This is a genomic window from Nitrosomonas limosa, assembly GCF_054188085.1.
Window position 1 is genome coordinate 1499460 of record NZ_CM135180.1, and the last position, 115343, is coordinate 1614802.

The 115343-nt window shown below is 48.5% G+C and carries 110 protein-coding genes, 4 tRNA genes and 2 pseudogenes (2 of these 116 cut by a window edge); 62 read left to right on the forward strand and 54 right to left on the reverse strand.

Annotation, left to right across the window (positions count from 1 at the left end; genetic code table 11):
- Both devC and ACV7NC_RS06820 read right to left on the reverse strand, forming a co-directional pair.
- Window positions 1-266, reverse strand: partial view of an ABC transporter permease DevC gene (gene devC / locus ACV7NC_RS06815; RefSeq protein WP_458154760.1) — the 5' end (the start) only. 904 nt of this gene lie to the left of the window's left edge; the window shows 266 of its 1170 coding nt (coding positions 1-266); its start codon is at window positions 264-266; its stop codon lies off the left edge, out of view.
- Window positions 263-1114, reverse strand: a complete 852-nt coding sequence (locus ACV7NC_RS06820; protein ID WP_458154761.1) for an HlyD family efflux transporter periplasmic adaptor subunit — start codon at window positions 1112-1114, stop codon at window positions 263-265. Before ACV7NC_RS06820 ends, devC begins: the two co-directional genes overlap by 4 nt.
- A gap of 148 nt (window positions 1115-1262) precedes the next feature.
- On the opposite strand from ACV7NC_RS06820, the gene leuS reads away from it, so the two are divergent.
- From leuS to erpA, 9 genes are all read left to right on the forward strand, one after another.
- Window positions 1263-3863 (forward strand): leucine--tRNA ligase, encoded by a 2601-nt coding sequence (gene leuS, locus ACV7NC_RS06825; RefSeq protein WP_458154762.1) that lies wholly within the window; start codon window positions 1263-1265, stop codon window positions 3861-3863.
- A gap of 18 nt (window positions 3864-3881) precedes the next feature.
- Entirely contained in the window at window positions 3882-4394 is a 513-nt protein-coding gene (locus tag ACV7NC_RS06830; RefSeq protein WP_458154764.1) for an LPS-assembly lipoprotein LptE, read from the forward strand.
- A gap of 24 nt (window positions 4395-4418) precedes the next feature.
- Window positions 4419-5462: a DNA polymerase III subunit delta gene (gene holA / locus ACV7NC_RS06835; RefSeq protein WP_458154765.1), complete on the forward strand. Its 1044-nt coding sequence runs from the start codon at window positions 4419-4421 to the stop codon at window positions 5460-5462.
- Between the two features lie 82 nt (window positions 5463-5544).
- Entirely contained in the window at window positions 5545-5979 is a 435-nt protein-coding gene (gene rplM, locus ACV7NC_RS06840) for a 50S ribosomal protein L13 (protein ID WP_458154766.1), read from the forward strand.
- A gap of 1 nt (window position 5980) precedes the next feature.
- Complete coding sequence (rpsI, locus tag ACV7NC_RS06845) at window positions 5981-6373, forward strand: 30S ribosomal protein S9 (protein WP_458154767.1); 393 nt, start codon at window positions 5981-5983, stop codon at window positions 6371-6373.
- 96 nt (window positions 6374-6469) lie between these two features.
- Window positions 6470-7498: an N-acetyl-gamma-glutamyl-phosphate reductase gene (gene argC, locus ACV7NC_RS06850; protein WP_458154768.1), complete on the forward strand. Its 1029-nt coding sequence runs from the start codon at window positions 6470-6472 to the stop codon at window positions 7496-7498.
- A 126-nt stretch (window positions 7499-7624) separates the two neighbouring features.
- Window positions 7625-8353: a DUF6776 family protein gene (locus tag ACV7NC_RS06855; RefSeq protein WP_458154769.1), complete on the forward strand. Its 729-nt coding sequence runs from the start codon at window positions 7625-7627 to the stop codon at window positions 8351-8353.
- A 12-nt stretch (window positions 8354-8365) separates the two neighbouring features.
- Window positions 8366-8827 carry a bactofilin family protein gene (locus ACV7NC_RS06860; RefSeq protein WP_458154770.1) on the forward strand — a complete coding sequence of 154 codons (462 nt, stop codon included), beginning with the start codon at window positions 8366-8368 and terminating at the stop codon, window positions 8825-8827.
- A 55-nt stretch (window positions 8828-8882) separates the two neighbouring features.
- On the forward strand, window positions 8883-9227 hold the full coding sequence (gene erpA, locus ACV7NC_RS06865; RefSeq protein WP_458154771.1) for an iron-sulfur cluster insertion protein ErpA: 345 nt from the start codon (window positions 8883-8885) through the stop codon (window positions 9225-9227).
- Window positions 9228-9255: 28 nt separating this feature from the next.
- Here the strand turns inward: erpA and ACV7NC_RS06870 are convergent, their stop codons facing one another.
- Together ACV7NC_RS06870 and ACV7NC_RS06875 are read right to left on the reverse strand one after the other, a co-directional pair.
- Window positions 9256-10356, reverse strand: coding sequence for an anhydro-N-acetylmuramic acid kinase (locus tag ACV7NC_RS06870; RefSeq protein WP_458154773.1), 1101 nt, complete (start codon window positions 10354-10356; stop codon window positions 9256-9258).
- Window positions 10357-10459: 103 nt separating this feature from the next.
- Window positions 10460-11797, reverse strand: a complete 1338-nt coding sequence (locus ACV7NC_RS06875) for a peptidoglycan DD-metalloendopeptidase family protein (protein WP_458154774.1) — start codon at window positions 11795-11797, stop codon at window positions 10460-10462.
- 155 nt (window positions 11798-11952) lie between these two features.
- On the opposite strand from ACV7NC_RS06875, the gene tyrS reads away from it, so the two are divergent.
- Together tyrS and ACV7NC_RS06885 are read left to right on the forward strand one after the other, a co-directional pair.
- Entirely contained in the window at window positions 11953-13155 is a 1203-nt protein-coding gene (tyrS, locus tag ACV7NC_RS06880; protein ID WP_458154775.1) for a tyrosine--tRNA ligase, read from the forward strand.
- 259 nt (window positions 13156-13414) lie between these two features.
- Complete coding sequence (locus ACV7NC_RS06885) at window positions 13415-14812, forward strand: DEAD/DEAH box helicase (RefSeq protein WP_458154776.1); 1398 nt, start codon at window positions 13415-13417, stop codon at window positions 14810-14812.
- 56 nt (window positions 14813-14868) lie between these two features.
- On the opposite strand, the gene ACV7NC_RS06890 is transcribed toward ACV7NC_RS06885, so the two are convergent.
- The 4 genes from ACV7NC_RS06890 to rfbA are packed head-to-tail and all read right to left on the reverse strand — an operon-like array spanning window position 14869 to window position 18513.
- Window positions 14869-15663, reverse strand: a complete 795-nt coding sequence (locus ACV7NC_RS06890; RefSeq protein ID WP_458154778.1) for an alkaline phytoceramidase — start codon at window positions 15661-15663, stop codon at window positions 14869-14871.
- A 28-nt stretch (window positions 15664-15691) separates the two neighbouring features.
- On the reverse strand, window positions 15692-17041 hold the full coding sequence (gene radA, locus ACV7NC_RS06895) for a DNA repair protein RadA (protein WP_458154779.1): 1350 nt from the start codon (window positions 17039-17041) through the stop codon (window positions 15692-15694).
- Window positions 17042-17052: 11 nt separating this feature from the next.
- Entirely contained in the window at window positions 17053-17598 is a 546-nt protein-coding gene (gene rfbC / locus ACV7NC_RS06900; RefSeq protein WP_458154780.1) for a dTDP-4-dehydrorhamnose 3,5-epimerase, read from the reverse strand.
- Window positions 17599-17628: 30 nt separating this feature from the next.
- A complete protein-coding gene (gene rfbA / locus ACV7NC_RS06905; RefSeq protein WP_458154781.1) occupies window positions 17629-18513 on the reverse strand; it encodes a glucose-1-phosphate thymidylyltransferase RfbA in 885 nt (294 codons plus the stop codon).
- A 209-nt stretch (window positions 18514-18722) separates the two neighbouring features.
- Between rfbA and ACV7NC_RS06910 the strand changes: the two genes are divergently transcribed.
- A complete protein-coding gene (locus ACV7NC_RS06910) occupies window positions 18723-20342 on the forward strand; it encodes an ABC transporter transmembrane domain-containing protein (RefSeq protein ID WP_458154782.1) in 1620 nt (539 codons plus the stop codon).
- Window positions 20343-20626: 284 nt separating this feature from the next.
- Here the strand turns inward: ACV7NC_RS06910 and ACV7NC_RS06915 are convergent, their stop codons facing one another.
- The 3 genes from ACV7NC_RS06915 to ACV7NC_RS06925 form a co-directional block, all read right to left on the reverse strand.
- Window positions 20627-22495, reverse strand: coding sequence for a polysaccharide biosynthesis protein (locus tag ACV7NC_RS06915; RefSeq protein ID WP_458154783.1), 1869 nt, complete (start codon window positions 22493-22495; stop codon window positions 20627-20629).
- A gap of 1 nt (window position 22496) precedes the next feature.
- Window positions 22497-23489: an MraY family glycosyltransferase gene (locus tag ACV7NC_RS06920; RefSeq protein WP_458154784.1), complete on the reverse strand. Its 993-nt coding sequence runs from the start codon at window positions 23487-23489 to the stop codon at window positions 22497-22499.
- Between the two features lie 116 nt (window positions 23490-23605).
- Window positions 23606-24823: a pyridoxal-phosphate-dependent aminotransferase family protein gene (locus tag ACV7NC_RS06925; protein ID WP_458154785.1), complete on the reverse strand. Its 1218-nt coding sequence runs from the start codon at window positions 24821-24823 to the stop codon at window positions 23606-23608.
- Window positions 24824-25102: 279 nt separating this feature from the next.
- Between ACV7NC_RS06925 and ACV7NC_RS06930 the strand changes: the two genes are divergently transcribed.
- Window positions 25103-25178 (forward strand) — tRNA-Asn (locus ACV7NC_RS06930).
- Between the two features lie 219 nt (window positions 25179-25397).
- Window positions 25398-25508 (forward strand): annotated as a pseudogene (locus tag ACV7NC_RS06935) (IS1595 family transposase); the annotation flags it as partial.
- A 136-nt stretch (window positions 25509-25644) separates the two neighbouring features.
- Here ACV7NC_RS06935 and ACV7NC_RS06940 read toward each other — a convergent pair.
- The 3 genes from ACV7NC_RS06940 to ACV7NC_RS06950 form a co-directional block, all read right to left on the reverse strand.
- Window positions 25645-26874, reverse strand: a complete 1230-nt coding sequence (locus ACV7NC_RS06940; protein WP_458154787.1) for a beta-ketoacyl-[acyl-carrier-protein] synthase family protein — start codon at window positions 26872-26874, stop codon at window positions 25645-25647.
- Window positions 26871-27473 (reverse strand): N-acyl amino acid synthase FeeM domain-containing protein, encoded by a 603-nt coding sequence (locus tag ACV7NC_RS06945; protein WP_458154788.1) that lies wholly within the window; start codon window positions 27471-27473, stop codon window positions 26871-26873. The genes ACV7NC_RS06940 and ACV7NC_RS06945 overlap by 4 nt, the downstream gene beginning before the upstream one ends.
- 129 nt (window positions 27474-27602) lie before the next feature.
- Window positions 27603-28442, reverse strand: coding sequence for a ferritin-like domain-containing protein (locus tag ACV7NC_RS06950; protein WP_458154789.1), 840 nt, complete (start codon window positions 28440-28442; stop codon window positions 27603-27605).
- 185 nt (window positions 28443-28627) lie between these two features.
- Between ACV7NC_RS06950 and ACV7NC_RS06955 the strand changes: the two genes are divergently transcribed.
- Complete coding sequence (locus ACV7NC_RS06955) at window positions 28628-29701, forward strand: efflux RND transporter periplasmic adaptor subunit (protein ID WP_458154790.1); 1074 nt, start codon at window positions 28628-28630, stop codon at window positions 29699-29701.
- Window positions 29698-32028 carry an efflux RND transporter permease subunit gene (locus tag ACV7NC_RS06960; protein ID WP_458154791.1) on the forward strand — a complete coding sequence of 777 codons (2331 nt, stop codon included), beginning with the start codon at window positions 29698-29700 and terminating at the stop codon, window positions 32026-32028. The genes ACV7NC_RS06955 and ACV7NC_RS06960 overlap by 4 nt, the downstream gene beginning before the upstream one ends.
- Before the next feature lie 58 nt (window positions 32029-32086).
- Here the strand turns inward: ACV7NC_RS06960 and ACV7NC_RS06965 are convergent, their stop codons facing one another.
- Entirely contained in the window at window positions 32087-33130 is a 1044-nt protein-coding gene (locus ACV7NC_RS06965) for an IS481 family transposase (RefSeq protein ID WP_458152119.1), read from the reverse strand.
- A gap of 124 nt (window positions 33131-33254) precedes the next feature.
- Here ACV7NC_RS06965 and ACV7NC_RS06970 point away from each other — a divergent pair, with 124 nt between their 5' ends.
- The gene (locus ACV7NC_RS06970) at window positions 33255-33626 is read left to right on the forward strand and encodes an efflux RND transporter permease subunit (protein WP_458154792.1); all 372 of its coding nucleotides are present in this window, start codon (window positions 33255-33257) and stop codon (window positions 33624-33626) included.
- A gap of 10 nt (window positions 33627-33636) precedes the next feature.
- Here ACV7NC_RS06970 and ACV7NC_RS06975 read toward each other — a convergent pair whose 3' ends face one another.
- Window positions 33637-34674 (reverse strand): IS630 family transposase, encoded by a 1038-nt coding sequence (locus tag ACV7NC_RS06975; RefSeq protein ID WP_458151853.1) that lies wholly within the window; start codon window positions 34672-34674, stop codon window positions 33637-33639.
- Between the two features lie 53 nt (window positions 34675-34727).
- Here ACV7NC_RS06975 and ACV7NC_RS06980 point away from each other — a divergent pair.
- Window positions 34728-35156: pseudogene (locus ACV7NC_RS06980) on the forward strand (efflux RND transporter permease subunit); the annotation flags it as partial.
- A 31-nt stretch (window positions 35157-35187) separates the two neighbouring features.
- Here ACV7NC_RS06980 and ACV7NC_RS06985 read toward each other — a convergent pair.
- From ACV7NC_RS06985 to ACV7NC_RS07025, 9 genes are all read right to left on the reverse strand, one after another.
- Window positions 35188-36885, reverse strand: coding sequence for a replication endonuclease (locus ACV7NC_RS06985; protein WP_458154793.1), 1698 nt, complete (start codon window positions 36883-36885; stop codon window positions 35188-35190).
- A gap of 9 nt (window positions 36886-36894) precedes the next feature.
- Window positions 36895-37089, reverse strand: a complete 195-nt coding sequence (locus tag ACV7NC_RS06990; RefSeq protein ID WP_458154794.1) for a helix-turn-helix transcriptional regulator — start codon at window positions 37087-37089, stop codon at window positions 36895-36897.
- A gap of 123 nt (window positions 37090-37212) precedes the next feature.
- The gene (locus ACV7NC_RS06995) at window positions 37213-37854 is read right to left on the reverse strand and encodes a hypothetical protein (protein WP_458154795.1); all 642 of its coding nucleotides are present in this window, start codon (window positions 37852-37854) and stop codon (window positions 37213-37215) included.
- 297 nt (window positions 37855-38151) lie between these two features.
- Window positions 38152-38460: a helix-turn-helix domain-containing protein gene (locus ACV7NC_RS07000; protein WP_458154796.1), complete on the reverse strand. Its 309-nt coding sequence runs from the start codon at window positions 38458-38460 to the stop codon at window positions 38152-38154.
- Window positions 38432-38755, reverse strand: coding sequence for a type II toxin-antitoxin system RelE/ParE family toxin (locus tag ACV7NC_RS07005; RefSeq protein WP_458154797.1), 324 nt, complete (start codon window positions 38753-38755; stop codon window positions 38432-38434). Before ACV7NC_RS07005 ends, ACV7NC_RS07000 begins: the two co-directional genes overlap by 29 nt.
- Window positions 38756-38780: 25 nt before the next feature.
- On the reverse strand, window positions 38781-40028 hold the full coding sequence (locus tag ACV7NC_RS07010) for a tyrosine-type recombinase/integrase (RefSeq protein ID WP_458154799.1): 1248 nt from the start codon (window positions 40026-40028) through the stop codon (window positions 38781-38783).
- A gap of 410 nt (window positions 40029-40438) precedes the next feature.
- On the reverse strand, window positions 40439-40765 hold the full coding sequence (locus ACV7NC_RS07015) for an addiction module antidote protein (protein ID WP_307933243.1): 327 nt from the start codon (window positions 40763-40765) through the stop codon (window positions 40439-40441).
- Window positions 40758-41075, reverse strand: a complete 318-nt coding sequence (locus ACV7NC_RS07020) for a type II toxin-antitoxin system RelE/ParE family toxin (protein WP_458154801.1) — start codon at window positions 41073-41075, stop codon at window positions 40758-40760. The genes ACV7NC_RS07015 and ACV7NC_RS07020 overlap by 8 nt, the downstream gene beginning before the upstream one ends.
- Window positions 41076-41200: 125 nt before the next feature.
- A complete protein-coding gene (locus ACV7NC_RS07025; RefSeq protein ID WP_458154802.1) occupies window positions 41201-41821 on the reverse strand; it encodes a DUF3465 domain-containing protein in 621 nt (206 codons plus the stop codon).
- Window positions 41822-42523: 702 nt separating this feature from the next.
- Between ACV7NC_RS07025 and ACV7NC_RS07030 the strand changes: the two genes are divergently transcribed.
- The 4 genes from ACV7NC_RS07030 (at window position 42524) to ACV7NC_RS07045 (ending at window position 46907) form a co-directional block, all read left to right on the forward strand.
- Entirely contained in the window at window positions 42524-43561 is a 1038-nt protein-coding gene (locus ACV7NC_RS07030) for an IS630 family transposase (RefSeq protein ID WP_458151853.1), read from the forward strand.
- 45 nt (window positions 43562-43606) lie between these two features.
- The gene (locus ACV7NC_RS07035; protein ID WP_458154860.1) at window positions 43607-44239 is read left to right on the forward strand and encodes a potassium channel family protein; all 633 of its coding nucleotides are present in this window, start codon (window positions 43607-43609) and stop codon (window positions 44237-44239) included.
- 5 nt (window positions 44240-44244) lie between these two features.
- A complete protein-coding gene (locus ACV7NC_RS07040) occupies window positions 44245-45612 on the forward strand; it encodes a TrkH family potassium uptake protein (RefSeq protein ID WP_458154803.1) in 1368 nt (455 codons plus the stop codon).
- A 1139-nt stretch (window positions 45613-46751) separates the two neighbouring features.
- On the forward strand, window positions 46752-46907 hold the full coding sequence (locus ACV7NC_RS07045) for a type II toxin-antitoxin system RelE/ParE family toxin (RefSeq protein WP_458154862.1): 156 nt from the start codon (window positions 46752-46754) through the stop codon (window positions 46905-46907).
- Between the two features lie 194 nt (window positions 46908-47101).
- On the opposite strand, the gene ACV7NC_RS07050 is transcribed toward ACV7NC_RS07045, so the two are convergent.
- A complete protein-coding gene (locus tag ACV7NC_RS07050; protein WP_458154804.1) occupies window positions 47102-47494 on the reverse strand; it encodes a hypothetical protein in 393 nt (130 codons plus the stop codon).
- Between the two features lie 51 nt (window positions 47495-47545).
- Here ACV7NC_RS07050 and ACV7NC_RS07055 point away from each other — a divergent pair, with 51 nt between their 5' ends.
- From ACV7NC_RS07055 to ACV7NC_RS07075, 5 genes are all read left to right on the forward strand, one after another.
- Window positions 47546-47728 (forward strand): hypothetical protein, encoded by a 183-nt coding sequence (locus tag ACV7NC_RS07055; RefSeq protein WP_458154805.1) that lies wholly within the window; start codon window positions 47546-47548, stop codon window positions 47726-47728.
- Between the two features lie 101 nt (window positions 47729-47829).
- Window positions 47830-48696 (forward strand): hypothetical protein, encoded by an 867-nt coding sequence (locus ACV7NC_RS07060; RefSeq protein WP_458154806.1) that lies wholly within the window; start codon window positions 47830-47832, stop codon window positions 48694-48696.
- A gap of 437 nt (window positions 48697-49133) precedes the next feature.
- On the forward strand, window positions 49134-49538 hold the full coding sequence (locus ACV7NC_RS07065) for a hypothetical protein (protein ID WP_458154807.1): 405 nt from the start codon (window positions 49134-49136) through the stop codon (window positions 49536-49538).
- Window positions 49539-49590: 52 nt separating this feature from the next.
- On the forward strand, window positions 49591-49959 hold the full coding sequence (locus ACV7NC_RS07070) for a hypothetical protein (protein ID WP_458154808.1): 369 nt from the start codon (window positions 49591-49593) through the stop codon (window positions 49957-49959).
- 86 nt (window positions 49960-50045) lie between these two features.
- Entirely contained in the window at window positions 50046-50408 is a 363-nt protein-coding gene (locus ACV7NC_RS07075; protein ID WP_458154809.1) for a hypothetical protein, read from the forward strand.
- A 150-nt stretch (window positions 50409-50558) separates the two neighbouring features.
- On the opposite strand, the gene ACV7NC_RS07080 is transcribed toward ACV7NC_RS07075, so the two are convergent.
- The gene (locus ACV7NC_RS07080) at window positions 50559-51548 is read right to left on the reverse strand and encodes an IS30 family transposase (protein ID WP_458151832.1); all 990 of its coding nucleotides are present in this window, start codon (window positions 51546-51548) and stop codon (window positions 50559-50561) included.
- A gap of 247 nt (window positions 51549-51795) precedes the next feature.
- Between ACV7NC_RS07080 and msrA the strand changes: the two genes are divergently transcribed.
- The gene (msrA, locus tag ACV7NC_RS07085) at window positions 51796-53112 is read left to right on the forward strand and encodes a peptide-methionine (S)-S-oxide reductase MsrA (RefSeq protein WP_458151833.1); all 1317 of its coding nucleotides are present in this window, start codon (window positions 51796-51798) and stop codon (window positions 53110-53112) included.
- Between the two features lie 165 nt (window positions 53113-53277).
- Here the strand turns inward: msrA and ACV7NC_RS07090 are convergent, their stop codons facing one another.
- From ACV7NC_RS07090 to ACV7NC_RS07110, 5 genes are all read right to left on the reverse strand, one after another.
- Window positions 53278-54543, reverse strand: coding sequence for an AI-2E family transporter (locus ACV7NC_RS07090; protein WP_458151834.1), 1266 nt, complete (start codon window positions 54541-54543; stop codon window positions 53278-53280).
- Window positions 54544-54673: 130 nt separating this feature from the next.
- Window positions 54674-55384, reverse strand: coding sequence for an N-formylglutamate amidohydrolase (locus ACV7NC_RS07095; protein WP_458151835.1), 711 nt, complete (start codon window positions 55382-55384; stop codon window positions 54674-54676).
- Complete coding sequence (locus tag ACV7NC_RS07100; RefSeq protein ID WP_458151836.1) at window positions 55381-56634, reverse strand: carboxylate-amine ligase; 1254 nt, start codon at window positions 56632-56634, stop codon at window positions 55381-55383. The genes ACV7NC_RS07095 and ACV7NC_RS07100 overlap by 4 nt, the downstream gene beginning before the upstream one ends.
- Window positions 56631-58103: a RimK family protein gene (locus ACV7NC_RS07105; RefSeq protein ID WP_458151837.1), complete on the reverse strand. Its 1473-nt coding sequence runs from the start codon at window positions 58101-58103 to the stop codon at window positions 56631-56633. Before ACV7NC_RS07105 ends, ACV7NC_RS07100 begins: the two co-directional genes overlap by 4 nt.
- 20 nt (window positions 58104-58123) lie before the next feature.
- Window positions 58124-58837: a C39 family peptidase gene (locus tag ACV7NC_RS07110; RefSeq protein ID WP_458151838.1), complete on the reverse strand. Its 714-nt coding sequence runs from the start codon at window positions 58835-58837 to the stop codon at window positions 58124-58126.
- A 152-nt stretch (window positions 58838-58989) separates the two neighbouring features.
- Here ACV7NC_RS07110 and ACV7NC_RS07115 point away from each other — a divergent pair, with 152 nt between their 5' ends.
- The gene (locus ACV7NC_RS07115; RefSeq protein WP_458151839.1) at window positions 58990-60513 is read left to right on the forward strand and encodes a peptide MFS transporter; all 1524 of its coding nucleotides are present in this window, start codon (window positions 58990-58992) and stop codon (window positions 60511-60513) included.
- A gap of 34 nt (window positions 60514-60547) precedes the next feature.
- On the opposite strand, the gene ACV7NC_RS07120 is transcribed toward ACV7NC_RS07115, so the two are convergent.
- Window positions 60548-60886 (reverse strand): hypothetical protein, encoded by a 339-nt coding sequence (locus tag ACV7NC_RS07120; RefSeq protein WP_458151840.1) that lies wholly within the window; start codon window positions 60884-60886, stop codon window positions 60548-60550.
- A 52-nt stretch (window positions 60887-60938) separates the two neighbouring features.
- Entirely contained in the window at window positions 60939-61520 is a 582-nt protein-coding gene (locus tag ACV7NC_RS07125) for an Hsp20/alpha crystallin family protein (RefSeq protein WP_458151841.1), read from the reverse strand.
- A gap of 397 nt (window positions 61521-61917) precedes the next feature.
- Here ACV7NC_RS07125 and ACV7NC_RS07130 point away from each other — a divergent pair, with 397 nt between their 5' ends.
- Window positions 61918-62313: a surface-adhesin E family protein gene (locus ACV7NC_RS07130; RefSeq protein WP_458151842.1), complete on the forward strand. Its 396-nt coding sequence runs from the start codon at window positions 61918-61920 to the stop codon at window positions 62311-62313.
- A 141-nt stretch (window positions 62314-62454) separates the two neighbouring features.
- Window positions 62455-62736 (forward strand): hypothetical protein, encoded by a 282-nt coding sequence (locus tag ACV7NC_RS07135; RefSeq protein ID WP_458151843.1) that lies wholly within the window; start codon window positions 62455-62457, stop codon window positions 62734-62736.
- 192 nt (window positions 62737-62928) lie between these two features.
- Here the strand turns inward: ACV7NC_RS07135 and ACV7NC_RS07140 are convergent, their stop codons facing one another.
- Together ACV7NC_RS07140 and ACV7NC_RS07145 are read right to left on the reverse strand one after the other, a co-directional pair.
- Complete coding sequence (locus ACV7NC_RS07140; RefSeq protein WP_458151844.1) at window positions 62929-63339, reverse strand: hypothetical protein; 411 nt, start codon at window positions 63337-63339, stop codon at window positions 62929-62931.
- Window positions 63340-63453: 114 nt separating this feature from the next.
- Complete coding sequence (locus ACV7NC_RS07145) at window positions 63454-63735, reverse strand: hypothetical protein (protein ID WP_458151845.1); 282 nt, start codon at window positions 63733-63735, stop codon at window positions 63454-63456.
- 192 nt (window positions 63736-63927) lie between these two features.
- Here ACV7NC_RS07145 and ACV7NC_RS07150 point away from each other — a divergent pair.
- The 5 genes from ACV7NC_RS07150 (at window position 63928) to ACV7NC_RS07170 (ending at window position 65676) form a co-directional block, all read left to right on the forward strand.
- A tRNA-Gly gene (locus ACV7NC_RS07150) sits at window positions 63928-64002 on the forward strand.
- Window positions 64003-64105: 103 nt separating this feature from the next.
- Window positions 64106-64179 (forward strand) — tRNA-Cys (locus ACV7NC_RS07155).
- A 6-nt stretch (window positions 64180-64185) separates the two neighbouring features.
- Window positions 64186-64275: transfer RNA gene (locus ACV7NC_RS07160), tRNA-Leu, on the forward strand.
- Window positions 64276-64864: 589 nt separating this feature from the next.
- The gene (locus tag ACV7NC_RS07165; protein ID WP_458151846.1) at window positions 64865-65212 is read left to right on the forward strand and encodes a hypothetical protein; all 348 of its coding nucleotides are present in this window, start codon (window positions 64865-64867) and stop codon (window positions 65210-65212) included.
- A 95-nt stretch (window positions 65213-65307) separates the two neighbouring features.
- Complete coding sequence (locus tag ACV7NC_RS07170) at window positions 65308-65676, forward strand: thiol-disulfide oxidoreductase DCC family protein (protein WP_458151847.1); 369 nt, start codon at window positions 65308-65310, stop codon at window positions 65674-65676.
- Between the two features lie 9 nt (window positions 65677-65685).
- On the opposite strand, the gene pyrC is transcribed toward ACV7NC_RS07170, so the two are convergent.
- Window positions 65686-66726, reverse strand: a complete 1041-nt coding sequence (gene pyrC / locus ACV7NC_RS07175; RefSeq protein ID WP_458151848.1) for a dihydroorotase — start codon at window positions 66724-66726, stop codon at window positions 65686-65688.
- A gap of 38 nt (window positions 66727-66764) precedes the next feature.
- Window positions 66765-67625: a 16S rRNA (cytidine(1402)-2'-O)-methyltransferase gene (gene rsmI / locus ACV7NC_RS07180; protein ID WP_458154864.1), complete on the reverse strand. Its 861-nt coding sequence runs from the start codon at window positions 67623-67625 to the stop codon at window positions 66765-66767.
- Window positions 67626-67636: 11 nt separating this feature from the next.
- On the opposite strand from rsmI, the gene ACV7NC_RS07185 reads away from it, so the two are divergent.
- The 6 genes from ACV7NC_RS07185 to ACV7NC_RS07210 all read left to right on the forward strand — a co-directional run bounded on the left by ACV7NC_RS07185 (window position 67637) and on the right by ACV7NC_RS07210 (window position 76589).
- Window positions 67637-68755, forward strand: coding sequence for a penicillin-binding protein activator (locus ACV7NC_RS07185; RefSeq protein ID WP_458151849.1), 1119 nt, complete (start codon window positions 67637-67639; stop codon window positions 68753-68755).
- On the forward strand, window positions 68742-69080 hold the full coding sequence (locus ACV7NC_RS07190) for a YraN family protein (RefSeq protein ID WP_458151850.1): 339 nt from the start codon (window positions 68742-68744) through the stop codon (window positions 69078-69080). Before ACV7NC_RS07185 ends, ACV7NC_RS07190 begins: the two co-directional genes overlap by 14 nt.
- 286 nt (window positions 69081-69366) lie before the next feature.
- The gene (locus tag ACV7NC_RS07195) at window positions 69367-69933 is read left to right on the forward strand and encodes a hypothetical protein (RefSeq protein WP_458151851.1); all 567 of its coding nucleotides are present in this window, start codon (window positions 69367-69369) and stop codon (window positions 69931-69933) included.
- A gap of 476 nt (window positions 69934-70409) precedes the next feature.
- Complete coding sequence (locus ACV7NC_RS07200; protein ID WP_458151852.1) at window positions 70410-72668, forward strand: hypothetical protein; 2259 nt, start codon at window positions 70410-70412, stop codon at window positions 72666-72668.
- 37 nt (window positions 72669-72705) lie between these two features.
- On the forward strand, window positions 72706-73743 hold the full coding sequence (locus tag ACV7NC_RS07205; protein ID WP_458151853.1) for an IS630 family transposase: 1038 nt from the start codon (window positions 72706-72708) through the stop codon (window positions 73741-73743).
- A gap of 35 nt (window positions 73744-73778) precedes the next feature.
- Window positions 73779-76589: a Calx-beta domain-containing protein gene (locus tag ACV7NC_RS07210; protein WP_458151854.1), complete on the forward strand. Its 2811-nt coding sequence runs from the start codon at window positions 73779-73781 to the stop codon at window positions 76587-76589.
- A 234-nt stretch (window positions 76590-76823) separates the two neighbouring features.
- Here ACV7NC_RS07210 and ACV7NC_RS07215 read toward each other — a convergent pair whose 3' ends face one another.
- From ACV7NC_RS07215 to ACV7NC_RS07225, 3 genes are all read right to left on the reverse strand, one after another.
- Window positions 76824-77204, reverse strand: a complete 381-nt coding sequence (locus ACV7NC_RS07215; RefSeq protein WP_458151855.1) for a VOC family protein — start codon at window positions 77202-77204, stop codon at window positions 76824-76826.
- Window positions 77205-77298: 94 nt separating this feature from the next.
- The gene (glgP, locus tag ACV7NC_RS07220) at window positions 77299-79854 is read right to left on the reverse strand and encodes an alpha-glucan family phosphorylase (RefSeq protein ID WP_458151856.1); all 2556 of its coding nucleotides are present in this window, start codon (window positions 79852-79854) and stop codon (window positions 77299-77301) included.
- 229 nt (window positions 79855-80083) lie between these two features.
- Entirely contained in the window at window positions 80084-81076 is a 993-nt protein-coding gene (locus ACV7NC_RS07225) for a glucokinase (RefSeq protein WP_458151857.1), read from the reverse strand.
- A gap of 155 nt (window positions 81077-81231) precedes the next feature.
- Here ACV7NC_RS07225 and ACV7NC_RS07230 point away from each other — a divergent pair, with 155 nt between their 5' ends.
- The 3 genes from ACV7NC_RS07230 to ACV7NC_RS07240 all read left to right on the forward strand — a co-directional run bounded on the left by ACV7NC_RS07230 (window position 81232) and on the right by ACV7NC_RS07240 (window position 84388).
- Entirely contained in the window at window positions 81232-82743 is a 1512-nt protein-coding gene (locus ACV7NC_RS07230) for a helicase HerA-like domain-containing protein (RefSeq protein WP_458154866.1), read from the forward strand.
- 31 nt (window positions 82744-82774) lie between these two features.
- Window positions 82775-83344, forward strand: coding sequence for a DUF4255 domain-containing protein (locus ACV7NC_RS07235; RefSeq protein ID WP_458151858.1), 570 nt, complete (start codon window positions 82775-82777; stop codon window positions 83342-83344).
- A gap of 183 nt (window positions 83345-83527) precedes the next feature.
- Window positions 83528-84388: a hypothetical protein gene (locus ACV7NC_RS07240; RefSeq protein WP_458151859.1), complete on the forward strand. Its 861-nt coding sequence runs from the start codon at window positions 83528-83530 to the stop codon at window positions 84386-84388.
- Between the two features lie 143 nt (window positions 84389-84531).
- Here the strand turns inward: ACV7NC_RS07240 and ACV7NC_RS07245 are convergent, their stop codons facing one another.
- From ACV7NC_RS07245 to ACV7NC_RS07265, 5 genes are all read right to left on the reverse strand, one after another.
- Complete coding sequence (locus ACV7NC_RS07245) at window positions 84532-86688, reverse strand: FAD-dependent oxidoreductase (RefSeq protein WP_458151860.1); 2157 nt, start codon at window positions 86686-86688, stop codon at window positions 84532-84534.
- A 3-nt stretch (window positions 86689-86691) separates the two neighbouring features.
- A complete protein-coding gene (locus ACV7NC_RS07250; RefSeq protein WP_458154868.1) occupies window positions 86692-87639 on the reverse strand; it encodes a radical SAM protein in 948 nt (315 codons plus the stop codon).
- Between the two features lie 2 nt (window positions 87640-87641).
- Window positions 87642-88688 carry a methyltransferase domain-containing protein gene (locus ACV7NC_RS07255; RefSeq protein WP_458151861.1) on the reverse strand — a complete coding sequence of 349 codons (1047 nt, stop codon included), beginning with the start codon at window positions 88686-88688 and terminating at the stop codon, window positions 87642-87644.
- A 186-nt stretch (window positions 88689-88874) separates the two neighbouring features.
- Window positions 88875-89594 carry a TIGR04283 family arsenosugar biosynthesis glycosyltransferase gene (locus ACV7NC_RS07260; RefSeq protein ID WP_458151862.1) on the reverse strand — a complete coding sequence of 240 codons (720 nt, stop codon included), beginning with the start codon at window positions 89592-89594 and terminating at the stop codon, window positions 88875-88877.
- Window positions 89557-90246 (reverse strand): TIGR04282 family arsenosugar biosynthesis glycosyltransferase, encoded by a 690-nt coding sequence (locus tag ACV7NC_RS07265; RefSeq protein WP_458151863.1) that lies wholly within the window; start codon window positions 90244-90246, stop codon window positions 89557-89559. The genes ACV7NC_RS07260 and ACV7NC_RS07265 overlap by 38 nt, the downstream gene beginning before the upstream one ends.
- Before the next feature lie 224 nt (window positions 90247-90470).
- Here ACV7NC_RS07265 and ovoA point away from each other — a divergent pair, with 224 nt between their 5' ends.
- The 14 genes from ovoA (at window position 90471) to rlmKL (ending at window position 103766) form a co-directional block, all read left to right on the forward strand.
- Window positions 90471-92585: a 5-histidylcysteine sulfoxide synthase gene (ovoA, locus tag ACV7NC_RS07270; protein WP_458151864.1), complete on the forward strand. Its 2115-nt coding sequence runs from the start codon at window positions 90471-90473 to the stop codon at window positions 92583-92585.
- Window positions 92582-93748 carry a MalY/PatB family protein gene (locus ACV7NC_RS07275; RefSeq protein ID WP_458151865.1) on the forward strand — a complete coding sequence of 389 codons (1167 nt, stop codon included), beginning with the start codon at window positions 92582-92584 and terminating at the stop codon, window positions 93746-93748. Before ovoA ends, ACV7NC_RS07275 begins: the two co-directional genes overlap by 4 nt.
- 279 nt (window positions 93749-94027) lie before the next feature.
- Window positions 94028-96727 (forward strand): ATP-dependent DNA helicase, encoded by a 2700-nt coding sequence (locus ACV7NC_RS07280; RefSeq protein ID WP_458151866.1) that lies wholly within the window; start codon window positions 94028-94030, stop codon window positions 96725-96727.
- A gap of 66 nt (window positions 96728-96793) precedes the next feature.
- Entirely contained in the window at window positions 96794-97015 is a 222-nt protein-coding gene (locus tag ACV7NC_RS07285) for a YlcI/YnfO family protein (RefSeq protein WP_458151867.1), read from the forward strand.
- A 301-nt stretch (window positions 97016-97316) separates the two neighbouring features.
- The gene (locus ACV7NC_RS07290; RefSeq protein ID WP_458151868.1) at window positions 97317-97604 is read left to right on the forward strand and encodes a type II toxin-antitoxin system HigB family toxin; all 288 of its coding nucleotides are present in this window, start codon (window positions 97317-97319) and stop codon (window positions 97602-97604) included.
- Window positions 97601-98014, forward strand: a complete 414-nt coding sequence (locus ACV7NC_RS07295) for a helix-turn-helix domain-containing protein (RefSeq protein ID WP_458151869.1) — start codon at window positions 97601-97603, stop codon at window positions 98012-98014. The genes ACV7NC_RS07290 and ACV7NC_RS07295 overlap by 4 nt, the downstream gene beginning before the upstream one ends.
- Before the next feature lie 186 nt (window positions 98015-98200).
- On the forward strand, window positions 98201-98422 hold the full coding sequence (locus ACV7NC_RS07300; protein ID WP_108698317.1) for a ribbon-helix-helix protein, CopG family: 222 nt from the start codon (window positions 98201-98203) through the stop codon (window positions 98420-98422).
- The gene (locus ACV7NC_RS07305) at window positions 98400-98654 is read left to right on the forward strand and encodes a type II toxin-antitoxin system RelE family toxin (protein ID WP_458151870.1); all 255 of its coding nucleotides are present in this window, start codon (window positions 98400-98402) and stop codon (window positions 98652-98654) included. Before ACV7NC_RS07300 ends, ACV7NC_RS07305 begins: the two co-directional genes overlap by 23 nt.
- A 49-nt stretch (window positions 98655-98703) precedes the next feature.
- On the forward strand, window positions 98704-98916 hold the full coding sequence (locus tag ACV7NC_RS07310) for a type II toxin-antitoxin system HicB family antitoxin (protein WP_458151871.1): 213 nt from the start codon (window positions 98704-98706) through the stop codon (window positions 98914-98916).
- Between the two features lie 91 nt (window positions 98917-99007).
- Window positions 99008-99400, forward strand: a complete 393-nt coding sequence (locus tag ACV7NC_RS07315) for a VOC family protein (RefSeq protein ID WP_458151872.1) — start codon at window positions 99008-99010, stop codon at window positions 99398-99400.
- Window positions 99401-99581: 181 nt separating this feature from the next.
- On the forward strand, window positions 99582-99743 hold the full coding sequence (locus ACV7NC_RS07320) for a hypothetical protein (RefSeq protein ID WP_458151873.1): 162 nt from the start codon (window positions 99582-99584) through the stop codon (window positions 99741-99743).
- A 56-nt stretch (window positions 99744-99799) separates the two neighbouring features.
- Window positions 99800-100135 (forward strand): hypothetical protein, encoded by a 336-nt coding sequence (locus ACV7NC_RS07325; RefSeq protein WP_458151874.1) that lies wholly within the window; start codon window positions 99800-99802, stop codon window positions 100133-100135.
- A 90-nt stretch (window positions 100136-100225) separates the two neighbouring features.
- Window positions 100226-101367 (forward strand): IS3 family transposase gene (locus ACV7NC_RS07330; RefSeq protein WP_458151875.1). Its coding sequence is split into 2 segments (ribosomal slippage): window positions 100226-100478 and window positions 100478-101367, totalling 1143 coding nucleotides; the frame shifts between segments, so codons are not numbered across the junction.
- 203 nt (window positions 101368-101570) lie between these two features.
- The gene (gene rlmKL / locus ACV7NC_RS07335; RefSeq protein ID WP_458151876.1) at window positions 101571-103766 is read left to right on the forward strand and encodes a bifunctional 23S rRNA (guanine(2069)-N(7))-methyltransferase RlmK/23S rRNA (guanine(2445)-N(2))-methyltransferase RlmL; all 2196 of its coding nucleotides are present in this window, start codon (window positions 101571-101573) and stop codon (window positions 103764-103766) included.
- Between the two features lie 94 nt (window positions 103767-103860).
- Here rlmKL and ACV7NC_RS07340 read toward each other — a convergent pair whose 3' ends face one another.
- Window positions 103861-104568, reverse strand: coding sequence for an FxDxF family PEP-CTERM protein (locus tag ACV7NC_RS07340; RefSeq protein WP_458151877.1), 708 nt, complete (start codon window positions 104566-104568; stop codon window positions 103861-103863).
- A gap of 379 nt (window positions 104569-104947) precedes the next feature.
- Here ACV7NC_RS07340 and ACV7NC_RS07345 point away from each other — a divergent pair, with 379 nt between their 5' ends.
- Window positions 104948-105664, forward strand: a complete 717-nt coding sequence (locus tag ACV7NC_RS07345) for a TetR/AcrR family transcriptional regulator (protein ID WP_458151878.1) — start codon at window positions 104948-104950, stop codon at window positions 105662-105664.
- Window positions 105665-105667: 3 nt separating this feature from the next.
- Complete coding sequence (locus ACV7NC_RS07350) at window positions 105668-106705, forward strand: metal-dependent hydrolase (protein WP_458151879.1); 1038 nt, start codon at window positions 105668-105670, stop codon at window positions 106703-106705.
- Window positions 106706-106752: 47 nt separating this feature from the next.
- Here ACV7NC_RS07350 and hepT read toward each other — a convergent pair whose 3' ends face one another.
- From hepT to ACV7NC_RS07370, 4 genes are all read right to left on the reverse strand, one after another.
- Window positions 106753-107172 (reverse strand): type VII toxin-antitoxin system HepT family RNase toxin, encoded by a 420-nt coding sequence (hepT, locus tag ACV7NC_RS07355; RefSeq protein ID WP_458151880.1) that lies wholly within the window; start codon window positions 107170-107172, stop codon window positions 106753-106755.
- The gene (mntA, locus tag ACV7NC_RS07360; RefSeq protein WP_458151881.1) at window positions 107160-107606 is read right to left on the reverse strand and encodes a type VII toxin-antitoxin system MntA family adenylyltransferase antitoxin; all 447 of its coding nucleotides are present in this window, start codon (window positions 107604-107606) and stop codon (window positions 107160-107162) included. The genes hepT and mntA overlap by 13 nt, the downstream gene beginning before the upstream one ends.
- A gap of 16 nt (window positions 107607-107622) precedes the next feature.
- Entirely contained in the window at window positions 107623-109329 is a 1707-nt protein-coding gene (locus ACV7NC_RS07365; protein ID WP_458151882.1) for a glutamine--tRNA ligase/YqeY domain fusion protein, read from the reverse strand.
- 151 nt (window positions 109330-109480) lie between these two features.
- A complete protein-coding gene (locus tag ACV7NC_RS07370; RefSeq protein ID WP_458151883.1) occupies window positions 109481-110353 on the reverse strand; it encodes an FkbM family methyltransferase in 873 nt (290 codons plus the stop codon).
- A 107-nt stretch (window positions 110354-110460) separates the two neighbouring features.
- Between ACV7NC_RS07370 and ACV7NC_RS07375 the strand changes: the two genes are divergently transcribed.
- On the forward strand, window positions 110461-112242 hold the full coding sequence (locus tag ACV7NC_RS07375; RefSeq protein WP_458151884.1) for an ABC transporter transmembrane domain-containing protein: 1782 nt from the start codon (window positions 110461-110463) through the stop codon (window positions 112240-112242).
- A 9-nt stretch (window positions 112243-112251) separates the two neighbouring features.
- Here the strand turns inward: ACV7NC_RS07375 and ACV7NC_RS07380 are convergent, their stop codons facing one another.
- From ACV7NC_RS07380 to ACV7NC_RS07390, 3 genes are all read right to left on the reverse strand, one after another.
- A complete protein-coding gene (locus ACV7NC_RS07380) occupies window positions 112252-113013 on the reverse strand; it encodes a phosphorylase family protein (RefSeq protein ID WP_458151885.1) in 762 nt (253 codons plus the stop codon).
- Window positions 112959-114896 (reverse strand): squalene--hopene cyclase, encoded by a 1938-nt coding sequence (gene shc, locus ACV7NC_RS07385; protein ID WP_458154870.1) that lies wholly within the window; start codon window positions 114894-114896, stop codon window positions 112959-112961. Before shc ends, ACV7NC_RS07380 begins: the two co-directional genes overlap by 55 nt.
- Before the next feature lie 204 nt (window positions 114897-115100).
- Window positions 115101-115343, reverse strand: the final stretch of a protein-coding gene (locus tag ACV7NC_RS07390) for an MlaA family lipoprotein (protein WP_458151886.1). Its footprint extends 582 nt past the window's final position; only the last 243 of its 825 coding nucleotides appear in the window; its start codon lies beyond the right edge, outside the window; it ends in the stop codon at window positions 115101-115103.

Consider the following 115343-nt stretch of genomic DNA (forward strand, 5'->3'; position numbering starts at 1 on the left):
AGCACCCGCATCAGTTCACGGCGCGGAAATTTGACCGGACGCCACATCGCTTCTGTCTGCTTGTGCATCAAAAACAAATCGCCCGTTAATCTTAGAGGTGCGGATATCGCGCTATCGTACAAGGAATCCCTAAAACCCAGTTGCATGAACACCAGCACACACGCGAACATCACGCCGAAAATCGCGGCGATCAGTTTGGTGCGGTCAAACACCAGTTGCCGCCATGCCAGACGCGCCGGAAAATAGCACCAGCTCACGAGATTCATGGCACAAAGCGCACTTTGACTTGCCGGAAAATCTGATGGCGTAGCGCCTCGACAGCTTCTGTTTCCAACGTCAAACGGACTTCGACAATGCGATTATCGATATCCGCCAAAGGATCGGTATCGTTCAGATCATTTTTTTTCACCTGAAAACCGATTTCCCTGACTTGTGCCTGATAAGCCCGCTGCAAGCCGATCGCACTGACTAAGGCCTGCTGTCCTGGGTTTATTTGCAACAAATCGGCTTCATAAACTTCCGCAACCACATCCAGTTGTGTTAAATCCGCCATTTCCAGTAAACCGCTATCCTTAATCCGCTCGCCGGGGCGCGTCAGGATTTTCAAAACGGTGCCGGTGATCGGTGCATAAATAAACGCATTTTCGAGTTCGGCTTCGGCGATGTTTTGTTTGAAGCGGGCGTTGGCGATTTCAGCGGATAAGCGTTGTATCGTCGTTTCGGATTGTTGCAATGCCAAACGCTTGCTATCGGCTTGCGATTCACTGGTGGCGACATCTTGTTGCAACGACCGGTAACGTTGGAATTCTCTTTGGTTGAAAACCAGCGAGTGCTTTTCCGCTTTCAATTGCGCTTCAAGAACCGATACAAAGGTTCTGGCAGCTTCTACTTCCGCTTTTCTTTTAGCATGATCCGAAAGAATCGCCAGTTTATCGCCGGATTTCACCAATTCACCTTCTTGGATCAGCAACTGTTGCACGCGGGCGCCTTCCGGTCCGGCATTATGAGAAACCTTGATGACCCGGGAACGCGGCTCGATCCGGCCTAAAGCGCCGACTCCATGATTCCAGTCCGCTGGCGCAGCCGTATCCGCCGATGCACTGACGTAGAACAAAAGACAACTGATAATAACAAAACAGCAAAATAAGCTTCGCTGTAACGGGTGAGTTCGCATGATACTTTTATTGAGACGATGGATTGAAAGAGACTAAGCGCGCCGGATAGCAGTATAATCAGCCAATTTACAGAAAAAAATCACTGCCATGCAAGAAAAATATCACCCCCAGGAAATTGAAAAGAAAGCCCAGCAATATTGGGAACAAACGGCCGCTTTCAAAGCCGTCGAAGACTCCGGCAAGCCCAAATACTATTGTTTGTCGATGTTTCCCTATCCGTCGGGCAAATTGCACATGGGGCATGTACGCAACTATACCATCGGCGACGTACTGTCGCGTTACCGCCGGATGCGAGGTTACAACGTTATGCAACCAATGGGTTGGGACGCGTTTGGTTTACCGGCAGAAAATGCGGCGATGCAAAACAATGTATCGCCGGCCAAATGGACCTACGACAATATCGCGTATATGCGCAAGCAATTGAAAAGCCTGGGGCTGAGCATCGACTGGGATCGCGAGATCGCCACCTGCGATCCGGACTATTACCGCTGGAATCAGTGGCTGTTTTTACGCATGCTGGAGAAAGGCCTGGCATACCAGACTACCGGCACGGTCAATTGGGATCCGATTGATCAAACGGTACTGGCAAACGAGCAAGTCATCGACGGTTGCGGCTGGCGCACCGGCGCGCCGGTGGAAAAACGCGAGATTCCGATGTACTACCTGAAAATCACCCAGTACGCCGATGAATTACTGTCCTCGCTGGAGACGTTAACCGGCTGGCCGGAGCGCGTCAAAACCATGCAGGCCAACTGGATCGGTAAAAGCTACGGTGTCGACATCACCTTCCCTGCCGACCGCGAATCCGGTACGCCGCAAGACCTGAAAGTATTTACCACCCGCGCCGACACATTGATGGGTGCCACCTATGTCGCCGTCGCTGCCGAGCATCCGATCGCGCTGCATGCCGCCCAAAACAATCCCGCGCTGCAAGCTTTCATCCAGGAATGCAAACTCGGCTCCGCCAAAGAAGCCGATCTCGCCACGCAAGAAAAAAAAGGCATGGATACCGGCTTGTTCGTGATTCATCCGCTGAATGGTGAAAAATTACCGGTCTGGGTCGCCAACTACGTGTTGATGGGTTACGGCGAAGGCGCAGTGATGGCGGTTCCGGCCCATGACGAACGCGATTTTGCGTTTGCTACGCAATACCAATTGCCGATCAAAGCAGTTATCAAACCAATCGAAAGTGAATTGCAACTGCCGCTTACCGAAGCGTATGTCGAGCATGGCATCACCTTCGATTCCAGTGAGTTTTCCGGATTGGATTTTCAACAAGCGGTCGATGCCATCGCCGCGGCATTGCAGCAAAAAGGATTGGGCAACAAGCGCGTACAATTCCGTCTCCGCGATTGGGGTATTTCCCGTCAGCGCTACTGGGGCTGTCCGATTCCGTTGATTCATTGCGGCACTTGCGGCGTGGTGCCGGTGCCAGACGATCAATTGCCGGTGGTGCTGCCGCAGGATTTGGTACCCGATGGTTCCGGTAATCCGCTCGGCAAAACACCATCGTTCTATGAGTGCACGTGCCCGAAATGCGGCAAAGCTGCGCGCCGGGAAACCGATACCATGGATACCTTTGTCGATTCCTCGTGGTATTACGCACGTTACGCTTGTCCGGATCAACATCAGGCCATGACCGATGAACGTGTCAATTACTGGTTGCCTGCCGATCAATACATCGGCGGCATCGAACACGCTATTTTACATTTGCTGTATTCGCGTTTCTGGAGCAAGGTGATGCGCGACATGGGGTTGCTGTCGCTTGACGAGCCATTCACCAATTTGCTGACACAGGGCATGGTGCTAAACGAGATTTTCTACCGCAAAGCCGAGAGTGGCCGCATCACCTACTACAATCCATCGGAAGTCACATTGCAATTCGATGAGCAAGGGAAGCGTTGTGGCGCATTATTACAAACCGACAACCAGCCGGTCGAATCCGGTGGCATTGGCACCATGTCCAAATCCAAGAATAACGGTGTCGATCCGCAGAAACTGGTGGATGAATACGGTGCCGATACTGCGCGTTTGTTCATGATGTTCGCGAGCCCACCGACACAAACTTTGGAATGGGCGGATGCTGGCGTCGACGGTGCACATCGTTTTCTCAAGCGCTTGTGGCGACAAGCATATGTGCATTTGCAAAATGGCGCGGTCACAGTCGATCCCGATCTCCATGCGGCATTGCCGCCGGAACTCAAAACACTACGCGGTCAACTGCATCAAACTATTGTCAAAGTAACTGACGATCTGGAGCGGCGTCATACGTTCAATACCGCCATCGCCGCCGTGATGGAATTGATGAACAGCCTAGCAAAATGTCAGGATTCGGATGCTGCAAGCCGCAACCTGATGCAGGAAGCGTTGGAAAACATCGTGTTACTGCTTTCTCCAATCGTTCCGCATATTTGCCATGAATTGTGGCATGCGCTGAAACCGGGTACCGAATTATCTGATCAACCCTGGCCGCAAGCCGATCCGGCAGCAATGGTACAAGACGAAATCAAGCTGATCGTGCAGGTCAATGGCAAATTGCGCGCACAAATCAGTATTTCAAAAGATGCCGAGACAGAAGCGATTGAACGTGCTGTGTTGGCTAACGAGCATGTCCAGAAGTTCATTGAAGGACAATCGGTCAAGAAGATCATCGTTGTACCCGGCAGATTGGTCAATATCGTTGTCTAATTTTATTTTCTTTAAGCCATGAAACTGTATACGCTGCCATTAATTAGTTTGATCGTTTTATGTTTGCTAACCGCCTGCGGGTTCAAACTCCGTGGTCAAATCTCGCCATTACCGTTTAAGTCGATGTACGTTACTGCACCGGACGGTCATACCATCGGAATGGAAATGGAGCGCCTGATAAAAAATTCATCGACGACCAAATTGGCAGCCACCCGAGCAGAAGCCGAAGCCACGCTGGATATCATCAGTGCGGTGAACGAACGAGCGATTCTGTCTCTGTCGGGGGGTGGGCGCGTACGCGATTTTAATTTGATCTACCGCGTGATTTACCGGGTATTGGATCAGCGTGGCATCGAGATCGTGCCGAATACTGAAATTGCTTTGACTCGTATCCTGCCGTTCCTGGATGCGCAAATTCTCGCTAAAGAAGGGGAAGAGCAGTTACTCGTGAAAGAAATGCAAAGCGACGCATTGCAGCAGATCATCTGGCGATTATCCGCCTATAAAGCACCTGCCGAGAGCTCACAATAATCGTTTACACTTGCGAGGCATGTGATGCGCATCAAACTCGAGCAGTTAACGCAGACTCTTAAGAATCAATCCACATCGCTCTATACGTTTTCCGGCAATGAATCGCTGCTGATCCAGGAAGCCACGGATCAAGTCCGTACCTTTGCGCGCGCGCATGGCTATACCGAGCGCGAACTTTTTACCGTTGATCAGCACTTCAATTGGTCCGATCTCCTGAGTGCGTGCAATAACCGCTCACTATTTGGCGACCGGAAATTTATCGACATCCGTATCCCATCTGGAAAACCTGGCAAAGAAGGCAGTAAAGCTATTGAAGCTTATTGCAAAGCGTTGCCGCCAGACACCATAACACTGTTTACGCTGCCACGAATCGATAAACAAGGCCAAGCGAGCAAGTGGTTTAAAACGCTCGAATCCACCGGTATATTCGTCCCTCTTTACTCAATTGATCGTGACCAGCTACCAGAATGGCTCAGTCAACGCCTCGCCAGACAACACCAAAAAACCACCCCGGCAACGCTGCAGTTTCTTGCTGACCGATTAGAAGGAAATCTGCTGGCGGCCCATCAGGAAATGCAGAAGCTCGCTTTACTTTACCCGAACGGCGATCTGTCATTCGATCAGGTGAAGGATGTCGTGCTGAATGTTGCACGGTACGATGTCTACCAATTAGCAGATGCTTTGATATCCGGGGATAGCATCCGTTACCATCGCATCCTGTCAGGATTGCAAGAAGAAGGAACCGCTCCATTGCTAATTCTCGTCACCTTAACTGAGCAAATCCGTCAGCTCATCACTATACGCAAAGGACTGAACAGCGGCCAATCTCCGGATCAACTATTACTGAAAGCCAGAATTTGGGGTGAGCGCCAGAAAATCTTCTTAACCGCTGCCAAACGCACCAGTTCGCATGCCTTATTGCACAAACTATGCCGAGCTGCGCATATTGACCGCATCATCAAGGGCATCGCCCAAGGTGATGTCTGGGATGAATTATTACAATTAGGTTTACCTTTTATTGACCGTAGCAATTTAATGGTAGAAAGTAGACAGCATCCCAAAGAATGAATCAACGGCTGTCGCAAATTTGACTTTTATGAATGTCTATCTTAGAATTCCCGACTCTTTTGAATAAGCAGGGCAGGTTTTCGTGAAAACATTTTCAGCCAAACCACACGAGGTCAATCATGATTGGTTTGTTATTGACGCAACTGACAAAGTACTGGGCAGACTCGCATCACAAATTGCCCATCGTTTACGCGGTAAGCACAAACCGATCTATACACCGCACGTTGACACCGGTGATTATATTATTGTCATCAATGCAGACAAATTACGTGTGACCGGAAATAAGGCCGACGATAAAATTTATTATCGCCATACCGGTTACCCCGGCGGGATTTATGCAACCAGCTTCAAGAAGATGCATGCCCGTTTTCCGGCCAGACCGCTAGAGAAAGCGGTTAAAGGGATGTTACCGAAAGGACCGCTGGGTTATGCAATGCTAAAAAAACTTAAAGTGTATGCTGGAGATTCGCACCCGCATGCAGCTCAGCAACCTAAACCACTCGAAGTAAGAGCCTAATATGACTACCCAATTTAATTATGGAACTGGCCGTCGCAAAAGTGCAGTGGCTCGTGTCTTCATAAAACCCGGCAAAGGCGTGATTATCATTAATGACAAACCGATTGATGATTACTTCTCCCGGAAAACCGGACGTATGATTGTCAGACAACCACTGGAATTAACAAATAATCTTACATCATTTGATATTAGGGTAAATATCCACGGCGGTGGTGAATCCGGTCAAGCAGGTGCAGTAAGGCACGGAATCACGCGAGCACTCATTGATTATGATGCGACTTTAAAATCTACTTTGAGCAAAGCTGGCCTGGTTACTCGGGATGCGCGGGAAGTGGAGAGAAAAAAAGTTGGTTTGCGTAAAGCAAGACGGCGTAAACAATTCTCTAAACGATAATTTTATTTGCATTTGGGTTCTTAAAGCCGCCTCATTAAAGGCGGCTTTTTTTATTGATACGTTGCAAAATGAACCTTAAAAAATACAGGAGCCATCATGATTAACGTAGGCATTGTCGGAGGTACAGGCTACACAGGGGTCGAGTTGCTGCGGTTGCTGGCACTTCATCCCAAAGTAAGAATTAAGGCAATCACATCGCGTAACGAAGCGGGAATGGCGGTTTCCGAGTTATTTACCAATCTCAGAGGGCATATCGATCTCAAATTCAGTGATCCCGCAAATGCGAAGCTGAATAAATGCGACTTGGTATTTTTTGCCACACCCAATGGAATTGCAATGCAGCAAGCGGAATCCTTGCTTAAATCGGGTGTTAAAATTATTGATCTTGCAGCGGATTTCCGGATCAAAAATGTCTCCGAATGGGAAAAATGGTACGGTATGCAACATGCTTGCCCAGGCCTCGTGGCTGAGGCGGTTTACGGACTTCCAGAAATTAACCGGGAGCAAATTAAAAATGCCCGGTTAATCGCTAATCCAGGTTGTTATCCCACCGCAGTGCAACTCGGTTTCTTACCGCTCATTGAGGCAAAAGCAATTGACACTGATCACCTGATCGCTGATGTCAAATCGGGTGTATCCGGTGCCGGCAGAAAAGCAGAAGTTCATACATTACTGGCTGAAGCAGGCGATAACTTCAAAGCCTACGGCGTGCCTGGTCATCGACATCTCCCTGAAATTAAACAAGGACTGTCGAACGTCGCTAAACACCCGGTAGGTTTGACTTTTGTTCCGCACCTCGTACCAATGATACGCGGAATCCATGCAACACTTTACGCCCGACTTACCAAAAAAGTTGATTTGCAAGCCCTCTACGAACAACGTTATCAGAATGAGACCTTTGTCGATGTATTACCGGCGGGAAAACACCCTGAAACCCGGTCCGTCAGAGGTTCGAATCTTTGCCGTATCGCGGTACACCAGCCACAAAATGGCGACACTGCCGTGATTTTGTCAGTCACTGATAACCTCGTCAAAGGCGCAGCAGGACAGGCAATACAAAATATGAATATCATGTTTAATCTGCCGGAATCGCTCGGTATTCAGCAGATTCCTTTACTGCCGTAACTTTGCAGAGTTAACAAAATCTGTTTTTCTGACTTGATTGCGGTAAGATGTTCAGAGCATCCGGCTTGAATGGCCGGATGTGCTCTATGAACAACAAAACATCAATCTATAAATCAAGCAAGTCCGGTGCGCACTACTTCTCCACAAAAAACAAGAATTCCTCGTGTTGTTGTCAGGCCATTTCGTACCTGGCAATTTTATCTTGCCGTAGGCATCGTCAGCAGCTCACTCATTTTTTTATTGGCCTGGGCTATGTACGAAACCGGCAAGCATTCTGAAAGCACGTTCATAGACGTCAGTGAAGAAAATTCCGGCTATTCATTCGATCCCGGAGTTTGCCGGCAAACAAAGAAACGTCAGTTGTGTACACAAATCGGTGAATTGACCCAGCAATTACAAATCGGCAATACCGCCAATCAGAATCTTACTGAACAAGTAAAATCTCTAGCGCAAGAAAACGATCAACTCAAAGAAAAATTAGCTTTCTTCCAACACCTTGTTGCAAATAACGCCAAAAACGGGATCTCTATTTATCAGTTCAGCTTAAAAGAAACTCAGATCCCGGGAAAATACCGCTATGCATTAACTTTGATTCAAAGTGGCGAGCGCCCGAATGATTTCAAAGGCAGTCTTAAATTTCAAGTTAAATTATCCCAAAATGGGCAGAGTAAGCTTATCCCTTTAGTCAATAAAAACTCCCATCGTAGTTTTCCAGTTGAATTCAAATTTCTGCATCGACTGGAAGAAAGTTTTATAGTTCCGCCGGATACCAGCGTTGAAAATATACAAGTACAAGTTTTTAAAGAAGGCAGCAGCAAAGCCATTCTTACCGAAACCGTGCCACCGGCCTTGTGAAGGAGATAAAACATGTTCGGCAGAAAAAAGAAAAACCAGTTACATCACCATATTGATACTTTAATTGGTGCAAATACCAAATTGACTGGAGATATTCATTTTACCGGCGGCTTGCGGATTGACGGACATATCACCGGTAATGTCATCGCCACAGGTGACGAACACGATACCTTAGTTCTTAGTAATGAAGGCAGTATTACCGGCAAAATCAGCGTTGCTAACGTTGTAATTAACGGTACAGTCAACGGCCCTGTTCATGCGCCAATTTATCTGGAATTACAAGAAAACGCCAAAGTTTATGGAGACGTTCAGTACGGTCTGCTGGAAATCCATTTGGGCGCTTCCGTTCAGGGAAAAATGATTCATCAGCATTCTCAGGAAAGCGATCATGCAAAAAATATGGATAAAATGATACCATTAATTCCTGCTGCAACCGATCAGCAGCAAACTCCCACAGAAACAGTTGCAAAATAACGCTCGCTTTGAGCTGAACCAGTAATAATTTTCATCTACAGGACTGTAAACGTATATGAATACACAAATCAATGCACCACTTAATTTTACCGAAAACGCGGCTACCAAAGTCAAACAGCTCATCGACGAAGAAGGTAACAATAATCTTAACCTCAGGGTTTTTGTCAGTGGTGGCGGTTGCTCGGGATTTCAATACGGTTTTACTTTCGACGAACAAATCAATGAAGACGATACCGTGATGGAAAAAAACGGTGTAAAACTGCTGGTTGACCCTATGAGCTTTCAGTATTTGATTGGCGCCGAAATTGACTATCAGGAGAATTTGCAGGGCGCGCAGTTCATTATAAAGAATCCTGGCGCCACTAGTACTTGCGGGTGCGGGTCGTCATTCTCCGTGTGATACGAGTGTGATTGGAATCACCCGCTATTCAGGCAGGATGAATTGCACCCAGAATTCTATCGCCTTTTGCACCGGTCACCGATGCCAGATTCCCGGTCTCCCGTAGCAGGGTTCGCTGCGCCAGCCACGCAAATGCAAAAGCTTCAACCCAATCGGCAGCGACACCAAGCAAATCGGTCTTCTCGACCTTTCGCCCAGGCAGCTGATCGGTCAAACCTTTCATCAACGCTGTATTGTGAGCACCACCGCCGCACACATAGATTTCTTCCGTATCCGGGCAATTGTCAACAACCGCCGCAACTATCGAATGAGCAGTCAATTGCAGCAGTGTCGCCTGCACGTCTACCGGTGGTTCACTCCCCGAAATTTTCTGTTGCAGCCATTCAAGATTGAACCAATCCCTGCCGGTGCTTTTAGGCGGATTGCGTTCAAAGTAAGGGTCTGCCAGTAAAGTATCCAGCAAAGCTGGGATCACATGCCCACTAGCTGCCCAGCACCCATTACCATCATAATGTTTCCCGGTATGCTGCAAGCACCACGCATCCATTAGCAAATTTCCTGGCCCGCTATCGAAACCTATCACCGGCAATCTGGAATGCAGCCGAGTAATATTAGCAATGCCGCCGATATTGACGATCACGCGAGGACTACTAGCATGCATGAATACAGCCTGATGAAAAGCGGGAACCAATGGCGCTCCCTGACCACCGGCAGCAATATCTCGGCTGCGAAAATCGGAAACCACAGAAATCCCGGTCAACTCAGCTAGTAACGCAGAATTAACCAGTTGTATCGTATAGCCTCTGGTTTTTTCCGGACAATGACGGACCGTCTGTCCATGACATCCAATAGCTGCTATCTGTTTTGAATTGATTCCCACGCCTTTCAGTAAACCTGTAACCGCCTGCGCATAACAATGCGATAACTGATTACCAAGAATTGCCGCGCGATGCAGTTCATCATTTCCGCATTGATGGAGCGCCAGCAATTGCTCTTTCAGTGCATCATCATAAGGCTGAAAGTAGGTTTGCAACAGCGCCGGGGAGTTACCCTTAAAATCCGCTAAAACAGCATCCACGCCGTCAAGGCTGGTACCTGACATGATGCCGATGTAAAAAGTGGATTCCAACTAACTTAATATTTGAGGAATAACAGAGTCCGGTAATCCTTCATAAGGTTATTGCCGATTCTGGCGATGAGAAACATCGCCAACTCGTCAGATTTCCAATTGATTATTCGATTGCGGCCAGCTGGATGCTACGCATGATATTGAGGCGCGCAACCAACGTTTGTGCTTCTTTCTGGAAATTGTTCAAATCCCGTTTAGCAATCGGCGGCGCTGTTGGCAGCATCACTTTCGTCGGATCCCGCTGCACACCATCGACACGTAGTTCATAATGCAGATGAGGACCGGTTGCCATACCGGTAGAGCCGACATATCCAATCACGTCCCCCTGATTGACTCTCTTACCCTTTGATAATCCTGATGCAAAGCGAGATAAATGACCGTACGCAGTCTCGTATTTCCCGTTATGTTTCAACACCACCAGATTACCATAACCGCGTTGCGATCCGGAGAAAGCGACAATGCCGCTTGCCGTAGCTTTCACTGGCGTTCCTGTCGGTGCGGCATAGTCGATACCGCGATGAGCACGCCATTCTCTCAAAATCGGGTGAAAACGAGCATTAGTGAAACCGGAACTCACGCGCGTGAAAGCAAGCGGTGACAACAGAAACGCTTTGCGCAGACTGTCGCCTTCAGGTGTGTAATATCCATCTGCGCCATTCGATGATTTAAAATAAACTGCCTGATGGGATTTTCCCTTGTTAACGAACTCAACGGCTAATACCTGCCCGGTTTTTGCCCGCCGACCATTATTTGAGAATGTTTCATAGACAACGGTAAAGCGATCGCCTTGGCGCAAATCGCGATAAAAATCGATTTCCGAAGCAAAGATTTCAGTCAACTGCATCGCGATATTGTTTGGAATACCGGCATTATCGGTGGCTGCAAACAACGAGCTTGTGATTACGCCGGACTTCATATGAATTTGACTATCGAGCTCAATAGACTGCTCGGTCATCTTAAACTCATCATCCGTTTTTTCCATCAGAAACAGCTCTTCGTTACCGAAAAAATAACGCAGCGATAATAATTCGCCCTCAGCGGTTGTCTGAGCATAGATGGTTTTTCCTGGCTTCAGTTGACGCATAGCGCGGCTGCCACGTGCCGCTTGGAGGAAATCGGTGGAATCCTGACTGCTGACATCCAAGCGATTAAGTATGCTTGCAATGGTATCGCCACGACGGATACTTTCCTGACGCCAAAAGGTTTGATTAGCTTGTGCTTCGGCCAATGCATCCGGTATCGACAAATCAAGATCAAGAACTACTTCTTCTACTTGGACACTACCGAATGAAGGAGAGTTAGGTGCAATTCCGAATGCCGTTACTATGCCGAAGAGCGGGATGCTGGATAAAGCCACCAGCCAGCGAATTGATTTTTTTGTTAGTTTTGATGATTTTTGAGCTAGAATCCTTTGTTTACTGCTAATAGACGTATATAGCATCTATGAAGTACCTCCAGTCGTTTGTATCATTTTTGCAAACAGGCGCGAGTCTAACATGAAAATAGTAAATTTGTACTAGAAAACTACTATAAAAGTACTAAAAACTTAACTCACATTATCAGATTGTCAATATAAATCATTAAGTTAATATTATCGTGAAAAAATCAATAATATCTGATCTTGGCATTATAAAGCGTGGCAGTCACGAACTATTAGTTGAAACAGAGCTGGAAAGTAAGCTTATTTCCGGGCATTCGTTACGCGTTAAAGCCGGATTTGATCCGACAGCACCGGATTTGCACTTAGGACATACGGTATTAATCAACAAATTACGCCAGTTACAAGAGATGGGACACCATATACTGTTCCTGATCGGTGATTTCACCGGCATGATTGGCGACCCCAGCGGCAAGAACGCTACACGCCCGCCCCTCAGCAGGGAACAAGTCGCGGAAAATGCCAAGTCGTACACCGCACAAGTTTTTAAAATCTTAAGACCGGAGCAAACCGAAGTAGTATTCAATTCCACCTGGATGGACAAGCTTAATGCCGCGGATTTAATCAAATTAGCGGCAACGCACACAGTGGCTCGCATGCTGGAGCGTGACGATTTCGATAAGCGTTATCGCAGCAACCAAGCCATTGCCATTCATGAATTTCTTTATCCGCTTATCCAGGGATATGACTCCGTTGCGCTCAAAGCCGACCTTGAATTGGGGGGAACCGATCAAAAATTCAACTTGCTGATGGGACGGGAACTACAAAAACATTTCGGGCAACCCCAGCAATGTATTCTCACGATGCCATTGCTGGAAGGACTGGATGGCGTCAACAAGATGTCCAAATCGCTTAACAATTACGTCGGAATTACCGAAAACCCGAAAGATATTTTCGGAAAACTGATGTCGATATCCGATCAATTAATGTGGCGCTATCTGGAATTGCTGTCTTTCGAATCACTGCAAACCATTCAGAAATGGCGCGAAGAAGTCGAATCTGGCCGCAATCCCCGAGACATCAAAGTCAGGTTCGCGCAAGAAATTGTGGCGCGATTCCATAGCCAGCGCGATGCCGAAGAAGCGCTGGCGGATTTTGAAGCACGCTTCAAACACGGTGCGATACCCGACGAAATCCCTGTAACTACGATTCAAGCATCCGATGCAGAAATTCCGCTGATACAAGTGTTGAAACAAAGCGGATTAACCGCCAGTACCAGCGAAGCATTGCGCATGATCGATCAAGGCGCAGTGAAACTGGACGGAGAAAAGGTGGATGATAAATCCATGAAATTAAAAAAAGGAATTACGGTTGTCATCCAAGTCGGCAAACGAAAATTTGCTAAAGTAGCGATTCAATAAATTGCTTCGTTCTTCGTTGCATGATATCTCATATTCAAGTATACTTCGCGGCCAAAGTTGGTTAGAGAGAATGTAAAAACTAATCAACTTTGTCTGGTTTCATCGTTCCTGACCTCTCTTCAATTTTGTTTCCCGGAAATTGTATATCACCTTGGTTAGCGGCGATGCTTTATTAATGCGCTGACAAGGGTACGCTCCCTATTGCTCACAGTACCGTGACTAGGTACGTGCGTTTCATTGTCTTTTTTAGGAAATCAACGTGTCTTTTGAAGATTTAAACTTACATCCTGCAATACTCAAAGCAATCCAGGAAGCTGGATACACCACCCCAACCCCGATACAGCAACAAGCCATCCCTGAATTAATCACCGGCCATGATGTCATGGCTTCTGCCCAAACAGGCACCGGTAAAACAGCAGCCTTCATGCTGCCCGCGTTACACATGCTGGCAACACCTTCGCCCGTCCGCAGCCACGGCCCGCGCGTATTGGTCTTGACACCGACACGTGAGCTGGCACTACAAGTCTCCGACGCCGCCAAAAAATACGGCAAATACTTGAAACGCATCAATGTCGTCAGTATTCTCGGAGGCATGCCATATCCGTTGCAAAACCGGTTATTATCGCAACCGGTTGAAATTCTGGTTGCCACACCGGGGCGTCTGATTGATCATATACAACGTGGCCGTATCGATTTCAAACGCTTACAGATGATGGTATTGGACGAAGCCGATCGGATGCTGGACATGGGTTTTATCGAAGATGTCGAAACTATCGCAGCCGCAACACCGGATACACGCCAAACGTTACTGTTCTCCGCCACGCTCGACAGCGCCATCGACAAAGTCGCTGCGAAACTGTTGAAAACACCCAAGTGCATACAAGTCGCATCACCCAAATCCAAGCTAGACAATATCGAACAACGATTGCATTACGCCGACGATATGTCCCACAAAAATCGTCTGCTTGATCATGTATTGCGTGACGAATCGTTAAAGCAAGCGATCGTATTTACCGCCACCAAACGGGATGCCGACACTCTGGCGGATAACCTGCATGCACAAGGCTTTGCCGCTGCTGCTTTGCATGGCGATATGAATCAACGCGAACGTAATCGTACGCTCACCCGGTTACGCAACGGCGGTTTGCGCGTACTGGTAGCAACCGATGTAGCCGCCCGCGGCATCGACGTTGCCGACATCACGCATGTTATCAATTTTGATCTACCCAAATTCGCTGAGGATTATGTGCACCGCATTGGCCGTACCGGCCGCGCTGGTGCAACAGGAACGGCCGTTTCATTCGCCTCGACCAAAGACAGCCTCCACTTGTCCAGAATCGAACGCTATACCGGTCAACGCATTACCTCGCACATCATCCCCGGTTTGGAGCCGCGCATAAAGCCCCGCTTTCATAATAACAACCCCAAGAGCGCACCGAGTGTGACGCAAAAACGCAAACGAGCACCTTTTGCTGGTCACGACAATCGCCCCGGATTAGGCACGGCGGCGCAAACCCATGAACCAGGAAGAAACCGCAACAGCCAGCGCGGCAGATCTTTCGATGACAACCGCGCATTCGGAAACAGCAATCGTGGCGGCGCTTTCCGGAGTAATAATGGCAATAAAGCCGGTTATCAGTTTGCGCGCACTAAGTAATCACTTCTAAAGTTGCTTTGCTCCAAAAAAGAGTAAAGCAACGCTTAACTCCGGTACTATAGGCTTTTCTTACTGGCGTCCAACACTCTCTCCCGCAACATCCGCACGATCCAGTATGCCGCATACGCGGCAACCAAATGCTTGAGCGTATGGCCGCTGACCCAGCCGCTTGTCCAAGCAAAGATTTGCGCATCGAGTATCTCAAACAGCTTTGCGATAGCGTAAAGCGCGATCACTTGAAATACCGTATTGCCATGGCTGTAACGCGATGGGAAGCACAGGCTGATCCATACCATCAGCAGGATCGGATAAAACTGCATCACAAGGTAAAAATTCAGATTGCCGGCGCCTTGTGTTTCGGTCCAATACCAATACAGCACACTTAAAATCGCCAGCGTAACAAGCAACGGTAAAGCTGCCAAACCGGCGGTTATATCCACGCGGTCGACCAGTGTAGCCGCCAGCAGCGCAGCAATCGCTATGACGATGGGTAACCGGTCCCACAGTAAATGATCGATGTCCGGTGTCCAATGATAATAAATCGATCCAAATGCAACTGAAGCGACACTGAAAAACAGCACCCAGTACGGCCAGCTTTCCCGGCGATCTTGGAACACCGATTGCGTTGAATTCCGATGAATTCGCCATAGAAACAGCAAACCGGCGCCGCCACTCACCAAAAACGCCAGATTGGATACCACATCGTTAAAATTCGGGATACCGAGAAAATGGCGCTGATCAGCAAAAAAATGATACTCCGCCGGCTGCGCGACCGGCGGCAAGACGATGGCTGCGATAGCGACCAGAATCGTTATCCCTGTCAGCAACCAAAGGTGATGATAGGTTTTCATTCATCCGCACCGATTTTTTCGGTCTTTATCAATGCATGTGCATAACCGCGTCTTTGAGTCGCGCCACCGGAATAATAGTCATGCCGTCAATGGTTTGCTTGGGCTTGTTAGCCAGTGGAATGATAGCTTGTTTGAAACCCAGTTTGGCAGCTTCTTTCAGCCGTTCCTGTCCGCGTTGCACCGGGCGGATTTCGCCTGCCAAACCGACTTCACCGATGACAATCATTTTTTCCGCCAATGGTTTATTTTTCAATGACGAAACAACGGCCAGCAGAATGGCCAGGTCGGCGCCGGGTTCGGTGATTTTGACACCGCCCACGGCGTTGATGAATACATCTTGATCGTAACATGGGATACCGGCGTGACGGTGCAACACCGCCAACAACATCGCCAGCCGGTTCTGTTCCAGGCCGACACATAACCGGCGCGGATTCGGTGAACGCGCTTCGTCAACCAGCGCCTGGATTTCCACCAGCAGCGGACGCGTCCCCTCTTGTGTAACCATGATGCACGATCCAGGCACTTGCGCATCGTGATGCGACAAAAACAAAGCCGATGGATTTTTGACTTCGCGCAGCCCTTTCTCGCTCATTGCAAACACGCCCAATTCATTGACTGCACCGAAGCGATTCTTGAACGCACGAATCATGCGGAAAGAGGAATGCATGTCGCCTTCGAAATACAATACGGTGTCGACCATGTGCTCCAGCACGCGCGGCCCCGCCAATGCGCCTTCCTTGGTGACATGACCGACCAGAATAATACAGGTACCGCTTGACTTGGCCAGGCGCGTCAACTGCGCTGCACATTCGCGTACTTGCGCGACCGAACCCGGCGCGGATTGTAAAACTTCCGAATAAACCGTTTGAATCGAATCGATCACGGCAACGGTCGGCTTACGCTTTGCCAGCACCGCTTGAATTTTCTCCAGCTGAATTTCCGCATACAAATCTACGGAATGCACATCCAACGCCAGGCGCTTGGCACGCAAAGCCACCTGCTGCGCCGATTCTTCACCGCTGACATACAAAACGGCATGCTGTGTCGACATGTACGATAATGCTTGCAGCAACAAAGTCGATTTGCCGATGCCAGGATCACCGCCCAGCAGCACTACCCCGCCCCGCACCATGCCGCCGCCCAGCACCCGATCCAGTTCCTCGATCCCCGTGGGATAGCGCGGTTCTTCCCGCGCCTCGATCATGCTCAAATTCTGCACTTCCCCGGATTCAGATACCGGACTGAAACGCGATACCGTTTTTTCCGCGATCGTTTCAACCAAAGTATTCCATGCCTGGCAATGCGGGCACTGGCCTTGCCATTTCAGGGTTTGGCCGCCGCATTCAGTGCAGGAATAAATGGTTTTCTGCTTGGCCATAGCGATGGTTGCTAATCGTAGACTTCCGCCTCATTGAATCGGACACCTTGCGCATCCTTAGCCGAGAGAACGGGTGCTGCGCTCAGCGGCCAGTCGATCGCTAAATCCGGATCATTCCAGGCAATGCAGCGCTCATGTTCCGGCGACCAATAATCGGTGGTTTTATACAATAACTCAGCGGTTTCAGACAACACCGCAAATCCATGCGCAAAACCGGGCGGTATCCATAATTGTTTTTTGTTGGCGGCGCTCAATACATCGCCGACCCACTGCCCAAAGGTTGGTGACGATCGGCGCAAATCGACCGCAACATCAAACACTTCTCCTACGACCACACGCACCATTTTTCCTTGCGCATGCTTGATTTGGTAATGCAAACCGCGCAACACATGCCGTACCGACTGCGAATGATTGCTTTGCACGAAACTGACCGGTTCTCCGGCTATGGCTTCAAATTCCCGCTGATTGAAGCTCTCAAAAAAATAACCGCGGTTGTCGCTGAATACACGGGGTTCCAGCATAATGATATCGGGAATTGCCAAACGACTTGATTTCATACCTGATAGCCTCTAACACTCAAAATGCAATTAAAAACCACGTTTCAACACTTGCAGCAAATATTGCCCATAGCCGTTTTTTGCTAACGGTAATGCCAGCCGCTCGAGCTGTTGAGCATCAATCCATCCTTGAAAGTACGCGACTTCTTCAGGACAGGATATCTTCAAACCTTGCCGGTGTTCGATCGTGGCGACAAACTGACTCGCATCCAGCAGCGATTCATGCGTACCGGTATCCAGCCAGGCATATCCACGCCTCATGATTTCCACATTGAGCGTTGCATGTTCCAGGTAAATCCGGTTCAAGTCGGTAATTTCCAGTTCGTTGCGCGCCGACGGTTTCAGTTGCTTGGCATAAGCGACAACATTGCTGTCATAAAAATATAAACCGGTGACTGCAAAATTAGATTTCGGCTGCGCGGGTTTTTCCTCCAGACTCATCACCCTGCCCGTGGAATCGAATTCAACGACGCCATAACGCTTCGGATCGTGCACATGGTAAGCAAAAACACTGGCTCCTGTGGTGCGTTTCATGGCATTGAACAATAACTGCTGAAAATCGTGCCCATAAAAAATATTATCACCTAGGACCAATGCCGAAAGATCGTTACCGATAAACGATTCGCCGATTAAAAAAGCCTGCGCCAGGCCATCGGGGGAAGGCTGTTCCGCGTAAGATATATTCAATCCCCACTGATTGCCGTCTAGTAATAATTCTTGAAAACTGCCGATATCGCGCGGCGTTGAAATCACCAGAATTTCCTGAATTCCCGCCAGCATCAATGTGCTGAGCGGGTAATAAATCATCGGCTTGTCAAATACCGGCAGCAATTGTTTCGATATTGTCTGCGTTACCGGATAAAGCCGGGTGCCAGAACCGCCCGCAAGGATAATGCCTTTTCGTCGTGGAAGCATGGATATAGAATGACTCCTTAATAGAAAACCGGATAAAGCCGGATCAATTCACGATAAACAATAGCGATTGTACTATATCTATACCGCGCGCCCGACGATCACGCACTGCGATATCGGCAGCTTGATAATGTAAAATGATAAACATGAGCCGCATGCAATTTTATCCCCGCTTATTCTCCAGACTCACGCCGTATCGGAAACTATATTTGATGGCAGCTGGTTCGATGTTGCTCATAGCTGTCACGATCGCGGCGTTTCCGCTTCTGATCCAGCAATTGCTCGACAGTATTTTTATCACAAGAAACCCCACAGCATTGCAATCGACGACTCTGATCGTAATTGGGCTGTTCGCGATTCACACCGCGGCTGTTTACTTTAAACTTTCTTCAATCGGGAAAATCAACAGTGTCCTAGCAGATGATTTGCGCATGGGTGTTATCGACAAGTTGCTCGCACTGCCCGTCAACCGGTGTTTGCAGTTTTTCAAGAACAATCAGATCAATCAGTTGATTGCTCATATTCATCAAGTATCCACAAACGTAATTCACCACTTTGCGCAATCACTCCAAGATTGCCTGATAATTTTTGGATTGATTGTATGCACGTTGTATCTGAATCAGGAATTTACGATTCTGCTGCTAATGATTGCACCGCTACTCGCATTGATTTGCCGGTTAGCTGCTTATCCCGGTCAATCCAATCAGAAAAATTCATCGGCCATTGAAGGTTTATTACAGCATTTGTATCAAGCTTTTGAGCATCATAGAACAATCCGGCTGGATGGCGGTTTAAAGCAGGAATGCGAGCGTCTGGGAAAGATTTCCACAAAAATTCAACTCGATGAAACGCAGCGGACAAAACTGAGCGCCATGGCCACTGCGTTCTCGCAAGCAATCGCAGCACTGATTATCATCGCTGCAGGCTACGCCGTAGCGTTTCAGGCCATTAACGCCACGATGAATTTAGCGGAAATTGGTGCGCTTGTTTGCGCCACACTGCTACTGATATCACCCGCCCAACGCATTTTAAAGATACCCAGACAACTGGAATATCATCAAAAACCCTTAGAAGCCATTTTTGCATTTCTGGATCAGCCGCTTGAAACTGATACCGGTATTTTGAACATTCCGCAGTTCCACGGGAAATTGTCATTTGAACGCGTATGCTACGATGACGAAGCCGAATCAAAACCCATCCTGAGTCATATCAATTTCGCCATTAAGCCAGGGGAAACGGTTGTTTTCAAAGGCTACTCCGCTAGCGAAAAAACTGCATTGATTGATCTGATTCTCCGCTTGCAGCAGCCAGTCAGCGGTAACATTTGGCTGGATGACCATCCGGTGGAACAAATTAAGCTCGATAACCTGTATGCCAATATTGCTTTGGTATCCACGGAAGCTTATTTATTGGACGATAAAATCGCCGGTAATATCGCGTATGGTATGAAGCACTGCAGCAACGAAGCACTCATTACCGCTGCAGCCCAAGCTTCTGGCGCGATGGAATTCATCCGTCACTTGCCCGCTGGATTGCAAACTCAAATGGATTTACAAGGAAGTGAATTAACCCGGCAGCAGTTGCTGCAACTTGCCATCGCCCGGGCATTCGTCAAAAACGCCCCGATTTTGATCCTGGATGAGATATTTGCAATAACCGATCACGATAGCGGAAAATCCCTTTCCGTCCTGGAAAGACTGATGGAGAATCGCACGACACTGATCTTCACGCAACAATTTCCGCAACAACTCAAGAAAATTGACCGGATCATCGTTTTGGAAAATGGAAGTATTACTAAAAATTTGAGAACTATGGATAGTTATCAATCGTAGTACTGCGCTGTTACTCTGACGCTGATTAATTCGGTGGATGGGATGCGGCAACCATGACCTAATAACAAGATAGACGAAGAAGCAAGTAGCACGCGATGAAGTGACTCGCTCGTATCGCCAATTTAATCAGCGTTTTCCTAAGGAAGCGCTGATTAATTCAACGAACGTGATGAAGGGCGAGGCGCACGGAACGCAACAACCGCGACATATCAATCTGATAGGCAAGGGAGTGAGTACCGCGCAACGAAGCAATTCGCTCGTGCAGTCAATTAATCAGCGCTTCCCTAAGATTCGATCTCCTTATGACTATATTCCGGCACCCAATTGATCAGTTGATCGCGAACCGCTTGATCATCAAGCACGGTAATTTTATTCAGCCATGCAATTAAATCTGCCAGCCATTGCGCATCCACCTGCCGCGCTTGGGCAATGCGCAGTTTTTGATGGAGTGTCGGGTAAGTATTTTCATTGGCAGCCAGCAGTTCCTCATGCAGTTTTTCACCGGGTCGCAAACCGGTATAAACTATACGGATATCGCCTTCCGCCAATCCGGATAAATGGATCAGGTCATTCGCCAGATCCACGATTCTGACCGGATCGCCCATATCCATCACAAAAATCTCTCCGCCGCCTTTGGTGCCTCCCATCAGCCCTGCTTGTAAAACCAGTTGCGCGGCCTCAGGAATCGACATGAAATAGCGTGTCATCTCCGGATGCGTAATGGTAATCGGCCCGCCCTTGGCAATTTGCTCCTGGAATTTAGGGATGACGCTACCGGTACTTCCCAACACATTGCCAAAACGTACCATTACAAAACAGGTACGATGCGTCTGATTTGTCGCAATCGATTGCTGCAACGCCTGACACACCATCTCTGCCAGACGCTTGGTGGCCCCCATGACACTGACCGGGTTCACAGCTTTGTCGGTGGATACCAAAACAAATTTTTCGACACCAAAGCGGATCGCCACCTGCGCCAGCACATAAGTGCCCAACACATTATTGAGCAAAGCCTGGCAAGCATTTCCTTGTTCCATCAACGGCACGTGTTTATACGCAGCGGCGTGAAACACCACTGTCGGACGATATTGTTCGAATAATTGCATCATCCGCGCCCGATCTTTGATATCGCCGATCACAAACGACATCTTCATTTCCGGGTAACGCGCAGTAAATTCTTCCTGAATGCCGTACAACGCATATTCGTTGAGTTCAAGAAACACAATCCGGTCTGGCGCAAATGTCGCCAGTTGGCGGCATAGTTCAGAACCAATGGATCCTCCCGCGCCGGTTACCAGAACCACCTTTTCTGTCAGCAAGCCGTGCAGCCCTTCATCATCCAGAACCACTGGCGCCCGACCTAACAAATCATCCAATTGGATTTCGCGAATATTGGATACCGTTGCTTTCCCGCTGATCAAATCGGCATACGATGGCACCGTCATCGCCTTAACTCCTAGCTCGGAGCAGATCTCCAAAGCCTGCCGGTGAATCCGGCGGGAAACCGATGGTGTCGCGATAATCACATGTTCAACATTAAGTTTATGTATCCAATGCGGTAATTCATCAATCTTTCCCAGCACCCGGATACCCTGCAAACGGGTGCCATATTTTCTCGGATCATCATCCAGCATGCCAACGACATGCCATTCCCGGCTGCCGGTTAATGCTTTTACTAAATTAACCGCCGTGCTGCCTGCCCCGATGATTAACACCAGCTTAGCTTCAGGGCTTTCCAAACCGTATAAGCGGCGCTCTTTCCAGGCACGATAGATTAAGCGGCTACCGCCCATGATGAACATCAACAACAGGGGCGCGAGAACAATGACTGCCCCCGGAACTTTCGCCAGCGAACCGAATAACCCTAACAACAAGATCACGGCCGTAGAACCGGCCATCACCGCAATAAAAATTCTTTTCAAATCCGGCAGACTGGCATAACGCCAGAGCCCACGGTACAGTCCCAGCCACAAAAAGAAACCACCTTGAATCAGCACGACCCAGGGAATAGTTTCTAACAAAAAAAGTACCGAAGAGGTTGGGATTTGGAAGTTAAAGCGCAATAAATAAGCGAGCCACCAAGCTGCAGCGATCGCAATAAAATCATGCGTAAAAGCGATAAAAGTGCGAATTCCGTATCGGCCGACGAACATATTATCCCCGGTCAGAAAACGGTTTGAGACTCCGATCGGCAAACATCATTGCTGCCAAATAAATACCTCCCCACATCAGCATCACCCATTGTTGTACTGCCATGTCTTGTTCATTGATCCATATCGCACTGATGCCAGCAATCAGCATCAACGCATAAGCTGCCAGTGCGGTATTGCGATGACCGAAGCCGCTTTGCACCAAACGCTGATAATAATGCTCGCGGTGCGCTTGCCAAATTTTTTTTCCTTGCAATAGCCGTTTTGTCAGCGTCACTGTTGCATCCGCAATGAAAGGGGAAAAAATCAATAAGGGCACCCAGATCGTCCATAGCTGGCTCAACCATCCCAATATTCCGAACACTGCGGCCAGAAACCCCAGCGGAACCGAACCGGCATCGCCCATAAAAATCCGCGCCGGATGAAAATTATGCAACAAAAAAGCCATTGCAGCGGCGGCAATCGAGAAATTAATTATTGCGAAATTGTGATCGCCTGCCAGAAAAGCGATCAAACCATAATAACCGAACCCGATTACCGTCATCCCGCCTGCTAATCCATCCGAACCATCCATGAAATTATAAAGATTCGACATCCAGATTGTTGCGATTATCACACACAACACCGTTAACCAGTCATAAGCGCCCAATAAAAGTGAGATTGCAAACCAAACAGCCACAATCGCATGAATCAGCAACCGGCACCATACTGGCGCATGCCAGATGTCGTCAATCAATGATATGACCATCAGCAATGCCAAGCCCAGCAAAACAGTGGATGGCAAGCTTGCAGAAAAACAAAGCCATGCGGTCATCGCACCCAATAACAATCCGGCGCCGCCGATCCGGGGAACCGGAACTGTATGCAGCGAACGCGCATTCGGCTGATCCAGCACCCAGTTCGCTTTTCTTTTAATCAGCCAGAAAATGGAAAAATAAGATAAAAAAAACGCCAATAAAGGCGCTCCGACCATCGAAAAAGGAAAATCCAAAACCATAGTGTGCGGATTTATCCGTTATGAGTCAGTTAAAAACACAAACCACTTTCCCATCGCTGCCGACGGGAAAGTGGTATCAGAAAACAAATAGGGATTGCAACTAATCCAGTAGCATCCTAGAACATCGGTTTCGCCGCATAAGTCTTATGCGCAGCCGCTGCTGCAGCGCCACGTTCGACTTTCATGCCCATATCCGAGAGAATGGTTTCCAGCGCATTCAGACAGAAAATGACATTTTCGACGCGGCAGGATGTACCCATCAAACCAAAACGCCATACTTTTCCGGCAAAATCGCCCAGACCCGCACCGATTTCAAGGTTGTAATCCTCCAATAAACGGCGGCGCACTTCTTTTTCATCCACGCCGGCAGGCACATAAACCGAATTTAGTTGCGGCAAGCGGTATTCTTCCTTGACGACATAACTCATCCCCAAGGTCGCAAAACCGGCTTTCAATGCTTCGTAGTTATAACGATGACGCGCCCAAGAATGCTCAAGCCCTTCTTCGTACAACATCAGCAACGATTCATGCAAACCATACAAGGCATTGGTCGGCGCGGTATGATGATAAGTACGGGCCGCCGAACCCCAGTAATTCAGCAACAGGCTGATATCCATGAACCAGCTATGCACTTTGGTTTTGCGATTTTTAACCAATTCGGTCACGCGCTCGGAAAAGCTCACCGGCGACAATCCCGGTGGACAAGACAAACACTTCTGGCTGCCGGAATAAATCGCATCGATACCCCACTCGTCAACCTTGATCGGCGTGCCACCCAGCGAAGTCACGGTATCAACGATCGTCAGGCAATTATATTTGCGTGCAATTTCGCACAGGGTTTTAGCGTCGGATTGCGCACCAGTCGAGGTTTCCGCGTGAACAAACGCCACAATCTTGGCATCCGGATTTTTCTTCAAGGCATCTTCGACTTTCTGCGGATCGACCGGTTCGCCCCATTTATCGTCCACCACCACGGCCACACCGCCATGACGTTCAACGTTCTCGATCATACGGCCGCCAAACACACCGTTGCGGCAAACGATCACTTTATCGCCAGGTTCGATAGTATTGACGAAGCACATTTCCATCCCCACCGAACCCGGGCCAGATACCGGGAAAGTCATGCGGTTTTTGGTTTGGAAGGCATAGCGCATCAATCCCTTAATCTCTTCCATCATCTCGGTAAAAACAGGATCCAAGTGACCCAAGGTCGGGCGCGCCATAGCGTTCAACACGCGCGGATGGGTATCCGACGGTCCTGGTCCCATCAACACGCGTTGCGGAGGATAAAAAACAGTGGCTTTCTTTTCAGGGCGAAAATCTTCGGTATTCATGAACAATCCTAAGTGAGTAATTTTAGTTTGATAAATTTTGTAAAAAGTTGAATTCTAACAATTGAAGCGTGAGTTTACTATAATCCGGGGAGCACTCAATAAATTATCCTTATGGATAAGTTAAGGACTTCTCATAACACCCTGAAGCGTTGATAATTATTCTGAAAAGCGTTGTGCTATCAATCATCGCCCCGTAATCCACCGAAAAACAATCCCAGTCATATCGCGGCAATGGTTGACCGGAAGGCTTCAAAACGTTAACATGCGCAACTCACCAATTCCCCGATAGCTCAGTCGGTAGAGCGACGGACTGTTAATCCGCAGGTCCCTGGTTCGAGCCCAGGTCGGGGAGCCAAAATAAATAATAAGTTACATAACAAAAAGAAACTGACGATAAATATTAGTAGACCTATAGTAGGCTGATCAGACAATTCAAATACCAGTCAAATGTAATTTATAACACTTCGTAGCGTTCATTCTATTACAAAGTATAGTTTAGATATTCAAGATCACCAAAAACAGTGCAGTCTTTATTTCTCGAAACCAGAGAATAAAGAGCAGTAGTAGGTAAGATCTGGGATGGCACAGAATGATTGACCGTCTTGGTCAACACATTACACCAATCCTCTGTTTCCTAATCTCACTTGAAAAAACAAGACAATTTCAACAGCTAATTGCTACATAGCCAAAAATAACCTCCTGTCGTGATAATCACAGCAATGAATAACATTTTGGCAGTGATTTAGCTACCGTGGGTCTGGCAGTAAAATATGATGGAATGTAGGGATGAAATTATTAAATTTAAAGATCAAAAGTCTCAGTTAGCAAAAAGCTTTAACCACGAGAACGCTGTTGTGCCCCCCAAATCCAAAGGCATTGCTAATGGCAACATTCACGGGCATTTCACGTGCAGTGTTGGGCACATAGTCCAGATCACATTCTGGATCATGCTCTAGGTAATTAATGGTGGGCGGAATAACGGAGTCGCGAATCGCCATCACGGCAAAGATCAATTCCAATGCACTGGTGGCACCCATCATATGGCCTGTCATGCTCTTAGTGGAACTGACCGGTGTTTGGAAAGCATGGTTCCCAAGAGCAAGCTTGAGTGCATTTGTTTCCATAGCATCATTCATCTTGGTTCCTGTGCCGTGAGCATTCACATAATTTACTTGATCAGCATTGATCTGGGCATCTTTTAAGGCAGTTTTTATTGCTTGGGCCGCGCCCTTACCACTTTCTGAGGGACTGGTGATGTGATGGGCATCGCTCGTCGCGCTGTAACCTGCAAGTTCCGCGAGTATGCATGCATCGCGAGATTGAGCATGCGCCAGAGTTTCCAGCACCAATACTGCTGCACCTTCGCCAATCACTAACCCATCCCGCTGGCGGCAGAAGGGTGAAGGTGTAGCAGAACTACGACTACTCAGCAATCCCATGCGCCCGAAGGAAGCGATGGAAACGGAGTGTAGCGAAGCCTCTGCACCGCCGACCAATACTACATCACATATCCCGGCACGCAGCAACATAAGGCCATAGCCAATCGCATCTGCGGATGATGCACATGCGCTGCACACTGCCGCACTTGGCCCCGTGATGCCATACTTCATGCTTACCAGAGCGGAAGCTCCGTTTGGCATAATCTTCGAAATTGCCCGAGGACTGCATGCGCGCTGTCCTTTCACCTGTACGGTAAGGAGTTCTTCTTCAAAGGTCTGATAGCCTCCACTGCATGCCGAGATAATCACACCCACCCTGTCAGCATTAGCTTCAGTGATCATTAAACTGGAAGACTCCATTGCCTCCGCAGCTGCAGCTAGCGCTAAGTGTTGGTAACGATCCTGCTGCTTTACCTCTTTCTTTGACATCACCTTCGCAGGATCAAAATTCTTCACCTCACAGACTGGAATGCAAGGTATGTTCGGAAGCACAGATTGAGTGAGCGGCCCAAGCCCTGACCGCCCAGCCAAAGCAGCAATCCAAGTCGAGTGCACCCCGATACCGAGAGGACTCACAGCCCCAATCCCGGTAATGACAACAGGCTTATTCATGAGGTGGAATCAGTATCTTGAGCTTCTGAATAATGAAAACTAACGATACTTAGTCTCATTAAACCCCAAACTCTCCATGGAGAGTCTTCAGGAGGCATCAAGTCACAGACCTCTTGATAAGTTGTCGGTGGATTCTGAACACCGCCATAGGAATGGTGATAGGCCCTTAAATATAATCTTGCACGTGCTTGCTCGGAGGCGCACAGAACATGCCGTACTAAATGAGAGCGAGCAACTTTTTCCGTGTAAAGGAAAAGCCCAAGCGTGATACCCGGCCTACGTGTTCCAGGTTGCAGCGCCACTCCTCCATAATCCGCACAATCAGATCCTACGATAAATCCTTTGGGCAAGTGATGTCGATAGTCAGGTAAAGCTTTGTCAATTGGCAAAGATGCACACCGAGAGGCTAGCACTAAGCGTGCACCACCAAATATTAATCCATTTTTGCGAGCGATAATGATAATCCCATCCTTATCAGCTGCGCAGGTGCTAGCATCAGGTGAACCACGTTTAGCAGCATAGGCCGATTTACGGATTCGGATATACTCTCTTCGATCTGCCTCAGTTTCTGCCACTCCGTACTCAATCTCTTCATTCATGTTTTATGCTCCAGTGTATTTACCCAATGTCCTCACTGTAAAAAAATAGGGAATCACATTGACACAATGTGATCGACGAGTATTCCAAGGGGGATTTTGCTTTCAGAATCATTGGATATTGCTAACCTGTTATGCGGCGATGCCAGATATTTTCTGCAATTCCTTACGATAGCGGCGGAGTTGCGAGCCAGTTTCGATATTGGTACCAAACAAGTTCGACAGATTGCGCAATATGGTGCGCACCACACGTTCTTCACACTCCTTATCGAACATAATTTGATTGTCTAACCAATGATCCAGCCAATTTGGATTCGGTAGCTTACTTTGCACAGTGTCATTGGGAAACAAATTCTTATTCACGTGTAAATTTGTTGGATGCATTGCCTTGGTGTTTCTTTTACTAAACATTAGTACACCAATTTTTGCGAAGGCCAATTTGGCTTCCGCATCATTATGTTTAATAGCACGTTTCATATATTGGAGATAGGCGCTTGCGTGACGCGCCTCGTCGCGCGATAAGAATTCGTAAATTTGTTTGATTACAGGTTCGGTGTGCCATTTCGACGCGTGTTGATACCATTGGGTCAGGCGCATTTCACCGCAGAAATGCAGCATTAAAGTTTCCAGCGGTGGAGCTGGATCGAATTGGAAGCGCACCGCATGCAATTCTTTCTCTGTCGGAGCCAGATCGGGACGAAAACGGCGCAAGTATTCCATTAAAACCAGAGAGTGCTTTTGCTCCTCGTAAAACCAAACCGATATGAAGGCAGAGAAGTCATCGTCATGCAGGTTGTCACGTAAAAACATTTCCGTTGCAGGAAGGGCAGACCACTCAGTGATGGCGTTCATTTTGATGGTGAATGCTTGCTCATTAGAAAGCAGATTAGCATCGAAGTTACCCCAATCTATATCATTATTAAGGTTCCAGCGTGATTTTTCCAAAGACTTGAAAAGATCAAAGTAAAGCATTGTCTATAGTGAGGCCCTTGACATATTTTTTCTCAAAATCATCATGATTTTGTTAATTTAGATGTACAAAATTAATTGTGCTAATGCTGCGGCCTGATTTTATGACAAAATCTGCGCAAAGAACACATCCGATTGGAATATACCTAACTCTGACAATTATAGCTTACACAAAGAATGTGCGTAAAATGAAACAGCTTCTTTTCCTGGGAGTAATGATGCTACTTGCTGCTTGTGATCAAGCAGCGCAACCTTCACAATCGCCACGCCCGGCTTTGATTATGGTTGTAGGCAATCAAACAACGATACAACCTATTATCTTAGTTGGAGAGGTACGCTCGCGTTATGAAAGCACTCAAGGTTTTCGACTAGGCGGAAAGATTACTGAGCGTTTGGTTGAAGTCGGTTCAATCGTTAAAAAAGGGCAATTACTAGCAAAACTGGATAGCGTTGACACAGTATTGAGCAAACAGGCAGCGCAAGCACAAGTTCGTGCTGCTGAAGCCGATTTGGATGTGGCACGCACTGAGCTTGATCGACAAAAAAAACTATTCCAAAGTAACTTCATTTCAGATCAAGCTGTAGCAGTTTATGAGGCTCGATACAAAGTAGCTTTATCCCGTTTGAATCAGTTTAAGGCACAAGCTACAGTGGTTAGTAATCAGTCAAAGTATACAAATCTGATAGCTGAGCGTGACGGTGTGATTACTGAAATTCATGCTGAACCTGGCCAAGTTGTTGAACCTGGTGATGTAGTTGCCCGGATTTCCTCTCCTAGTCATAAAGAAGTTGCTGTTGTAGTACCTGAGTCCAGGATGGGCGAAATTGAAATTGACTCAATTGCTAACATTCGTTTATGGTCTGATCCTCAAACAGTCTACCAAGGTAAAGTTCGTCAAATATCCCCTGTAGCAGACCAAGTCACTCGTACGTTTCAAATTAGAATTACATTGTTTGATCCGGGAAAGCGAGTGCAATTCGGGATGACTGCAGAAGTTAGGTTAGGCAATCAACAAGAAGACAGTAAATTTTTATTGCCATCACCCGCAGCTACTCAATATAACAATACAAATGTAGTGTGGATAGTTGATCAACAAAGTGGCCAAGTAAATCCTAGAGAAGTAGTTATCGATACTTTTAGAGAAGATGGTGTAACAATTAGGGAAGGCTTGGAGGAGGGAGATTGGGTCGTTGTGGCGGGTGTGCAAAAACTAATACCAGGTCAAGTTGTAAGACCAGCCTTAATTAAGAATTTACCGTGAGAAAATTTAATCTTTCAACTTGGGCGATACAACATCCCTCACTGATGCTCTACGCCATGATCATGCTTACGCTGATTGGTGTTCTATCGTATGGCAAGCTTGGACAATCGGAAGATCCCCCTTTTACTTTCAAGATTATGATTGTGCGCACCCATTGGCCAGGCGCTAGTGCTCATGAAATAGAACAACAAGTAACCGACAAACTGGAAAAAAAATTGCAAGAAGTTCCATGGCTAGATAATTTGCGAAGTTTCTCACGGCCTGGTGAATCTGTAATTTACGTTGTTGCTAAAGATTACACTCCTCCTTCTGAAATCCCTACCGTTTGGTATCAAGCTCGAAAAAAAATTGAGGATATCAAACACACATTGCCTCATGGTGTTGAAGGCCCTTTTTTTAATGATGAGTTTGGCGATGTTTATGGCAATTTATATGCCTTGACAGGCGATGGGTATGATTTTGCTGAACTTAAACGTCAAGCTGAGGCTGTGCGTGGCGTATTATTGCGTATAACAGATGTTGCTAAAGTCGATTTCTTTGGGGAGCAGAAGCAGAGGATTTATATAAACTTTTCTAATGCAAAATTAGCAACCTTAGGTATTGATAAAGAAATTTTTCTTAAGACACTGGTAGGGCAGAATCTGATAACCAGTGGGGGGTTTTTTGAGTCTTCAGAAGAACGAATTCGTATTGCTATTTCTGGTCGTTATGATCAGGTAGAGCAAATTCGTGATATTCGCTTGTACGCAAACAATCGCGAGTTCCGCCTGGGGGACTTGGCTAACGTCAACCGCGGCTTTGAAGATCCTCCAAATAACCCAATACGCTACAAAGGTGAAAATACGCTACTAATTGGTGTAGCAATGCAAAACAAAGGGGATATCGTCAAACTAGGTAATAATCTTGATTTGGCGATTGTCAACATACAAAAACAACTTCCAGTAGGACTAGAATTACATGCCATTTCTTCGCAACACAGGGCCGTTCAACAATCCATCCAAGAATTTATCAGATCTTTAGCTGAAGCAATAGTAATCGTGTTACTGGTTAGCCTAATGTCGTTAGGGTTTCGAACAGGAATTGTGGTAGCTATCGCCATACCAATTGTGCTTGCGATCACTTTCTGGTTTATGTATCTATTGAACGTGGGACTACAAAAAGTTTCTCTTGGTGCGTTAATTCTGGCATTGGGATTATTAGTTGATGATGCGATTATCGCAGCAGAAATGATGGCTTCTAAAATGGAAGAAGGTTGGGAGCGTGCTCGCGCAGCAGCCTATGCTTTTACATCCACTGCAATGCCCATGCTAAGCGGCACACTTGTCACTGCAGCAGGCTTTTTGCCTATCGCAACTGCTGCTTCATCCACCGGTGAATATACTTATTCGATGTTTCAAGTGATTGTGATTGCATTATTGGTTTCATGGATTGTAGCGGTTGTTTTTGTGCCTTATTTGGGCAACCACTTGCTACCTGATTATGGTGGCAAAAATAATCAAGCAGAATACAAGAAAAATAGATTGACAGATATTCTGCCAAAATTCAAAAAACGATTGAATATACAAAAAGATCAAATTATTTATTACACACCTTTTTACCGATTCTTCCGCAGAGTAGTTATTGCGTGCGTGACTTTCCGGTGGGTAGTAATTATTACGACGATTATATTATTTACTGTCTCTTTATTTAGTTTCGGATTGATTGAGAAGCAATTCTTCCCTGATTCTACCCGCCCAGAGCTATTGGTTAATTTGTATTTGGCTGAAGGCTCCTCTTATGCAGCAACAGATAATGAAGTCAGAAAGTTAGAAGATTGGCTTAGTAAGCAACAAAATATTGAAAATTATGTGGCATACATTGGTAATGGTAGTCCGCGATTTTACTTGCCTATTGTTCAACAATTACCGAGACGCAGTTTTGCAGAAATAGTAATCCTAACGCCCAATATTCAGCAACGGGAAGAGTTACGTGGTCAACTAATTAAATTATTTGAGGAAGATTTTATTAGCTTACGTGCAAGTGTTCTAAGGCTTGAAAACGGGCCGCCTGTTGGTTTCCCGGTGCAATTTCGTGTATCTGGCCATGAACATAATCAGATACGCGAAATTTCCCACCAAGTGGCGGATATTATGCGTAATAACCAGAATCTTTCCAATGTGCAACTTGATTGGGATGAGCTTACTAAGGTAATTCGGATCAACATCAATCAATCCAAAGCGCGTTTATTAGGAATTAGTTCCAATGACATAGCGAATATTGTCAATGGAGCGCTACAAGGTTTATATGTTACTGAATTTCGTGAAGGAGTTGAGCAGATTGATGTGTAGTAATCGCGACCTGATCTGACAGCCCCCCCGATTTGACGATGTGCCTGTTAGATCAAATTCAGTTATTCAATGCGGTGATTTTATCGTTCCATACCTCCTTTGCGTCAATTAAAGTTTGCATTGGCGTGCGTCCGCAGCACATCTTTCCTTGGTGAGTACGCGAACTGTTGTAATACGCCATCCATTCATCCAGATCGTGTTGTAACTCCTCGATCGAGTGGTAGATCTTGCGCCGGAATGCCACTTGGTAGAATTCCTGCAAGATGGTTTTGTGGAAACGCTCGCAAATACCGTTGGTCTGAGGATGATTGGCTTTCGTTTTGGTATGCTCAATCTCGCTCAGTGCCAGATAGAGCTGGTAATCGTGACTCTCCGGTCTGCCGCAATATTCGGTGCCACGGTCGGTCAGGATGCGGATGACGCCCATACCTTGCTCAGCGAAGAACGGCAGTACCCGGTCATTGAGCAAATCAGCCGCTGTGATTGGTGTCTTGGTGGTATACAACTTGGCGGCCGCCCATTTGGAATAGGTGTCGACGAAGGTTTGCTGGTATATCCGCCCCACACCCTTGAGGGTGCCGACATAAAACGTGTCCTGGCTACCGAGATAGCCAGGATGAGCGGTCTCGATCTCACCATGGGCCACATCATCGTCCTGTTTTTTCTCTAGCGCCTGCACCTGCGCCTCAGTCAGCACCGTTCCGGTCTCGGCGACATGCTTTTCCAAAGCCGACAAACGCTTTTTGAACGACTCCAGATTCTGGCGCAGCCACACCGAACGAACACCAGACGGAGAAACAAAGATTCCGCGTTTGCGCAGTTCATTGGAAACTCGGACTTGACCAAAAGCCGGTTGCTCCAGGGCGAAAGCAGTGACCGCCACCTCCGTCGCTTCTTCTACACGGTTCTTGATGTTGGGCTTGCGTCGATTCGCATCGATCAGCGCTTCAACGCCCCCTGCTTCTACCGCTGCTTGATAGCGATAGAAAGTATCGCGGGAAAAACCCATCACCTTACAGGCGCGGGATACATTGCCAAGTTCGGCTGCCAAATTAAGCAGACCAATCTTGTGTTTGATGACTTTCTGTTGAACACTACTCATGGGATTACTCCTTTTCGCTTTCGCGTTTGGTTGATAAAGTTTCGCACCTCTATCAAACCGGGTAATCCCACCTCTTGGCAAGACCCTGCTGTCAGATCAAGTCTGAATTACTACAATTGATGTAATGATACGGGGTACTGAGAATGAAAGGAAGCATATATCATATCTTGAGAACCTGATGATTCCAAATCCAACTGGACAAAGTGTTCCGTTATCGCAAATTGCTAGCCTAGCTTATGATTTTGAGGAAGGTGTCATTTTGCGGCGAAATCGAGTACCTACAATTACGGTAAGAGCAAATGTCTATGGAAAAATCCAGGCACCTACAGTATCAAATCAAATCGAAAAACAGCTTATTGATCTCAAACGTAACCTTCCAATGGGATATTGGATTGAAGCTGGGGGCGCGGCAGAAGAATCAATTAAAGGCAGCCAATCAATTGCAGCAGGGATACCATTATTAATATTTAGCGTACTATTGATCCGGCCAGATTAAGTTTGAAGTTTCAAGCGGCATATTTGACCCTCGGATCTTGAAAGAAGCTTTTGACCCGTTCGGGTGATTGTTCAAGTTTAACCATGTGTTCGGTGGCAGCGAGTTTGAGTTTGGCCTTGGTGCGCACCGGCACTTTCGTCCCGATGGCATGCTTGAGGTCGGCATTGAGGCGTTCCTCCGGATTCAGTTCCGGGCTATAGCTGGGCAGGTAGAACAGCTCGATTTTGTCTTGTCGTTCAGCGACCCATGCCTTGACCTGTTTGCTGTGATGAACCCGCAGATTGTCGAGAATCAAGAATACCTTCTTCCCGGCATCCTTGATCAGCGCTTCGAGGAATTCGATCAGCCTGTCGGCGTTGAAGGCCTCGTCGATGATCATCCAGCGTGTTTTGCCCTGATTCGTCACTGCGGCAATCATCGATAGCTTCTGTCGCGCACCACCAGTCGCGTAGGTGACTGGCGTCTTGCCTGCCGGAGCATAGCAACGACCGCGCACATCGGTATTGACCAAGGCAGTTTCATCGCCCCAGTGAATCTCGCCGCCTTCCGCCTTGGCGCGCTTCTCAATTTCCGGGTATTGCTCGTTGAGCCAGGCTTGTACGGCTTCAGGCCGCTGCTCATAGGCCTTCTTGATCGGCTTCTGGGGAGTGAAACCCCAACGTGACAGATAGTTGCCTACGCCGCGCACCGACAGCTTGATGCTGTACTCCCTCTCTATCAGTTGCATGACCGCCGCCCGATTCCACAGCGCAAATTCCATCTTCAGTTGCTCCGGGCGCTTGTCACAAATGATCTTGCGGATGGCTTGTTCCTGTTCCTCTGTCAGTGCCCGCCCTTGACCAGCACGCTTGCCTCGCATCCCTGGCTTCAGGGCGGAAAATCCGCCTTCTTCATACCGATCTATCGCAAACCGAACTGTCGGATACGAAAGCCCACTGAGCTCAACAATTTGCATCACGCCGTAGCCCTTGCGATGCAACCGCACCACTTGCTTGCGCCGTTCATGCAGTTGCTCCAGCGTCGAATATCTTGCGTCGTCTTTTTCCATTTCAACAAGATGGGGGGCGATTCATAAATTTCAAGTATTATTGTGCCGAGTCAATAACTATATTAATGATTCAGTTACAAAGCTTTTCACGTGTATTGTTAGTTATATTAACAGCACCATTAGGTTTAATTGGCGTAGCCCTTTTTCTACTGTTATTTAATCAACCGCTTGGTTTTGTTGCAATGCTAGGAACAATTGCATTGTCTGGAATGATAATGAGAAACTCAGTAATATTAATCGATCAGATTGATCAGGATAGGAAAGCTGGGAGATCTTGTCGTGTTGCAATTATTGAATCAACCGTTCGACGCTTTCGTCCTATAGTACTTACATCTGCAGCCACAGCATTAGCTATGGTGCCACTTTCTCAAAGTACTTTCTTTGGGCCAATGGCTATTGCGGTCATGGGCGGATTAACCATTGCAACCTTACTGACTTTAATACTCTTGCCTGCAATGTATGCTGCATGGTTTAAAGTTTGAGTGATTTATTACTCAGTTGCTTTTTGGGCTGTCAATAGGGCACATCACAATTCGTACAGTTATTAACAGAACTCCAAGGCGGCTGCGCCGCAAATGCGGCCTCGTGGTCGCTGCCGCTCCCACTCGGGCGCTTTGCGGCTTGCCGCTCAATTGATTCTATATCGACTGTAATTTTTTGAATCTGCCATTGATGCAATCGTGTTGGTAGTTGGATTGTGTCGGTTTCAACACCGTAGATTTTCTTGCCTATCGGATCACCGTACTTGCCTCGTTCTTTTGAGTCGATTTTCATCAATTTGATCGGGTTGTCTTTGCGGTTGGCTGTGACGCCGCCCATCAACTGAATGAATTGCCACCAGTGACCCTGATCAGCGGCTTCCTGCGCTTGTTGCAGAATACCTTCGGGTGCATCGTGGATTCTTCGGAGTTCCCGCCAAATGCTAACCGGTGCGCCGCCGATCTGTTGGAATTGCCGAATACCCCAAGTCGATGCCCAAGCTTCTACCCGTTCTGCTGCTTCCTGTATCGGGCTGCCGTCGATATCTTGTTCAAGGCCGTGGCCGTCGATGTTTTTTGAAATGTATTTGGCGATGTAGCCTACTGCCGAGCCTTTACTTTTATCGATAGGAATTGCTTTGAAGCGGTGTTGCTGTGCGCCGGGTTCATCGCCATCGGTTTGCAAGGCATAATGCCGCATGATTTCTCTGACTTTCTCAGTTTGTTCGGACGGCATGAATAGCAATAAGTGCCAATGCGGTGTGCCGTCGTGTTGCGGCTCGGCAATACGGAAACCGTACACAGGAAAATTGTCGCGTTTGAGTTTTGCGCGGATTCGTGACCAGATTTTATTCAGATACTTTTGCGCTTGCTTGGGCGTTGTGCCGTCGTATTTGAGATTGTGCTCGCCGCTGCCGGATAGTCTTGCATGCATGCGGGAAGGGCAGGTGATGGTATAGAATTCACCGACGTGACCCAGTTCTTTGGCGATGAATTCAAAACCAAAAATGCGCACCATCAACTCGCTGCGCCGGATGCGGGGATTGGCCATGCCTAGTTCTGCCAATTCGCTCAGCGTATAGCACTGGCCAAGTTCGTTGGTTGCCAATAAACCATCGAGGATACGACGAACGCGTTTTTTCTGATCCCTGCGCCGACTGAGGGTTTCATCGCTGACATAGCGGCTGGCGCGTTGATGCACCAACCCCAGACGAATGGCGTCTTGCTCCAGTTTTTGCGCATGAACTTTGCGTAATTGCTGTAACCACCAGATTTCATCGGTTAGGCGGGTATAGATACCACGAGTTGAGATATTCGGATTATCCCGTGACGGCAAACTGATCTCGTATTTTTTCGCTCGTTTCAGCATACTCGAAACAGCGTATTCCAGATCTTGGTAAATGCGGTTGATTTGCTGCATTTCCTTGACGATGTTTCTCGCTAAATCTCTCAGATCGCCATCGCTGGCATTGAGGGGAATGCCATTTCTACTAATTTCCCCGTAAGCCTCCAGCAAGCCAAGGTTAGCTTGCTGTCTGCCGTCGAAGATATACGTCTCTTTGTAGTCATCAGCAACGATTCCGGCGAATCGCTTCGGCAATTGCCGGAATATCGGCGCGCGCCAGCGTTTGTCGTTACTGTCGGGTTCATCGAGTAAACTTAATATGCCTTCGGCGATGCGTTCACCGAGACTGAGTAGTAGTTCCTGGCTATCATGTACTGACGTGTGCATACACACACCTCAGTACTGGCTGGTTGAATAATGCGTGCACGATTCAATATAGGCGAGCAGATCGCTATGGCGATAGCGAACTGCCCGGCTGCCTACTTTGATGAACGGCACCCGCGCTCCTGCCCAGCGGTCTCGTTCCAGGAATGCGACACTGACGCCTAAGATTTGCGCGGCTTGTTTAGTAGTGAGTAAAGAGTTTTGCATGATTGCCTCCGAAAGTTAGTTAAACTTGGAAGCACTTTGCGGCAAGTAAGGAACCAATAAAAGATGCTAAAAAAGTAGATAGGTATCTATTTTTTTAAGAAGGTTTTTTTTATAATCTATTGATTATTTTCTTCTTCCACCTCTTCTTGCGTAATCAGAAGCATAGTCTTTCGCCCATTTCTGAAATGAATCGGGAGAAAAAACAGAGGGGTTTCCGTATTTTTGCATGATTGAATGATTATAAATTTGGTCATATGACTGATTCGGATTTTCTTCCCATAGTTTTTTGGCTAATTCAAGGCAACCTGTTATTTTTCTGCGTCGGTCAGTCAGTTCATCATGCCAATTTTTATTTTCGTCTTCAGTCTCGGCTGTTTGACCTGTAACTGTTATTTGATTCTGCATCCAACATGGCGGTGGCGCAAGCAATGCTACTTTTTCGCACCAAGTAATGACTTCATTTCGCTTGACGTAAAGATTGTCCAAGTAATCCTTGCTGAATTTGTTATGCATGAGCCATCGGTAAAATTTTATGATGTGCCAGATATCAAAAATTGGCGAGAAGAAAAAATCATCCATAAAGATTCGGCAGCCCTTCCATCGCCCGGTAATTTCCTTGCTGCCAATTGCCCGGATCAGGCGGTCAATCGCAAGCCTCAGCTCCGGTGAGATTGCGGCTGGATCGGTTTGATCAGATTTGACACCGGCCCAATCATGCGCCAATTGCCAAATAGATTTGAAATCGGGATTATTTTCTACATGCATGACAGACCATCCTATGAGAAATAATCTCATTTGACGGCTTAATAATTTCTTTGCTTGAGAATATCTGAAATACTATAGGGAGTACCCCAATCTGCCAGCCTTGACAGACTGCCGCCGCCCGAAGGCTGTTTTTGTATGAAGGATTGCGATTTTGTGATTTAGCTTGGAAGAGGTAAATTCGCTTTTGCGTGAAACTGACAAGAATCTAAGGACGAAAAAGCTTCAATCCCTCTTTGGTATTGTCTTGGGCGGCGGCAGTCTGTCAAGGGCAAGCCGCTTCGCGGTGGCAATGGGAAACTATGCAGCGATTTCCTTCAGAACATCGGGGCGGCGCTCAGCAATCGCAATCAATGTCTTGGCAGCGCCACTCGGCTGGCGGCGGCCTTGTTCCCATTCTTGCAATGTGCGCACCGATACACCCAGCAGTTTGGAAAATTCAGCTTGCGATAAGCCCGTTTTTTTACGTGCCGATATGACGGGCGACATAACAGCATGCACCTTTCCTGCTGTCATCTGGCGCACGGACTCCAGCAACTCGGCTTCTAAATCCCGGCTGTTTTCCCATGCTTCCAGTTCTTCATCGGTTAAAGGTTTTCTCGATTTCATGTTTCATTTCCTTCAAAGTTTTAGCGCTGATTGAATCCAGTTTGCTTTTTGCATAGATAAAAACCAAGCAAATCTGGCCATTTGCTAGGCGGTTAAAATAAATGACGCGCACACCGCCTGATTTCCCTGAACCTGAACGGTTCCAGCGTACTTTGCGCATACCGCCGGAACCTTTGACGATATCGCCCGCTTCCGGGTTTTCTGTGATGAACGTTATAAATTCATCATACGCTTGGTCTGTCCAGTATGAAGGCCACAAGCGTTCAAAGATTTCAGTTTCGACAATGGTAAACACAATTTAATTGTCCGTCAATGACGTATTATACATTGTTGCGTGATTTCATTTTTGGCAAATCGCTAACCGTTGCTGTCGGCTTATAACCAGCGCACTTGTGGATATAGTCGGTAATTTTCTGCATCGGGTCTCGCAACCGTTCCACATCAGCAATAATGTAACCGGCTGTGATGTCGTTGTTCATTTTGTGATTGGCTAACCGTTTGACGGCATAAGCGGATATATCAAGACTTTCGGCAATTGTCATGAAGGTACGGCGTAAATCGTGAATCGTAAATGTTACGCCGGATTCTTTAATAACCTTGGCCATTTGCTTGCGCTGCTCGGTAATATGTCCTTGCCCGTCTGATCGCTGAAAAACATAATCATTTACTGCATTAGCTTTTCTTTGCTGCAATAAATCGTAAAGAAAATCCGATAATGGCAAGGTATGATCCAAGTGATTCTTGGTATCGGTAACTTTCAAGGTTTTAGCTTGCAGATCGACATTATTCCAGGTCATGCTGGCGGCTTCCTCTCTTCTTAATCCGGTAAAAAGTACCAATAGCAAGTAATCCCGTATGGTTTCACGGTTTTGGCTCTTGATATCGTTCTTCAAATTCATGACAGCTTGGAACCAGGGCTTTAGTTCATGAGGTTTGATCACCGTTTGACGGCGCTCGACCCGATACCAGGCACGGGTTTGCGATAAGCGCTTGACAGGATTATCCTGAATCAATGCTTGTCCTTTACTATCTTCATATTGTCCGGCGGCAAAGTTAAAGAGCGCACGCAAAAAACGCATGGTCAGGTTGGATTGCGCTTGGCTATTTTGTCCCAGTTCGGCATGCCGTTTGGCAATCATGTCTTTAGTGATGTCAGCAATCGCTTTATTATTCCAATCTACCAGATAAGTATTCATGATGCGTTTATAATCATAAATAGTGCGCGGCTTAAGCGCTTTCCGGGCAACCAGAAAATCCTGGAATACATGCTGCAAAGTCATGTTTCGGGTTTTCTGTTCTCGTGTTTGATCATTGGGATTGATGCCTTTCGACATCAGGAGCAGCAATTCTCTCGCTTGGTTTCGCGCTTGTTCAGCCGTATAGATGCCATGCTTGCCAATACTTACTCGAACGGTTTTACCGTTTACTTTGCTCTCAGCAATATAAACCTTGCTAGTAGCGCCAACACGCACACCAAAACCTTTTATTTCACTATCACGGTAAAAAGCCTGTCCGTTTTCTGGAAAAGGAATCGAATCGATAAATGTTTTTGTGAGCTTCTGCGGCATTTTGATCTCCAGTCTACTAACTCCGCCTTCAGAGTCTATTATTCAAATTAGTAGACCCATAGTAGACCAGAAAATTAAAATGGCGTCAAAACTAAAGTGGAAAATTCAAACTGCAATCCCTTATAAATATTTATATTAAACATTATATTATAGTTATATTAAAACAATTTAATGCTTATTAAAGTAAAATAAAATTTTTGCAAAAAGTGAATATTATAGAACTGTTAATCCGCAGGTCCCTGGTTCGAGCCCAGGTCGGGGAGCCAATTAGAATCAAAACTAAATGCAGGTGCTTTTTACTTCTTCCACTGCCTAAGCAAGCGCAGAATAACAAAGGAAAGGGGAATCAGTTTCGTTGAACAACGGAGCGTACGAAGAAAGCCGCTAATTCTCAAGCTTTTTTCAAGGTTTTACTTTGCATGTACATCTAGTCTTTGCGGCGCAAGCCGATACCCCATCGCATTCATGATTGCATTGATACTTTCAAATCTCGGGTTACCATTTTCCGATAAAGCTTTTTGTATACCGTTCCGCGATATCCCTGTTTCCTGAGATAGCACAGTAACGCCTTTGACACGTGCGATCATGCGCAATTGAGCGAGCAATGCGGCAGTGCACCCATCTTTTGCATATTCCTCAAAAGCTATGGTGAGGTATTCATCGATTTCGTCGGGATGATTGCGATAATATGTTTCCTCACTTTCATCCAATGTTTTGTAAGTTCGTTCTTTAGCCATGATCTTTATAATCCTTCCAGTATTCCTTGGCGTTTTTAATATCTTGGTTCTGGCTGTCTTTATCACCGCCACACAATAGAATCACAATATTGTCAGCATCTTCACTGAAATAAACCCGGTAGCCAGGACCAAAAAACATTCGGAGCTCTAAAATACCCTCTCCTACCGAATGGCAATCGCCATAAAGACCTTCAGCCAGCCGCCGGATACGCGCTCTGATCCGCTGCTGGCTCTTTTTGTCTTTTAAGTTATCTATCCAATTGCGATAAGGCTCATGGCCATTTTCATCTGCATAGATAATGATTTGCATTGTTTGTACTGCTTGGATCAATTTTTTATACTTTATCTTATCTATGACAAATGGTGCATACTGAATTATGCATCTTTTCAAAAGAATATCAAATCAAGACTAAACAAAATTCCAGCGCCAAATTATTACTGATAGATAGCATTATTGTGGAATAACCATCCGTCCGCATGAATTCCTGCAGGGTCGCGATGTGTCCAATGAACCACACCACCTTTGTCATTCCATTCATATTCACCGGAAAATTCAATTTGGTCATGCAAGGCTAATTCATCAATCCTTGGCGCTAAATCGATGTTGTGAGAAATTAATAACGTCTGCCCGGATTTTAGTTCGATGATAAATCTTTGGTGACGATCTCCGTAGAGGTCATCCGTTAATAAGGAAATCACAGTTCCAGCACCATGAACCTGAACATTGCTTTGGCCTTCGGCAAATAACGCGGCCAATAATTCATCCCCATCCGGTTCTAACGCAACAAAATCAGAAATTACACCGGCCTTTAACAATCCATTGAAAACATGGCCATATACATAGACATCAAAACCTTGGGTCCCGATATAAATATCGGTATCGGGATAATACCGCGCCAAATAACCATTTACGGCGATGGTTTTTATTCCAGTGGAGTTGAAAAATTGTGGATAGGATTTTTCGGCAAAATCAAATAACTTATTACTATTTGCTAAAAAATTTTCTGCAGATGATATCGCTGGAATTAATAACCAAAAAAGTAAAATAAATTTCATAACGAAATATCAATCCCCAAAAAATGACTTTTCTTGCTCTCCCAAGAAATCAAATCAATATTAAATTTTTGAAAAAGCTACAGGACACAAATCGCTAAAGTGTTAATTACGACATGAATCTAATATTTCTAAATGAATTGACACAACAGCTTCGCTCTTGTGTATGAAAAATAACAGACTGGCTATGCCAGACTGTTTGGGCGAGTTAGTTCAGATCGAATGAGGATTGTTTGAGAAGTAAATCAGAAATGATCCTGAATGTGGATCAATAAAAGATACTTAAAACGTGACAAATCTGACGATTATTGGCGAGTGTTGGCGAGCACTGACGGGAGTAATATTAATTAAAACAGTGTGTTATAATACCTGTTAATCCGCAGGTCCCTGGTTCGAGCCCAGGTCGGGGAGCCACCTATTTCGCAGCCTTTTCAGATACACCCGCATCACCTGCATTCATAACGTGACAGCGGAATAACGTTGCTGTCCTCGGCTGACTCGATTCGGGAAGCCGCAAATCGTGAAACCGAATTTTGTTTTAATCATCGCCATGATAATCTCTATCTTCTGATTCTCAAATCATTACGTTAAAACCCACTTTAACTTCCTAGAACCATTTTATAAACCCTAAGCAATATGAAAAACCAACTATTGACTCGGCACAATAATACTTGAAATTTATGAATCGCCCCCCATCTTGTTGAAATGGAAAAAGACGACGCAAGATATTCGACGCTGGAGCAACTGCATGAACGGCGCAAGCAAGTGGTGCGGTTGCATCGCAAGGGCTACGGCGTGATGCAAATTGTTGAGCTCAGTGGGCTTTCGTATCCGACAGTTCGGTTTGCGATAGATCGGTATGAAGAAGGCGGATTTTCCGCCCTGAAGCCAGGGATGCGAGGCAAGCGTGCTGGTCAAGGGCGGGCACTGACAGAGGAACAGGAACAAGCCATCCGCAAGATCATTTGTGACAAGCGCCCGGAGCAACTGAAGATGGAATTTGCGCTGTGGAATCGGGCGGCGGTCATGCAACTGATAGAGAGGGAGTACAGCATCAAGCTGTCGGTGCGCGGCGTAGGCAACTATCTGTCACGTTGGGGTTTCACTCCCCAGAAGCCGATCAAGAAGGCCTATGAGCAGCGGCCTGAAGCCGTACAAGCCTGGCTCAACGAGCAATACCCGGAAATTGAGAAGCGCGCCAAGGCGGAAGGCGGCGAGATTCACTGGGGCGATGAAACTGCCTTGGTCAATACCGATGTGCGCGGTCGTTGCTATGCTCCGGCAGGCAAGACGCCAGTCACCTACGCGACTGGTGGTGCGCGACAGAAGCTATCGATGATTGCCGCAGTGACGAATCAGGGCAAAACACGCTGGATGATCATCGACGAGGCCTTCAACGCCGACAGGCTGATCGAATTCCTCGAAGCGCTGATCAAGGATGCCGGGAAGAAGGTATTCTTGATTCTCGACAATCTGCGGGTTCATCACAGCAAACAGGTCAAGGCATGGGTCGCTGAACGACAAGACAAAATCGAGCTGTTCTACCTGCCCAGCTATAGCCCGGAACTGAATCCGGAGGAACGCCTCAATGCCGACCTCAAGCATGCCATCGGGACGAAAGTGCCGGTGCGCACCAAGGCCAAACTCAAACTCGCTGCCACCGAACACATGGTTAAACTTGAACAATCACCCGAACGGGTCAAAAGCTTCTTTCAAGATCCGAGGGTCAAATATGCCGCTTGAAACTTCAAACTTAATCTGGCCGGATCAATAAGACAATTCGCAGTGATGGGATTGGGCAGGTTCGGTTCGGCAGCTTCACTAGAACTGATGCGATTTGGTCATTCAGTTATTGGAATTGACATTGACGCAAAAATTGTCAATAAGCTGGCGGATCAATTGACTCTCGCAGCAATAGCAGATGCTACCGATGAGAATGCTCTTAAAGATTTAAATATCGCCAATTGCGATGCAGCAATCGTGGCCATTGGTGAAAGTTTAGAAGCCAGCATACTTTGTGTGCTGCTGCTAAAAAATATGGGTATTAATGAGATTTGGGCCAAAGCTTCTTCAAAACCGCACCACACTATACTCTCAAGAATTGGGATTTCTCGCATTGTGCATCCTGAAGAGGAAATGGGTATGAAAGTCGCACAATCACTTAATTACCCAATGGTTAATCATTACATGCCCATCGGCTTTAATTTATATGTAGTTGAGATAAAAATAACGGAGAAATGTCACAATATTGCTATCAAGGACTTATTAAAAGATGTGCGTAACCCTATCGATCCATTACTAGTTCGAAGAAAAACAGAAATTATAAAATCCATTGGACCCGATTTTATTTTGGAATTGAATGATTCTCTAGTGCTATCCGGTTCACTCGATGCTCTTGCCTCAATTGCTCCAAGGTTATAGCCATAATGAAGCCGTGGGACCCTCGTGTACTACCTTACAAACATATCACCGCAGCAAAAAAGAACCTACTCAACCTCAGCCCTCCGGCAGTTTTATTTCTAGGCTTTGCATTGCTCATTGCGATTGGCACCGTTTTACTGAAGCTACCTATCGCCGCGCATGATGAAACCAGTTGGTTGCAGTCAATTTTTACAGCTACCTCCGCTGTAACAGTCACGGGATTAGTCGTACTCGACACCGGCACCCATTTCACCTTGTTTGGACAGATGGTTATTGCGTTGCTGATTCAGGCAGGAGGTCTGGGATTTATGACTTTCGCTATCGTTGCGGCAGTGAGTCTAGGCGCAAAATTAGGAATTGGTCAGCAGATAGTTGCACAAGAAGCATTTAACCAAACTAACCTGGAGAAAGTTACTTTTATTGCAAAATATGTGCTGATTTACTCCTTGTTTATAGAATTTACTGGATTCATGTTGCTTGTTTTAACCTGGTTCAGTGAACTGGGGTTTAGCACAGCCATCCACCATGCTTTTTTTTACACAATTTCCGCATTCAATAATGCTGGTTTTGCCTTAAGCAGCAATAGCCTGACACCTTACTTCAATAACTTATCGATTAATTTAGTGATCACGGCGCTTTTTATCATTGGAGGCATAGGGTTTTTAGTTTTAATTGATATAAAAACCCAGAAAAATTGGCATAAGCTGAATGTAAATACCAAAATCGTATTGTTGAGCACGTTCATAATCAATATATGCGCATTCGCACTCATTTGGATTCTTGAAGCAAAGAACCCTGCAACCTTGGGCCTGTTATCCATTCCAGATCAAGCAATGACAGCCTGGTTTCAGGCGGTAACGCCCAGAACAGCGGGTTTTAATACCGTGCCGATAGAAGAATTAACTCAAGCCACAACGACTCTCATGATTTTATTGATGTATATTGGCGGGGGATCGTTAAGTACCGCCAATGGACTCAAGATCGGCACTTTTGTTGTCTTGATAATGGCAACTTATGCTTTTTTACGACGGAGAGATGATGTTGTGATTCTTCAGCGTACCGTACCGCCAACACAAGTCATGAAGGCCCTTGCACTGACTATCGTTTCAATTATTATGGTATTTTTAGGAATCTTTATCCTGACGCTGACTGAGAAAGCGCAATTTATTGATATCGTTTTTGAAGTTGTCTCAGCCTTAAGCACAGTTGGATTGTCCAGAGGATTAACTAACCAATTAAGCGTGACAGGTGAAATCGTTATCATTTTTTTGATGATTATTGGTCGTGTAGGGCCACTAACTTTCGCTTATTTCTTTGCTTCTCCAAAGAAAAAATATATCAAATACGCAAATGCCGATGTTCAGGTCGGTTAGCTCTATACTGCCTTAATCATTTATGTGTAGAAAGATAACAGTTTTGTAATATGGAAGTATGGGTCTTTTTGTGCTTCTCCAGACTGCCAATGTTCCAACTGTGACGCTCAGATACTTTGCGGCTTTTTCTATTTCTAGTTTATTGTTTGTTATCATCTTTCCAAGCAAATAAAGATTTTTTTGATATAGCTAATCGACTCCAATTCTTGCTGTTCTCACCCGGTTCATCTGTAATGCCATCGAACATGCCAATCTGTGCTGTGTCGTTTGCGTGAATAAATATGTGTTTGTTGGCATATTTTCATCAGTCGGCAACCACGGGTTAAGCTCTGTGCATCCTGGCAAACTACAATCCTCTATAACGAGAGATTCATCGTTATAACCATCGCGCATTATCTCCTTTATTTTTCCTCACTTATCCCTCTCATCTCAGCAGCTCCTGTGGTTTTTCAGAAAAGTGGCTCATATCAAATTATTTCCTTAAATCCTTGATTATTTGTTTTATTACTATGAAAATCATCCCGATCGAGATGCCGCCAAGAACCAATGCCAATAAAGCCTTTGTCGCTACTAAAATGCTGCAAACACTTAAAAATAGTTCACACGGCCATTCTAAAAAGCTCATTTCATCCTGTCCTTTAAAACATTGCCGCAATCTCCTGTAAATAACGCTCTCAAACTTTCCTCATTTATCCCTATCATTATTTAACCCCGTGTGTCTGTAATATCATGAATATCATCAAATCTTTTTCATACTCGTAAAAGTTCATTGGTTTCTTTCCTCCCAAACGGGGCAATCAAGTTTAAGTTCAGCGTCAATTCTTCTGCTTAGAGCATCCCAAGCAACCCCGATAGGAATTTTGTATTTACTGTCATCAAATCTTTCAAAGCACACACCATTGGAGACCTTTGCACGATTACTACGCGGCACGATAATTGCGTTAAAAATTCTCGAAAATGCTCATTTACTCCGTGTAAACTCCGCTTTTTCGCAAACTTTTGCCTTATTCTCGTACCGCTCATGACACCGTGCAAAGGTCTCCATTGAATAAAAATGGGGCTGTAGTAGATTAGCTTAAATGATAAGCTAATTTAATGAAGATAAGTCATTGTAGATTATTAAAGAAAGCGGGCACATTATTCCAGAAACCGAAGATCAAAAATTACGGGAAATCATCGTGCAGGGATATCGCGTGATGTATCGCTTGGAAGTTGATCGGATTTTGATCCTTGCCATCATGCATGGCAGCCGGAATTTGGCGGAAAAGGAGACAAAACCTTGGGAGGGAAGCTAGGAAATTGATTGCACGAACAAATCGCTTTGTTACGCAGCACTCACATTCTCAGCCATCCGGTTGGTCAGAAAGGTAATAATTACATTAACCGAGTGGAAGGATTGAAATGTGGTCATTTCTTAATCCGGAAGCACTTAAACAAAACCTTCCCGGTCGAAATGACCACTTATACGGCATCATTGACGCCACCGGATTTAGCGTACTACTGCGCCACCTACATCCGCTTCCGCTTTGTTAAATTGTCTATTTTGCTCTGTTGCCAATATTTCTCTGTGCAATTCCGCTTCCCGCAGATCTTCGGCTAATTCTTTTTTGTATTCACGGATATTGGCTTGCAGATGCGATCTCAGACTTTGTCCTTGTCTGCCATAGGTGTACGGATGGTCTTCATACTGATCCAATTCTTGCTGAAAGGCTTCCAATTTTCCGGAAATCTCTTTTGCCAAGCCTTCGTAATAATTTGCCAATGCAGCATGATCGTTGGAATTAATGCTGCTTGGCGCTGCCGGTGCCTCGGCAAATGCCGGAGCCGCAATAAAACCAAAAAACAGGATTGAAACAATGGCGGTTACTTTTGCTGCGTTCATGTTAAATCTCCTTATAAAAACTGTTCAGATGTTGCCATCTTAATGATCGCGATGCGCGATGTATATTGGGGAAACTCTGGTTTTTATCTAAAGGAAACCATTAGTAACGCATTGAAAGCACAGGCATGTAAGCACTTCCAGCGTGGTTTGAGCATCAGGAGAATACTGCAAATGCGCATCCCGGAACGCTTCCACGCGAACCGGCCAATGATCGATCCTGCAATCCAGGAATGATTACGGATACCGGAACATTGCCGGAACGCGCGCCGACACGGTTTCCACCGGTAGTGTGATATTCTTCGGGCAACATTTCTTAAAATACTGGAGATCGTACGATGAAAATTACTTCGAGAAAGCTTGCGATGGGCGTTTATGCCATTATGCTATCCGGCCACTTCCACCTAGCTGTTGCCGAAATAAGCAGCGATACCGAAACCTTGTTGAATTGGGCTGAAAATACCTACCCCGCTTATTTTCCGAACCACCAAGCGACACAAAGCATCGAGCCCTGGCTGTTCCGCTATTATCCGGATACCGGCATTTATGCAGGCGTGAACAAAAACGACAATAACGTTTACGTCATGGGCGGACCATGGGGCGGCAATCCCACCATCATTTCGCCGTTAACGGATTTAATCGCCCAGATCAACAATTCCGGCGGCAGCGGCAGCATTCCGGCATGTAACACCGCCAGCGCGCCCACCGGCTTAACCTATACGCAAAGCGGCAATGTCGTCAACGTCACCACCAACGGCAGTTGCATCGCGCTGCCAACCAGCAATAGCCTTTGCCAGATACCGCAGCAAACCGCCGCATCCGGGATATCCGTGCTGACCTCGACCAATGTGATTTCCTCGGCGATCAACGGCATCACCATTTCAATTCCCGGCATTCCCAATCCGTTCGAATCACTCGTCAGCAACTTCACCAGCGGTAAACATTGCACCGTCAATGCGCCCGCCGAAGCCGCCAACCTGATTGTCAATTCCGATACCTGCTTCGACATCACCAATTCGTTCGGCGTCCTGCCGGAAGGCATCCCGGGCGTCACCATCACCCCGCCGGTGACCTTCGCGCTTAAAGACACCGTCACCAGCCGAACCGTCGCCGATTGCTTCGCGACCGACGCGGAATCGATCTACGATGCCTTCACCAATGAAACCTGGATCAAGGAAGGCGGCAGCTTCGTTAAAGTCGATTGATTTGAGGAGCGCTCAATCATTATTTCCCGGATCGCCCGGCAAGCTCGCGATCCGGAAAAACCATAATCGATTGACCACGTTCGTGGTGAGCCTGTCGAACCATGAATGTGATCAAACCGCTCGGTTGAGATATGCAGGTCTGAATTCGGGTGTTCTTACAGGCAGCTTACAAGATGCTTGATTGCCGGAAAAGCAAACAACCTTTATAGTTGTTCTTTGGTTTTCAATGGTATGTATTTGTAGCTACTCGCGTAACTTGGGCGGGGAGGAAACTAAATAGTGTGTTTAATATCTGTATTAGATGTTTTTCCATTCTAAATCCACATAAGAAATAAATATTTAGAAGAACTTGGCCAAGTTATATGGCATTTCGTTCCAGATTAGGAAACATTTTTTGTCATATAAATTCCGTTGGACATATTGAGTTGGAGAACCACATGAGGATTACTCACGCCATTTTTGTTGTTTCTGTGCTGTCATGGAGTGTGCAAATTTCCCATTCTGCTGACATTGAGGGTAATTTTTGGCGTGGCGGTGGAACCGGCGGTGTTATGTGTCCACAATTCGTGGCGTCAATGGAAAAGGCACGTTCACTTGGAATAAACTCAGTTGACTTTGCCAATGAAACGCAGGGATACACCATGTACCTACTCGGTTTTCAAACTGGCTACAACATGTCGACAAAAGATACATGCGACATATTCCCAAATGAGGACATTTATTCGTTGCTCTCATGGGTGGAAAACTATTGCCGAGCTAATGCAACGAGTCGCTTTGCTGATGGGGTAGTAGCCTTATCAAAAAATAACCATTCAAAACGGCTTCGTGTTTGCTCTAAGTGAGTGAAATATCCAACCTCTCGTTCGAGTCGTTCGCTTTCAGATGAATAAGATCGTGTATATATTGTTATTCATTTCAATGCAGTCGGTGGCTGAATGCTATGTTGTAGGCGAGTTTAAAGGCCAAAGCATTCGTCAAAATGAAAATTTTGTGTTCGCAGATGATGCAATGACCGTTCAAAAATTCATGATAGATATTGATGGAAATAATAGCAAGGTAACACCAAACAATGTCAACTGTATGCAAATGGGTAAGAATACAGTTATATGCGGTGAATCTTCACCGGAAACATCAGTTATTGAAATCTGGTCGGTGTATCCAGACAAAAAAATTGCTGTATACACGAAAACAATAAATGGCTATGACATCTTCAACGGTGGCAGGCTTTTTAAAGGTGAAATCTTAGGCCAGTGTGGAAAATAGCGAACAAGAAGTTCAACTGAAGAATTTAACGTAGCGTTAGCAGCACGCAATATCGAATCTCACCGTAAACTTCTTTTAATGACGAAATGACACATACTGAATTCAATATTTGCAAAGAATTTAAAGCTACAGAAAAATGCTTTCGAGTTCAGCAATATGAAAATGGAGAATTTAAAGATCTATTTCATGAGCATATTCCAAAGAGCAGAATTAGTGCAGAAAACTCATATCAATTTTTGCGGGCAATAATTATCAAAAATCATGCATTTGGAAGTTCGGAAATATTAAGAACATATTTAAATTCAAAAGGGAAAACTCCACTGAGAATTAAACTTTGTAATTTATACATAGAATATCCAGAGCCAGGTGTAATTAGAAAGTATCTATGTGCTGAGGGTATCAATACGTGGTATGACGAAGTAATTTCACTGAAGCATTTTCGACGCTAAAGAATGCTAACAATACGCTCAAAGACGCCTCTGTACGGATAGACAGATCCAATCTGCACACGCTTTGCATTTTATGCACCGATTGTGTTTATTCCGTAGCTCTAACGCTAGTTGCATATATGCACGAGAGAATCAAGCTAAAAGGCGGATTCAATTTCGAAGTGCAACACCTAACGGTAATTTAGTGTAACGCACCGTCTTCCCGAAGAATATCTCAAACGGGGTTCTGAATCCAAGCACTTTGCGTGGCCGGTGGTTGAGTCTATCCACCGCCCATTGCACTTGTTCCTGGGTAACCTCAATCAGCTCCATTGCCTTGGGGAAATACTGGCGCAGCAACCCGTTGCTGTTCTCGTTCAAGCCACGCTCCCATGAACGGTAGGGACGGGCGAAATAGACATCCGCATCCAGTTCCGACGCGATGGTTTCATGCTCTGCAAACTCTTTCCCGTTGTCGAACGTCATGGTGTAGCACTTGTCTTTATGGGGACGCAGCAGCCGCATTATCGCCGCCGTCACACCCGATGCCTGTTTGCCGGGTACTTGGGCTGCCAGTATGTAGCGCGACTTCCGCTCAGCCAATGTGACCAAGGCGCCTCGATGGTTCTTGCCGATCACGGTGTCGCCTTCCCAGTCGCCTATGCGGCTCTTCTGATCGACAATCCCCGGGCGTTCGTCAATGCCGATCCGGTTCTTGATCGTGCCCCGGCGCTCTTGACCGCCCGCGTAACGTTTTCTGCGCGGTTTCTGGCAGCGCAAATGTTGCCACAGGTCGCCACCACGGCGTTTGTCTTCATAAATGTGCACCGTCTCATGGCTGATTCTCAACCCGCATTCCAGTGTAAGCCGGCAAGATGCTTGTTCCGGGCTCATGTCCAGCCGGATCAACCGTTCAATCTCCGCCCATTCCGGCAATGAGAAACGCTGGGCATTGACGCATTTCTTTCGACGCTCATCCCGCAATTCCTGCGCCTGCTTTGGACGCCAGCCACGCCGGCCTTTGTTCCGCCCGAATTCCCGGGATATCGTTGACTTATGTACGCCCACTTCATCCGCAATTTGCGTTTGGTTCAAGCCCGCTTTCTTCAAACCGGAAATCTGGTATCGTTGCTCTCGGGTGAGCTGCTTGTAGTGCTTCATCTGTGCTCCTTTTACTTGGCGTTTAAGCAGCTCCGATACTACCGCAGCTTGCCTATAAACTTCCTTACAAAAGTTGCACTTCAATGTTGAATCCGCCAAATCTTAATAAACCAGAGTCCAGATTTATCTAATTTAGTGAGCCAAAGAAATCTATCATTAGTGCAGTGCCAGCAAACATCCTCTGCAAGAACTACAGCAACTCTCCCAATGTCGAAAATTTGTCAAAATTACGCCCTAGAGATTCATCATGAAAAAGACTATTGCGGCAATCGCCGGTTTATTATGTGTTCTGACAGCCTTTGCAATGGAGAAAAACGTGACGCCCACCAATCAAACTAACACTATCAAAACCGATTACATCGTCCTCGGCATGGGGTGTTTTTGGGGCGCGGAGAAGCGCATGAGCGAGATTCCGGGGGTGATTGATGTCGAGAGCGGCTATGCTGGCGGGGATATTCCCGGCGTGGGGTATCAGCAGATTTTGAATCACGAGCGGATGTTGCTGGCGGGCCGGACTACGGCACGCAACCACGCCGAGGTGATCAAGGTGACTTTCGATCCCGCGCAGGTTTCGCTGCAAACCGTGCTGGCCAAGTTCTGGGAAAATCACAATCCGACGCAGGGCGACCGTCAGGGCAACGATGTTGGCAGCAATTACCGCAGCGCGATTTATTATCACGACGAAGCGCAGAAAGCGCTGGCGCTATCGACACAACAAGCTTATCAACAAGCGCTCAGTGCCGCCGGATACGGCGCGATCACGACGGAAATTCTACTGTTGAGGAATTACATCACCGCCGAGGAATACCATCAGGATTACTTGCAGAAAAACCCCAACGGCTACTGCGGCCTGGGCGGCACGGGTGTGAAATATCCGGCTTCAAACGAGCAAGTGACACAAAACACCGCTTTGAACCCCGAATTGATGAAACCGCTGGATGGCAAAGATTTAAATTTTGCGCAGCAACTGGTAATTTTCGAAGCCGAGCATTGCGAATACTGCAAGCTGTTCGACAAGGAAGTACTTAGTCAATGGCAAGCAGCCGTGCCGGTGGTAACGACGATGAACACCAATCCGCCGACCGGCTGGTCACTGGAAAAACCGCTATTTGCGACACCGACCATCGTGCTGTTCAGGAATGGCAATGAAGTTGCCCGTTACACCGGCTATAACGGGGAGCAGGCTAATTTCTGGAAATGGCTGGGATTTCAGTTATTGACGCCGGAACAGCAGAAAATCGCGTTCGAGCAAGGCACCGAACCACCGTTTACCGCATCGAATCTGGACGAAAAACGCCCCGGAAAATTTGTCGACCCGATCACCGGCGCACCGCTTTTTCTGAGTCAGGCAAAATTTAACAGCGGTACCGGCTGGCCCAGCTTCTTCGACCCCATCGAAGGTTCGGTAACGTTTCATGACGACGATTCACACGGCATGCAACGCATCGAAGTACGCAGCGCCAGTTCCGGCATTCACCTCGGTCACGTGTTCGACGACGGCCCGCCACCGAGCTACAAGCGCTACTGCATCAACGGTAACGTGCTGAAATTTATCCCGGATTGATCTCTAGGGAAATGCTGATTAATTGACTATACGAGCGAATCACTTCGTTGCGCGGTACTCGCTCCCTTGCCTATCTTGTTGATATGTCTCGGTTGCTGTGTGCCGTGCGCCTCGTGCTTCATCTCGTTCGCCGAATTAATCAGCGTTTCCCTAGCGGCAGGGTATTCAATCCTGCCGGTCGGATAAACTCACACTTTCTGCCCTAACCGGCGTTGGCCCCAGCCGGCGTTCGTCCCACAGCGGCACGCCGAATACGTCGTGAATGAAGTAATACGCCACCGGCACGCCGAGCACCATGCCCCACATTCCGGCGGTATGGTAGGCCACCAGCAGAATGATCAGCACCAGCACCGGATTCAGTTTCAGATGCTTGCCGTAGATCAATGGATTCAGCCCGTAGGCTTCGATGATATGAATGATAGTGATCATCAGCACCACCGCCAGCGCCAGCATCAATCCACCGGTGTTCAACGCAACCAGCACCATCGGCGTTGTCGAAATGAACACGCCGAGTACCGGAATGAAGCTGCAAACGAACACGATCAACGACAGGAAAGCGACCGATGGAATACCCAGAATCATCAGTCCGATCAAAGTCAGAAAGGTGTTGACGCAGGCGATCATTGCCTGCGCCTGGATCGCCCGGCCGACGACGTAAGCAAAACGAATGACCGGTTGCGCGGTTTCCTGGTAAAAATCGCGCAAGCGCGAATCGTGCAGGCTTTTCATCAAGCCGCCGAGGCGGATATTATCGAATAGAATCAGGAAACTGAACAACAACGCCAACAACACGGTGCCGATCCCGGTATAAAGCTGGTTAATCAGCTTGGGAAAATGCTCGGTGACTTTATCCAGCTGCTTGGACGCCAGAAAATTCATCAGCAGTTCGGCTTCCTTGTCGAAGTATTTTCGGATTTTTTCCTGCGTCGCTTCGGTGAGCTCTTCCTCGAGCACATGTTCCGGATCGAGGTCACTGGCGAGATAGATCGATTTTTTGAACGCATTCAGCTCGTTATCGATCATTCGCAGCGCATGCTCGTCCAACAAGCTGCGCATATAGCCGTGCAATGAGCGCTCGATACCGGGATATTTGCTGCCGACATCGCGCTCCAGCTCAATCAGTTTTAATTGCACCTCGTCGAAGTTATTCAGAAAGCGGTTCGCTTCCCCGATCACATTCGGCGTCACGTAGCGGAAGAAGCTGCCCACTACGATCAGAAAAAGAATATAGACCAACGTCAGTGACAAGCGGTACGGCAACTTGAACCGGTTTTGCCCCATCCGCACCAGCGGCGAAGCAATGAAAGCCAGCACAAAAGTAATAAAAATCAGTCCGAAAAAGTCACTCAGTATCCACAGTAAACTGATTAAAATCAGCCAAATGATGATACGCCGGTTAGCTTCATAAAAATCGTTAAAACTGAATGACATATTTGAATTCTTTAGATAATTGGCACGACGACATTGAATACGGATTAACACCAGCGTTTACGCTATTCGATATCATACGATCAAAACCATAGCAATGCTTGATTTTACGCAAACTACATCGCAGTAGTTGTCAAAAAGTCTTGGAAAGCGTTGCAGCAATCATACGGCGCAAACTCCGCCATTTTCTCCGGTCATCGAGGAAATACTTTTGATTGACTTCCAGTTCGATGCCTGCGTACCAGCCACTCGCAAACCGGCGGCGCAGGTAAACCGTAAAGCCGTCTGCTGTGCCGGTGTAGGGGTAATTGCGGCGTATCGTCAACCCAGGCAATTCTTGCCGCAAACTTTGCTGCCACTGCCGGCAAAGCAATTGTTCCCATTCGCTGGATGGATCGTACAGCAAACCGATGTCGGTTTTCCGCACTTTGCCGTGCAGTTGCGGCGTAAAACTGTGCGACGACAGATGAATTACCCGGCTGCCGCGCTGAATGGCTTGCGCAATCGCCGTTTCGACACGCTGACGGTATGGCCGGTAATAATGATCCAAGATTTTTTCTTTAATTATTGGCGGTAAGTTGCGAGTGAATTCGGAAAACAACTGCGGATGCCCCATCGAACGGTTGAGATCGATCAGGAGGCGGCTGGTCGTTGCTGCAAAAAGCGGCGCATTGAGTTGCTGAGCGATTGCTTTCGCCATCAGCAGCGCGCCGGGATCGTAACCGCGGTGACTGGCTAACACTGCTTCATGATCTCGGAAAAGTAATTGATAAGCCGGAGGAATCCGGTTACCGCCGTGTTCGCAACTGACGACAAAACAGACCGGCGCGGTTGAATCGGTCATGCAGATTCCAGAGTACCGGAAAACAACCGGCCTTCGTTCAAACAATCGCACAGCTCACGATACACTGCTGTCAGACGTGCATGGCTGAAATCCTGATTGATGGCGCGCAGAATCCGCCGCGCCAGTGTCCCTTGCTGTAACAATAGGGTGAACGATTCGCGCCACACGTCCGATTGCTGTATTCGAAGCGGTAATAGCGAATTAAACAAGTGCTGCCATAGCTCCTTCCCTTCGCATCGAGCCGACGGAAATCCTAGCAATGCCAAATAGCCACGGTCGGTAATGATCGCTTGATCCGCTTGCTCGATGCAGTTGCGCAAAATCGTTACCAGCCGATCGGTGCTGAAGTCTTGCTGCTCGATCAGCGACGCGGTTTTTTGCTGATACAGCGCTTGCACCACATGGATCACGATCTCGGCAATGGCCAGATTGGCGTAAGGGCATTCTTGCACATCAATGATGCGGATCTCGATCGCATGCCGGACAAATCGCGCCACCGCAGCCCTTACATTGAGCCACTCATGCTGCAACACACCATCCGGATCGAGCATTTCGATCTCGCGGTACATAGGCCGCAGAATTTGCTGCTGATACGACTCGCTGTCAAGGATCGTATCCGGAATGACTTGTCCCATCGACGACGGCACGGCCATTTGATGCGTCCGGTAATTTTCCATACGAAAATCCAGAAAACCGCTAAAACGGCCTTCGGCAATCGGGGAGCTGGCAGCTAATGCTGGCAGGATCGGCAAGATCAGCCTAATCGCAGCGTGCAGACGGGCAAATTCGGTATCACCGGCAAATGGCAAGTTGAGATGCATGCTCTGAAGGTTGGACCAGCCATGACGCTTGCAATCGAAAATCCGGTCGTAACTGCGGTAAATATCGGCGTGATCATGCGGCCACAGCCGGGTTTCGTTGCGCGGATTCATCCACGGATGCATCGCAGTTGGCATCAAGCGCGCATTCATGGTTTCGAGCAACGCGTTGATCCGGTGTATCTCATTTTGAAAAAGCACCGGTAACGATTCAAGATCGGCTGCCGGGTCGGCATTTTTCAACTCGATGACGTGCAGTGCCAATTCGTTCGACCAAGCCAACCGGCCACATCGTACTTCCGCTGCTTGCCGCCCTGCCAAAACTTGTAACAGCCGGTCAGCAACCGGCGACACCGCCAAGGTATCGCGGTCGACGATCATGTATTCGAGTTCGATGCCAAAACCGGAAAATGCCGGAATTGCGGGTTTCACCGCCGGTTTCCTTGTTTACGTTCCTCGATGCGGCGCAAAAATACGGTCATGATTTGCTGATACAACGCTTCTTTTAGAATGCCGTCTTCGTTACCGGCATCGATATTCGGATTGTCGTTGATCTCGATGATGTAGCAACGCCGCCCTACTTGCTTCAAATCGACGCCATAAAAACCATCACCGATCAGGTTGGCCGCTTTCAACGCGGTTTTAACTACTTTTGCAGGTGCCTCTTGCAACGCTACCGCTTGCGTCATGCCTTCGACATAATCTTGCGCTTGCTCGCCATGCTTGATGATTTGCCAATGGCCTGGCGCCATAAAATATTTGCACACGAATAACGGTTTACGATCCAGGATACCAACCCGCCAATCGAATGCAGTCGGCAAATATTCCTGCGCAACGATCAGCTCCGATTTTTCCAGAAGCGCTTTGACCTTTTGCCGCAATTCCGTTTCCGAGACAACTTTGACAACACCGAGCGAAAACGAGCTATCGGGCTGTTTCAGCACACACGGCAGCGCCAGCGTCGGGATGATTTGTTCCAGATTATCTTTATGTACCAGGATAGTTTTCGGGATCGGGATCTGGTGCCGGGTCAGTAATTCAGCCAGATAAACTTTGTTGTTACACTTCAGAATCGAATTCGGATCGTCGATCACCGTCAATCCTTCCGCCGCGGCATGACGGGAGAAGCGGTACGTGTAATGATTGACAAAGGTAGTGTCGCGAATGAATAACGCGTCGAATTCCGGCAGGCGGCTCAGATCCGCACGCGTGATGAATTCCACGTGCATGCCCAGGTCCTCGGCGGCCTTCTCGAAATGCTTCATCGCCTTGGCATTGGATGGCGGCTCCAGATTGCCAGGATCGTGCAAAATCGCCAAATCGTACCGGGGACTTATCAACGGATGCAACCACGGCTTGCGTTTGGAAAAATAATCGGTGGCTGCTTGCACCACAAAATCCTGATGCTGCGGCGGAATATCATTCGCGGCGATTGCTTTGAGACTGCGAATGCGCCATTCATCGCCATGCCGCTCAAAAAAAGCGCGCAACAGCGGCGCACGCACCAAATTAAACAATTGCCGGCTGAGCGGATCGTAATGTTTCGCGATATTACGTCCAAAATAAATACTCAGCTCAAAGTGCTCCGATTTAATCGGCGCAAGCGATTTCTGCACCAGCTCATCGAGATTCTCGGTCAACAGCTTCACCAAACCCGGCGATTGAATATCCTCGATCGCATTGACTTGCGGCAACGGCTTGTGCCCCCGCGCTTCGGCGAGTAGCGAGACATAGTAACCGATGCTTTGGTAATGATACGACTTGCACAAATTATAGACGCGCGCGCGAAGATGCCCGCCGTAAGCCGGATCGGTCAAATATTCCTTGGCTGAAACTACCGTCACATCAGGAATCTTCAGTGGCCAGTGCTGCACGTTGCTGACAACGATCAGGTTACTCATGACATTGCCCCATCAAGCAATTAAGAAATTGACTCGCTTTGCGGTGAATGTATCACCAGCAAATTGGAATCGTACGTGACGATGCCGAGCAAAATGGCGTTGATCACCCGGTCGATATTGCACCAGTATTCTTGTTGAGCGCCATACGGGTCGGCGACCAGTAACGTGCGTTTGTTACGGTCATAACCGGTAATAATCACAAAATGACCCGAAGGTACACCGCGAATATCGTCGGGCGTATCGTCCGGACCGTGCTCGCGTGGCACACGATACAAAAAAGTTGAACTTAAACCAGTCAAAACCGGCAAGCCACGACGCAGCAGTCCGTGAATCAATGAATGCGACAAATCCAGCAGCCGTAAACGGCCGCCAAGATTCAAGAATTCCAGATAGCCTTCTGTCACATAGCGTAACCGGCGGTCGGTTTTGATTGCCGCCTGCTGCCGCAACCGTTCGGCGATATCGACACCGGCAGCAAACCAGACTGGATCGAATACCATCAGATTGTAGGTATAAATCGTCGCCTGAAAACCGCTACGCAACGCATCGCACGCCAGAAACACGTCAAACGTACCGGAACCGCTCTCCAGCTTGCGCGTGCGGGCAACAATATCGGTCAGCGGCTCGTTTCTACCCCAATAGCTGTAGACAGCATGCAGGCAAGTCGGGCCACAAGTCGTTTCGTCCGGTTGCGGCAGAATCTTGATGGGTAAATGATGCACGGGTCTTAGCATGGCAAGCACTTAAAGTTAACGAATTGAACGGACCACCATCGCTATTGCACATGCTAACTGAAATTCACCGGTTTTCGCCAGTTTCATGGCTAAGAAATGCAAAATTCAGATAGTATCTGCGCTTTTGACTGCTTTATTCATTCATCAGAGTCATGAATTCAACAAGCCATCCGAAAGGTTTGTACCTTTTATTTTTCACTGAGATGTGGGAGCGTTTCAGCTACTACGGTATGCGCGCCATTTTCACCTTGTTCATGATCAAGGCGTTGCTGTTCGACAAAGTATACGCCTCGGAAATTTATGGCAGCTATATCGGTCTGGTTTATCTGACGCCGTTGATCGGCGGTTATGTCGCCGACCGCTACTGGGGAAATCGACGAGCCATCCTTGCCGGCGGTATCTTGATGGCGGCAGGGCATTTTTCCATGTTTTTGTCGGCTTCGAATTACGATCATTTGACTATTGCGCAACCGTTGCTTTTTCTGGGTTTGGGATTGTTGATTTTCGGCAATGGCTTTTTCAAACCGAACATCTCGACCATGGTCGGGCAACTCTATCCCGAAGGCGATAAGCGGGTCGATGCCGCTTTTACCATTTTTTACATGGGTATCAACCTTGGCGCTTTTTTCGCGCCATTGGTATGCGGCGGTTTTGGCGACACCGGCAACCCGGCGGATTTTAAATGGGGTTTTCTCGCGGCTTCGATCGGGATGATTATCAGCATCGCATCGTTTGAGTTACTTAAAAACCGCTATATTATTACGCCCAGTGGCGAAGGCATTGGTCTGCCACCGCAGAAAAAAGTAAAAAATAGTAATCAGAGCGGTGTCTCGCAAGCACAGCTAAAGCAGACGCTAACCTGGATTTCCGTTTCGGCGCTGTTATTTTGCGGATTCTATTATTTAACCGGTTCCGGCATTATCGGTTCGGCTATCTTTACCGTCACGATTATCGGTCCGGCAGCGATCATTACCGACAGGACGTTAACTTCCATTGAGAAACAACGAATCGCAGTCATTTATATTCTGGCTTTCTTCGTCATCTTTTTCTGGGCGGCCTTTGAGCAAGCTGGTGCATCGCTCACTTTTTTTGCGGAAGAACAAACCGATCGTAGGTTTTCCGGGTTTGAAATACCGGCGAGTTTCTTTCAATCGATCAATGCCGTGCTGATTGTCTTGCTGGCGCCGCTGTTTGCTTTCCTCTGGACATCGTTGGGCAAACATAACCGGGAACCGTCGTCACCGGCCAAACATGCCCTCGGATTGATGTTCCTTTCGGTTGGTTATTTGATCATCGCCTTTGGCGTCAAAGGACTTGATCCGGCTATCAAAGTCAGCATGCTATGGCTATTCAGTTTGTACTTGCTGCACACCATCGGCGAGTTATGTTTATCGCCGATCGGACTGGCGATGGTGGTAAAACTGGCGCCAGCCAAGTTTGCATCGTTGCTGATGGGCGTGTGGTTTTTATCGCTGGCGGCGGCCAGTAAACTGGCTGGTATTTTGAGCGCGCTTTATCCCGATCCTGCTTCTCCGGTCAAGCCGCAATTACTAGGTTTTGAAATCGCAAATCTTTACGAGTTTTTTATGATTTTCGTAATCTTGTCGGGGCTTGCATCTTTAATTCTATTTTTTCTGAGCAAGAAACTGCAGAAAATGATGCACGGCTTGCATTGATACCAAAGTGGCGGATTCAACTTTTACAAAACTATCAGCGCTGCACTATTTCCTTGCACTTCACCAGCAGGTTGCGGGTTATAGTCGAGCTGGATGGAGAGATATAGCCGACAGTCGGGTTTCTTGCGTTCGGACTCAGCTCGCGTAACGCTCCCGAGAAGGAAACGACATTACCCGCTTGGTCGAGGATATGGTATCCGCGCGAGCCACAGATCTCACCGGCTTTTTCCAGACAATGGCTGAAGTTCTTTCCCGAACCGCTGCAGTTTATGTTATGCCCCAGAGAGCCGTCGGCGAGAAAAATTTCTTTCGATGTGACGCATCCTTGCAGCATGATTACGCAAATTGCTAAGACAACCGGTATTCGCAACATACATTCCCTTCTCGTAGATTTACCTTCGATCGTTTCTCTTGGGAAAGAACGATCATCCATTATTGATAGTAATTTTTTTAACATTCGATTTCTCGGCTTCTTTGCGAGGAATCGTGATTGTCAATAATCCTTTCTGCATCCTTGCTTGGATGCTGTCGACATCGGCATCGTCCGGCACCGCCAGAACGCGTTCGAAGGAGCCATAGCGTCTTTCCTTGCGAAAATAATACTGATCTTTATGTTCCTGCTCTTGCTGCTTGGCGCCTTTAATCACCAGCACCCGGTCTTTCAGCTCGATCGATAAATCCTCTTGCGCCAGCCCCGGCGCCTCCAGCGTAATGGTGTATTGCTTGTCATCACTGGCGATGTCGACATTCGCTCGAAATACCGGCATCCATTCGTCGGAAAGAAATTGTTGCAGAAATTCCGGTCTCGATCGAGCGGGAAAACCGAAACCACGAAAAGCATCTTCAAACAATCGGTCAATTTCACGATGCAATTGATCCAAGTTACTGACTTGCGGCAAGCGAGACGAGGAACGGTCATCATGCTTGACCGGCACTACTTCGCTGCGGCCTTTATCAGCTTCTTCATGTTTAAACCAATTCCAGGGATTGAGTTTGCTAAAATCCATGTCAATACCTCCAATTAATTTCACAGTCCAATAAAACAAAGGCTTCTTGTGCTACCAACAGTTTTCAGTGTAGCTGAGAGCCTGTTCATATTCAATGACTTTGCCAGGAATCGGCCAGATTGCGCTTGGCTGGTTTGCATTTGCCCAACCTTAATGTAAAAATCCATCTGCCGGCAAACCCGGAAAACTAAGGAAATGCTGATTAATTCGGCGAACGGGAGAGCGCACGAGGCGCACGGAACGCAGCACCGAGACATATCAACAAGATAGGCGAGGATGCGAGTACCGCGCAACGAAGTGATTCGCCCGTGCAGTCAATTAATCAGCGTTTCCCTAAATGAATTGCATACCGCCGAGCTTCTCTCAATCCTATATGGTTATACAATAACAATACATCATGAAAAAACTGATAATCACATTAACATTGTTTTTGATTAGTACCGAAACATTCGCGGAATGGACCAAACTCGGTGACAGTACTGATAAAGGTGGTTACACCGTCTATGTGGATCTCAAATCTATACGCAAAGCAGCGAACCGTGTAAAACTATGGATTTTGCTCGATTATCAAAACGAGCAAAGAACCTTGGGAGCCACCTACCTATCGGAAAAAGTCCGGCGTGAATTTGATTGCGAGGAGGAACAAATGAGAACCCTTGCTTTTTCATATTTCAGTTGGAACATGGAAAAAGGCGACCTTGTCCGTTCTTATAGCCAGCCTCAAAAATGGGAAAAAATCCGGCCTGACAGCATGGATGAAGCGGAATGGAAGCTCGCCTGCAAGACCGAATGACAGCCGGTTCTCTTTCCTGAATCCTTATGAATAGCACTCTGTTCTGGGTACTCAAACGAGTCCCCTACGCTACGAACTTTTTTTCTGATATCCTTGGAATATAATTTTTCATGTGTCACTTAACTAACTAAAGGGGAAAATATGATGTTCAAGAAAGCACTCAGTTCTTTGTTTTTTGTTTTTACATTGATCGCATTGTCTAATCATGCATTTGCCGCTTGCAGCGCAGAAACAGAAAAAGATGGCAAGAGCGCATGCGGTGCAGATCAAGTTTGCTACTTGGTTGAAGGAACCTGTATTGAGAAGAAAAGCCTTCCGGCAGGCAAAGCATGTAAAAAATCTGGCGTCTGCCAAAACACATGCGTGAAAGATGACGGTACAGAAACCAATGCAGACGGTTCTGAAACAGGAAAATGCAGCTAATTCTTAGCTGATTTTTTCAAAAAAGCCGGCTTTTGCCGGCTTTCGTTTTTTTGTCGTGGGTTTTTGAAAAACTGCTTGCTGTATTAGTGATTCACTGATTTAGTGATTCACTGATTTAGTGATTCACTGATCGGCCTGAGTAAGCGAGTATGAGTTATGACAGAAAACTGCTGCAGCACCGGTTTGCAAAACTCAGTCCTTTTTAATCATGGCAATTTCATCAACGATGTCATTCTCATCGTAGCTGACTTGAAAAGCCATTTCATCGCCGTTAAAAGTAATTTCCGTAGGCGTTCCAAAAAGCTCCCATAACCCTAATGTAGCAATACTTGCAGCGCCGTGTAAAAACGCTCGCCCGGCTTTTGCGCCGGTGCTATAACCCTGTACGAACTTAAAAATTTCGTACCTTTTTCCATCTTTATACTCGCTCACGACCGGCGCTCCAAACTCGGAAACCAATAACGCTCGCGATACGCCTTCTTTCAATAAGCTTAAATCCTTTTTATCCGGCTGCTTGGCAGCCATGAACACTGAACATGCTGACATCGTGCTGACCAGCGCAATCAGCAACAGCATAATACAAGCTCTTAATATATTGATCATTTTTTCTAATACTTCCTTATCCTTAGTCTCGGTAACTCAAAAAAACACACCGTAGAATCTTAAAAGGCAATTGGCCAAGTAATAAATTTCAAGTAACAAAATTAAATGCCAGGACTAGACAAAATCCAGTTTTTCAGTAAAACCGCTGGATGCGATTTTTTCTAAATATTTTCTAGCTTTTTCGCTAACACCGGCGCCATGCTTCAAATAACGCTCCGCAGCCTGCCTTGGTGAATAATTACTCACTACATATCCTTGATCGGCAATTGCTCGTTGAGATAATGTCGTCACCGTCAATTTCCCTTTACCCAGTTTAATCACAAGCACACCCTTACCGCTGGTTGCTACGATAATTGCGGTATTCCGATGCTGGTTAATAATCACACTTGGTTGCATACTTCATATCATTCTCATAAATCGCTCTTCATTATCATTTTACACGATACCGAAATTGTCCCCCTCGAAAGTGACTGCATACAGTTGATTAACACGCTTCCAGCATTCTTCATTTCTTGACAAAACGCACAGCATCTCTATAATCCACCCTTTGTTTCTGAAGTGATACAAATCTTTCGGTAACTTCATCACGCGGGAATAGCTCAGTGGTAGAGCACAACCTTGCCAAGGTTGGGGTCGCGAGTTCGAGCCTCGTTTCCCGCTCCATTTTCAATAGAAAATGGCTCTTGTAAGATAGTTTTGTCGGAAACCGCATAGTCTCTACAGGTTATTCTTTAGAGCTACAAATAATTTTATAAGCTATGCAAATGGCGGGGTGGCAGAGTGGTCATGCAGCGGCCTGCAAAGCCGTCTACGCCGGTTCGATTCCGACCCCCGCCTCCATTTTTTGCCCGGGTGGTGAAATTGGTAGACACAAGGGACTTAAAATCCCTCGGGCCTAAACCGCCCGTGCCGGTTCGATTCCGGCCCCGGGCACCAATTCCTGGTATCGTAAAGATTCTATACTGCGCGCACCGATTTATAATCCGCTTTATTCTGAAAATTAGATATCAAAGGAAGATATTTAAGATTCAATAGCCATAATCTCTTTCTCTATCCTGAAGTTTCATACCGCAATCACGGATATACGGCCTGACATCGTTACACATTGGGCATCCAGTCATTCAAAACATACAACATCGCCTTATTTCAAAAAATGTTCTTAATTATTCATAGAATCTGTGGATAACTTTGTGAACATTTTTTAATAATTGTTGCATGCCAATTAAAAAATCAGCGCTTATCAATTAGATAAGTAACATTGCCATCATAGTCCATATTTCATATTGTTATAAAATCTTCCTTATCTATGCCAGTAAGCAATGAAACAGCATCCGTTTTGTCATTTGTCTGTGGATTACTTGAAATGCCAAGAAAAATTTAGCGCTTGGCAGCATTCCAGAATATTTGCCTAAAATATCTTCGGCTATAAATTTTTAACTCGCAATACCGATAATTGTCTTTGCAAGCGATTCATATGACTGATCGTGTTTCTATAATATTTCAATAACTTAATACAATTATACTTATGCCAAAATTGCGTCTAAAAATTATCAAACCAAAACCCAAAAAATATCCAACACATGTAAATAATTTTTTTATCAATTGCCGCCAATACATCCACGGAAAAATCAACAGGTTGATCGATAGCGATATCCTTCCCTTAATCATTGCGCCTTCAATTTTTATTCTCTTAACAGCGCTTGAATGGTGGTACTGGTATCTCGAAATACCAACCCCATCCCCGATCCTACTGACCATTTTTGCTCTTCTCATCGGAGCCTTCTGTGCCTATAAGTTATTCTGGCAGAAGAAAAATACCAATCACTCTCATCGACTGCATCCTACGATAGAGCGGCATACAAGGTTGCATTAATTTCTATCAGCAATCCCGGACTGACAACTTAACCAAGTTGTCAGTGATGCGGGTTATACTAAAGCCTGCCATCTACCTGACAAAAACCATCCGGAATGCACAAAAAAGTGTATTACAACAGCGCCTGCCCGATCTGCAAAGCTGGAATAGAGAGCCAACGTCAACATCTTGAACGATGTGGGATTGATGATATCGAGTGGATCGATGTACACACCAATCCAACAGCCGTTTCGGAAGTCAGCAGCTCGCTGGAACAAGTACGTGAGCGATTGCATGTTAAGGATAGCAATGGCGAGATTAACGCCGGTATTGATGCGTTCATTCAACTTTGGCGGCAGTCACCAAAACAACGTTGGCTGGCAAAGTTGTTACAATTTCCAGTCATCCGGCAACTTGCTCAATTGGCTTATAATGGCTTCGCAAAATTGTTATACCGTTGGAACCGGTTATTAAAACATTGGTAGATGCCCGGGTTATGATGCCATTTTCCAAGTCAAAGCGTCACCGGCATAAAGCGGTATTAATCGTTCGTCCGCAAAATCAAAATGCTGCGGGATCATCCAAGTCTCTTTATGCAACGTGATAGTCCCCCGATTGCGCGGTAACCGGTAAAAATCAGCCCCGTGAAAGCTGGCAAAAGCTTCCAATCGATCCAGAGCTCCCGCTTGCTCGAATGCCGTTGCATAAAACTCGATTGCCGCATGCGCGGTATAAATCCCGGCGCAACCGCAAGCATTTTCTTTACTCGATAGCGAGTGTGGCGCGCTATCGGTACCCAGGAAAAACTTAGGATTTCCGCTCGTCGCCGCATCCAATAAAGCCCTGCGGTGGATCTCTCGCTTCAATACTGGTAAACAATAATGATGTGGACGAATCCCGCCCTGAAAAATCGCATTACGATTCAATAACAGATGATGGGCTGTAATCGTAGCTGCAACCGGATGCGATGACTCTTTAACAAACTGGACAGCATCGCGCGTCGTGACATGCTCAAAAACAATACGTAAGCGGGGAAAACGTTGTGTCAGCGGTAACAATATCCGGTCGATAAAAACTTTTTCCCTGTCAAACACATCGATAGCGGAATCCGTCACTTCGCCGTGCACCAGCAATGGCAGATCATGCGCCTCCATCGCTTCCAGTACCGCATAGCACTTACCAATCTCAGTTATCCCGGCATCCGAATTCGTCGTTGCACCCGCCGGATATAATTTCACAGCATGCACCACGCCGCTTTTCTTAGCACTGACAATTTCTGCAACCGGGGTATTATCGGTCAGATACAACGTCATCAATGGATCAAATCGGGAAACCAGCACTGCAGGCAATGCCGACAGGATACGTTGCCGATACGCCAAAGCCTGAGCGACCGAAACCACCGGCGGCCGCAAGTTGGGCATGACGATGGCCCGGGCGAACTGTCTTGCGGTATGCGGCAATACCGCGCGCATTTGCTCGCCATCGCGCAAGTGCAAGTGCCAATCGTCAGGCCGGGTTATGGTAATGCTTGTCATAATCGATTCCAAATTGGGTAATCATAACGGACGTGAGCTTAAAGAGAAGGTTCACTGGTTGATTTTATCTCCAATGCTAATTCATAGAGCGCGTTTTTATTCTCACCCGTAATTTCCGCAGCCAGTTTCACCGACTGCTTCAGCGGCAATTCTTCCAGCAAGCATGCCAAAGTATGCCGGGCGGATTCACTGATGCTGGATTTCTCCAGAATTTCCGCACCCGACAGCAACAACACGAATTCACCTTTTTGTTGATTGCTGTCTGCCTGCAACCACGCAAGCGCTTCTTTCAATGTTCCGCAATATATTGTCTCAAACAACTTGGTCAGTTCCCGAGCGATGGTTATTTTCCTGTTGCCGCCAAACACTTCGATCATATCTGTCACCGATTCCAGAATACGATGCGGTGCTTCGTAAAATATCAACGTAAACGGGTATGACTGAATTTCGGTGAACGCACGCTTGCGCAATCCGGTTTTAGTCGGTAAGAAACCGTAAAACAAAAAATGAGGATTGCTGATACCCGCTGCGGATAACGCACAAACCGCCGCATTGGCGCCTGGAATTGGAATTACTCGATAACCGCTTTCGCGCACACGTTGCACCAGAATCGCACCGGGATCGGAAATGGCTGGCGTACCGGCATCGGTCACTAATGCGATACTTTCTCCCGCCTGCAATAAGGACAAAATTTTATCTGCAGTCGCACTTTCATTATGCTGATGCAACCGGATCCATTTTGCTGCGATATGGTGCTTCGCCAATAAATGCGAGGAATTTTGCACATGCTCCGCGGCAATCGCACTCACTCCCGCCAGCACCTCCAAAGCGCGTAAACTGATATCGCTTAAATTTCCTATTGGGGTGGCAACCACATATAATGCACTCTTTTCTAGCATCATTTTCATCCATGGCACGTTGCTTTTCTATTTTCCTGGCTTTGTTTTTGGCAATATACGGCAACCAAGCGGTATTCGCCACCGAACAAGAAGAACCTCCGCTTTCTGGCATAGCTGCCGGCCCCGTAATTGTGTCTCATATCGCGTTGATACTGCCACTGGAATCGCCAGCATTTGCGGAAGCGGCAAACGTTGTCAAAGCAGGATTTGAGGTCGCCGCACAACGTGGTCAAGCATTACCGGTCAGCATCCGGTTATACCCGACCAGCGACGAACCTCTCGACATTCTCATGAATTACCACCATGCAATCGCTTCCGGTGCAGTATTTGTGGTGGGCCCGCTCACGCGAGACGGTGTTTCCGCAATCGCATCCAGCGAAAAGCTGGCGATTCCGACATTGACACTGAACACGGCTGATAGCAACACACCCTTGCCGCGGAATCTTTATCTCTTCGGTTTACAAACAGATACCGAAGCCAATCAAATTGCTCAATTGGCAGCCTGGGGAGGCAGAAACCGTGCGGTCGTCATCGGAGATGACAGCGCTTTATCCAGGCGTCTGCAAAATGCCTTCATGCAACGATGGCAGGAGGAATCCGGTCATACCGCGCAATTGTATCGTTATACCGATAACTCTGTTCTTCTACAGCAATTGCGGGATTTAACCGCTGGCGAAGAACGACTGGTTTTTCTGGCGTTGGACGCGGCCAAATCGCGCATCGTCCGCCCCTATCTTGATCCGGAAACTCCGGTTTATGCCACTTCACAGATTTTTACCGGTATCGACAATTTTCTCCTTAATAACGACTTGGAAGGTATCCGGTTTCTCGATATGCCGTGGCTGTTGCAGCCCGATCACCCTGCTGTAATGGCCTACCGCCATGCCAATAGTCCCAGAAGCACCGAGATGGAACGTCTCTATGCCTTGGGTATCGACGCCTTTCGTTTAATGACCAACTTGCTGCAGTGGCAATCAGCCGACCAGATCGCATTTGACGGTGTAACCGGGAACATCCGTTTTAACCCGCCCAATCTATTCGTGCGTGAACCCATCCCGGCGCAATTTACGCAAGGCAAAGTGCAGCTTATCACAACGCCCGGAAATATCAGCGAAGATGAAAGGCAGTGATGCCGAAAAAGCCGCAATCGCTTATTTACAGCGGCACCATTTAGTGCTGCTCGCGCAAAATTACCGCTGCCGCTTTGGAGAAATCGACCTGATCATGCGTGATCACGACACCTTGGTATTTATCGAAGTCCGCATGCGATCGAACGACGCATTCGGGGGCGCCGCTGCCAGCATCACACCCTCCAAACAAGCCAAGCTGCTGCGTACCGCCCGGCACTATCTGGCAGAAATCAATAGTGAGCCGCCTTGCCGGTTCGATGCATTGCTGCTCTCAGGAATCGATGGAAAAAAAATTGAATGGATAAAAAATGCGTTTGGCGAATAACGCTGATACATTCGATTCAGAACAACCAGGAAAATTAATTTCTAGACCAACCGTTCTCCTCAACAAGAACATCCAGCTGATTCCATTGACCTAATCAATCTTTCGTAACACTTCCGTAAAAAATTTCAATATTTTTTACACTGGCTTGCATCCAGAGTCCGACTCCTCGCGTATTGAGTAATGAAACCGCTTGCAAAAGCTTCTCAAGCGATTCCAGTGTTTGCCAATCAAAACCCGGCAAGGCTGATTTGGAAAAACTTAAAACTCATCAACAGGAGAGAAAATCATGACTATGACATCAAAACAATCGACCGAGTGGATCAAGTATCTTGCCATCGCCCTAATTTGCGCTTTAGTCGCTATTGATGGCATCGGTTCGGTAATGGCGGATACTGTCAGAACAACTGCGCAACAAACGGACGATAGCACCACAGACGTACCGCGTCTGGTCATAAAAAGCGATTCGGTTGCGTCAAGATTGGGAGGATATCACGGCATATTGGCTTTTTTGCATAACTTTGCCGTACCTGCTTTGCTCGCGGACGGTGAAATCGTCGCGTTTTTTGGTAATTTGACGGTCACACCGGATGATATCGAACAGTGTTTGGCAATGATGCTCGATCATGATTTAGGAGGCTCTTCACCGCATAGCGGCGCGGTCGTCGAATCCGGGCACAAATGCCGCGGTTCGATGCCAAAAATTCATAAAGGCCTGAACATTCCGGACCGGACCATCTCCAGATTCATTCAGATCATCAGTGAGCAAGCAGCGTTAGCGGGCGTCAGCAAAGCAGATATCAAAGCAATCGTCAAAGTGCTAGAACAAAATCGTGGCGGCGTTCGTAATAAATAAACTTTCCCCGCAATCAGCAACCCGCTGCAATCAGCGGGTTGCTAATGCCATCAAATTGACAGATTATTTGTCCTCTGCATAAGCCTAAACTACCCTGTGGGTCAGATGAACTCTGCATGCGAAATATAATTGCAGGGCTTAGCCTTTCTTCTTGCCGCTCATCCTGAGCTTGTCGAAAAACTCGATCTGTTTTTCCTTAAATTATCAGAAGCATTTATTGATATCGGGACATACATATACATCCTGAAAAATTGTTAAACAAATCAATTAATCAGGGGCATATGACTTCTATCACTTTTACAAATATGATGATATCTTCTTTCCGAGATTAAAAATGTGGCTCATTTGGCAGGAGCATTCTAGCAATATGAACCATATATCTGTTCACTCTCATAAAAATATCGGACTTAAAATCTGAATCTTAGTTACTGACTTATATTTCAGATCACATAAATACGGCTATAAGGAAAATACAGGTGTCAGAACTACGCTTAGCGGGAAACTACATTACTATAACAACTCCTCTTCTCGGTTATGGCCATTTACAAGTTGTACTCGTAAAAGAAGATGGAACTCAGTTAGAAAACGAAGTACAAGAACCGTATATAGAAGGCCACTTAATGTGGGAATACCCTAAGAATGAAAATCACACAGCTCCGTATTACTCTTTAGATGGCAATTCTAAGTATGCTTTTACAACATTGGATCTTGGCGACCGTAGCGCAGAAAGCGTCTGGGAAATACTTTCACAAGTCCGTAGTGAATTTATCGTGAAAGGTTCAAATATTTTGTATGGACTGAATAAGAATAGTAACTCCTACGCCACTTCGCTCTTATCCGTTATTGGAATTGACATCGACGATGTTCTCTCAGGAGCAACGCCAACTGATGTTGATGAATTTCCTGGCAAGGGGGTGAATGTGCTTAACCTGGAAAGTGATGCGTTTTCTTTAACATTAAATGGTAGTGGAGAAAATGACATAATTCGTACTGGCATCCGGGACGATATCGTCAATGGGAATGCAGGAAATGATACGCTTTATGGGGAAGCGGGGACTGACAGTCTTCATGGAGGAACAGGAAACGATTCACTTTATGGTGGAAAAGGCAATGACTATCTATATGGTGGGAATGATTTTGACACATATCACATTACGCCATCTGGCAGTGATATTTATACAATACACACTGCGCTATTTGCCGATGTTGACACAATCACAGATGAAGACGGCAAGGGTTTAATTTTTATTGGTGGATACAGTATCTTCGGCACCGCAATCCCTGTTACGGGCGGCACTGGCAGTAAACAGCTTTATGAAATTAGAAACAATAACGTTAAACTTGAATACGATACCGCATCAAAAGTACTGACCGTTTATGACTGGAATGGCAGAAGCACAAGCGATCGAATTATTATTAACGATTTTGATAGCGGTGAATTGCTTATCCATCTTGCAGCTACGACAACCGAACCAACACCAACACCAACTCCAACTCCGACTCCGACTCCGACTCCGACTCCAAAACCGCCTATTTTAGATCCAAGCACCGATGGGAATTCCAGCACTCTGTTATCCGTGCAGACAGTGAATAAAACCATTACCACTAACACTAAGATTCCGCTTTCAGATCTATTTCCGCGTAGTGGCTGGATCGACAATGATGGGGTGAAAGACATTGTGTCTTTTGCTGTTGCAGACAGAACCCTCGGCGGCGGATTTCTGGAAGTTAGTGGCGTACAAGCCGAAACAGGTAAAGTTTATGAATTCCCGATTTCCGATCTTGTGAATTGGTATTTTGTGGCCGGTCCAAATGCCGCAGTGGATGAGGTGGGTTTTAATATCATTCAGGCTAACGGCGACTGGAGTCCACGATTGGAACCTGGTGCGATTGTTACAACCACTGTTCCTACAAAACCCGACCCGAAACCTATTGTCCCTGGAACCGAACTTTCTCCGACAAGCGGAGGATCGAACCTTGCAGTACTGTCATTCGGTTCCACTTCATCGGGCGCTTCCTCGGGCGGTTCGGTCGAAGTGACTTATACAGTCAAAAATATTGGCGATAAAATAAGCGCAAAAGGTAAAGCAGACATCGTTTTGGCTACCACCGCGGATTTACAAAGTGGCCGGAAAGTTGGCGATGACTACAACATACCAGAATTGAAGCCAGGCGAAGAAAGGACTTATACACGCACTGTCGATGTTCCCATTTCAGGAAACGGTAATTATTTCCTGGGCGTAGATGTGCGTTCTGTTTCACTCGGTCATAATCTAATTGAGAGTGACGACACTGCTTCGATTCCTTTCAAGATTGGACCGGGTTTATCCGGAGACCCCGACCTTCACCCAGGTTTTAGCGATCCCAAGAAAATATTTTCTCAAAGTAATGCCGAGACAATCGGCTTTAACATCTCGACGAATGCCAATGGTTCGCCTCCCTATGACTACAGAGTCTTACTGTCGCGCGATGACGCAGCGTCATCCGACGATGTTGTTCTTGTTGACATGACAACGAGAAGTGGTCTTGGGAATAGTGGAACGCATTATTACGACAATACAGAAATTACGATCCCCAGCTACGTTCCTGACGGTTTATATCATTTAATTGTGGTAGCTGATCCGTTCGCAAGAATTTCTGAAACACAGGAAACCAACAACACTCGAGCTCGGCAAATTGTGGTAGTTTCTCGCCCAGCCGACGCCAACAAGCTTTCTATTGACTCGGCACAATAATACTTGAAATTTATGAATCGCCCCCCATCTTGTTGAAATGGAAAAAGACGACGCAAGATATTCGACGCTGGAGCAACTGCATGAACGGCGCAAGCAAGTGGTGCGGTTGCATCGCAAGGGCTACGGCGTGATGCAAATTGTTGAGCTCAGTGGGCTTTCGTATCCGACAGTTCGGTTTGCGATAGATCGGTATGAAGAAGGCGGATTTTCCGCCCTGAAGCCAGGGATGCGAGGCAAGCGTGCTGGTCAAGGGCGGGCACTGACAGAGGAACAGGAACAAGCCATCCGCAAGATCATTTGTGACAAGCGCCCGGAGCAACTGAAGATGGAATTTGCGCTGTGGAATCGGGCGGCGGTCATGCAACTGATAGAGAGGGAGTACAGCATCAAGCTGTCGGTGCGCGGCGTAGGCAACTATCTGTCACGTTGGGGTTTCACTCCCCAGAAGCCGATCAAGAAGGCCTATGAGCAGCGGCCTGAAGCCGTACAAGCCTGGCTCAACGAGCAATACCCGGAAATTGAGAAGCGCGCCAAGGCGGAAGGCGGCGAGATTCACTGGGGCGATGAAACTGCCTTGGTCAATACCGATGTGCGCGGTCGTTGCTATGCTCCGGCAGGCAAGACGCCAGTCACCTACGCGACTGGTGGTGCGCGACAGAAGCTATCGATGATTGCCGCAGTGACGAATCAGGGCAAAACACGCTGGATGATCATCGACGAGGCCTTCAACGCCGACAGGCTGATCGAATTCCTCGAAGCGCTGATCAAGGATGCCGGGAAGAAGGTATTCTTGATTCTCGACAATCTGCGGGTTCATCACAGCAAACAGGTCAAGGCATGGGTCGCTGAACGACAAGACAAAATCGAGCTGTTCTACCTGCCCAGCTATAGCCCGGAACTGAATCCGGAGGAACGCCTCAATGCCGACCTCAAGCATGCCATCGGGACGAAAGTGCCGGTGCGCACCAAGGCCAAACTCAAACTCGCTGCCACCGAACACATGGTTAAACTTGAACAATCACCCGAACGGGTCAAAAGCTTCTTTCAAGATCCGAGGGTCAAATATGCCGCTTGAAACTTCAAACTTAATCTGACCGGATCAATAACATTGTGGGTTCTCATGTTGTTGTTGAATCAGATATGATGGAAGCTCTCCAATCTTACAATATCAAGTCGTATGGATTTATGGATTCCATCGACGACGCGATCGAATTCACAAAAGATGATTCGCCGCTTCCCGTCGAAGTTATGCTGTATCTTTCCGAAGACAATATCTTTGATGCAAGCGACATACCGTTCAAAGGCGGTACCGAACTTATCGAAGCACCGACTGGCGAAATCCTGGAATATAGTACTACTTTCCCAATTCCACAGTGGATAGACAACGGCGACTACTACTTATTTTCCGTTTTTGATCCTGACAACCTAATTGCTGAGGATATTGAATCAGACAATGTAACGACTGGAACGAATGTAACCATCGTTAATAACCTTACAAGGACGATCACTGCTGCTAATGATGTTATTGATTTATCTGAGGGCAATTCGCTCTCAGTGAATATTCTTTCAAATGATAGGACTAGCATTGATCAGGAGATGATTGTTCAGCGATTTGAGGGTGACTTCGTTGGATCCGCCGCGCCGTTTATTGGCAAAATAAAAGGAGGCTTGGGCTATTCGATAGCTAGTGACGGTACTTTGAATCTGGATACATCAACCCTTAATTTCGATTTAATGCCTGGCGAGATTAGGACCGAGACTTTACGATATGAACTCAAAGCGACATCCGACGGCACTTCGGATCTAGGTGAAGTTACCATCAGCATACGCGACCCTAATTCCGATACCATTCGAGTCACTCCTGATGATGCAACAGTGAAAGAAACAGACGGCAAGATCGAGTTTGCCCTTACACGATCGGGTGGCAGGGTGAATACCGAAGAAACGATATACGTTACAACTACGCAGGAATATGGCAGTACCAACAATAGTGACTACACCAGCCTGTTGAAGCAACCATTCACTTTCAGTGCCAATGAGGCAACTAAAACTATTCCTGTCAATATTTTACCGGATAGCGTTACCGAATCCGACGAATCATTTGGCTTAATCATACAAGCCAACCCAACCGACCCAAGCTCAACTTTCCTCACTTCGACAACATTCACTATCCAAAACAGCACTGCGACCATCACAAAACCCACAGGTTTCATACCGGTTGGAGATGAAATTCTGGTGGATATCGCCACAAAGAATGATCAATCAGACCCGCAGGTTACCACGCTGCTAAATGGCGGATTTGTTGTGACCTGGAAGGATGTAAGCGATAAAGCTATAAAAGCACAGGCATTTGCAACGGACGGCAGCAGGATGGGGAATGCAATCCTGGTCAATACTGCGACGCAAAATAATAAATTGATGCCGCAAATTACCGCGCTTCCGGATGGTGGATTTGTGATTACCTGGAAAGACCAAATGCCAGGAATTGGAGGAGCAAGTGGCGATTCCAGTTTTGGAGCTATTAAAGCACAAGTATTCGACGCTGATGGCGGCAAAGTGAGTAGTGAGATTTTGGTCAATACTGCGACAGAAAGTGACCAGAGTTTCCCAAAGATCACCGCGCTGCAAAATGGTGGTTTTGTGATTACTTGGTATGATTTAAGTCAAGGCATTGGAGGCGCGAGCGGCGATTCTAACGATAGTTCCATCAAAGCACAGGCATTTGCGGCTGACGGCAGCAAATTAGGCGGTGAAATCTTGGTCAATACCGCAACGCAAAATACACAGTCGGACCCACAAATCACAGCACTGCGAGATGGCGGTTTTGCGATTACCTGGGTGGATTATAGTCATGGCATTGGAGGTGCAAGCGGCGATTCTAGCGATAGATCCATCAAAGCACAGGCATTTGCGGTTGACGGCAGCAAATCAGGCGGTGAAATCTTGGTCAATACTGCAACACAAAATTCTCAGGAAGCCATGCAGATTACGGCGTTATCAAATGGTGGTTTTGTAATTACCTGGAATGATTTTAGTTACGGTGTTGGAGGTACAAGCGGCGATTTCAGCGGCGGCATCAAAGCACAAGTATTCGCTGCTGACGGCAGCAAGGTTGGCAATGAGATTCTGGCTAATACCGCGACACATAATGGTCAGCATGATACGCAGATCACTTCACTGCCTGGTGGTGGTTTTGTGATTACCTGGGTGGATTATAGTCATGGCATTGGAGGTGCGAGCGGCGATTCTAGTGATACAGCCATAAAAGCACAGGTATTTACAGATGATGGCAGCAAACTAGGTGGTGAAATCTTGGTCAATACCGCGACGCAAAATGACCAGCAGTCTCCACAGATCACCGCGTTACCGGACGGAGGATTTGTAATTACGTGGATAGATTTTAGTCATGGCATTGGTGGTGCAAGTGGCGATTCTAGTGATATGGCTATTAAAGCACAGGCATTTACAGCTGACGGCAGCAAGTTAGGCGGTGAAATTTTAGTCAATACCGCGACGCAAAATGACCAGCGATATCCACAAACCGCCGCATTACCGGATGGAGGATTTGTAGTTGCTTGGATGGATAGCAGTCAAGATGAAGACACGACAGATAACTTTATTCCCTTTTTTGATATCTCTGGTTTTGCGATAAAGGCACAGGTTTTCAACGAAAATTTCACAGTATCGGCGGCCACTCCAGATCGATTATTTAATTGGGCTGAGAGCGCATTCGATAGTTTTTTCCCCAATCATACAATCTCACAAGAGGTTGAAGGTTTCTATGCTCGTATCTATGAAAACGGGAACATCCTAGGTGAACTAAATAATCATATTTACTTTTATGATAGTAACGCTATTACTATTAATCTTGTCGGTACGACAAATGATTTTCTTCCAGATGCGATAACAGCTGGATTCTAAATCTTTAAAGGTGTGACCATGCCGTTAATTTCAATCAACTTGGGATTTTTAGTAGTCTTGCAATGGGTATATTGACTCTTGTCAACGCTACGGCAGTGAATCAGAGTTTCGATGATTACCTGTTCAAAAAGTGACACCCTAAAAACGCTGGAACAAAATTGCGCCGGTATTCGCAACAAATAAACTCCCTGCCGCCAGCAAACCCGCTGCCTGCAGCGGGTTTGTGATTGCCAACTACTTCATGGAATGCAAACCGATCACGTTGCCTTCGGTATCGCGAATCATCGCGATAAATCCATATTGACCGATCGGCATTTTAGCTTGCACAACCTCTCCGCCCGATGATACGGCCCGGCCAGCTTCGACAGCACAATCGACGCATGAGAAATAAACCAGCACGCAATTGCCGCCAGAAGGTCCGTCCGCCATCTTAACCAACGCACCGGACGCTCCCGTGGAATTTTCGAACATCGGAAAGCTCCACAGCTCGACCGGCATATCCGCAGGCGTTTGCAAACGCTCGAGTTTGGTCTGAAAAACCGACTCATAGAATTGTTTTGCCCGCGCCATATCTTGCACATAGATTTCAAACCAGCCGACCGGATTTTGATTCATCGGTGTATCTCCTATTATTAATCAAGCACTGAACCCAACAACACCCCTGCGATCTTATGAGGCCCCTTTAACGCTCGCAATTTGCGCCTGGGATTCACAACCACATCATCAAACCCATTTCCAATGGGTTCGTCAGCAACGAATGGTGCGGATAAATCCGGATGAAATATTCCTGCTTACCGCACAATTCAGGCGTTAGTTTAAGCTCGAACAAATGCTCGCCGGAATCCTGCATCCCGGTAAATTCCAATTGAAAATGCTGAAAATTCTCTAGCCGGGTGGTCTTGAACTGACGGCAAATCAACAACTCGACGACCACATCTTCAGGGGCCAGATTGTTCAATTTTGCCGCCACTTTGAAATCCAGCGTTTCGTCGAAATAGATCCGTTCGCGAGGGGCATCCAGACGCCTCAGCGAAACCCCGGGCCAAGCTTGCCTGATCTTGGCTTTCCATGCCGCAATATTTTTAGCGCCGGAAAAACCCTCCGCAGCATATATAACCCCTTTTCTACTGGCGGACCGGTAGAATTTGCTGACATACTCGTCGACCATGCGGGTGGCATTATAACGAGGCAATATCGACTTCATCGAATGCTTGGCCATTTTTACCCAATTGGTCGAGTAGCCGAGTTTGCCGTAGTTGTAGAACAGCGGCACCACCTGATCCTGCAAAATTTCGTACAATGCGCGGCTTTCTTCTTTATCGCGCACCACGCCTTCCATCTCTGCCGAACCCGGCTTGATCGCCCAGCCGTTCTTACCGTCGTAACCTTCCCCCCACCAGCCATCGAGCACGCTTAAATTAATCGCACCGTTGATCCCCGCCTTCATACCGGAAGTGCCGCTGGCTTCCAGCGGATAAATCGGATTATTGAGCCAGACATCGACACCGGCGACCAGCCGCCGGGCTAAGCGCAGATCGTAGCCCTCGATCAATAACAGCCGCCCCTCGAATTCGGGGAAATTGGCAATTTGACTGATACGGCGGATCAAATCCTGACCCGGTACATCTGCCGGGTGCGCTTTACCGGCAAAAATCAGCAATACCGGACGTTCCTGATCGAGCACGATTTTTCGCAGCCAATCAAGATTCTCGAATAACAAAGTCGCCCGTTTATAAGTTGCAAAACGGCGTGCGAATCCAATCGTCAGCACACTGGGATTAATCGGATCGACAAACTTCAGCAACCGTTCAAGATGCGCTTCGGAGCCGCGATTTCTGGCATTCTGTTCGGTGATGCGCGAACGGATACCATAAAACATTTGCGATTTCAGTGACTGCCGCACGCTCCAGAACAAATGATCGGGAATTGCGTCGATGCGCGACCAATATTCGTCATCACACATTTTATTGCGCCATTCGTACCCCAAATAGCGATCGAACAAATCCGCCCATTCTTGCGCCAGAAATGTCGGCACATGTACGCCGTTGGTGACATAACTGATCGGATTTTCTTCCGGCTCGATTTGCGGCCATAAATCACGGCAAATATCTGCGGAAACGCCCCCGTGAATTTTGCTGACACCGTTGTGCGTGCGCGACCCGTGAATTGCCAAAGCCGTCATATTGAAATCCGGGCTTCCGGGAATATGGCCCAATGCCATGAATTCCTCATAAGAAATGTGCAAATCGCGGTAGAAGCTGTCGAAGTAAGTCTGAATCATCTCAGCGGGAAAATGATCATGTCCGGCCGGTACGGCGGTATGCGTCGTGAAAACCGTGTTGACCGCCACGCTTTCCAAAGCGCTGGAAAAATCGAGTCCCTGCTGCACCAGATTGTGGATACGTTCCAGAATCATAAACGCCGCATGACCCTCGTTGATATGCCACACAGTCGGCTGGATGCCCAGCGCATGCAAGGCTCGCGTGCCCCCCATGCCCAGAATGATTTCCTGTTCGATGCGCATGACTTTGTCACCGCCGTACAAATTGTGCGTGATGTTCCGGTCTTGCGGTGAATTTTCCGGCAAATCGGTATCCAGCAAATACAACATGACATGACCGATTCTAACTTGCCAGATTTTCGCGATGACTTGACGGCCCGGCAAGGGGACTTCGATTTGCATGAAAGAACCGTCCGGCCGAACAACCGGTGTCACCGGCAGATCCTCAAAATCGGATACGGTATACGTCACTTGCTGGTTGCCCAACCGGTCGATCGTTTGAAAGAAATAACCTTGACGGTAAAGCAAACCAATCGCGACAAAAGGCAAATGTAAATCGCTCGCCGCCTTGCAGTGATCTCCCGCCAGAATACCCAACCCGCCCGAATAGATCGGCAAGCTTTCGTGAAAACCGAATTCAAAACAAAAATAAGCGACCTGATCTTGCGGGTTTAAACTTTTGGAACCGTTCAACGCAGACGGCGCATCGTGGTAGGAATCGTAGGTTGACAGAATGCTGTTATACGATGCCATAAAAATACGGTCTTCCGTCGCCTTCAGCAGCACCGATTCGTCGACGCGCTTCAGAAAGGCTTTCGGGTTATGTCCGACTGCTTCCCACAAAATCGGATCCAACCGGGAAAACAGCGTGCGTGTCGCTCGATCCCAGCTATACCAGAGATTATTGGCTAATTCTTCCAATCGCTTAAGCCGCGGTGGTATTTTAGGATTTACAGTGATGGTGAAAGTGGTGCGCGGAAACATTTGAGTTCTCCAAAACTAAAAAAATGACCGGTAAACGCCAAGTTTATCGTATATCCCCCTTCAAGCCACTAGCAGGTCGTTGAAAAACGTTTTCGAGGCAGCCGATACAAGGCAAAAACAGGCAAAAAAGCGCAGTTTATGCGGTATAAATGAGCATTTTGAGCTTGTTTTTAACACCGTAGCGGCAATGCAGATAGTTTTTCAACGGCCTGCTAGGACTTGATCAGCTTTACTGATTCAACAGGCGTTGCGCTTCTTGTTGCGCGCCTAACAAGCCAACTTGCGGATTGGTAACGATATGCACCGGAATTTCGCGCAACAATGCGGAGAATCGTCCTTTGGCGCAAAATGCCTTGATAAAACCGCCCGAACACAGTACATCGGCAATTTTGGGGGCGATTCCGCCAGCGAGATAAACGCCGCCGCGGCATAATCCCGCCAACGCCAGATTACCGGCATACGCCCCATAAATTTCAGCAAACAGTTCCAGCGATTGAATCGCTACCGGGTGATGCTGCATCAGCGCCAATGCGGTAATGGCAGCACCGCTATCGTCTTCAAGCTCAATGGGAGCCGGGTGGAAATTGTCGATATCGTTTTGTTGCAAAAACCTGAAGATATTGGTCAACCCCGGCCCGGATAATAGGCGCTCAACCGATACATGACCCAGCCGGTGATGGAGCGCTTCCAATAATTGGATCTGCAAGGAATCGACTGGCGCAAAATCGATATGACCCGCTTCTGTAGGCAATGCGTGATAGCGGCCATGCAACCAGGCCAGCCATGCCACCCCCATGCCGGTTCCCGCCCCCAGAACAACACGCATGGCTTGCGGATGCGCTTGCCCGGCTTGTATTGTCAGCAAATCGCTGGACGGCACATGTTCAATCGCCATAGCAATCGCTTCAAAATCGTTGAGCAGCTTTACCACGGGAATTGAAAATTCCGATGAGAGGCTTTCGCTGCTGAATTGCCAGGATAAATTCGTCAGTCTCACCTGCTGATCGGCAATCGGTCCCGCCACCGCAAAGCAGGCCGCATGCGGCCGATTGGAAATTCCGGTTCGATTCAAAAAATCTTTCAGGATCTCGGAAAAGGACGTGAAATCGGCGCTATGATAGCGTTGAATCAACCGTTCTCGCCCATTGCCATCGGTTATTTCGACCAATTGCAAAATGGTTTTGGTGCCGCCAATATCGCCGCAAATCAGTTTTTTATTCACGCAAATTCAATCCTGCCAGTAGTCAAGAAGCGCTGCTCTACGAACAAAGATTCCTTTGGGACACACAAAATTGTATCCATCCCCGAGCATGTTGTTATTGTCTTTGCTGAAGTTTGACATACAATTAGTCGCGACAGTATTTTTTAATTGAAAAGATAGTGAATTCATTGATTATCGCTACAACCAATAACGCAGATCTCGAGCTCTTGCCCGCGATGGCAACGCGGCATGGCTGTATTACCGGCGCAACCGGCACCGGCAAAACCGTGACGCTGCAAAAAATGGCAGAAAGCTTTTCCAGTATCGGCGTGCCGGTTTTTATGGCCGATATTAAAGGCGATCTGACGGGTATCAGCAAACCCGGATCGCTGTCTGACAAACTGCGAACACGCCTGGAAAAATTGCAACTGAGCGAACCTATCTGGCGGGGCTTTCCGGTAACTTTATGGGATGTGCTGCAGGAAAACGGCCACCCGCTGCGCGCTACGATCTCAGATATGGGACCGTTGCTGCTATCGCGCTTGCTGAACCTGAATGAAACCCAGGAAGGCGTATTATCACTGGTTTTCAAAGTAGCCGACGATCACGGATTGCTCCTGCTCGATTTGAAAGACTTGCGCGCATTGCTGCAGTTTGCCGGCGACAATGCGGATGCGCTTAAAACCCAATATGGCAATGTCTCATCCGCTTCGATCGGAGCGATTCAGCGGGCCTTGCTGCAAATCGAAACACAGGGCGGTGACCGCTTCTTCGGCGAACCGATGCTCGCTATCGACGATTTAATGCAGACCATCGACGGTCAAGGCGTCATCAATATCCTCACTGCCGAAAAATTACTCAACTCGCCACGGCTTTACAGTTGCTTTCTGCTTTGGCTGTTATCCGAGCTATACGACCAACTGCCGGAATGCGGCGATCGTGACAAACCGAAACTGGTATTCTTTTTTGACGAAGCGCATCTGCTGTTCGATATGGCTTCGCCTGCGTTGCTGGAAAAAATCGAACAAGTCGTGCGCCTGATCCGCTCCAAAGGGATCGGTATCTATTTCGTCACGCAAAACCCGCTGGATATCCCGGAAAAGATCCTAGCGCAGCTCGGCAACCGCATTCAGCATGCGTTACGCGCGTTTACGCCGCGCGATCAAAAAGCGGTCAACGCCATTGCCGAGACCATGCGCCCCAACCCGCAGTTAAACGTCAAACAAGCGATCCTGGAACTGTCCGTCGGCGAAGCGTTGGTTTCGTTTCTCGATGCCGACGGTACACCGGGCATCACGCAACGCGCCTTCATCCTGCTGCCGGCCAGCCAAACCGGCCCTATTTCAACGCAGGAGCGCCAGCAATTGATGCAATCCTCGCTCGTCGCCGGTATCTACGATCAAGCCGTTGACCGTGAAAGTGCGTATGAAATCCTGCAAGCACGCGCTGGCGTTGAAAGTACCCGTGACGGATCATCCAAAACCACCGATCCTGCCAATGCCGCAAGTACAGGCATATTGGCCAATCTGGGTGATTTATTGCTGGGTTCGACCGGCAAACGCGGCGGGCGGCGCGAAGGAATGATCGATGCCTTCGCAAAAAGCGCAGCCCGTTCCGTCGGCTCTTCAATCGCGCGTGAAATCACTCGCGGCTTGCTCGGCTCGCTGCTCGGGCGAAAACGGCGTTAATCTTTTCCATTCTTTTATACTGCGTTCCGCTATGATCAATGTGACCGTACAACTGCTCGCAACACAACTGAATCAGCACTTCCGCCGCATCTATAACCTCGGCGAAGATGTTGTGGTGGTTTCCAATTTGCTGGAAATGGATGGCACCGTCGCCGCCAACGTCAATAACAAGCTGGTGATTTTTCTGGTCAATATCGAGAAGGATGCGGTTCCGTTCCGCAATGTCAATCTTCACGAAGTCGGCGACCGCGAGGTGCAAAGCAGCCTGCCGCTCTATTTCAACATCTACTTGATGATGACGGCCAATTTCACCGGCAACAACTATCCCGAAGCCTTAAAGTTCCTATCCAGCACCATTAGTTTTTTTCAGAAAAACCATGTGATCAGCCGTCAATCGGTGCCTGAACTGGATCCGCGCATCGAAAAGCTGATTCTGGATATCGAAAATCTCTCCATTCAGGACTTGAGCAATTTGTGGGGTGCTTTGGGCGGCAAATATCTCCCTTCGATTGTCTATCGCGTCCGCATGGTGGCTTTCGACGCCGAAGATGTCGTGGGCCGTACCGCGGTTGTCGGCGAACCTAAGCCGTTGGTTAAATAATTGTGATGAGACCTTTGCACGGTGTCATGAGCGGTACGAGAATAAGGCAAAAATTTGCGAAAAAGCGGAGTTTACACGAGGTAAATGAGCATTTTTCGCGAATTTTTAACGCAACTATCGTGCCGCGTAGTAACCATGCAAAGGTCTCATGATGTAAAAAAATCATGGACTGATCAGACTATTATGGGTACTTACCGTCCACTCTTCAGCATCACCGTCGAACACGCCTATTTCTCAGGGCACAGTTGCAAAATGCTCGAATTCGTTCCGACCGCATCCAGCCTCGCGTTGCTGCGCAATGCCGGCTTGCTGCTCAAATCTTCCGAAAGCGGTGTGGCAGTTTATTTCGATCACGACCATATCGACATTCTGCGTCTTCATGCCGCCGATAACCTGACATTGACTTTCAAAGTCTTTGCCAAAGACCCGAATTTTCTGCGCTACACAGCACCTGGCGCACCACCCGATCAGTCGGTGCTTTTTTTCGATAACCACGCAATCAACCGAGACGATGCAGGCAAACAATTGCTGCATAGCAGATCAACGGTTGCGGAGGATTCATGGGCTGATGTCGCGGCTGAACCATTGGCAAGCATTTTGGACCGCAAGGATCTATTCGTAAAGCCAGTATTCATCGTGCAAATGAACATCAGCGCCGATGCGCAGGGATTGTGCTCGGACCAGTTGGATGCGGCGGCGCGCAAATTCTTCATCCGTTTCGACGCCAACCAGACATTCTGGAATTACTACGTACTCGGCGAACTGTCGAAACGCGCAATCTACATCGCCGACTTGGATAATAGAGTGCAATTCAAATCCATCGGCAACGTAAGGTTGCCAGGACAGCGTGAAGCACTCGTGCTGCAATCATCCGCCGCCATTCCGATGCAAGAGCACTCGCGCTATCGCTTGCAACTCAGGGAATCCGGGAACATGAGTGACAAAGTGCTGATCAAGCGCTTGCCGAATGCCAGCATCGACCAGACCTTCAGCGAAATGGTGAATGGCAAGATGGAGAATGTATCGGAGATTTTTGTCAACTAAGGAAATACTGATTAATTGACTGCACGAACGAATCACTTCGTTGCACGGTACTCGCTCACTCGCCTATCTTGTTGATATGTCTCGGTTGCTGCGTTCCGTGCGCCTCGTGCTTCATTTCGTTCGCCGGATTAATCAGCATTTCCCTAAGCGTCTTCTGCGGGCGCAGCCTTTCCCCGCCGCCGCGCATGATACCGCTCCAGCCATTTCAGCAATCGTTGCGGCGCATGCGCGCGTTTCCAGGCACCGGCTGCGTATTTATTCGCTTCCGGCCAGGTCGGGTAAGCGTGAATGGTCCCCAGAATCTTGTTTAAACCCAATCCGTGTTTCATTGCCAGCACAAATTCCGCCAGCAAATCGCTGGCATGCTTGCTGACAATGCTGACACCGAGGATACGATCGCTGCCCGGTACGGTCAGCACTTTGACAAAGCCATACGTGGCTTCATCGGCGATAGCGCGATCCAACTCAGAGAGATCAAAACGTGTCACTTCGTACGCAATATGCCGTTCTTGCGCTTCCTTTTCCGACAATCCAACTCGCGCGGCTTCCGGATCGGTGAAAGTCACCCACGGAATCACCGAATAATCGATCTTGAAGCGTTTGAGCGAACCGAACAACGCATTCACCGAGGCATACCACGCCTGATGCGCGGCGGTGTGCGTGAACTGATACGGACCGGCAGCATCGCCGCACGCGACAATATTGGGATAAACGGTTTGCAGCCAACCATTGGTTTCGATCGTGCGCTGCGGGGAAATCCCAATGCCGAGTTGTTCCAGACCGAAACCTTCGGTGCGCGCCACGCGGCCAACCGCGCATAACAGCGCATCAAACGGCAGTTTCATTTCTTCGCCGTCTTGCTTACGTATCGCCAAGTATTGCGCGTCGTCTTGCTGCTCGCAATACAGCGTCTCGGTATGCGTCAACAGGGTCACACCATCGACTTGTAGCGCCGCCTTTACCAGCACCACGGCATCGGAATCTTCACGCGGCAACAAATCGCTGCGGACAATTTGCGTAACAGTACAATCCAACCTTGCAAACGCTTGAGCCAATTCACATCCAACCGGACCGCCGCCCAATACGATTAGTCGCTGCGGCCGTTCGGTCAATGTCCAGATGGTATCGGAAGTGTAGTAACGCACGGCTTGCAATCCGGGTATGTCCGGCACCAGCGGACGCGCACCGGTCGCAATGACGATGGCACGTGTCGTCAGCGTTTGACCGTTCACCGCCACCGCCCACGGCGATACGATGGTTGCGTCGCCGTGCAGCACTTCCACGCCGAGATCAGTGTAACGTTCCACTGAGTCATGTGGCTCGACGGCTTTGATCACCCGTTGCACCCGCGCCATTACATCCGCAAAGTCATAGGTCACATCGGCTTGTTGAATTCCCAGCGTAGCGGCATTTCTTGCTTGCTGTAAAAATGTGGCAGTACGAATAAGCGCTTTGGATGGCACACAGCCGTAATTAAGGCAATCGCCGCCCATCTTGTGGCGTTCGATCAGCGTTACTTTGGCACGTGCCGCGGCAGCGATATAGGCGCTAACCAATCCCGCGGCACCGGCGCCGATGACCACCAGATTCCGGTCAAAGTGCGCGGGCTTCGGCCAGCGCGCATACAACCGCTGGATCTTAACTTGTTCAATACCCCAGCGCGCCAACCATGGGAACAAAGCCAGCAGCGTAAATGACACTATCAGTCCCGGCGACATCACATCCGACAATTGGTTGATGGTCGCTAATTGCGTCCCTGCATTCACATACACGACTGTTCCGGCGAACATTCCGATCAAACTAACCCAGAAATACGTAATGCTGGGTAAAGTGGTCAATCCCATCAGCAGATTGATCAGAAAGAACGGAAAAACCGGTGCCAAACGTAGAGAAAATAAATAGAACGCGCCATCGCGCTCGAGGCCTTTGCTGACCGTTGCCAAGCGATCGCCGAAGCGCCGCTGCACAGCATCGCGCAACAAATACCGCGCCATCCAGAATGCCAACGTGGCGCCAATGGTTGCCGAGATCAACACCACCGGCACCCCGATCCATACCCCGAACAGAGCGCCGCCAGCCAAGCTCATAACTGCCGCACCGGGAAACGACAAGGCCGCCATGACGATATAGATGACCGAAAACATACCGATCATCGCGAATGGATCATCCTGATATGCTCGCAGTAAGGCCTCACGCTGCTGTGCCAGCATTTTCAGCGTGAAAAAACGCTCGAAATCCAAAACAAAAAATAAACCGATCAGTAAGCCCAGAAAAATCAGCAGCCACCCACGGTGTCTCATTGTTTAACGCTTCATTTCACTGCAAGTCGCGCCAAACTGAAAACAACTATAACAGCGGTGATGTTTCATGCTGACCGGTACTTGCAGGCTTTCGGCCAATGTTTCTCCGAGCGCGTAATCGGCATCGTCATCGACCAGCGTGCAGGCATACACTTTGCATTTACCGCCGTTTTTCACCACCATGCGGCTGAAAGCGCACATAAACCCGCGGCGTGTTTTCTCCGTGAGGTAATCGGTCATGCAGCTTTGGGTGATCTGTGGCGCAGTGACGGTAATGCCGGGCGGATAAAATTCGGGAAACTCGATGCGCGGCAGATCCGCCGGCAAACCGGCTCCACAAAAAACTTCCGCAAAGCATTTCGCTACTTTATTAGGCGACATCCCGGCAATTTTCTGGCTCGCAACCGATACGCTGAAGCCCATCGCACGTAATGCTTTCAGTCCGTCCAAAGCCATTGAAAACATCCCTGCTCCGCGATTTTTATCATGCGCTTCCGCTGAAAAATGATCGAGACTGATACGGAAATGCAATGGCTGCGGAGATTCGAGTAAAGCATGCAATTGCGGCAAGCGCTTCATCAAAGGTTCGGTAGCGTTGGTCAATACCATGCAGGGCCGATGCTGCAACGCATAATCCAGTATATGAATCAAATCCTTGTTTATGAACGGCTCACCACCGGTAAAGGAAAATTGCTTGACGCCCAGCGTCAAGGCTTCATCGATAAAAGGCTTGGCATCGTCAAAGCGCATCAATTGCAAGCGGTCATCGCCGGGTTTCGAGCCTTCCAAGCAAAAAGGACACGACAAATTGCAGGCCGTGCCGGTATGCAACCACAACTCATCCAACGCATGGGCGCGAATATAGCCACGCGGCTTTTCATCGGCTGTCACATACCAGTATTTGGAACGCGAAAGCTGATTGCCGCCAACGGGAAAACCGGTCGCTTCCATATTCAACAACACCCGCCTTTCTGTTGTCCCGTTGCAATTTCGGCGAATGGAATACCCATGCCGCAACCGGGAAAAATACCAAAATGCCGGTCAAAATCACCGTAAAAATCAAAATGCTTGATGAAACGCGTATCGTGCAGCATACGCCAGGTATTGCCGCAAACCGGGAATTGCCTGCCGGTTTCGATAACATGATGTTTATCCAGCCGGAAAGCATGCGCATGGTACGGAATGGTGCCGCGATACACCACGGATTGTCCGTGATCTTCACAGGCCAATTCCAGATCGTGCAGTTTAAACAAGCGGTAAGTCGCGGAATAAAAGCGGATATTGCCGGTTTTCTCCGCCAACGCCGGATTATCGATCGTAACCGGGCGGTCATCGACCAGGCGCGGATCGGTAAAACCGTGCTTGCGCGCCAATTGCAAAAAATCGTTCCAATATAATGCGCCGCTCAGGCATTCGCCGTATAGCACCGGATCGCGCGTCAACGCCACCGGAATACGCCGGTCGCTGTAAACATCGGAAAAATATAATTCACCGCCCGGTTTCAGCACGCGAAACGCCTCACGCAATACCGCCGCTTTATCCATTGCCAGATTGATGACACAATTCGATACGATCAAATCCACGCTGGCATCGGCCAGCTCAAGTTCGTCCAGGCGTTCAATGTCGCCATGCAGAAAGCGCACGTTGCCACGCTTGTAGCCGAATGCTTTTTGATGGTATTTCTCATGCCGGCGCGCGACCGCGAGTTGCGCCTCGGTCATATCCACGCCGATCACTTGTCCCTTTTCCCCAACCAGTTGCGACAGCACATAGACATCGCGCCCTGCGCCGCAACCCAAATCGAGAATCGTCAATCCCTCCAGAAGCTCCGGCAGCACCAGGCCGCAACCGTAATAACGCGCCAGCACTTCGGTGTGCACCCGCGCCAACAACGGTCTGACAAAATGCGGCAACGCAGCATCGGTGCAACACGCATTGGTCTGCAGATCCTGGCTGCTAGTCAGCGTTTCGCTGTAATATTTTTGCACCGCTTCTTGCATGGTGATCCTTTCAATCGAGAATTTTTCATCATTATGAGACCTTTGCACGATGTCATGAGCGGTACGAGAATAAGGCAAAAATTTGCGAAAAAGCGGAGTTTACACGAGGTAAATGAGCATTTTTCGCGAATCTTTAACGCAATTATCGTGCCGCGTAGTAACCGTGCAAAGGTCTCATTATGTCATTCACGAACCATTTTTAGAATGGTAACGTGCGACCAAATCCTGCGGCGCCGCACCGCTCATGAATCTCAACGCCAGCAAGCGATTTTTCAAGCTGCGCCGCCACCAGCCGTCGCGTTGCCAACGGCGCGAATCGACAAAAACTGGCTCCGGCAACGCTACAAACCGTCCCAAACGCCGCGCTGCTTTCACTAAAGGCACTTCTTCGAACAACGGCCAGGACGCATGGCCGCCGGCTTGATGATAAACCATCCGCTGCATGAAAATTCCCTGATCGCCATAGGGTACGCCCAAACGGCAACGCAACGCGATGGCCGGTTCCAGAATCGCCGCCGGCCATGCCCGCTGCCCGGCAAAACGGAACCGGAAATAACCGCCGATCGCGCCGCGTTGAATCGCCGCAACCATCATCGGCAACGGATCCGCTGCTAGTTGCGCATCGGCATGCAGAAACCATATCACATCGCCCCGGGCTTGCGCCGCACCGATGCCGAGTTGCAATCCGCGGCACGGTTCGGTGATCAACCGGATTACCGCCGATTGCTCGCAAAGCTGCGCACAACGGATACTGTCCGCCGCATCGACAACGATGATCTCGTCAGGCTGATGCGGCAACCGCCGCAATTGCTCCAGCAAGCGCGCCAATGGCGTCTCGTCGCGATAGCACGGTATCACGATGCTGAATTTAAACACCCTCCCCACCCCATTCTGAAACAATTCCATTCACCCGCTGCAGCAACTCGCGCCGAGCAGGCCGCGGATCCTGTCGCAACGAAGCTGCCAACTTCACGACATCCTCCCACTCATCCACATCGTAACCATGCCCAACCGCGCTAACCGAATGGCCGGCCTGACGGCACAATCCGGTCAAAGCTTCCCTCAGCCGATTCGAGCTCCAGGGCAAGGCCGACATATCCGGCCAAGGCTTGCGACTCGCCATCAGCACCACGCCGCCGTCAGCCGCTGGAATTAACGCAACATCTGCGTGCCGCAGCGCATCCCGTGCCGCTGCATAATCGGTTGCGAGCAACCCCGGCGCGTCGCTGCCGATAAAAAACAAGTGGCGCATGCCTTGCGACCGCAACGTGCGATCCAACGCGTTCAACCGCTGCCCGAGATTGCCCGCTGTTTGCGGCACTACCATAACCGTAGAAGCATGAGCGATGGGTAACGAACGCGCCCAATCCGCATCCTCTGCATGAGCGGGTGCAAGCGCGACCGGCCCCGGCCATTCAGCCGCATCTTCCAATGCGCACGCCAGCAGCGCATCTGCAATCTGAAACGCCTTTTCTTGTCCCAGCCTCGCGGCCAAGCGTTGTTTGCCGGTACCCGGCGCAGGCCGCTTGCAGACCAAAACAAGCGTATTTTTATTCAAGATGGAATGTTGCAATTTAGAAAAATGTCATTAAACTAAAATACGGTTAATTACTTTAAACATCGCCTATTTCCTTCAAAACAGCATGGTTTTTTCACTTTAATCACCGATTCCATAACATTCCGGTCAGCAAAAGTGACTTTTGTCCCGATTTGTTATCGTCTAGCAAGTTCAAGGCGTTATAATACCGGTCAATAACTGAGTAAATTGCTAAACAATAGAATATGTCACAACCCTTATTCCAAAGAACACCGCTGCTCGATGGCGACGATATCAACCTGAAACGTGAAGAGATCCGCAATTATTTCCACACCACGCTGGATCGCTACGAGCAACTTTTCGAAACATTGCGTAATGACGAAGCTTATTATAAAAAACCGATCTCATTGCGCCATCCGCTAATTTTTTATTTGGGCCATACCGCCACATTCTTCGTCAACAAGCTGATTCTCGCCGGTTTGATCGGTGAACGCATCAATCCGCGATTGGAGTCGATTTTTGCCGTTGGCGTCGACGAAATGAGCTGGGACGATCTCGACAGCACGCATTACGATTGGCCGACGGTCGACGAAGTGCTCGCCTACCGGAAATCCATGCGCGCGCTGGTAGACAAACTGATTTCAACGATGCCGTTGGTCTTGCCGATCACCTGGGAAAGTTCGTGGTGGCCGATTGTGATGGGCGTCGAACACGAGCGTATCCACCTCGAAACGTCGTCCGTATTGATCCGCCAGCACGCCCTGCATTTCGTGCAGCCGCACCCGGACTGGCAGCCGTGCCGCAAATCCGGCGCCGCGCCGCAGAATTCACTGGTGCCGGTTGCCGCCGGAACAATCACGCTGCATAAAACCAAAACCAATCAGCAGCATTACGGCTGGGATAACGAATATGGCCTGCACACCGCCGACATCGCCGCTTTTCAAGCCAGCAAATATCTGGTCAGCAATCAGGAGTTTCTGGCGTTCGTCGAAGCCGGTGGCTATCGCACCGACAGTTATTGGCAGGAAGAAGGCCGCTCGTGGCGGCAATTCACGCAAGCCGAGCACCCAACGTTTTGGGTTAAAAAAGGTAGCGATTGGCACTTGCGCTTAATGACCGAAGAAGTGCCGATGCCGTGGGATTGGCCGGTCGAAGTCAATTATCACGAAGCGAAAGCGTTCTGTAATTGGAAAGCCGCAACGACGAAACAACCGGTGCGGTTGCCGACCGAGGACGAATGGTACCGGCTGTACGATGTTGCCGGTTTGAGCGAAGTACCGTTCGAGCGCAAAGCCACAGGCAATCTACACTTGGATTACTACGCGTCGAGCTGTCCGGTCACCGAATTTGCGCACGGCGAATTCTTCGACATCGTCGGAAACGTCTGGCAGTGGACCGAAACACCGACCTACCCGTTCGAGGGTTTCGACGTGCACCCGCTGTACGACGACTTCACCACGCCGACGTTCGACAACCAGCACAACCTGATCAAAGGCGGTTCGTGGATCGCCTGCGGCAACGAGTCGATTCGCAGCTCGCGCTACGCGTTCCGCCGGCATTTCTTCCAGCACGCCGGTTTCCGCTATGTGGTATCGGACGCACCGGCGACATTGCCGACATCGAATTATGAAACCGATAAATTGCTATCGGAATACGCCGAGTTTCACTACGGCGACACCTACTTCGACGTACCGAATTTCTCCAAAGCGCTGGCGGAAATCGCCATCGCCGCGATGGGCAACCGGCCTAAACGCACCGCGCTGGACTTGGGCTGTGCCTCCGGCCGCTCGACGTTCGAGCTGGCAACAGTATTCGATCACGTCACCGGCATCGATTTTTCCGCGCGCTTCATCGGCCAAGGCGTACAACTCGTGCAACAAGGCATTTTGCGCTATACGCTGACCGACGAAGGCGAATTGGTGTCGTACAAGGAACGCACGCTGAGTAATTTAGGACTCGATCACGTCAAGCACAAGGTCGAATTCTTCCAGGGCGACGCTTGTAACCTGAAGCCGATTTTCACCGGCTACGACCTGATACTCGCCGCCAATTTGATCGACCGCCTCTACGATCCGGCCAAATTGCTCACCGGCATCCACACCCGCATCAATCCGGGCGGATTGTTGATGATCACGTCGCCGTATACCTGGCTTACCGAACACACCAAAAAAGAAGCATGGATCGGCGGGTTCAAGCGCGACGGTGAGAATTTCACCACGCTTGACGGCCTGAAAGAAATGCTCGGTCAGCACTTCCGTTTGATTCAAGGCCCGCAGGCGGTACCGTTCGTAATCCGCGAAACCAAGCGCAAATTCCAGCACACGCTGGCGGAAGTCACGATCTGGGAGCGCATCGCTTGAGCGACGCGTTCGATTTCGACCGGGAAATCGATCGCACAGGCACGCACAGCGTCAAATACGACAACCGCCTTGCGATGTTCGGCAAGGCCGATGTCATTCCCGCGTGGGTGGCGGACATGGACTTCGCCGCCCCGCCTGCCGTCACGCAAGCGCTGATTGAGCGCGCGCAACACCCGATCTACGGTTACACGCTGTTTCCCGATAGCCTGTACGAGGCATTGATCGACTGGCTGCAACGGCGGCACGGCTGGACGGTGCAACGCGACTGGATCGTGATGTGTCCCGGCGTGGTGCCGTCGATCAACGCCGCCGTGATGGCGCTGACGCAACCGGGCGACGCCATCATCATCCAGCCGCCGGTGTATTTCCCGTTTTTCTCCGCCGCCACGCAAACCGGCCGCAAGCTGATCCCAAACCCGCTGCGGCTCGACAACGACCGCTACACCATCGACTTCGACCACCTGGAACAATGCGCTCGGCAAGCCAAATTCCTGCTGCTGTGCTCGCCGCACAACCCGGTCGGGCGCGTGTGGGAACCGGAAGAATTGGAACGATTGCTGCAACTCGCCGCAACGCACGATCTGGTGGTTTTCTCCGACGAAATCCACCACGACCTGCTCTACCCCGGCCAGCAGCACCATGTGCTCGCCGCGCGGGCAACGGACCAACACACTGTCATCACCGCCGTCGCACCGAGCAAAACCTTCAACATCCCTGGGCTGAATCTGTCGGCGCTGATCGTTCCCGATAAAACCATGCGCAACGCGATCAATCAAGTATTCAACAGCCTGCACGTCAGCGCCTCCAACCCGTTCAGCGTCACCGCCTTTGAAGCCGCCTACCGTGACGGCGAAGCCTGGCTGGAAGCACTAAAAATTTATCTGCGCGACACGCGCGATGTTGTCGAATCGTATCTCGTCGACCATCTACCAGAAATCAAAGTGATCCCAACCGAAGGCACCTACCTGCTATGGCTCGACTGCCGCGCCATGAATCTGATCGACACCGAACTCAAGCACTTCTTCATCCACCAAGCCGGTGTCGGCCTCAACCCCGGCGTGCAATTCGGCCAGGAAGGCAGCGGGTTTATGCGGTTGAATATTGGGGCACCGAGGAAAACGGTATTGCGGGTGCTGGAAAATATCAGACTGGCTATGCGCTGATAGCGTCACGTTACCCAACTTATAGATATAATCCAGTTTGGCATGATGTCAACCAAACTGGATAATTCGGTCAGAAAATAAGGGGATAGCATGAATGATATCGTATGGAATTCCATTGGTGACGTACATTTCGGATGCCCTATTCTGGTTGGGCTTGGGCATAGTGCTTGAAATAGTTGAAAGTTTATTGATGGTTTGAAAATGAGGTCACAGCGAAATGGCCATGAATAAAAAGAGAACACTCAGGGTTTATCTTGATCATGCGGGGCTTGACAGCTAATGACTACGGTCAGCGAGCAGATCTATAACGCTGACGAGGTGATCTGTCGGAATATCGAGTCACTCGCTGATCAGCGAGGATTACTCTCCCAAAACATCCTCTCCCAACTCCGAAACTTAGTTGAGAGTGTTGCGGTACGTCTTCACACGGGTTCACCCGATGCCGAGTTCAAATACACAGCGATAGAACTCGGACTCGACTTCATCAAGAGCGTGGCAAAGTTCAATTTCCTCGGCAAGTTCCACAAACTGATTCAGATAAGTGCTTCTCACTACACTCTGGACGGGGATACTTCTGAGCGTTTAATGCTCAAGTACTACGAGTACCTCCACCGCATCCGTAGCTTGCTTCAAGACAACTGTGGGATCTCAGTGCTGGCGAACCTCGAGGCCTTCCCAGTTGATCTCGATCCGTCGTTGCGGGAATACCACGAGATGATCGCCACCAGGATTGAGGCTGTTCGTTCAACTCGACTGGATAGCAACTCTAAGCATCGTTACTACATCCACAAAACGCGCCCATTTTTCGTTGGTGGGCGCATCTACTATGAGGTCATCTTCTACCGCGCAGTCAATAAGGTGAGCAAGTTCGACCGCATCATCGCCTTTACTGATATTGATATGACAGACAAGTACGCGGCCCTGTTAACACTCCAGCAAGACTCTATTGAAGTGCTCGGCCAGACAATGCCAATTACGATCATCCGTGAGTGGGAGGTATCGATCCGTCCGTGCGAATTCGACAACTTCGCGCGTCTTTTGGGCATAGAGCTGAAAGTGCGGACCAACGGGCTGGAGTATCGCTACCTGATGTACAGATTGACAGCTGGCTCAGGTAATCTGCTCGACCTTCTTGACCTGCCTGATGACAAGTACGCGACGATAAGAGCGGAAGGTACAGCTAGCTCCGCCAATCCGCAGATATTCCCTATGTTGGATGAAGTACGTCGCATCATGAGGACGAACGTAGCCGGTTGTAACATCCTCCGCTATCTCATGCTGCGAATGCACAACCAGATACTTAAGTCGCAGTATTACTGGGATAGTTGTGACTATCTTTCCGGGATGAATCTTAAGTATGCCTGCATCCCCTTTGACACCATGCCGTTCTGCACCTCGCTGCCGAAGCACAACCCTCGGTATTGGGATCTCGTCGAGAGTCTCGATGTGAAAGAACGGAATCACGAACTGCTCGCTCGACGCGTGAAGAACAACGTGGAGCATCACGGAATCCTCTACACGCCCGTTATCGACCTCGAGGAATTCGGAGACATCAACCGCTTGATCTCCAGTTACAACACCAAACTCTATTACACGCATACGGAGCGTCGGCTCGTGCACGACAAAGGGCATATTTTCATCTGCGGATATGAGAACGAAACTGTCTCCATCGTTAAGAAGTTGCAGGAGTACGCATCGTCCCGGATCGAGGGCTACACCCAGGCCGTCGAATGCTGGTTAAGTGAAACTCCTCGCCCCATCGACGACCCAGCGAAGACGGATGCGCTCAAGCAGTTGTTCAGCCAGTCGCGCGTTGCCCTAATCTACGGGGCGGCTGGCACTGGCAAATCGACGATGGTGAACCACATCGCGCACTACTTTAATGACAAGAATAAGCTTTTCCTCGCGCATACAAACCCGGCGATCGACAACCTCAAACGCAAAGTAACTGCAAAGAACTCCATCTTCCGGACGATCAGCAGCCAAATCGCCAGGGGACTTTCCCTTCAGAAGTACGAACTCCTCGTCATTGATGAATGCAGCACCGTGAGCAACGCCGACTTGATCAAAGTGCTGGAAACGACTTCCTTCAAGCTGCTCGTGCTCGTCGGTGACGTCTATCAGATTGAATCGATACAGTTCGGTAACTGGTTCGGAATCATTCGTTCATTCATCCCAAGAACATCGGTGTTTGAACTTACGACGCCCTTCAGAACCAAGAACGACTCACTCTTGAGCTTCTGGGACAAAGTTCGAGCAATCGAAGACGATCTCGCCGAGGTCATGGCCCGCAACAAATACTCAACTGTGCTCGACAAAACACTGTTCGCGACCCAAGACCGAGACGAGATCATTCTTTGCTTGAACTACGACGGTCTATACGGCATCAACAACATCAATCGATTTCTGCAGAGCAGTAGCCCTGGTGCAGTGTTCACCTGGCGCGAATTCACGTATAAGATCGGTGATCCTGTTCTTTTCAATGAAACTGAGCGATTCCGACCGGTGATCTACAACAACCTAAAGGGCCGGATCGTCGACATCAATCACTTCCCTGATCGAATCCAGTTCAAAGTTAACCTTGATTTATCGCTTAGTAATTTGGATATTGATCATGATGAACTCGAATGGTTAGATGAGTCGACTGTGTGTTTCTCCGTCTATGAACGCGAAACCAGCGATGAGGACGACGACTCACTAAATACCTCCGTGCCATTCCAGGTGGCCTACGCTGTATCGATCCACAAGGCGCAGGGCCTTGAGTATGACTCCGTTAAGATTGTGATTACCGATGCCAATGAAGATGACGTCACACACAACATCTTCTATACAGCAATAACTCGGGCACGCGAGCGTCTGCGGATATTCTGGACACCTGAAACGCAGCAGAAGGTTCTACAGCGCCTCCACCGCAATGCCAATCGAAAGGACGTCGCTCTTCTTGCTCTTCGCCATAACCTTAGACCGGTCAACGGATAAGTCAATGACGAATTGGAAGCTGGCGGTTTTGGGTGAGCCATTATTTATAATCGAACCGTTGCGAAAGTGCGCCAAATATCAGCAAGATTACCGCATGAATTGATTGCTGCGCTGGATGAAGCGGCCGCAAAATTGCATCGCACGCGTGCCGATGTGATCCGACAGGCGGTCGAATATTACCTCAACGATTTTGAGGCTATTTCCCGCGCCGTAGAAGTTATGCGCGATCCGGTTGATCCGATATTGGATTGGGAAACCGCAAAGCATGCGTTACTCCGTCAACATTAAGCAAAGCACGGTTAAGTCATTAAAAAATAGCCTATGCAGATTAGCTTCGTATTCGCATCGATCATCGCCGCGAGGTTTTCCGGTGAATTCGTTTATTTGAGTGGTTAATCTAGTGAGAGTGCGCCAATGCCAGAAAGACTGATCCTGTCCCTAGCTCGTAGGTTGGGGTGAGGTACGAACCCCAACATCAACGAAATCGCCAATCGTTGGGTTTCATTTCATTCAACCCAACCTTGTACCAATCCTTTTTCGGTAACGGATCAATCTTTGCATTCATCTCATAATGAGATAAACTGCTTTCATGAAAATTATCAGTCATAAGGCGTTGCGGATTTTTATTGAGGAACAGCCGCAGGCTGCGCTACCGCTCTTGGGTTGGCGTCGCGTGATTGAAAAAAACCGGTTTACGCATTGGGCAGAGTTGAAAGCCGCATTCAATACCGTTGATAAAGTGGGTGAATTAACCGTGTTTAACATTGGCGGTAATAAATACCGTTTGATTGCTTACATTCGCTTTGAAAAGCAGATTGTATACATTAAAGCTGTGTTAACTCATCAAGATTACGACAAAGGAACCTGGAAATCATGACAGTATCCATTGATATGAAGAATCTGCTACCCGCTTGGGAACAGTTCCGCAATCAAACCGATATCGCACCCATTCGCGATGAGACGCACTATGATCGCATGACTGCGCTACTGGAAGCCTTGTTGGAGGAAGCATCCGGGGATGAAAATCACCCGGCGATGAGCCTGGCCGATATTGTTGGCGATTTGATCGAGGATTACGAAACGCAACACCACCGGTTAGCCGATACAACCGGTATCGATGCGCTCAAATTCCTCATGCAACAGCATGGGCTTAAGCAAGGCGATTTAACCGAAATCGGCAGCCAAGGTGTCGTCTCGGAAATTCTGTCCGGCAAACGCGAGTTCAACATCCGTCAAATCCGGGCATTGAGCGAGCGATTCGGGGTATCGCCAGCGACTTTTGTTTGATGGCATTTGAATTTAATTCATCAGACAAGAGAGAGAGCAAGTAGCCTGGATAAGCTTGCGTCATCCAGGATCAACAATGGCAATCCATAAAACGCAAATCGTAATTTAATTGCAAAATGTATCAGCTTACGCTATTGTGACACTCAATGAATTACATTGACATCAAACTAGCGCAAGGAACCTGAAATGAGCCAAATATCTGCAAGATTACCGGATGAATTGATTGCCGCCCTCGATGAGGCGGCCACAAAATTGCATCGCACGCGTGCCGATGTGATCAGACAGGCTGTCGAATATTACCTCGACGATTTTGAAGATATTTCCCGTGCCGTAGAAGTTTTGCGCGATCCGGCTGACCCGGTGTTAGATTGGGAAACCGCAAAGCATGAATTACTCCGTCAGCATTAAGCAAAGTGCGCTTAAGTCATTAAAAAACATAACCTATGCGGATCGGCTTCGCATTATCGAAGCGATTGATCAACTCAAAACAAACCCGGCAGCCGGTGGCGTGCTCAAGGGAGAATATTCCGGACTACGCCGCATTCGCATCGGTTCTTATCGCGTTGTATACGAAGTGCATGATGAACAATTGACAATATTGGTTATTAGAATCGGCCATCGCCGCGAGGTTTACCGATGAATTCGTTTATTTTGATGGGTATTACCTTGATCGCATAGAAAAATAAGCGATGTATAAATATGAAGTAATTATCTATTGGAGCGCCGAGGACGACGTTTTTGTCGCGGAAGATCCTGAACTTCCCGGTTGCATGGCGCACGGCGACAATTATGAATCGGCATTATCGAGTGCACAGGAAGCCATTGGCCTCTGGATCGATACCGCAAAAGAGTTCGGCGATCCGATCCCGGAACCCAAAGGGCGGAGACTTCAGCTTGCTTGAAATGCTGTCTCCACTCCCTTTGCAGTATCACCAGCGACTTTTGTTTGATAGCATTTGAATTTATTTCGCAAGACAAGAGAGAATCTCCATTATGTTCACACATTTCCGGGTAGCTCGCCCCGTTAGCAACCTTTCCCGAAGCGCTACGATGTATCAGGTCGGTCTTGGGTTTGTCCGGGTTGGTCAATTTGATGATCACGATGGGTTCGACGGGGTGATGCTCGGCTTTCCCGGCGTGGGCTATCATCTCGAATTCACCTACTGCCGCACCCACCCGGTTGCGCCAACCCCTACGCCTGAAGATCTGCTGGTTTTCTATCTCCCAAACCGCGATGAATGGGAATCGCGCTGCCAGGCGATGCTGGATGCCGGTTTCAAGCCAGTTTCTTCCCTGAATCCCTATTGGGAACGGGATGGCCGGACTTTCGAGGATCCCGACGGGTATCGCGTGGTTATCCAATGTGCGGAATGGATTAATCCGTAAGGTGCAATAACCGAAGCGCATTGCACCTTACAACTGGGCGGTAGCCGCTCAGCTGACAGAGTCTGCATCATCTGGTAAATTGGTTTACATGATCAACCGAAACTGCGCATTGCACAATGATGACTGTCGGCGCTTTTGAAGCCAAAATCCTTTTATCTTCGTTGCTGAAACAGGTGAAATCATGATTACCCGTCACGGCAAACCACTAACACGGCTGGTTCCTGTAAATGTTGCAGACCGGTCGCAGATCGATTCGACGATCACAAAATTAAAGGCGCTGCGCAAAAATTGCACGCTTGATGGCATAGCGTGGCAAAGATTGCGCGACGGGAGCCGCCGGTAAGCGGATTGATTCTTGATTGATCCAACAGACCCCAATACTCACAACTGCGAAATTCGATGACTGACGAGCAGAAATCACAAAAATGGTGGCAAACCGCCCCCGGATTATTGTCGGCAACGGCGGGCTTGATTACCGCCGCGACAGGTATGATTGTGGCGTTACATCAGGCCGGATTTCTCGATAAAGACAACGGGCATGCACCACAAGCCCCGAGCAGTTCTCTTGCCCAACCGAAAACGATTCAACCGGTTGCGGCACTCGATACAGTGCCTAAGACAGCGTCTTCTTCCACAAGCGAAGTTGCACATCCCCTGATTGCACTTTCCGCGGGAACAGAAGCCCACCTGGGCAATGCGGTATACAAGATACTGGCGATCCAGCTTGACCGGTAGAAGTGGATCCAGTTAGTTGGACACCAGAGGGTCAAAGTTAAGGAGTTATTTTCTGTATGATTATTTTTATAAATAAGAGGAGTACAGAAAATGAGCAAGAAACGCAGAAATCATTCACCGGAGTTTAAATCAAAAGTTGCACTGGGGGCAATCAAGGGCGACAAGACGCTAATCGAGTTAGCCCAGCAGTATGGCATCAACAGCAATCTGATTGTGAAGTGGAAGAAGCAGCTGATTGATAACAGCAATGAAATATTTGCGTCGGGTAAGGGGCTGGCACCGGATCGGGAGTCAGAGATTCAATCACTGCAAGCCAAGATTGGTCAATTGACCATGGAGAATGATTTTTTGTCCAAAGCGCTCGGTCGCTAGATCGGGCGCGAAGGAAAGATAAGGTTCAGACGGCACATCAGCTCCCCAGGGTGCGGCGTTGCGAATTGTTGGATATACCAAGATCGAGCAGTTATTATCAACCGCAACCGGTAGCTAAAGAAGATCTGTTGCTAATGCAATTGATTGACCGAATTCACATGGATAAACCTTTTCTTGGTTCGCGGCGAATCGTAGATGCGCTGGTAGAACAAGGCCATAAAGCAGATAGAAAACATGTGCGGCGTTTAATGCGACTCATGGGTATACAGGCGATTCATCCTGGTCCGAAGACCTCGAAGCCACATCTGCGGCACAAGGTATACCCATACTTGTTACGAAATCTGGAGATCAACCGGGCCAATCAGGTGTGGTGCAGCGATGTGACCTATCTGCCGATGGCATCCGGTTTTCTTTATCTGACAGTCATTATGGATTGGTATAGCCGCAAGGTGCTGAGTTGGCGTGTATCTAACAACCTGGGTGCCAGCTTCTGTCTCGACGCACTTGAGGAAGCGGTTTACCATTATGGAACACCGGATATATTCAACACAGACCGGGGATCACAGTACACCAGCGAAGCTTTCACCAGCGTATTGAAAAACCACGGCATTGATATCAGCATGGATGGCAAGGGTGCTTGGAAAGATAATGTATTTGTCGAACGCCTATGGCGTAGCGTCAAATATGAGGAAGTTTATCTCAATGCTTATGAATCAGCGTCTGAGGCCAAGCAATCATTGGCGAAGTATTTTCACTTTTACAATGAAAACCGGAAGCACCAGACCTTGATGGCTACGCCAGATCAGGTTTATTATGAGTCGGTCAGGCTGCAAAAAGCAGGTTGGTATGTCGAAAAATAACTCCTTAGGAATCTGTCCGAAAATGGGGGCCACTTCTGATCAGGTCGAGCTATGCAAAACTTGCAAGATTCGCAATGGCCAAGTGGTGGAATATGCCCAGGAACAAATCACCGTAACACTCTGAACCGCCCGGTTCAAAAAAGCCAGCGCGGCGCCGGTACATTCGAGTATCCTACGCGGTTATTCAGTACAAATCGTAAATCATGACGCAATACCAACTCTTCGCCACCACGCCGAAAGCGATGGAAGGCATACTCGCCAACGAAATCCAGGCGCTCGGCGGACAGAACGTACAGCAGAAGATGGCCGGGGTGGCATTTCAAGGCGATCTGTCGCTGGCCTACCAAGCCTGCTTATGGTTGCGCACCGCCAGCCGCGTGTTATTGCTGCTCAGCAGTTTCGAGGTGAAATCGCAGCAGGATCTCTACGATGGCGTGCAAGGTGTCGACTGGTCTGCGCATCTGAATCCCGATGACAGTTTGGCGGTGTCATTCAACAGCAAGAATAATCCGGCGATCAACAATACCCATTTCGGCGCGCTCAAAGTCAAGGATGCTATTGTCGATCAAATGCGCGCCAAGTTCGGCAGCCGCCCCAATGTCGATACCGAGTACCCCAGCATCCGCGTCAATGTCTATCTGCACAACGATACCGCGCAATTGAGCCTGGATTTATCCGGCGAAAGTTCGCATAAACGCGGTTACCGTGAAGTCAACATCGCCGCGCCGATCAAGGAAAGCCTGGCGGCGGCGATCTTGCTGCGCGCCGGTTGGCCGGACATCGCCGCGCAAGGCGGTTCATTGCTCGATCCGATGTGCGGTTCCGGCACGTTGCTGGTGGAAGGCGCGTTAATCGCCGCCGATATCGCGCCGGGGCTGCAACGCGATTATTTCGGTTTTCTCGGCTGGAAGCAGCACGATCCGCAATTGTGGCAATCGCTGTTGGACGATGCACAGAAAAGGCGCGAAGCCGGTTTGAGCAAATTGCCGGTGATCGCCGGATTCGATCACGACCGCCGTACCGTTACCGCCGCGTTGCAGCACATCGAGAACGCCGGGTTGGCGGGAAAAATTCACATCGAGAAACGCAACATTGCAGATGCCGCTGCCGCTTTGAGCTGGCCGAAAGGATTGATCGTCTGTAACCCGCCATACGGCGAACGGCTCGGCGATGAAGAGGAAACCGCGGCGTTGTACCGCCAATTCGGTGAAGTGCTGAAACAGCGCTTTAGCGGCTGGCAAGCGGCGATCATCATCGGCAACCCGGAGCTTGGGTTTCGCCTCGGCATCCGCTCGCAAAAACCAGTGACATTGTTCAACGGCGCGCTGGAATGCAAATTACTGCGGCTCACGATTGAAGAAAGCGCGTTTTTCGAACCGAAAGCCAAATCGCAGCAGGAGCGCATCGAACACATCAGCCGCCGCGCGCAAACGGAATCAACCGATAGTCATGCGGAAATGCTCGCCAACCGCCTGCGCAAGAATCTTAAGAAGCTGGGTAAATGGGCCGAAAAAAACCGCATCGACTGTTACCGGCTGTACGACGCCGATCTGCCGGAATACGCCGTTGCGGTCGATGTTTATCACGGCGATCAAACCTGGGTTAACGTGCAGGAATACGAGCCGCCTAAAACGATCGATCCGGCCAAGGCCAACCAACGGCTGGCGGGCGCGTTGCGCGAAATCGCCAGAGTGCTGAAAATTCCGGCGGAGCATGTGTTTCTAAAAATCCGCCGCAAGCAGAAAAGCACCGATCAATACGAAAAACTCGGCGATTCGCGCCATTTTCACGTCGTTGCCGAAGGCGATTGCAAATTCTGGGTAAACTTCGAAGATTATCTCGATACCGGCTTATTCCTCGATCATCGTCCGGTACGTTTGCTGATTCAGCAGCAAGCCAAGGGCAAGCGATTCCTGAATTGTTTTGCTTATACCGGCAGCGCAACGGTACATGCCATCATTGGCGGTGCGGTATCGAGTGTTACGGTGGATATGTCAAACACTTATCTCGATTGGGCGCAGCGGAATTTCACGCTGAACGGTATTCACGGCGATCATCAATTGATTCGCGCCGATTGCGTGGAATGGCTAAGCGAACAAGCCAGCAGCAAACGCCGCCCGCAATTTGATCTGATTTTCCTTGATCCACCGACGTTTTCCAATTCCAAACGCATGGACGAAGCATTTGATATCCAGAAAGACCATGTATCATTGATCCGCAACGCGGCGGCTTTGCTCGCGCCGGGTGGTATTTTGTATTTCTCGACCAATTTCCGCCGCTTCAAAATCGATCAACAAGCCCTTGCCGGATTAATCTTAGAAGATCTCAGCGCGAAACTGATCCCGGAAGATTTCGCGCGCGATGCCAGAATTCATTATGTTTGGAAAATCACCCGCTGACAGGTCATTGAAAAACTATCTGCGTTGCCGCTACAGTGTTAAAAACAAACCCCGCACGAGGGCGGGGTTGTTGATCCAATCGTGATTACTTTTCTTAAACGTTCTGCGTTCTGCGGCGCGCCATGAAACCCAGCAATCCCAAACCGGCCAACAGCATGGCGTAGGTTTCGGGTTCGGGAACAGCCGTGACTTGGTCGAAATTGATGTTGTCGATTCCGATGTTCCAATCGTTATAACCGAATCGGATTGAAATCGCACCGCCATACGTCAGATTAGGCGTAAACGTGCTAAACGTACCACCCGTCCCCAACACGGTAACTGGTGAATAATCGATCAAGGTGCTTTTGCTGTCGCCATCAACGATACGCACTTGCGAGTCGGGATGATCCGTTTTGAAGTATCCGCCCAAGTCGAAGCTGTTCAGGCGAATCGCCCAGCCCGGTTCCGGCACCAAGGTAATTTCCGCAAAGTGATCAGCGCTGACCACGCTGAATGCGACATTCGCCAGACCGCCATAATTAAAATCCCAGAAATCGAGATTGTTGTAGGCCACTGTATCGGTGCTGATTCGCCAGGTACGGTATTCGGTGGTGACGTTCGGCGTGTAGCCGTTACCCATCGAATAGGATCCCACCGCGTCGCTGGCGGCATTGACGTTATCGCCGTAAGCGCCTGGAATGTCACCGTAATTACCGACAGCCGGATCCAAATTGAACGTCAGAATGGTTGCTTGCGCGGAAACAGCAAATAACGCGCCTGCACCCAGCAATAATGTGCTTGAAATAAGCGAACGAGTTTTCATGGTATCTTTCTCCTCTTGTTTTTCGTGTAACGAACCTATTCGGATTGCCAGGTAACGGGAAGCGGCTTTAGCCTCATTGTCCGGCTGATCCACTAACCATTCCAACGCTTGCGGCACATACCGGGCTTCACGTTACTCGTAATAAAAGTATATTTAATCCCGCTAAAATTCACAAACAAAAATATGTTTATCTGAAAAGAAAATTATTAATAAACATAGCTCTGAATGATAGTTTGTCGAACCATCCAGCCGCTATAGTCTAAGGATACTTTTTTTCCAGGACATTTGTCATAGCTTTTTCTCGTGTCTTCAAATGATATGTTATAGTGCAAACGGCATTGCATATCGCCACTCCGTTAACACACTGTGGAGGATCAAGATGAAGAAAAGTAAACTTGATTTACGTGAAGCAATTGTTGATACGGCAGTAACCATCGCGGAACGTTCGCACTGGGAATCGGTGCGATTGTTCGATGTCGCGGCGGAACTCGATATTTCTCTCGACGATATCCGCGCCCATTTCCGCGAAAAAGAGGATCTGGTCGATGCCTGGTTCGACCGCGCCGATAGCCGGATGCTTAAAACCGCCGAAACTGTCGATTTTTTATCCCTGCCACCACGCGAACGCTTGCAACTGCTTATCATGGCGTGGCTCGATGCGTTGGTTGCGCATCGCAAAGTCACACGGCAAATGATCGGCGGCAAACTGGAACCCGGTCATTTGCATATTCAAATTCCCGCCATCATGCGCGTCAGCCGCACCGTGCAATGGATGCGCGAAGCCGCGCATCGCGATGCCACGTATGTACGCCGTGCTCTGGAAGAAACCGCGTTGACGACGATTTACCTGGCGACGTTTGCTTACTGGATGCAGGATGATTCGGAAAATTCGCAAAACACCCGCGATTTCCTGGCGCACAAACTGAAATATGCCGAATCGCTCGATCACTGGGTATACGGAAATCCTCGCAATGAAGCTGCGGACAACTCCGATACCGATTCGGAATCGCAGACAGGCGGAGAATTTTCCGAAGCTCACGGTTCTGCGGCGCCAACGTTATCCATCGTCCCGGAAATTCGCGCAAAATCCGGTTAACCGGTGGATCCGCTCACTCATGCGCTGAGCGGCGCGCTGCTGGCGCGGGCTGCCGCGCCGGCGCGTTTGCCATTGCGCTGGCGAATCGTTGCGGGCTTTGCCGCTGCCGCTTTTCCCGATATTGATCTGGTTCTGCGGCTGATCGACACCCTCACCTATTTAAACTGGCATCAAGGTCCGACGCATTCGCTGGTATTGCTGCCGGTTTGGGCAGGACTGCTGGCATGGTCGTTTTCCAGACTCAGCCGCGGACGTTATAACTGGCGATTGTTTTATCAACCCGCCTGTCTCGGACTTGCCATCCACATCGTGGGTGATCTGATCACATCGTATGGGCTGATGCTGTTCGCGCCGTTTTCGACTGAGCGTTATTCGCTGCCGCTGGTGTTTGTCATCGACCCGTGGTTCAGTTTGATCGTCATCGCCGGTCTGACCGCTTCAGGGTATTATCCGCAACGCAGAATCCCGGCCATCACAGCACTGTTGGTGTTGTGCGGCTATGTCATCTTCTTGTTCACGTTGCATCAGCAAGCCATCGCCATCGCCCACCGCTATGCCGAATCTCAAGCCATCCAGCCTATGCACGTAGCGGTTCTGCCGCAGCCACTGTCGCCGTTTCACTGGAAAATCATCATCCACGGCCACGAAACTTATTACATAACGGACATCGATTTATGGCGACCTGCCGGAAAAGAACAAGCCGATGCTGCCGACTGGCTTTTCCCCAGAATGACCGCCGCCTACCGTCCAGTGATGGAAAAGAATTGGCGCATTCAGCAACAATTCGGCAATGACCCGACCCGCTCCGTGCTGCTTCGGCAAGCCTGGCTGTCGCCCGCTTTCACGCCGTTCCGCGCCTTCGCGCAGTTTCCGGTTTTAGATTCCGTGGATGTGCAGGAGCAGAAATTTTGCGCCTGGTTCTACGACCTGCGCTTCCAATTCCCGGAATTGCCGCCATCGTTTCGCTACGGTGTGTGCAGGAAACACGGCCAGGCGGATTGGCAAATGGTGCGGCAGCGGGGATTGTTTTATATCGATTAAGAAGTCACCTTCACCATCTCTGGATGATCTGCATTCACAGAGCTTTCTTACTGCAAAGCTGCATACCGGCAAATCTCTTGAGCAAACTGCCGGAAATCCCGCAAAGAATTCCGGCAGATGGCATACACAATTTCCCAGTTGATCGCCTCATAGTTGTGAACCGCGATATTTCTGAAACCAACAGCCTTTCGTAATCGTTCGTTGGTTTCTTGCGAAATTGCTCCGAGTTCATGCAACTTCGTAAAAATATCGCCCATCGTTTGAGGTAATGTCTGATTGGTTGTACTGATGATATGACTGCCAATATCGATGCTGATTTGTACAGCGCGTGTGAGATTGATCACCAGAATATCTTGCAAATCGATATCCCGGATCAAACTGCCCGCATCCTCTGGTGTTTTATCTTCGATGCGTTGCATGCAACGCCGCAGCGATTCCAATTTCTCGGCAATGATCACTTGATCCATCGATTACGCCTTTCAGTAAGCATCCGTTGGTGCAGTGGCAGAAAATCGGCAACGTTGAGCAGATGCCGGTACAACAGATTGCCGCATGCAGTATCGTCGCCAAGCAAGCGGATTCCTCCTAAAACCTGTCCGGTGATAGGTTCCGGTACGTGAAACAAATCGACGATATCGACCGGGCGGCCAAATTTAGCACTAATCGCCTGCATCAATTGCAGCCTAAAACCCGCACTCAGCGGTTCTTGTGACAGCATGCCAAGATCAATGTCGCTATCCGGACGTACGCACCCTGTTGCCTGAGAACCGAACAATATCGCTAGTTTGATTTGCGGAAATTGCAGCAATAGGGCTGTCAACTGATCCAAAAAACTCTGATCGCTTCCTTTTTTGCTGGCTTCTGTATTCTGTTGATGGGCCTGGAAAGCTTGTCGAGTCATGTCATTCGCTCATCTTTTACGAACCTGCAATCTTGCCCCACGAATCGCGCAATGTCACCGAACGGTTGAAAACCGGCTTGCCGGGCTTCATGTCGATGCGGTCGGCGACGAAGTAACCGTTGCGTTCGAACTGAAAACTTTGCTCGGGTTGCGCTTCGCATAACGCCGGTTCGACGTAGGCGGTAATGATTTGTTTGGAATCCGGATTCAATGCGGTTTTGTAATCCTTGCCACCGCTATCCGGATGCGGGTCGCTGAACAAGCGGTCGTACAAGCGCACTTCCGCCGCATGCGCATGCGCGGCGGATAACCAGTGAATATTGCCTTTGACCTTGCGGCTGTCGGCGCCCGGTGTGCCGCTTTTGGTATCGGGGTCGTAGGTACAGTGAATCGCTTCAATCTCGCCTTGGGCGTTTTTATCGATGCCGATACATTTAACCAGATAGGCGTAACGCAACCGCACTTCCGCCCCCGGCGACAATCGGAAATAGCCTTTGACGGGCGTTTCCATGAAATCGTCACGTTCGATATACAGCACTTTGGACAACGGAACGGTACGCTTGCCCCATTCCGGTTTTTGCGGGTGATCCGGTGCAAAACAGTCTTCTTGCTGTCCTTCCGGGTAATTGTCAATGATCAGCTTCAACGGCTTGAGAATGGCGATGCGGCGCGGCGCATGTTCGTTCAAATCTTCACGCAGGCAATCTTCCAGCACGGTCATGTCGATCCACGAATCCGCTTTGCTAATGCCGATACGCTCGGCAAACAACCGGATCGCTCGCGGTGTAAAACCGCGGCGGCGCACACCGGCCAGCGTGCTCAAACGCGGATCATCCCAGCCGTCGACCAGTTTGTTTTCCACCAATTCGATCAACTTGCGCTTGCTCATCACGGTGTACGTCAGATTGAGCCGGGCAAATTCAATTTGTTGCGGATGGCACGGCACTTTATCCGCCAACTGATCGAGCACCCAATCGTACAGCGGACGGTGATCTTCGAATTCAAGCGTACACAAGGAATGCGTGATTCTTTCCAGCGCATCGGAAATACAGTGAGTGTAATCGTACATCGGATAAATACACCAACGGCCGCCGGTACGCTGATGATGCACGTGACGGATGCGGTAAATCACCGGATCGCGCATATTGATATTGGGCGATGCCATATCGATCTTGGCGCGCAGCACGTATTGCCCATCGGCAAACTCACCGGCCTTCATGCGGCGGAACAGATCGAGATTTTCCTCAATCGACCGGTCGCGGTACGGACTGTTCCTGCCCGGATTCGTCAGAGTGCCGCGATACTCGCGGATTTCATCGGCGGATAAACTCTCGACGTAGGCTTTGCCTTGCATGATCAGAAATTCGGCGAATTCGTAGAGCTGGTCGAAATAATCCGACGAATAATACAGATGTTTGCCCCAATCGAAACCCAGCCAGGAAACATTGTCGCAGATCGAGTCGACATACTCCTGCGCTTCCTTTTCGGGATTGGTATCGTCGAAGCGCAAATGACACACGCCGTTGTAATCGTGTGCAACGCCGAAATTCAAACAAATACTCTTGGCATGGCCGATATGCAGATAACCGTTCGGTTCCGGCGGAAAACGCGTTTCCACCCGCCCGCCCCATTTGCCGGTACGGTTATCGTCGTCGATAATGTTGCGAATGAAATTGGTCGGAGCTGTCTCTGCGGCGGAATGGTTTTTGGATTTCTCGTTCAAAGCGGGTCTCTCGCAATTGGTAATGAAGCTTTCTTTTTAATTATAATTGGCTTTGATTCGTTTAATCACTAGCAACGCCAGATAATTTTTTGAGATTGACAGCTAAAAATCCGCCATCGATTCATTAATCAAAGTTAATCAAACACTTTCATCACAAATTAAGACTCTCGATTGTTGCGACATCCGCTTGCCGGGCAAAGAAAAGATTTTCCAGCACAGGCCGGTTGTAACCTGCATTTATGCCGGTTTGAATTACTTGCTCCAAAATCGTCTGATTATCCAATCCACGCAACGATTGAACCAAAGCGGAAAAATCCAATTGTTCAATTTTGGCTACCGAATCCAGCAAACTTGCGCAGGCGGAACGGCGCCACCTTCCTTGCTGCAGCGCCAGTATCTCAAACCCTTGAGCAATCATCCATTGCAGCCAATTTAGGGGCGATTCGCCTGCTTCAAGGATCGAAAAAGGAGAAAACTCACTCAAGATTTTAATTCTCGGGGAAGCTTTCAAGGTTTCTTGCAAACCACGCAGCGCTCGCGGTTCGAATCCTTCGATATCAATCTTGACCAGATCAAGCGGCGCAAGCTGCAAATCATCCCCACGGACCACCGAAACCTGGATAGTTTCTCCGGTACATACCACCGATGAGTATAAGCGATGCATGCCGCTGTTGTGAGAACTTAGAAAAAGTCGCGACTCACCGGCCTGGTCTGACAATGCAAATCGGTAAATTTTAACCCGCCCCTGTTGCTGCCAAATACGAGTATTTGCATCCAAAATTTCAAAATTTGTATCATCAGGTTCTATTGAGATTACTTGACCTGTCGATCCAACGCACTCAGCGGCTAAAACAGTATAATAGCCAACGTTTGCGCCAATATCGAGAAAGCGGTCTCCGGGCTTGATCAGATTAAGAATTGAGCGTGTCTCCTCCGGCTCAAAAATCCCATTGGCTATTAATCCCAAGCTGTCAGCATCATCAACCAGCAGCGATTGTTGGGTGAAAAGCTTGGCTTGTTTCATTGGAGGTGCACTAAAAACGGTGGCTGCGAGCGCAAGAAGTTTGAATTCATTGAAGATGAGTTCTCACTCGATAAATTAAACAAGATTAATATCTTATCATCTTTTCAATGTCCCACTCATCCAACACAGATTATCCCAATAACACCTCAGCGCGCTGGCAGGCCGCCCGGCAAGCCGTGCAATTCATCGCGCCGTATAAACGCCAGGTTGCCTACAGCCTGCTGGCATTACTTTTTACCGCAGCGATTACCTTATCGATCGGGCAAGGCATCCGGTTATTAATCGATCAAGGCTTCGCAACGCAATCGAAAGAGTTGTTAAGCCATTACGTGCTGATTTTTTTATTATTAGTCGTTGCTCTGGCGGTTGGCACGTTCACCCGCTATTATTGGGTCACCTGGTTAGGCGAGCGCGTGATCGCCGATATCCGCAGCCGGGTGTTCAATCATCTGATACATTTGCACCCCGGCTTCTTTGAAGCCAACCGCAGTCTTGAAATTCAGTCGCGTCTGACCGCCGATATGACGCTGTTGCAAACCGTGATCGGATCGTCGGTTTCGTTTGCCTTGCGTAATTTGATCATGATGATCGGCGGCATTATTTGGCTATTCATCACTAATGCTAAACTAACAGCGCTGGTGATGGTTTGCGTGCCATTGGTGGTAGTTCCGATTCTGGTCTACGGCCGCCGGGTACGGCAATTATCGCGGCAAAGCCAGGATAAGATCGCGGCTGTCGGCGCTTATGTCGGTGAGGTACTGGGTCAAATCAAAACCGTGCAAGCCTACAACCATCAGCGCATCGATCAAGAGAAATTTCATAGCCAGGTTGAAGACGCATTTGCCGTCGCCAAGCAACGCACCCTGCAACGCTCGCTACTGATCACAATGGTTATATTGCTGGTGATGGGAGCCGTGGGGTTGATGCTGTGGGTGGGCGGTCTGGATGTCATCGAAGACCGTATCAGTGCTGGTGAATTAGCGGCTTTTGTATTCTACAGCGTGATCGTCGGTTCCGCTGTTGCATCGATTTCGGAAGTAATCGGAGAACTGCAGCGTGCTGCCGGAGCCGCCGAGCGTACCATGGAGTTATTGCATTCGCCGAATCGGATCCAGTCCCCAAAACAACCGCAGCAATTACCCAAGGTTTCCGGCAATATCGACATTGATCAACTGTGCTTTGCATATCCTGCACGCCCTGAAATTCTAGCAATCAACAACCTGACGCTGTCGATCCGTGCTGGTGAGACACTGGCGCTGGTTGGTCCATCCGGCGCCGGAAAATCGACGCTGTTTGATTTGTTGCTACGTTTTTTTGATACTCAATCCGGCACGATCAGACTGGAAGGCATCGATATCCGCACTCTTGAATTATTTGAGCTGCGCCGCTGTTTTGCACTGGTATCGCAAAATCCGGCATTGTTCCACGGCACGATCAGTGACAATCTGCGTTATGCCCGCCCCGATGCCAGCGATGCGGCGGTTCAAGCCGCCGCCGAAGCTGCGCATGCGCATGAATTCATCCGCAAACTGCCGCAAGGTTATGAAACACCGCTGGGGGATTCAGGATCGGGATTGTCGGGCGGTCAAAAGCAGCGGCTGGCGATTGCACGAGCTATTCTGGCCGATGCGCCGGTGCTGTTGCTCGACGAGGCCACCAGCGCATTGGACGCACAAAGCGAGTATTGGGTACAGCAGGCATTGCAGCAATTGATGCGCAACCGCACAACGCTGGTTATCGCACACCGGTTAGCCACCGTGCAATCCGCCGACCGCATTGCGGTGCTCGATCATGGCCGTCTCGATGCGCTCGGCTCGCATGCGGAACTGCTCCAAATCAGCGCTTTGTACGCGCGATTGGCAGCATTACAGTTTCAACAGACTCAATAAAATACGAGTTTATCTCGCGGTGATTTGGCTTGCCAAATCCGTACCGGCTGCCTGGATTATTTGCGATAACGTTTTCCGTGCCTTGCGCATACCCGCGCCCATTTTCAATAATGTGCCCAATCGAACCGAACGCTTCAACAGCAGTGCGGTTAAATGCATCGGCTTAACACCGCCATCCGGATTAACCGCAGAAAGCAGTGCTTGCGGCGGCGAGAAATGAACCGGATCGATGATCGCACGCACTGCAATAAACGGAATACCGGCTACTGCCGCCACTTGCGCAATAGCCGCGCTTTCCATATCGACGGCTATGGCACCGGAAACTCGCGCCAGATCACGTTTCGCTTTTTCATTAGTCAGTGGCACGTTGCTATCAGCCAACAAGCCATTAACAATGGTAATGGTTGATGGGAGTTGCTGTTGCAGCCGGTCACGCCATCCTCGATCAATCGGCAGCAGCTCACCGGCATGGATGGCATCCGGCAACACCAAATCGCCGGGTTTTAATCGATCGCTCAAGGCCCCGGCGACGCCGAAACTTACCAATGCAGTAACGCCGTGCTGCTGCAATCCTTGCGCTGCGACCCGGGCTGATTGCGCGCCCATGCCGCTGAGCCACAACAGCGTCTGTTCATTTAGCGAAGCGGGTTGGTTGAAAGGAATACGCCCCGGTGATACACATGCGGCCTCAGACCGCAGTGCGGTAACCAAACCGGTTATTCGCACGCGGCAATCGTTCTGGTCATCGCGCGATAACGCGCCAGCGCCCACAACGGGAAGAATTTTGAGTAACCGTGATAGCGCAGATAAAATACCCGAGGAAAACCGGGCGCGGTAAACCAGGGATCTTCCCAAAGATGCTCACTATTCTGATTCCGCAGCAAATATTGAATACCTCTGCGAACGGCATCACTGTTGACTTCGCCTGCCGCCATCAACCCCAGTACGGCCCAAGCGGTTTGAAATGCTGTACTGGTCTCGGGGAAACGACCGGCCCATTGGGTATCCAGGTAGGAATCATTGGTTTCTCCCCAGCCGCCATCGTCCCGTTGTACCGATTTCAGCCATTTGACGGCACGGCGTACCGAAATATGCTGCATATCAAACTGCGCCAGCCGGAATGCTTCCAGCACTGACCAGGTGCCATAAATATAGTTGGTCCCCCAGCGCCCAAACCAGGAACCGTTTTTCTCTTGTTCGCGCAACAGGAAACTGATGCCACGCCATACTTCGCGCTGGTGCTTACCGTATTTCCCCAGCAGACCGACGCAACGCGCGGTCACATCGCTGGTCGGCGGGTCGATCAATGCGCCATGATCGGCAAAAGGTATTTCATTCAAATAATGATAGGTATTATCAATATCGAAGGCGGCAAAACCACCGTTCCGCGACTGCATGCCCGCCAGCCAATTGGCCGCGCGATCCAGCGAATACTGGTGACGCTCTTCGCTCCCTTGTTCCAAGGCCCATGCAACCGCCGCAGTGTCATCCAGATCGGGATAATGCGGGTTGGCATATTGAAAAGCCCAGCCGCCCCCCGGCAAATCAGGCCGTTTATCGCGCCAGTCACCGGGTTCATCCAGAACCTGTTGTTCTACCAGCCAATCCAGCGCTTTCAAAACAGGCGCCTGATCGGTTGTAGCGTCTTCTTGCAATGCCAGGCTTGTCAGAACGGTATCCCAAACCGGTGATGTGCAAGGCTGACACCAAGTGCGCTCACCTTCGTCGACCAGCAATCCGAGTAATGCATTGCGGCATTGCACCCGGTTTGGGTGATCGGGTGGATAACCAAGCAATGCCAACGCTTCGTAAGCGTTAACCATCGCCGGAAAGATCGCGCCGATGCCGCATTCGCCGTTAAGGCGTTCAAGAACCCATTTCTCAGCACGGCGGATGGAGTATTGCCGAATCGATTGCGGCAAACGCGGCTCGAACCGGGACAACAGCCTCTCCACCAGCATAAAAACGCGCTTCAGCGGTGTATCCGCTTTGGGAAAATAATTCTTTTCCTCTTCCGGCGGTACAATAAATAATTCACGAATATCGATCCGCCGCGGATTCGCCGCGCGCGCTTTCAACGTACATAAAATAGACAGCGGTATCATGACCGTACGGGACCAGTAAGACACCTTACTGATATGAAAAGGAAACCAGCTCGGTAAAAATATCAACTCGGACGGCACAACCGGCACACCCCGCCATGGAATCTGATCGTACATCGCCAGCAGCAAGCGTGTAAAAACGTTAGCCTTCGCCGCTCCGCCACGTTCCAGAATTGCTTCCCGGGCACGCGCCATGTGCGGCGCATCCGGCGAGTCCCCCACCAGCTTCAACGCATAATACGATTTAATCGTGCAACTGATGTCGAAGGCTCCGCCGTAATAGAGCGGCCAGCCCCCATGTTTCATGTCTTGCTTGTCACGGATAAAACGGGCGATCTTATTTTCCAGAACGACGTCCACTTCATCCATGAAATGCATCATGAGTATATACTCTGCCGGTATCGTGCAATCCGCTTCTAGCGGAAAACACCAATGTCCGTCAGGCTTCTGCAAAGCCAACATGGCATTGCGTGCTTGGTTAAATTTGATATTCAGTTCAGCAGCATCGACTTCTTGCTGATCCGGTTTTGTCGTCATGTGCAATTGCGTCATTTGATCCTTTTCAACAGAGTCCAATTGTTCCGATGCATTCGAGATTTTAAGAAGCCTATCCATCATATATTTCTAAGCACCTTCGTTATTCATTCAAAAATTTAGATACCTATTTACCAACTCTGAGCAGCCAAATTGTTTTATTCTCATGACCGTAACAGCCGGTCAACCTGATTCATTGAATCAATGCGGTTGTCCATCCGCTCATAATTTCTGTTTTTTCCCATCCTGTTCGAATGGATTATCTTGAAAAGGCTCGTAGTAAAGATCTAATGGCAGCTTGCCATCATGAACCAGAAATTCGCGCTGTTGCATCGAAGCTTCGCGCACAAACAGATAAGGATCCAATGCCGCTTCATCGCGAATGCGCATCGGTCCCACTAATCTTGCGCGCTTATCGATCGCGCCGAGGATTGTCAGAGGCGCTGCAAAATAGGTGCCTACAGC

What these genes read in the sequence shown, in the direction of transcription:
- hepT (WP_458151880.1), bottom strand. Translation starts at nt 107,172, where the DNA reads ATGGATCAAGTGATCATTGCCGAGAAATTGGAATCGCTGCGGCGTTGC.
- ACV7NC_RS07255 (WP_458151861.1), bottom strand. Translation starts at nt 88,688, where the DNA reads ATGCAAGAAGCGGTGCAAAAATATTACAGCGAAACGCTGACTAGCAGC.
- ACV7NC_RS07040 (WP_458154803.1), top strand. Translation starts at nt 44,245, where the DNA reads ATGAAGCCGTGGGACCCTCGTGTACTACCTTACAAACATATCACCGCA.
- ACV7NC_RS07205 (WP_458151853.1), top strand. Translation starts at nt 72,706, where the DNA reads ATGGAAAAAGACGACGCAAGATATTCGACGCTGGAGCAACTGCATGAA.
- ACV7NC_RS06955 (WP_458154790.1), top strand. Translation starts at nt 28,628, where the DNA reads ATGAAACAGCTTCTTTTCCTGGGAGTAATGATGCTACTTGCTGCTTGT.
- ACV7NC_RS07095 (WP_458151835.1), bottom strand. Translation starts at nt 55,384, where the DNA reads ATGACCGATTCAACCGCGCCGGTCTGTTTTGTCGTCAGTTGCGAACAC.
- ACV7NC_RS07165 (WP_458151846.1), top strand. Translation starts at nt 64,865, where the DNA reads ATGCCAAAATTGCGTCTAAAAATTATCAAACCAAAACCCAAAAAATAT.
- ACV7NC_RS07065 (WP_458154807.1), top strand. Translation starts at nt 49,134, where the DNA reads ATGAGGATTACTCACGCCATTTTTGTTGTTTCTGTGCTGTCATGGAGT.
- ACV7NC_RS06910 (WP_458154782.1), top strand. Translation starts at nt 18,723, where the DNA reads ATGGCAGCTGGTTCGATGTTGCTCATAGCTGTCACGATCGCGGCGTTT.
- leuS (WP_458154762.1), top strand. Translation starts at nt 1,263, where the DNA reads ATGCAAGAAAAATATCACCCCCAGGAAATTGAAAAGAAAGCCCAGCAA.
- ACV7NC_RS07015 (WP_307933243.1), bottom strand. Translation starts at nt 40,765, where the DNA reads ATGGCTAAAGAACGAACTTACAAAACATTGGATGAAAGTGAGGAAACA.
- ACV7NC_RS07290 (WP_458151868.1), top strand. Translation starts at nt 97,317, where the DNA reads ATGAAAATTATCAGTCATAAGGCGTTGCGGATTTTTATTGAGGAACAG.
- ACV7NC_RS06975 (WP_458151853.1), bottom strand. Translation starts at nt 34,674, where the DNA reads ATGGAAAAAGACGACGCAAGATATTCGACGCTGGAGCAACTGCATGAA.
- ACV7NC_RS07105 (WP_458151837.1), bottom strand. Translation starts at nt 58,103, where the DNA reads ATGAGTAACCTGATCGTTGTCAGCAACGTGCAGCACTGGCCACTGAAG.
- ACV7NC_RS07295 (WP_458151869.1), top strand. Translation starts at nt 97,601, where the DNA reads ATGACAGTATCCATTGATATGAAGAATCTGCTACCCGCTTGGGAACAG.
- ACV7NC_RS07170 (WP_458151847.1), top strand. Translation starts at nt 65,308, where the DNA reads ATGCACAAAAAAGTGTATTACAACAGCGCCTGCCCGATCTGCAAAGCT.
- ACV7NC_RS06995 (WP_458154795.1), bottom strand. Translation starts at nt 37,854, where the DNA reads ATGCATGTAGAAAATAATCCCGATTTCAAATCTATTTGGCAATTGGCG.
- ACV7NC_RS06860 (WP_458154770.1), top strand. Translation starts at nt 8,366, where the DNA reads ATGTTCGGCAGAAAAAAGAAAAACCAGTTACATCACCATATTGATACT.
- mntA (WP_458151881.1), bottom strand. Translation starts at nt 107,606, where the DNA reads ATGACTCGACAAGCTTTCCAGGCCCATCAACAGAATACAGAAGCCAGC.
- rlmKL (WP_458151876.1), top strand. Translation starts at nt 101,571, where the DNA reads ATGACGCAATACCAACTCTTCGCCACCACGCCGAAAGCGATGGAAGGC.
- ACV7NC_RS06925 (WP_458154785.1), bottom strand. Translation starts at nt 24,823, where the DNA reads ATGAATACCGAAGATTTTCGCCCTGAAAAGAAAGCCACTGTTTTTTAT.
- ACV7NC_RS07310 (WP_458151871.1), top strand. Translation starts at nt 98,704, where the DNA reads ATGTATAAATATGAAGTAATTATCTATTGGAGCGCCGAGGACGACGTT.
- ACV7NC_RS07135 (WP_458151843.1), top strand. Translation starts at nt 62,455, where the DNA reads ATGATGTTCAAGAAAGCACTCAGTTCTTTGTTTTTTGTTTTTACATTG.
- ACV7NC_RS06915 (WP_458154783.1), bottom strand. Translation starts at nt 22,495, where the DNA reads ATGTTCGTCGGCCGATACGGAATTCGCACTTTTATCGCTTTTACGCAT.
- ACV7NC_RS07345 (WP_458151878.1), top strand. Translation starts at nt 104,948, where the DNA reads ATGAAGAAAAGTAAACTTGATTTACGTGAAGCAATTGTTGATACGGCA.
- ACV7NC_RS07195 (WP_458151851.1), top strand. Translation starts at nt 69,367, where the DNA reads ATGACTATGACATCAAAACAATCGACCGAGTGGATCAAGTATCTTGCC.
- ACV7NC_RS07010 (WP_458154799.1), bottom strand. Translation starts at nt 40,028, where the DNA reads ATGCCGCAGAAGCTCACAAAAACATTTATCGATTCGATTCCTTTTCCA.
- ACV7NC_RS07115 (WP_458151839.1), top strand. Translation starts at nt 58,990, where the DNA reads ATGAATTCAACAAGCCATCCGAAAGGTTTGTACCTTTTATTTTTCACT.
- ACV7NC_RS07315 (WP_458151872.1), top strand. Translation starts at nt 99,008, where the DNA reads ATGTTCACACATTTCCGGGTAGCTCGCCCCGTTAGCAACCTTTCCCGA.
- ACV7NC_RS07235 (WP_458151858.1), top strand. Translation starts at nt 82,775, where the DNA reads ATGATCAATGTGACCGTACAACTGCTCGCAACACAACTGAATCAGCAC.
- ACV7NC_RS07000 (WP_458154796.1), bottom strand. Translation starts at nt 38,460, where the DNA reads ATGAAATCGAGAAAACCTTTAACCGATGAAGAACTGGAAGCATGGGAA.
- ACV7NC_RS07060 (WP_458154806.1), top strand. Translation starts at nt 47,830, where the DNA reads ATGAAAATTACTTCGAGAAAGCTTGCGATGGGCGTTTATGCCATTATG.
- ACV7NC_RS07325 (WP_458151874.1), top strand. Translation starts at nt 99,800, where the DNA reads ATGACTGACGAGCAGAAATCACAAAAATGGTGGCAAACCGCCCCCGGA.
- radA (WP_458154779.1), bottom strand. Translation starts at nt 17,041, where the DNA reads ATGGCCAAGCAGAAAACCATTTATTCCTGCACTGAATGCGGCGGCCAA.
- msrA (WP_458151833.1), top strand. Translation starts at nt 51,796, where the DNA reads ATGAAAAAGACTATTGCGGCAATCGCCGGTTTATTATGTGTTCTGACA.
- ACV7NC_RS06945 (WP_458154788.1), bottom strand. Translation starts at nt 27,473, where the DNA reads ATGAATGAAGAGATTGAGTACGGAGTGGCAGAAACTGAGGCAGATCGA.
- ACV7NC_RS07090 (WP_458151834.1), bottom strand. Translation starts at nt 54,543, where the DNA reads ATGTCATTCAGTTTTAACGATTTTTATGAAGCTAACCGGCGTATCATC.
- ACV7NC_RS07370 (WP_458151883.1), bottom strand. Translation starts at nt 110,353, where the DNA reads ATGAAACAAGCCAAGCTTTTCACCCAACAATCGCTGCTGGTTGATGAT.
- ACV7NC_RS07025 (WP_458154802.1), bottom strand. Translation starts at nt 41,821, where the DNA reads ATGAAATTTATTTTACTTTTTTGGTTATTAATTCCAGCGATATCATCT.
- ACV7NC_RS07260 (WP_458151862.1), bottom strand. Translation starts at nt 89,594, where the DNA reads ATGGAATTGTTTCAGAATGGGGTGGGGAGGGTGTTTAAATTCAGCATC.
- ACV7NC_RS06830 (WP_458154764.1), top strand. Translation starts at nt 3,882, where the DNA reads ATGAAACTGTATACGCTGCCATTAATTAGTTTGATCGTTTTATGTTTG.
- argC (WP_458154768.1), top strand. Translation starts at nt 6,470, where the DNA reads ATGATTAACGTAGGCATTGTCGGAGGTACAGGCTACACAGGGGTCGAG.
- glgP (WP_458151856.1), bottom strand. Translation starts at nt 79,854, where the DNA reads ATGTTTCCGCGCACCACTTTCACCATCACTGTAAATCCTAAAATACCA.
- ACV7NC_RS06965 (WP_458152119.1), bottom strand. Translation starts at nt 33,130, where the DNA reads ATGAGTAGTGTTCAACAGAAAGTCATCAAACACAAGATTGGTCTGCTT.
- ACV7NC_RS07190 (WP_458151850.1), top strand. Translation starts at nt 68,742, where the DNA reads ATGAAAGGCAGTGATGCCGAAAAAGCCGCAATCGCTTATTTACAGCGG.
- ACV7NC_RS07320 (WP_458151873.1), top strand. Translation starts at nt 99,582, where the DNA reads ATGATTACCCGTCACGGCAAACCACTAACACGGCTGGTTCCTGTAAAT.
- rfbC (WP_458154780.1), bottom strand. Translation starts at nt 17,598, where the DNA reads ATGAAATCAAGTCGTTTGGCAATTCCCGATATCATTATGCTGGAACCC.
- ACV7NC_RS07305 (WP_458151870.1), top strand. Translation starts at nt 98,400, where the DNA reads ATGAATTACTCCGTCAGCATTAAGCAAAGTGCGCTTAAGTCATTAAAA.
- ACV7NC_RS07075 (WP_458154809.1), top strand. Translation starts at nt 50,046, where the DNA reads ATGACACATACTGAATTCAATATTTGCAAAGAATTTAAAGCTACAGAA.
- ACV7NC_RS07110 (WP_458151838.1), bottom strand. Translation starts at nt 58,837, where the DNA reads ATGCTAAGACCCGTGCATCATTTACCCATCAAGATTCTGCCGCAACCG.
- ACV7NC_RS06890 (WP_458154778.1), bottom strand. Translation starts at nt 15,663, where the DNA reads ATGAAAACCTATCATCACCTTTGGTTGCTGACAGGGATAACGATTCTG.
- ACV7NC_RS06985 (WP_458154793.1), bottom strand. Translation starts at nt 36,885, where the DNA reads ATGCACACGTCAGTACATGATAGCCAGGAACTACTACTCAGTCTCGGT.
- ACV7NC_RS07300 (WP_108698317.1), top strand. Translation starts at nt 98,201, where the DNA reads ATGAGCCAAATATCTGCAAGATTACCGGATGAATTGATTGCCGCCCTC.
- ACV7NC_RS07140 (WP_458151844.1), bottom strand. Translation starts at nt 63,339, where the DNA reads ATGATCAATATATTAAGAGCTTGTATTATGCTGTTGCTGATTGCGCTG.
- pyrC (WP_458151848.1), bottom strand. Translation starts at nt 66,726, where the DNA reads ATGACAAGCATTACCATAACCCGGCCTGACGATTGGCACTTGCACTTG.
- ACV7NC_RS07020 (WP_458154801.1), bottom strand. Translation starts at nt 41,075, where the DNA reads ATGCAAATCATTATCTATGCAGATGAAAATGGCCATGAGCCTTATCGC.
- ACV7NC_RS07215 (WP_458151855.1), bottom strand. Translation starts at nt 77,204, where the DNA reads ATGAATCAAAATCCGGTCGGCTGGTTTGAAATCTATGTGCAAGATATG.
- ACV7NC_RS07055 (WP_458154805.1), top strand. Translation starts at nt 47,546, where the DNA reads ATGCGCGATGTATATTGGGGAAACTCTGGTTTTTATCTAAAGGAAACC.
- ACV7NC_RS07240 (WP_458151859.1), top strand. Translation starts at nt 83,528, where the DNA reads ATGGGTACTTACCGTCCACTCTTCAGCATCACCGTCGAACACGCCTAT.
- holA (WP_458154765.1), top strand. Translation starts at nt 4,419, where the DNA reads ATGCGCATCAAACTCGAGCAGTTAACGCAGACTCTTAAGAATCAATCC.
- rpsI (WP_458154767.1), top strand. Translation starts at nt 5,981, where the DNA reads ATGACTACCCAATTTAATTATGGAACTGGCCGTCGCAAAAGTGCAGTG.
- rfbA (WP_458154781.1), bottom strand. Translation starts at nt 18,513, where the DNA reads ATGCTTCCACGACGAAAAGGCATTATCCTTGCGGGCGGTTCTGGCACC.
- ACV7NC_RS06970 (WP_458154792.1), top strand. Translation starts at nt 33,255, where the DNA reads ATGATACGGGGTACTGAGAATGAAAGGAAGCATATATCATATCTTGAG.
- ACV7NC_RS07080 (WP_458151832.1), bottom strand. Translation starts at nt 51,548, where the DNA reads ATGAAGCACTACAAGCAGCTCACCCGAGAGCAACGATACCAGATTTCC.
- shc (WP_458154870.1), bottom strand. Translation starts at nt 114,896, where the DNA reads ATGACGCAATTGCACATGACGACAAAACCGGATCAGCAAGAAGTCGAT.
- ACV7NC_RS07280 (WP_458151866.1), top strand. Translation starts at nt 94,028, where the DNA reads ATGACTACGGTCAGCGAGCAGATCTATAACGCTGACGAGGTGATCTGT.
- ACV7NC_RS06875 (WP_458154774.1), bottom strand. Translation starts at nt 11,797, where the DNA reads ATGCTATATACGTCTATTAGCAGTAAACAAAGGATTCTAGCTCAAAAA.
- ACV7NC_RS07250 (WP_458154868.1), bottom strand. Translation starts at nt 87,639, where the DNA reads ATGGAAGCGACCGGTTTTCCCGTTGGCGGCAATCAGCTTTCGCGTTCC.
- erpA (WP_458154771.1), top strand. Translation starts at nt 8,883, where the DNA reads ATGAATACACAAATCAATGCACCACTTAATTTTACCGAAAACGCGGCT.
- ACV7NC_RS06950 (WP_458154789.1), bottom strand. Translation starts at nt 28,442, where the DNA reads ATGCTTTACTTTGATCTTTTCAAGTCTTTGGAAAAATCACGCTGGAAC.
- ACV7NC_RS07035 (WP_458154860.1), top strand. Translation starts at nt 43,607, where the DNA reads ATGGGATTGGGCAGGTTCGGTTCGGCAGCTTCACTAGAACTGATGCGA.
- ACV7NC_RS07120 (WP_458151840.1), bottom strand. Translation starts at nt 60,886, where the DNA reads ATGTTGCGAATACCGGTTGTCTTAGCAATTTGCGTAATCATGCTGCAA.
- ACV7NC_RS07185 (WP_458151849.1), top strand. Translation starts at nt 67,637, where the DNA reads ATGGCACGTTGCTTTTCTATTTTCCTGGCTTTGTTTTTGGCAATATAC.
- ACV7NC_RS06920 (WP_458154784.1), bottom strand. Translation starts at nt 23,489, where the DNA reads ATGGTTTTGGATTTTCCTTTTTCGATGGTCGGAGCGCCTTTATTGGCG.
- ACV7NC_RS07245 (WP_458151860.1), bottom strand. Translation starts at nt 86,688, where the DNA reads ATGAGACACCGTGGGTGGCTGCTGATTTTTCTGGGCTTACTGATCGGT.
- ACV7NC_RS07050 (WP_458154804.1), bottom strand. Translation starts at nt 47,494, where the DNA reads ATGAACGCAGCAAAAGTAACCGCCATTGTTTCAATCCTGTTTTTTGGT.
- ACV7NC_RS06990 (WP_458154794.1), bottom strand. Translation starts at nt 37,089, where the DNA reads ATGCAAAACTCTTTACTCACTACTAAACAAGCCGCGCAAATCTTAGGC.
- ovoA (WP_458151864.1), top strand. Translation starts at nt 90,471, where the DNA reads ATGTCACAACCCTTATTCCAAAGAACACCGCTGCTCGATGGCGACGAT.
- ACV7NC_RS07145 (WP_458151845.1), bottom strand. Translation starts at nt 63,735, where the DNA reads ATGCAACCAAGTGTGATTATTAACCAGCATCGGAATACCGCAATTATC.
- ACV7NC_RS07375 (WP_458151884.1), top strand. Translation starts at nt 110,461, where the DNA reads ATGTCCCACTCATCCAACACAGATTATCCCAATAACACCTCAGCGCGC.
- rsmI (WP_458154864.1), bottom strand. Translation starts at nt 67,625, where the DNA reads ATGCTAGAAAAGAGTGCATTATATGTGGTTGCCACCCCAATAGGAAAT.
- ACV7NC_RS07340 (WP_458151877.1), bottom strand. Translation starts at nt 104,568, where the DNA reads ATGAAAACTCGTTCGCTTATTTCAAGCACATTATTGCTGGGTGCAGGC.
- ACV7NC_RS06940 (WP_458154787.1), bottom strand. Translation starts at nt 26,874, where the DNA reads ATGAATAAGCCTGTTGTCATTACCGGGATTGGGGCTGTGAGTCCTCTC.
- ACV7NC_RS07030 (WP_458151853.1), top strand. Translation starts at nt 42,524, where the DNA reads ATGGAAAAAGACGACGCAAGATATTCGACGCTGGAGCAACTGCATGAA.
- ACV7NC_RS07125 (WP_458151841.1), bottom strand. Translation starts at nt 61,520, where the DNA reads ATGGATTTTAGCAAACTCAATCCCTGGAATTGGTTTAAACATGAAGAA.
- ACV7NC_RS07130 (WP_458151842.1), top strand. Translation starts at nt 61,918, where the DNA reads ATGAAAAAACTGATAATCACATTAACATTGTTTTTGATTAGTACCGAA.